The 102,979-nt window shown below is 54.9% G+C and carries 82 protein-coding genes, 4 tRNA genes and 1 pseudogene; 40 read left to right on the top strand and 47 right to left on the bottom strand.

The genetic code is table 11. The features are described from left to right. The coding region (locus B3759_RS09815; protein ID WP_291365743.1) for a thioredoxin family protein at nucleotides 1–424 on the top strand (424 nt) is incomplete at its 5' end. Nucleotides 425–700: 276 nt separating this feature from the next. Further along, entirely contained in the window at nucleotides 701–1,663 is a 963-nt protein-coding gene (locus B3759_RS09810) for a glycosyltransferase family 8 protein (RefSeq protein WP_291365742.1), read from the top strand. Nucleotides 1,664–1,910: 247 nt separating this feature from the next. On the opposite strand, the gene B3759_RS09805 is transcribed toward B3759_RS09810, so the two are convergent. The 4 genes from B3759_RS09805 to B3759_RS09790 all read right to left on the bottom strand — a co-directional run bounded on the left by B3759_RS09805 (nucleotide 1,911) and on the right by B3759_RS09790 (nucleotide 7,490). After that, nucleotides 1,911–4,751 carry a Hint domain-containing protein gene (locus B3759_RS09805; protein WP_291365741.1) on the bottom strand — a complete coding sequence of 947 codons (2,841 nt, stop codon included), beginning with the start codon at nucleotides 4,749–4,751 and terminating at the stop codon, nucleotides 1,911–1,913. A gap of 350 nt (nucleotides 4,752–5,101) precedes the next feature. Next, complete coding sequence (locus B3759_RS09800) at nucleotides 5,102–5,971, bottom strand: glycosyltransferase family 2 protein (protein WP_291365740.1); 870 nt, start codon at nucleotides 5,969–5,971, stop codon at nucleotides 5,102–5,104. A gap of 36 nt (nucleotides 5,972–6,007) precedes the next feature. Further along, nucleotides 6,008–6,907, bottom strand: coding sequence for a glycosyltransferase family 2 protein (locus B3759_RS09795; protein ID WP_291365739.1), 900 nt, complete (start codon nucleotides 6,905–6,907; stop codon nucleotides 6,008–6,010). A 133-nt stretch (nucleotides 6,908–7,040) separates the two neighbouring features. Next, nucleotides 7,041–7,490, bottom strand: a complete 450-nt coding sequence (locus B3759_RS09790) for a methylated-DNA--[protein]-cysteine S-methyltransferase (protein ID WP_291365738.1) — start codon at nucleotides 7,488–7,490, stop codon at nucleotides 7,041–7,043. A 117-nt stretch (nucleotides 7,491–7,607) separates the two neighbouring features. Between B3759_RS09790 and mnmE the strand changes: the two genes are divergently transcribed. From mnmE to B3759_RS09750, 8 genes are all read left to right on the top strand, one after another. Continuing rightward, a complete protein-coding gene (gene mnmE / locus B3759_RS09785; protein WP_291365737.1) occupies nucleotides 7,608–8,942 on the top strand; it encodes a tRNA uridine-5-carboxymethylaminomethyl(34) synthesis GTPase MnmE in 1,335 nt (444 codons plus the stop codon). 12 nt (nucleotides 8,943–8,954) lie between these two features. After that, nucleotides 8,955–10,817: a tRNA uridine-5-carboxymethylaminomethyl(34) synthesis enzyme MnmG gene (mnmG, locus tag B3759_RS09780; RefSeq protein WP_291365736.1), complete on the top strand. Its 1,863-nt coding sequence runs from the start codon at nucleotides 8,955–8,957 to the stop codon at nucleotides 10,815–10,817. Continuing rightward, the gene (gene rsmG / locus B3759_RS09775) at nucleotides 10,814–11,413 is read left to right on the top strand and encodes a 16S rRNA (guanine(527)-N(7))-methyltransferase RsmG (protein WP_291365735.1); all 600 of its coding nucleotides are present in this window, start codon (nucleotides 10,814–10,816) and stop codon (nucleotides 11,411–11,413) included. The genes mnmG and rsmG overlap by 4 nt, the downstream gene beginning before the upstream one ends. Before the next feature lie 64 nt (nucleotides 11,414–11,477). Further along, nucleotides 11,478–12,248, top strand: coding sequence for a ParA family protein (locus B3759_RS09770; protein WP_291365904.1), 771 nt, complete (start codon nucleotides 11,478–11,480; stop codon nucleotides 12,246–12,248). 10 nt (nucleotides 12,249–12,258) lie between these two features. Beyond that, nucleotides 12,259–13,179 (top strand): ParB/RepB/Spo0J family partition protein, encoded by a 921-nt coding sequence (locus tag B3759_RS09765; protein ID WP_291365734.1) that lies wholly within the window; start codon nucleotides 12,259–12,261, stop codon nucleotides 13,177–13,179. A gap of 85 nt (nucleotides 13,180–13,264) precedes the next feature. Then, a tRNA-Lys gene (locus tag B3759_RS09760) sits at nucleotides 13,265–13,340 on the top strand. 365 nt (nucleotides 13,341–13,705) lie between these two features. Then, on the top strand, nucleotides 13,706–14,188 hold the full coding sequence (locus B3759_RS09755; protein ID WP_408736477.1) for a DUF2501 domain-containing protein: 483 nt from the start codon (nucleotides 13,706–13,708) through the stop codon (nucleotides 14,186–14,188). Nucleotides 14,189–14,436: 248 nt separating this feature from the next. Continuing rightward, nucleotides 14,437–16,875, top strand: a complete 2,439-nt coding sequence (locus B3759_RS09750; protein WP_291365732.1) for a helicase-related protein — start codon at nucleotides 14,437–14,439, stop codon at nucleotides 16,873–16,875. A gap of 118 nt (nucleotides 16,876–16,993) precedes the next feature. Here the strand turns inward: B3759_RS09750 and B3759_RS09745 are convergent, their stop codons facing one another. The 4 genes from B3759_RS09745 to B3759_RS09730 form a co-directional block, all read right to left on the bottom strand. After that, complete coding sequence (locus B3759_RS09745; RefSeq protein ID WP_291365731.1) at nucleotides 16,994–17,890, bottom strand: hypothetical protein; 897 nt, start codon at nucleotides 17,888–17,890, stop codon at nucleotides 16,994–16,996. A gap of 259 nt (nucleotides 17,891–18,149) precedes the next feature. Next, nucleotides 18,150–21,074, bottom strand: coding sequence for an excinuclease ABC subunit UvrA (gene uvrA, locus B3759_RS09740; RefSeq protein WP_291365730.1), 2,925 nt, complete (start codon nucleotides 21,072–21,074; stop codon nucleotides 18,150–18,152). Between the two features lie 114 nt (nucleotides 21,075–21,188). Further along, a complete protein-coding gene (locus tag B3759_RS09735) occupies nucleotides 21,189–21,596 on the bottom strand; it encodes a pentapeptide repeat-containing protein (protein WP_291365729.1) in 408 nt (135 codons plus the stop codon). A 216-nt stretch (nucleotides 21,597–21,812) separates the two neighbouring features. Beyond that, complete coding sequence (locus B3759_RS09730; RefSeq protein ID WP_291365728.1) at nucleotides 21,813–22,238, bottom strand: hypothetical protein; 426 nt, start codon at nucleotides 22,236–22,238, stop codon at nucleotides 21,813–21,815. A 178-nt stretch (nucleotides 22,239–22,416) separates the two neighbouring features. Here B3759_RS09730 and B3759_RS09725 point away from each other — a divergent pair. Beyond that, nucleotides 22,417–22,626: pseudogene (locus B3759_RS09725) on the top strand (integrase); the annotation flags it as partial. A 2-nt stretch (nucleotides 22,627–22,628) separates the two neighbouring features. Beyond that, complete coding sequence (locus B3759_RS09720; RefSeq protein WP_291365727.1) at nucleotides 22,629–23,192, top strand: hypothetical protein; 564 nt, start codon at nucleotides 22,629–22,631, stop codon at nucleotides 23,190–23,192. Nucleotides 23,193–23,972: 780 nt separating this feature from the next. Here the strand turns inward: B3759_RS09720 and B3759_RS09715 are convergent. From B3759_RS09715 to B3759_RS09705, 3 genes are all read right to left on the bottom strand, one after another. Then, nucleotides 23,973–24,953 (bottom strand): peptidoglycan-binding domain-containing protein, encoded by a 981-nt coding sequence (locus B3759_RS09715; RefSeq protein ID WP_291365726.1) that lies wholly within the window; start codon nucleotides 24,951–24,953, stop codon nucleotides 23,973–23,975. A 1-nt stretch (nucleotide 24,954) separates the two neighbouring features. Next, a complete protein-coding gene (locus B3759_RS09710) occupies nucleotides 24,955–25,176 on the bottom strand; it encodes a helix-turn-helix domain-containing protein (RefSeq protein ID WP_408736476.1) in 222 nt (73 codons plus the stop codon). A 353-nt stretch (nucleotides 25,177–25,529) separates the two neighbouring features. Beyond that, nucleotides 25,530–25,605 (bottom strand) — tRNA-Ala (locus B3759_RS09705). Between the two features lie 156 nt (nucleotides 25,606–25,761). On the opposite strand from B3759_RS09705, the gene B3759_RS09700 reads away from it, so the two are divergent. After that, nucleotides 25,762–26,058, top strand: coding sequence for a YggT family protein (locus B3759_RS09700; protein ID WP_291365724.1), 297 nt, complete (start codon nucleotides 25,762–25,764; stop codon nucleotides 26,056–26,058). A 90-nt stretch (nucleotides 26,059–26,148) separates the two neighbouring features. On the opposite strand, the gene B3759_RS09695 is transcribed toward B3759_RS09700, so the two are convergent. Both B3759_RS09695 and B3759_RS09690 read right to left on the bottom strand, forming a co-directional pair. Continuing rightward, on the bottom strand, nucleotides 26,149–26,715 hold the full coding sequence (locus B3759_RS09695; RefSeq protein WP_291365723.1) for a hypothetical protein: 567 nt from the start codon (nucleotides 26,713–26,715) through the stop codon (nucleotides 26,149–26,151). A gap of 307 nt (nucleotides 26,716–27,022) precedes the next feature. Next, the gene (locus tag B3759_RS09690; RefSeq protein WP_291365722.1) at nucleotides 27,023–29,209 is read right to left on the bottom strand and encodes a M1 family metallopeptidase; all 2,187 of its coding nucleotides are present in this window, start codon (nucleotides 29,207–29,209) and stop codon (nucleotides 27,023–27,025) included. A 108-nt stretch (nucleotides 29,210–29,317) separates the two neighbouring features. Between B3759_RS09690 and B3759_RS09685 the strand changes: the two genes are divergently transcribed. Continuing rightward, nucleotides 29,318–30,889 carry an adenosine deaminase family protein gene (locus B3759_RS09685; RefSeq protein WP_291365721.1) on the top strand — a complete coding sequence of 524 codons (1,572 nt, stop codon included), beginning with the start codon at nucleotides 29,318–29,320 and terminating at the stop codon, nucleotides 30,887–30,889. A 66-nt stretch (nucleotides 30,890–30,955) separates the two neighbouring features. Next, the gene (locus tag B3759_RS09680; RefSeq protein WP_291365903.1) at nucleotides 30,956–31,999 is read left to right on the top strand and encodes a purine nucleoside permease; all 1,044 of its coding nucleotides are present in this window, start codon (nucleotides 30,956–30,958) and stop codon (nucleotides 31,997–31,999) included. A gap of 256 nt (nucleotides 32,000–32,255) precedes the next feature. Here B3759_RS09680 and B3759_RS09675 read toward each other — a convergent pair whose 3' ends face one another. From B3759_RS09675 to B3759_RS09645, 7 genes are all read right to left on the bottom strand, one after another. Then, the gene (locus B3759_RS09675; RefSeq protein WP_291365720.1) at nucleotides 32,256–33,197 is read right to left on the bottom strand and encodes a hypothetical protein; all 942 of its coding nucleotides are present in this window, start codon (nucleotides 33,195–33,197) and stop codon (nucleotides 32,256–32,258) included. A gap of 102 nt (nucleotides 33,198–33,299) precedes the next feature. Next, nucleotides 33,300–34,265 carry a hypothetical protein gene (locus B3759_RS09670; protein ID WP_291365719.1) on the bottom strand — a complete coding sequence of 322 codons (966 nt, stop codon included), beginning with the start codon at nucleotides 34,263–34,265 and terminating at the stop codon, nucleotides 33,300–33,302. 74 nt (nucleotides 34,266–34,339) lie between these two features. Next, on the bottom strand, nucleotides 34,340–35,311 hold the full coding sequence (locus tag B3759_RS09665) for an Hsp33 family molecular chaperone HslO (RefSeq protein ID WP_291365718.1): 972 nt from the start codon (nucleotides 35,309–35,311) through the stop codon (nucleotides 34,340–34,342). 82 nt (nucleotides 35,312–35,393) lie between these two features. Beyond that, nucleotides 35,394–35,744 carry a hypothetical protein gene (locus tag B3759_RS09660; RefSeq protein WP_291365717.1) on the bottom strand — a complete coding sequence of 117 codons (351 nt, stop codon included), beginning with the start codon at nucleotides 35,742–35,744 and terminating at the stop codon, nucleotides 35,394–35,396. Then, entirely contained in the window at nucleotides 35,741–36,745 is a 1,005-nt protein-coding gene (gene argF, locus B3759_RS09655) for an ornithine carbamoyltransferase (RefSeq protein ID WP_291365716.1), read from the bottom strand. The genes B3759_RS09660 and argF overlap by 4 nt, the downstream gene beginning before the upstream one ends. After that, entirely contained in the window at nucleotides 36,742–37,935 is a 1,194-nt protein-coding gene (locus tag B3759_RS09650; RefSeq protein ID WP_291365902.1) for an aspartate aminotransferase family protein, read from the bottom strand. Before B3759_RS09650 ends, argF begins: the two co-directional genes overlap by 4 nt. A 284-nt stretch (nucleotides 37,936–38,219) precedes the next feature. Further along, nucleotides 38,220–39,533 (bottom strand): Nramp family divalent metal transporter, encoded by a 1,314-nt coding sequence (locus tag B3759_RS09645; protein ID WP_291365715.1) that lies wholly within the window; start codon nucleotides 39,531–39,533, stop codon nucleotides 38,220–38,222. Between the two features lie 164 nt (nucleotides 39,534–39,697). Here B3759_RS09645 and B3759_RS09640 point away from each other — a divergent pair, with 164 nt between their 5' ends. Then, complete coding sequence (locus B3759_RS09640; protein WP_291365714.1) at nucleotides 39,698–40,849, top strand: pyridoxal phosphate-dependent aminotransferase; 1,152 nt, start codon at nucleotides 39,698–39,700, stop codon at nucleotides 40,847–40,849. Between the two features lie 203 nt (nucleotides 40,850–41,052). Here the strand turns inward: B3759_RS09640 and B3759_RS09635 are convergent, their stop codons facing one another. The 4 genes from B3759_RS09635 to B3759_RS09620 form a co-directional block, all read right to left on the bottom strand. Next, nucleotides 41,053–42,780: a Hint domain-containing protein gene (locus B3759_RS09635; protein WP_291365713.1), complete on the bottom strand. Its 1,728-nt coding sequence runs from the start codon at nucleotides 42,778–42,780 to the stop codon at nucleotides 41,053–41,055. A 776-nt stretch (nucleotides 42,781–43,556) separates the two neighbouring features. Continuing rightward, nucleotides 43,557–44,789 carry an MFS transporter gene (locus B3759_RS09630; protein WP_291365712.1) on the bottom strand — a complete coding sequence of 411 codons (1,233 nt, stop codon included), beginning with the start codon at nucleotides 44,787–44,789 and terminating at the stop codon, nucleotides 43,557–43,559. Nucleotides 44,790–44,834: 45 nt separating this feature from the next. Beyond that, nucleotides 44,835–45,236, bottom strand: a complete 402-nt coding sequence (locus B3759_RS09625) for a GlcG/HbpS family heme-binding protein (protein WP_291365711.1) — start codon at nucleotides 45,234–45,236, stop codon at nucleotides 44,835–44,837. A gap of 87 nt (nucleotides 45,237–45,323) precedes the next feature. Further along, nucleotides 45,324–46,085, bottom strand: coding sequence for an IclR family transcriptional regulator (locus B3759_RS09620; RefSeq protein WP_291365710.1), 762 nt, complete (start codon nucleotides 46,083–46,085; stop codon nucleotides 45,324–45,326). 172 nt (nucleotides 46,086–46,257) lie between these two features. Between B3759_RS09620 and B3759_RS09615 the strand changes: the two genes are divergently transcribed. From B3759_RS09615 to B3759_RS09605, 3 genes are read left to right on the top strand one after another with little or no spacing between them, the layout of a single operon-like run. Further along, nucleotides 46,258–46,851 (top strand): phage tail fiber protein, encoded by a 594-nt coding sequence (locus B3759_RS09615; RefSeq protein ID WP_291365709.1) that lies wholly within the window; start codon nucleotides 46,258–46,260, stop codon nucleotides 46,849–46,851. A gap of 28 nt (nucleotides 46,852–46,879) precedes the next feature. Then, a complete protein-coding gene (locus B3759_RS09610; RefSeq protein WP_291365708.1) occupies nucleotides 46,880–47,404 on the top strand; it encodes a hypothetical protein in 525 nt (174 codons plus the stop codon). A 14-nt stretch (nucleotides 47,405–47,418) separates the two neighbouring features. Further along, nucleotides 47,419–47,724: a hypothetical protein gene (locus tag B3759_RS09605; RefSeq protein ID WP_291365707.1), complete on the top strand. Its 306-nt coding sequence runs from the start codon at nucleotides 47,419–47,421 to the stop codon at nucleotides 47,722–47,724. Nucleotides 47,725–47,848: 124 nt separating this feature from the next. Here B3759_RS09605 and B3759_RS09600 read toward each other — a convergent pair whose 3' ends face one another. The 4 genes from B3759_RS09600 to hemE form a co-directional block, all read right to left on the bottom strand. Next, nucleotides 47,849–48,325 carry a Spy/CpxP family protein refolding chaperone gene (locus tag B3759_RS09600; RefSeq protein WP_291365706.1) on the bottom strand — a complete coding sequence of 159 codons (477 nt, stop codon included), beginning with the start codon at nucleotides 48,323–48,325 and terminating at the stop codon, nucleotides 47,849–47,851. A 143-nt stretch (nucleotides 48,326–48,468) separates the two neighbouring features. Further along, nucleotides 48,469–48,909 (bottom strand): protoporphyrinogen oxidase HemJ, encoded by a 441-nt coding sequence (gene hemJ, locus B3759_RS09595; protein ID WP_291365901.1) that lies wholly within the window; start codon nucleotides 48,907–48,909, stop codon nucleotides 48,469–48,471. Nucleotides 48,910–48,914: 5 nt separating this feature from the next. Next, on the bottom strand, nucleotides 48,915–49,616 hold the full coding sequence (locus tag B3759_RS09590) for an HAD family hydrolase (protein WP_291365705.1): 702 nt from the start codon (nucleotides 49,614–49,616) through the stop codon (nucleotides 48,915–48,917). Between the two features lie 2 nt (nucleotides 49,617–49,618). Beyond that, entirely contained in the window at nucleotides 49,619–50,626 is a 1,008-nt protein-coding gene (gene hemE / locus B3759_RS09585; RefSeq protein ID WP_291365900.1) for a uroporphyrinogen decarboxylase, read from the bottom strand. A gap of 462 nt (nucleotides 50,627–51,088) precedes the next feature. Here hemE and B3759_RS09580 point away from each other — a divergent pair, with 462 nt between their 5' ends. From B3759_RS09580 to B3759_RS09570, 3 genes are all read left to right on the top strand, one after another. Further along, nucleotides 51,089–51,736 carry a Maf family protein gene (locus tag B3759_RS09580; RefSeq protein WP_291365704.1) on the top strand — a complete coding sequence of 216 codons (648 nt, stop codon included), beginning with the start codon at nucleotides 51,089–51,091 and terminating at the stop codon, nucleotides 51,734–51,736. Between the two features lie 93 nt (nucleotides 51,737–51,829). Beyond that, nucleotides 51,830–51,905, top strand: a tRNA-Ala gene (locus B3759_RS09575). 193 nt (nucleotides 51,906–52,098) lie between these two features. Beyond that, nucleotides 52,099–54,288, top strand: a complete 2,190-nt coding sequence (locus B3759_RS09570; RefSeq protein ID WP_291365703.1) for a prolyl oligopeptidase family serine peptidase — start codon at nucleotides 52,099–52,101, stop codon at nucleotides 54,286–54,288. Between the two features lie 160 nt (nucleotides 54,289–54,448). Here B3759_RS09570 and B3759_RS09565 read toward each other — a convergent pair whose 3' ends face one another. The 6 genes from B3759_RS09565 to B3759_RS09540 all read right to left on the bottom strand — a co-directional run bounded on the left by B3759_RS09565 (nucleotide 54,449) and on the right by B3759_RS09540 (nucleotide 60,656). Continuing rightward, entirely contained in the window at nucleotides 54,449–55,498 is a 1,050-nt protein-coding gene (locus B3759_RS09565) for a CorA family divalent cation transporter (RefSeq protein WP_291365702.1), read from the bottom strand. 255 nt (nucleotides 55,499–55,753) lie between these two features. Then, entirely contained in the window at nucleotides 55,754–57,112 is a 1,359-nt protein-coding gene (locus tag B3759_RS09560) for an ATP-binding protein (RefSeq protein WP_291365701.1), read from the bottom strand. 14 nt (nucleotides 57,113–57,126) lie between these two features. Continuing rightward, complete coding sequence (locus B3759_RS09555) at nucleotides 57,127–57,915, bottom strand: response regulator (RefSeq protein WP_291365700.1); 789 nt, start codon at nucleotides 57,913–57,915, stop codon at nucleotides 57,127–57,129. Nucleotides 57,916–57,998: 83 nt separating this feature from the next. Continuing rightward, the gene (mnmA, locus tag B3759_RS09550; protein ID WP_291365699.1) at nucleotides 57,999–59,078 is read right to left on the bottom strand and encodes a tRNA 2-thiouridine(34) synthase MnmA; all 1,080 of its coding nucleotides are present in this window, start codon (nucleotides 59,076–59,078) and stop codon (nucleotides 57,999–58,001) included. 72 nt (nucleotides 59,079–59,150) lie between these two features. Then, a complete protein-coding gene (locus B3759_RS09545) occupies nucleotides 59,151–59,465 on the bottom strand; it encodes a ferredoxin family 2Fe-2S iron-sulfur cluster binding protein (protein ID WP_173573163.1) in 315 nt (104 codons plus the stop codon). Between the two features lie 24 nt (nucleotides 59,466–59,489). After that, nucleotides 59,490–60,656: a cysteine desulfurase family protein gene (locus tag B3759_RS09540; protein ID WP_291365698.1), complete on the bottom strand. Its 1,167-nt coding sequence runs from the start codon at nucleotides 60,654–60,656 to the stop codon at nucleotides 59,490–59,492. Nucleotides 60,657–60,918: 262 nt separating this feature from the next. Here B3759_RS09540 and B3759_RS09535 point away from each other — a divergent pair, with 262 nt between their 5' ends. Genes B3759_RS09535 through B3759_RS09525 form a run of 3 tightly spaced genes read left to right on the top strand, consistent with a single transcriptional unit; the run spans nucleotide 60,919 to nucleotide 64,978 of the window. Then, entirely contained in the window at nucleotides 60,919–63,219 is a 2,301-nt protein-coding gene (locus B3759_RS09535; RefSeq protein WP_291365697.1) for a TonB-dependent siderophore receptor, read from the top strand. A 56-nt stretch (nucleotides 63,220–63,275) separates the two neighbouring features. After that, nucleotides 63,276–63,521 (top strand): hypothetical protein, encoded by a 246-nt coding sequence (locus B3759_RS09530; RefSeq protein WP_291365696.1) that lies wholly within the window; start codon nucleotides 63,276–63,278, stop codon nucleotides 63,519–63,521. A 23-nt stretch (nucleotides 63,522–63,544) separates the two neighbouring features. Then, nucleotides 63,545–64,978 (top strand): PepSY-associated TM helix domain-containing protein, encoded by a 1,434-nt coding sequence (locus tag B3759_RS09525; RefSeq protein WP_291365695.1) that lies wholly within the window; start codon nucleotides 63,545–63,547, stop codon nucleotides 64,976–64,978. Nucleotides 64,979–65,361: 383 nt separating this feature from the next. On the opposite strand, the gene thiC is transcribed toward B3759_RS09525, so the two are convergent. Then, a complete protein-coding gene (gene thiC, locus B3759_RS09520) occupies nucleotides 65,362–67,200 on the bottom strand; it encodes a phosphomethylpyrimidine synthase ThiC (RefSeq protein WP_291365899.1) in 1,839 nt (612 codons plus the stop codon). A 416-nt stretch (nucleotides 67,201–67,616) separates the two neighbouring features. On the opposite strand from thiC, the gene B3759_RS09515 reads away from it, so the two are divergent. After that, nucleotides 67,617–70,757, top strand: coding sequence for a Hint domain-containing protein (locus tag B3759_RS09515; protein WP_291365694.1), 3,141 nt, complete (start codon nucleotides 67,617–67,619; stop codon nucleotides 70,755–70,757). 208 nt (nucleotides 70,758–70,965) lie between these two features. Further along, nucleotides 70,966–71,667 (top strand): uracil-DNA glycosylase, encoded by a 702-nt coding sequence (ung, locus tag B3759_RS09510; protein WP_291365693.1) that lies wholly within the window; start codon nucleotides 70,966–70,968, stop codon nucleotides 71,665–71,667. 15 nt (nucleotides 71,668–71,682) lie between these two features. Here the strand turns inward: ung and rimI are convergent, their stop codons facing one another. The 6 genes from rimI to B3759_RS09480 all read right to left on the bottom strand — a co-directional run bounded on the left by rimI (nucleotide 71,683) and on the right by B3759_RS09480 (nucleotide 76,392). Then, a complete protein-coding gene (rimI, locus tag B3759_RS09505) occupies nucleotides 71,683–72,141 on the bottom strand; it encodes a ribosomal protein S18-alanine N-acetyltransferase (RefSeq protein ID WP_291365692.1) in 459 nt (152 codons plus the stop codon). Then, nucleotides 72,138–72,842: a tRNA (adenosine(37)-N6)-threonylcarbamoyltransferase complex dimerization subunit type 1 TsaB gene (gene tsaB, locus B3759_RS09500; RefSeq protein ID WP_291365691.1), complete on the bottom strand. Its 705-nt coding sequence runs from the start codon at nucleotides 72,840–72,842 to the stop codon at nucleotides 72,138–72,140. The genes rimI and tsaB overlap by 4 nt, the downstream gene beginning before the upstream one ends. Next, complete coding sequence (locus B3759_RS09495; protein WP_010668922.1) at nucleotides 72,839–73,420, bottom strand: malonic semialdehyde reductase; 582 nt, start codon at nucleotides 73,418–73,420, stop codon at nucleotides 72,839–72,841. Before B3759_RS09495 ends, tsaB begins: the two co-directional genes overlap by 4 nt. A gap of 217 nt (nucleotides 73,421–73,637) precedes the next feature. After that, the gene (locus B3759_RS09490) at nucleotides 73,638–74,348 is read right to left on the bottom strand and encodes an ABC transporter ATP-binding protein (protein WP_291365690.1); all 711 of its coding nucleotides are present in this window, start codon (nucleotides 74,346–74,348) and stop codon (nucleotides 73,638–73,640) included. Continuing rightward, nucleotides 74,345–75,361 carry a FecCD family ABC transporter permease gene (locus tag B3759_RS09485; protein ID WP_291365689.1) on the bottom strand — a complete coding sequence of 339 codons (1,017 nt, stop codon included), beginning with the start codon at nucleotides 75,359–75,361 and terminating at the stop codon, nucleotides 74,345–74,347. The genes B3759_RS09490 and B3759_RS09485 overlap by 4 nt, the downstream gene beginning before the upstream one ends. Next, a complete protein-coding gene (locus B3759_RS09480) occupies nucleotides 75,358–76,392 on the bottom strand; it encodes an ABC transporter substrate-binding protein (protein WP_291365688.1) in 1,035 nt (344 codons plus the stop codon). The genes B3759_RS09485 and B3759_RS09480 overlap by 4 nt, the downstream gene beginning before the upstream one ends. A 265-nt stretch (nucleotides 76,393–76,657) precedes the next feature. Between B3759_RS09480 and B3759_RS09475 the strand changes: the two genes are divergently transcribed. After that, nucleotides 76,658–77,170, top strand: coding sequence for an Rrf2 family transcriptional regulator (locus tag B3759_RS09475; RefSeq protein ID WP_291365687.1), 513 nt, complete (start codon nucleotides 76,658–76,660; stop codon nucleotides 77,168–77,170). 93 nt (nucleotides 77,171–77,263) lie between these two features. Here B3759_RS09475 and thrS read toward each other — a convergent pair whose 3' ends face one another. From thrS to B3759_RS09460, 3 genes are all read right to left on the bottom strand, one after another. Next, a complete protein-coding gene (thrS, locus tag B3759_RS09470; protein ID WP_291365686.1) occupies nucleotides 77,264–79,192 on the bottom strand; it encodes a threonine--tRNA ligase in 1,929 nt (642 codons plus the stop codon). Between the two features lie 77 nt (nucleotides 79,193–79,269). After that, on the bottom strand, nucleotides 79,270–80,187 hold the full coding sequence (locus tag B3759_RS09465) for a glycosyltransferase family 9 protein (RefSeq protein ID WP_291365685.1): 918 nt from the start codon (nucleotides 80,185–80,187) through the stop codon (nucleotides 79,270–79,272). A gap of 61 nt (nucleotides 80,188–80,248) precedes the next feature. Then, complete coding sequence (locus B3759_RS09460) at nucleotides 80,249–81,187, bottom strand: tetratricopeptide repeat protein (RefSeq protein WP_291365684.1); 939 nt, start codon at nucleotides 81,185–81,187, stop codon at nucleotides 80,249–80,251. Between the two features lie 99 nt (nucleotides 81,188–81,286). Here B3759_RS09460 and B3759_RS09455 point away from each other — a divergent pair, with 99 nt between their 5' ends. From B3759_RS09455 to B3759_RS09415, 9 genes are all read left to right on the top strand, one after another. Then, complete coding sequence (locus B3759_RS09455; protein WP_291365683.1) at nucleotides 81,287–82,489, top strand: glycosyltransferase family 4 protein; 1,203 nt, start codon at nucleotides 81,287–81,289, stop codon at nucleotides 82,487–82,489. A 508-nt stretch (nucleotides 82,490–82,997) separates the two neighbouring features. Further along, on the top strand, nucleotides 82,998–83,288 hold the full coding sequence (locus tag B3759_RS09450; protein ID WP_291365682.1) for a hypothetical protein: 291 nt from the start codon (nucleotides 82,998–83,000) through the stop codon (nucleotides 83,286–83,288). Between the two features lie 760 nt (nucleotides 83,289–84,048). Continuing rightward, nucleotides 84,049–89,217 (top strand): amino acid adenylation domain-containing protein, encoded by a 5,169-nt coding sequence (locus tag B3759_RS09445; RefSeq protein ID WP_349679297.1) that lies wholly within the window; start codon nucleotides 84,049–84,051, stop codon nucleotides 89,215–89,217. Continuing rightward, nucleotides 89,214–89,993 (top strand): thioesterase II family protein, encoded by a 780-nt coding sequence (locus B3759_RS09440; protein WP_291365680.1) that lies wholly within the window; start codon nucleotides 89,214–89,216, stop codon nucleotides 89,991–89,993. Before B3759_RS09445 ends, B3759_RS09440 begins: the two co-directional genes overlap by 4 nt. Nucleotides 89,994–90,085: 92 nt before the next feature. Then, nucleotides 90,086–91,216, top strand: a complete 1,131-nt coding sequence (locus B3759_RS09435) for an HlyD family secretion protein (RefSeq protein WP_291365679.1) — start codon at nucleotides 90,086–90,088, stop codon at nucleotides 91,214–91,216. After that, nucleotides 91,213–92,793 (top strand): DHA2 family efflux MFS transporter permease subunit, encoded by a 1,581-nt coding sequence (locus B3759_RS09430; protein ID WP_291365678.1) that lies wholly within the window; start codon nucleotides 91,213–91,215, stop codon nucleotides 92,791–92,793. Before B3759_RS09435 ends, B3759_RS09430 begins: the two co-directional genes overlap by 4 nt. Before the next feature lie 106 nt (nucleotides 92,794–92,899). Beyond that, entirely contained in the window at nucleotides 92,900–94,432 is a 1,533-nt protein-coding gene (locus B3759_RS09425; RefSeq protein ID WP_291365677.1) for an efflux transporter outer membrane subunit, read from the top strand. A gap of 203 nt (nucleotides 94,433–94,635) precedes the next feature. Then, a complete protein-coding gene (locus tag B3759_RS09420; protein WP_291365676.1) occupies nucleotides 94,636–95,280 on the top strand; it encodes a sterol desaturase family protein in 645 nt (214 codons plus the stop codon). A gap of 85 nt (nucleotides 95,281–95,365) precedes the next feature. Beyond that, nucleotides 95,366–96,052 (top strand): 4'-phosphopantetheinyl transferase family protein, encoded by a 687-nt coding sequence (locus tag B3759_RS09415; protein WP_291365675.1) that lies wholly within the window; start codon nucleotides 95,366–95,368, stop codon nucleotides 96,050–96,052. 152 nt (nucleotides 96,053–96,204) lie between these two features. On the opposite strand, the gene B3759_RS09410 is transcribed toward B3759_RS09415, so the two are convergent. The 3 genes from B3759_RS09410 to B3759_RS09400 form a co-directional block, all read right to left on the bottom strand. Continuing rightward, nucleotides 96,205–96,732 (bottom strand): GNAT family N-acetyltransferase, encoded by a 528-nt coding sequence (locus tag B3759_RS09410; protein WP_291365674.1) that lies wholly within the window; start codon nucleotides 96,730–96,732, stop codon nucleotides 96,205–96,207. 239 nt (nucleotides 96,733–96,971) lie between these two features. Continuing rightward, nucleotides 96,972–98,651, bottom strand: coding sequence for an energy-dependent translational throttle protein EttA (ettA, locus tag B3759_RS09405; RefSeq protein WP_010666838.1), 1,680 nt, complete (start codon nucleotides 98,649–98,651; stop codon nucleotides 96,972–96,974). Between the two features lie 97 nt (nucleotides 98,652–98,748). Then, a tRNA-Ile gene (locus B3759_RS09400) sits at nucleotides 98,749–98,822 on the bottom strand. Between the two features lie 131 nt (nucleotides 98,823–98,953). Between B3759_RS09400 and ppa the strand changes: the two genes are divergently transcribed. From ppa to B3759_RS09385, 3 genes are all read left to right on the top strand, one after another. Beyond that, the gene (ppa, locus tag B3759_RS09395) at nucleotides 98,954–99,478 is read left to right on the top strand and encodes an inorganic diphosphatase (protein WP_077811460.1); all 525 of its coding nucleotides are present in this window, start codon (nucleotides 98,954–98,956) and stop codon (nucleotides 99,476–99,478) included. Nucleotides 99,479–99,716: 238 nt separating this feature from the next. Next, nucleotides 99,717–101,615 (top strand): esterase/lipase family protein, encoded by a 1,899-nt coding sequence (locus B3759_RS09390; protein ID WP_291365673.1) that lies wholly within the window; start codon nucleotides 99,717–99,719, stop codon nucleotides 101,613–101,615. Continuing rightward, nucleotides 101,615–102,604, top strand: a complete 990-nt coding sequence (locus B3759_RS09385; protein WP_291365672.1) for a DUF4105 domain-containing protein — start codon at nucleotides 101,615–101,617, stop codon at nucleotides 102,602–102,604. Before B3759_RS09390 ends, B3759_RS09385 begins: the two co-directional genes overlap by 1 nt. Nucleotides 102,605–102,979: the final 375 nt, after the last annotated feature.

The raw sequence follows: 102,979 nt of genomic DNA, 5'->3' as shown, positions 1-102,979 counted from the left end.
CCTTGTCGCCCTGTCGCCTGCCGCATTACTGCTTCTTCTGCCATCGTCCTCGGAAATCTCGGCACGTTCCTTGAGCGCAAATGCTGACACAGCAACAGCGTTCTCACCGGAACGCCTCGTATCTTTGAGAAAAGACGGAAAGCCCGTTTTCGTGGACATGACAGCAGCTTGGTGCATCACCTGCCTTGTCAACGACCATGTGGCGCTTGAAAGCTCTGTCGTTCAGAAAGTCTTTGCCCAGAACGGGGTTGTTTTCATGAAAGGCGACTGGACCAACCGGGATGCGAGCATCACCACGTTCCTGCGTGATCATGGACGCGATGGCGTACCGCTTTATGTTTATTATCCGGCTCATGCAGAGGGACGCATTCTGCCACAGGTTCTGACACCGGACATGGTTGTGCAAGCGGTTAAAGGAAAGTGACTGAAAACCTTCTGTCGTTTCAGACTATTTTCAAACAGAAGCGACAAAAATACCGCCCACTCCATTTTCACAATAACAAGAAGTCTTTTCAAAAATCTTGAAACCATACTCCCTGATTGAAGAAGAGAGCCCAAAGCTAACGGGCTGGCCTGAATAATTTATTGTGAAACAACCCTTTATATGTTTCATAATCACTCCTGCCTGAGCAGATTTTCAGGACAGAAAACGATATTCAGAAACCAAACAAAGCAGTGCTGTCGTTCGTAGGGAGTTCCCATGCCTGAAGTCTGTGTCTGCTACACATCCGACGTCGGCTACCTGTTTCCAAGCTTCGTCAGCGCTCTACAGGCGAGACGCAATTCCAGCAGGGCTCTCACCGATATCCTTCTGATCGGGATCGATATAGATCCAGCCACGCAAAAAATCTTTTCCAGACTATGTGAGCAGAATGATATTGTCTTTCTCTGTTATGCGGCCAGAGATATCGAACATGCTCCCGCCATGCTGGCCCGCCTTTTTCTTGATGACCTTCTGCCCAGTCCTTACGAACGCTTCCTTTATGTAGACGGTGATACCCAGATACGGGGTGATCTGGACCGTCTCCTGAAACAGCCTCTTGCTGAAGGAACATTCGGGGCCGTAACGGACCCCATGAGTTTTGCTGTCGGCGACGATGACCCCGCAGCCCGCTCATTTCTCGAGCACTTTTCTGCGTTCGGTTTTTCTGACGATGACGCAAAGCAATATTTCAATTCAGGCGTTCTTTATGCCGATCGTGCCGGATGGGCACGCATAGGGCGGGAAGCATGGGAAAAGTTTGGACTATTCCAGTCGAAAACACGTTATCCCGATCAGGATGTTCTCAATCTGGTCGGACGTGACCATCGTCTTTCGATGTCTTTTGCATGGAACTTTCCGATCTTCTTCAGGAACATCGGCCTTGATCCGCTTATTGCGCCCTGCATCTACCACTTCATGTCATCACCCAAGCCTTGGGACGCCAACCTGCCGCCCTGGGATGTGACTGCTTCTTCGCCTTACGATGAAATCACAGGCACTTTTCCAGAACTCGCGTCTTACCGAAAACGCATGTCTGTAGGCAGATGGTTCCGATATACTCTCCAGCAAAGATACAAGCGCTGGCTGGAGAAGCGGGAATGGTCGGGCAAACGCGTGCAGCGTATTCTCGCTTATGAACAGAATGCCGATATAAAAAGCGGTTTCAAAACTGGCGACTGATCATCGCTCTGGATTTTATTGGTTGTTTTTGGAAGTCCGTTTGACCTGAAGCTTTTTTCAAAAAGCTTCACCAAAAACTTTCTTTAAAAATCAACGACCAGACAATTTCCTCAGCAGATCATCAGAAGTCTTTTTCACCACCCCTTCATCTGTGCATCGTTTTCTTTTTTGCAAATCACAAAGCGCTATAAAAAAGGGCCGTAGCAGAAATCTGCCACGGCCCTTTTCAATTAGTTGTCAGAGTCCATCAGGCACAAAGACGAAGCGTCTTTCCTTTTGCCTCGAGACGATACGGTCCAGCTGCTGCAATCTGGATTTTGAGTAGTGCTTTTGTATTCGGCACTCTTTCACCCAGATCAAGAACGGCATCACCATTGGTCCAGCTAACCGCGCCATTGCCTTCAACGCCATGCCAACCAACATGAGGCTGACCATCCAGATGGCTATTGATAGCGCGGCCATAAGAACCGCCTTCCAGCAGGGTTACGCTCCCCACCAGAACACCCAGCATACGACGGTCATCAACAAACGGACCGACGATCTCAGACGGTCTGTCCGCCCGTGAGCAGATCCGGATTTCCCTGACATTTTCAGGAATTTCGACGGTCACTACACCATTCTTTTCACCAAGACGACGCAGCGTCTGGCCGGAAAGCGTGCGGAACGACAGGTCTGATTTCCGTGTCAGAGATACTTTCGCAGGAGCTGCCAGACCAAGAATGCTCATTGCGCGAGCGGCGATGCTCTTGTGCAGGCCTTCCACCGTCTCACGGCTGGTGAGCAGAGGGGCCGCCGCATCCGCCCACGTCAGATGACGTGAGGTCAGCGAAACCACAGCACCACCGGTGAACGAACGACGGTTGCCGGTGTCGAGATAGCTTTCTGTCGCAACATTCTCAGCGAGAATAACGCTGTGACGCTCCGTCTCAACATGGAAGTAACGATAGGATGTCACTGACCGATCATAGAAAATGCTTGATCCGTTCACCAGCATCCGCACCGGCACAAAGCCACCTTCGAGATACAGACCGTGTTCGGCCGTGACCAGCAGGTCAGCAGACGGCACATTCTCGGCGATGGCATTTTTCAGAATACGAACAGGACAACCCGCGTCCACATCATCGAGTTCCGGACGAATGACGGCGTTCTGGAATCCGACCCAGATGACTGGACGGCTACTCTCATCGGCGTCGACGACAATCAGTTCGTCACCGACTGACAGGTCTTCAACAGCCACATCACCGCGTGTCGTACGAATGAGCGTGCCTTCAACGAAGCAGACATCAGTCGCAACCGTGTTGATCAGCCAGTCGCCAGCAGCATCTTTCGAGAATGTGGAAGAGCCCGGAACAAAACCGTCAGCCGTTTCGATGTGAGACAGCGTGTAGGTCTGGCCGTTATCGAGACTGATGGTCAGCGAGTAGCTGCCGTCATCGTTTTTTGTATAAACAGCGGCCGTAGGCTGCGTGTTCAGATCTGCATCAATAGCGAAATGCGTGTTCGCATTGACGCCGACAAAAGTCGTATCGACCTGCTTCGTGTCGCCAGCCAGAACAAGCGTGTTCTCGCTGTTGTCAAAGCTGATTGTGCTCGTGTTGCCATACAGACGTGCATAGAACGTGCTGTCATCAGTCATATTGATGTGCGGCAGATCGACCATCACCGAGTTGGCCTGCGTGCCCAGCGTGGAGTGCGACAGGTTCAGCGTTCCGCCACCGGCAAGATGGCTGCTGTCGAAAACGACATTTCCATCATTGCCTGTAATGTTCAGCGTGCCGTCCATGGCGCTGACGCCGCCAAGCTCGACCTTCGCAGGCGTGTCGATGTTCAGCACACCATTGCCGCGAACCTCGAAACCCGCCGTCGAGAACACGTAGCTGTTCGGATTCTGGGGATTGTTGGCCGTAATAGTCAGTGTGGCGTTCGGATTGACCGAAAGGCTGACGAACTGCCCCACATTCTGCTGATCGGCAACGACATAAAGCGGATCAGTGTCTGAACCCGAAAGGGACGCGTGGAAGCAGCTGTCTGACTGCGGGATATCGCCCTGAGACCAGTTGCTGGTGTCAGACCAGCTCGCCGGATTGCTTTCCGTGCCAGTGCCGATGAAAGTGTCCGTAGCTACGGATGAGTGATTTGTGTAACCGTTGGTTGTCGCGGCTGTTCCGGCCCCCACACTGTCAGCATGTGTGACAACAGCCTGAAGCTGCTCATGCTGAGTTGTGGATGCATAATCAGGCGTGACGGAGCTGTTGTTCTGCTCTGTGAACACCCAGTCGCCAGCAGCATCCTTGCTGAAAGACACTGAGCCGGGAACGAACCCGTCAGCCGGCACGATATCGGACAGCGTCAGGGAATGCCCGTTCGTGAAGGAGATGGTGTAGCTGTATGAACCGTCGCCATTCGCCACCACATTGGCGCTGGCAGGCGTAACACCTTCAGTGCCGTTGATCGCAAACTGCGAATTTTCTGAAACGCCATAAATTGCTGTCGAAATCGTCGAATCATTGGCATCCAGAACGACCGTATTGGTCGAGGACGGATCAAACGTGATCGAATTTCCGGTCGTATTCCAGCCGGTATACAATGTGCTGCCATTCTGCAGCGTGATGTCCATATCAGGGACGTGGATCGGTGCTTCCGGGCTTCCCAGCGTGGAGTTGACCAGATTGAGCGTGCCGGTTCCGTTCAGGCTGTTACCATCCAGAACGACTTTACCCGGGTTATCAATGATCGTGATTGTACCACCACGATTCTGGGTATAGAGTCCGAGTTCCACCTGTGACGACGTATCAACGATCAACTCACCGGTCGGAGCAATTTCCATACCGTATGTCGAGAATACATTTCCGGCATCGGTTGAAGAGGCCTGAGCCGTGATCTTCAGGGTGCCGTAATCACCGATGCTGAGAGAATGTATCTGTCCGTAGGAAACCGCATTCGCCACAGCCACAGCACGGTCAGCTTCACTGGTGCCGGCAATCGTGGCTGCCTGGCATGTGTGACTTTGGGGGAGATCATCATTTGACCAATTCGTGGGATCGAAAAAGTCGTCCGACGTTGACCCATTCCAGTAAGTTGTAGCCATACGGACCTCGTTTGCTGAAAGCCGGCAGGAAACCGGACACCCCTCGCCATACCCTTCCCAGAAGAGTAGTCGGGGTGTACACAGAAGATAATTATTGAAGATACTTTTCAGTAATACGCGTATACTACTTGTTAACTTATATCAAACGAATAACATGTAAAAAAAACCAATGTATATGCAAGTCATTGTTTTTTAAGCATTTTTATTTTAAATGCATAAAAATATTTTTCGCGACGCCTGCGTGATGTGTTTTGTATTTTTATTATTAGTATAATTAATTAATTCAATTACTTATAAAATAAACATTGTATTTTATTTTAGACGGAGACGTGCTGAAAGTCTCCAACTGGTCAGCCATGGCCATGAAGCGCCTTTGCTGCCAGCCTTGCTGCGGACGAATAATATCCCTCCAAGCGTCCCAGCAGTACATACGCATGATAAAGCGCCTCTTTCCGATCGCCTTTTACGATATTGAAGAGAATCCCCCCGACGGGCCTGATCGCAAACTCAAAAAGCACAGTCCATGGCGCGGCATTTTTGCGTAGCGCGTACCCCATACCCCTCGCATAACTTCTGGCACGGTTCAGATTGACACCACTGGGCTTATCCGGATGGATCACCTGAATCCGCGTGTCAAAATACCCTTTCACACCGTGCGCCAGCAGTCGGAGTCCCAGATCCTGTCCTTCAGCAGCCACAAATCGGCAACCGGGCCCCATGTTGGCGTCGAATCCGCCCACGGCTTCATAGGCAGCCCGGCGGATGAACATGTTGAACTCCACAAGACCCGTCCAGATGTTGCTTTCATTCAGTTTTGCGCTTGCCGTCAGCCATCGCCCCATCTGCGATGGACGCCCATACTGATTCAACACGGCGCCAGTCAGCAAACCCAGTGAAGGATGCTTTCGGAAGCTGGCATCGACCTGCTCCAGTGTATCCGGAAGATAAAGGCAGTCATCGTCTGGAAAAGCGATGATATCGCCTGTTGCGTGGGACGCACCGACAATACAGGCATAGCGACATTTGCGGACATCGATCCTGACATGTCTGATCGGCCAATTTCCCGAAAAATCTGCGACAACAGAATCGTAAATATCACTGCCGCTCTGATCAACGAGAATGACTTCAAGATCACGAAACGTCTGTCGGGTCAGGGCCTCCAGAAACGCCTTCACATCCCGAGGACGATCGAGTGTCGGGATTACAAGGGAGAAACGCATCGACCTACCAGTTTATTCCGTGTCTAAAAAAACCACTTATAGATCAAGAATATGCTCTGGTCTAAGCCGCCCGCGCAATACGTCCCTCCAGGCAAGCCAATTCCCTTTCATGCGCCCCTGCCGGTCGACCCATGGTTCCGGACGAAAGCTTCTGACGACATTGATCAGGGTATGACGTCCGGCGCTGCGGAAAGCATGTCCCCAGAGATACGACCCTTTACGGGCGAGATAAAATGGATTGACGATCTGGGAATATCCCAGACGCATGCCGGATGTTTTCCCTTTTTTGCTACCAAGATGAATGCCTTGAGCGCCATCCCCCCGGACGATGCGGCCGTAAGGCAGAATACGTCTTGAGAAATCGATATCTTCATACCAAGCGTAAAGAGGCAGACGCTCATCAAAACGGGCACCTGTGTGTCTGATCACATCCAGACGGAACGCCATGTTGCAGCCGTAGGTATTAAAGACATCAACGATCGCATTGTCCTGCGACGATGAGGATCTGGCCAATGCAGCAAGGGCGTGCTCCACCGTCAGACCGGGACCGACAGCGCCATCTTCCAGAACCTTGCCGGTCACTCCGGCGATACGATTGTCGCTTCTGAAAACGTCTAGCATTTTCTCGATATAATCGTGCTGAGGAAAGAAATCGTCATCAAGGAACAGCACGATATCCTCATCCTGGGCATGGTCCAGAATGACGTTTCTTTGCGCCGGCAGACCCCGACTACCCTGCAACAGGACAAGGTCACAGCCCGGCACAAGTGCGGGTGTCACGCCATCTATATCAGTCGGGTCTTTATAGCAGATGACAATTCTGTCTGGTTTTACACTCTGGCTGTTCAACTCTCTGATGAGCGCCGCCAGAACTGGCGCACGTCCCGAAGTCGCCAAACCAACAATAACTTTCGGCTCACCCGGAAGATCCGTCATGATCTGCTTTCTTTCCAAAAACATTCGCTGGGACAACATAACACCTGATACCTCAGATGCATTTGACCCAAACCAATAAACCAGCTTCGTTCTGTTATTTCCAAACAGAATACACGGCTGCACTCACTAAAATTCAAGGTAAAGGCGCGCCTTCAAACTCGAGCAGCCACATCTTGTCATCTACACCGCCATCACCCGAATAACCGCCCAATCCATGCGCCGCCACAACACGATGGCAAGGAATCAGAACCGGCACAGGGTTTCGCCCAACGGCCTGCCCAACGGAACGGGCAGACCCGCCAACCTTTTCCGCAATCTGCTTGTAGGTTCTGGTCTCTCCAAGAGGAATCTCACACAGCGCAGCCCAGACCTTTTTCTGGTAATCCGTCCCCCACGGCTTCATCGGATAGGGAAACGAACCCGCCGGCGCATCAAACCACTGATCCAGCCAGTCCCGCGCTTCGCACAGCAGAGGCGTCTCGGTCTGGTCACGCCCCCAACCCCAATCCAGTGCGATGATCGCACCGTCTTCTTCCGTTAACGTAAGAGGCCCCAACGGAGAATGCAGGGACAACTGGGGCATGAAATCACTCCGATAAGATGACCGCACACATACGGGCAGGACGTGCTACCTCTTGTCCGCGCCAGCCCGCCTCACGTCAATATTCACTTAAGATTTTCGGACGAGATACTGCACATCATGCCGTCAAACGCATCAGTTCATCACCACGCCCTGCCGCCGGTTTTTGCTCTCGCCACGGGATCGGGACGTGGCGCAATCGCCATCATGCGGGTCAGCGGCGCAGGCAGTGACCACATTCTCAGCACTCTCGCAGGACAACTTCCCGCGCCACGCCGGGCATCTTTTCGCAAGATCTGGCGTAACGCAGCACAACAGGACGACCAACTGGACGACGCCGTTGTCATCTGGTCGCCCGGCCCCAACAGCTATACCGGCGAAGACAGTTTCGAGCTTCATCTACATGCCGGGCCGGCCATTATCTCAGCCGTTGCCGACGCTCTGGTGGCAGCCGGTGCCCGTCCTGCCGAACCCGGAGAGTTTACCCGCCGGGCTTTCATGCATGGACGTGTTGACCTGACGGAAGCCGAGGGCATCGCGGATCTGATCGACGCCGAGACAGAAGCACAGCGCAAGCAAGCCCTCGCTCAAGCCGACGGTGCTCTGGGGGCGCTTTACAAGAACTGGGCGAAAAGGTTGCGTAGTGTCCTTGCCCAACAGGAAGCCCTGATCGACTTCCCTGACGAAGAACTTCCTCCGGAAGTGGAAGCCGCTCTTCTGGGTGAAATCGCAACTCTTAATAACGAGATTCGCCATCACCTCGCCGACGGAGAACGCGGAGAGCGAATCCGTCGCGGGCTGGTCTTTTCCATTGTCGGCCCACCCAATGCCGGAAAATCCAGCCTTCTGAATCTGCTGGCTGAACGCGATGCTGCAATCGTCTCCCCCATTGCGGGCACCACACGCGACACGATCGAAATCACGACCATTCTGACCGGGGTGAAGGTCACGTTCGTCGACACAGCGGGCTTACGAGAAACGAGTGATCCAATCGAAGCGGAAGGCGTTCGGCGAGCGATGTTTCACGTGGAACATTCGGACTTCGTGCTGCAACTCTTCCCCTCAGACCAGCCTTACCCAGAGCCACTTCCTCATGCGCTGCTCGTCTGCAACAAGACCGATCTGGCTCCTGCACCAGCCACTCTGAGCCAGCAGCCTGTTCTTGGAATCAGCCTGCAAACAGGCGATGGCGTTCCCGAACTACGAAAAAGGCTTGAAAGTGAAGCGCGCAAACTGACACAAGGAAGCGGGCCGCCGCCCCTGACACGCGCACGCCATCGGGCCGCAGCAGAAGCCGCCTCGGCCAGTCTGGAAGCGGCTCTCAGTATGGACTGGCCGGAAATGCGCGGCGAGGAATTGCGTCTGGCCATGCGCGCACTCGGCCGACTGACTGGCGAAGTCGGCGTTGAAGATATACTGGATACCATCTTCGGTCAGTTCTGCATCGGGAAGTAAGAGGAAAGCATCATGGAAACGCAGTTCGATGTCATCGTCGTCGGAGGCGGGCACGCGGGCTGCGAGGCGGCCGCAGCGGCTGCCCGGTGCGGTGCGAAAACGGTTCTTCTCACGCATCGGCTGGATACGGTCGGCGCCATGTCCTGCAACCCGGCCATCGGCGGCATCGGCAAGGGGCATCTGGTCCGCGAAATCGATGCGCTTGACGGACTGATGGGCCGCGCCGCTGACGCCGCGGGAATCCACTTCAAGCTCCTGAACCGCTCCAAAGGGCCTGCCGTGCATGGCCCGCGCGCGCAGGCTGATCGCGGTCTCTATCGTAGCGCCATTCATGATCTTCTGCGCGCGACCGACAATCTGACCATTATCGAAGCAGCAGTCGGCGATCTGATTCTGACACCAGAAGAAATAGTGGCCGGGGTCATTTGCGAAGATGGCCGACGTTTTCTGGCGCCTTCAGTCGTGATCGCTGCCGGAACCTTTCTCAGAGGCATCATTCATTTTGGTCACGAGACCGAACCCGCAGGGCGTGTCGGCGACCTGCCCGCCAATGCGCTTGGTCTGCGTCTCGAAGCGTTAGGCCTGCCTATGGGCCGACTCAAGACCGGTACCCCTGCCCGCATCGACCGCGCCAGCATTGACTGGGACTCGCTTCCAGAAGATCAGGGCGATGCCGAGCCGGAACCGTTTTCCTATCTGACGACCAGCATCACCAATCCACAGGTGAGTTGCCGCATCACGGCGACCAACGAAAAGACTCATGCCATCATTCGTGAGCACATTCATCTTTCGGCCATTTATGGAGGAGCCATCGCCGGACGCGGCCCACGCTACTGCCCTTCTATTGAGGACAAGGTTGTCCGTTTTGCCGAAAAAACGTCCCACCAGATATTTCTGGAGCCGGAAGCGCTTCCCGGCAATCCGGGCGGTGATCTGGTTTATCCCAACGGCATTTCGACCAGCCTGCCACCCTTTGTGCAGAAGCAGATGATCCGCACCATTCCCGGACTGGAGCAGGCCCGTATCGTCCGCCCCGGTTACGCCGTGGAATATGATTACATTGACCCGCGGGCCCTCTCGCACTCGCTAGAACTTCGGGCGATCCCCGGCCTGTTTATGGCCGGACAGATCAACGGCACCACCGGCTATGAAGAAGCCGGAGCGCAGGGCCTTCTTGCTGGTATCAATGCCGCTCGCCGCGCCGCCGGAAGCGGTGCGCTGACTATCAGCCGGAGCGAAGCCTATCTGGGCGTCATGATCGATGATCTTGTGACGCAGGGCGTCTCGGAACCGTATCGCATGTTCACCTCCCGCGCGGAGTATCGACTGACTTTGCGGGCTGACAACGCCGATCTTCGCCTTACACCTCTCGGCATTGCCTGCGGATGTGTCGGCACGGAACGCGCCCGCCAGTTTGAGAAAATCAGCGAGGCGCTTCAGGCCGCAACCGAGCGTGCCAAGGCAGAAACGTGGCTTCCGACCGACATTGCCCACGCGGGCGGCACCGCCTCACAGGATGGTCGCAGACGGTCGCTCTTCGAAATCATGGCATCAGGCGGAGACACATCCATCGCCGGACGGCTAGCGCCGTGGTTTGCCGAACTGCCACACCGCGTACGTCTGCATGTGGAAACAGAGGCGCGCTACAGCGGTTATCTGATCCGGCAGGAACGGGAAATCAGACAGCTTCACGCCGAGGCTGCCGTCACCATTCCTGAGAGTTTTGACTTCAGTCAGGTCGGTGGCCTGAGCGCAGAAATGAAAGAAAGGTTCGAACGGGTGCGTCCGACCAACTTCGCTGCTGCCCAAAGAATTCCGGGCATCACTCCCTCGGCTCTGGTCGCCCTTCTCGCCCATATCAGGCAGGCCGCATGACCCCTACACCACCCGCCTCCATCCCCGGTGTTTCACGTGAAACGCAGGACCGCCTGATCTGTTTTGCCGATCTTCTGGTCCGGTGGACGGCGAAGATCAATCTGATTTCCCCCGGCGATGTGCCGCATCTATGGGAGCGTCATATCCTCGACAGTCTGCAACTCGTCCCGTTGATTGAGCGTGGCGCCCGCGTGACCGATCTGGGTTCGGGCGGTGGCTTTCCGGGACTGATCATCGCCATCGCGGCTGACGCGGAAGTAACGCTGGTCGAATCAGACCGACGCAAGGCCGCTTTTCTGCGGGAAGCCAGCCGCGCCACCGGTTGCCGGACAACCGTCGTGAATCAGAGAATCGAAGCGGCCGACGTGCCGCCCGCTCCGGTCGTCACAGCGCGGGCTCTGGCAAATCTTTCCCAGCTTCTCACCTGGACAGAAAAACTTGTCACAAATGACGGCTATGCGCTGTTTCTGAAGGGGCAGCAGGCCGCCGATGAGTTGACCAATGCCGAGCACGACTGGCACATGACAGTCACACATATTCCCAGCCGCACTCCGGGCGGCACCATTCTGAAAATAAGCGATATCAGGCGTGTCTGAATCCAGAAAGAATACGAAAACTTCGAAACCAGCCTCGCATCCGGCACGCGGATCGGCCCAGCCCATTACCCTCGCCGTCGCCAACCAGAAGGGAGGCGTCGGCAAGACAACAACAGCCATCAATCTTGCAGCCGCCCTCGCCCAGAGCGGGCAGCGGGTTGTGCTGATCGACCTCGATCCACAGGGCAACGCTTCAACCGGAATCGGCGTGGAATATAACGCCCGCAAACGCGGCTCCTACACCCTGCTCATGGGTGAAGCAGAAGCCGCCGCGCTGGTGCAGAAGACCGACATCGAAAACCTTGGCGTGATCTCGGCCAGCACGGAGCTTGTCGGCGCAGAGATTGAGCTAATCACCGAAGATGAGCGTGAGCAGCGGCTGAAGTCCGCCATCAAATCTCTGGCGGATTCCACTGATTATATCATCATCGACTGCCCGCCGAGCCTCGGTCTGCTGACTCTCAATGCGCTTGTGGCCGCAGACGGCGTCATCGCACCGCTGCAGTGCGAGTTCTTCGCGCTGGAGGGTATCAGCCATCTGACCCGCACCATCGAGAAGGTCAAAAAGCAGTTCAATCCGGCGCTCCAGACCACCGGCATTGTCCTGACAATGTATGATCGCCGCAATAATCTTTCCGAACTCGTCGCGGCCGATGCCCGCAGCTTCTTCGGCGAGGCAGTCATGGAAACCATCATCCCGCGCAACATTCGCATCTCAGAAGCCCAGAGCCATGGCACACCTGTCATGACCTATGACCCACGCTCCAGTGGTGCGACGTCCTACACGGCTCTTGCGCTTGAACTGCGCAAGCGTCTTGAAAACACGAGCAACTGAGGTTCCGAGCGTGAGCACGAAGAAATCCCCCGCCCGTCCACGTCTTGGTCGCGGACTCGCCGCCCTGCTTGGCGAACAGCCGGCTCCGGCGGAACCGACACCGGCCACAGACGCAGGCGAAACAGCGGCTCCCCAGACGGTGCGCAACGGCGTTTCTTCATTGCCCGTCGAATCCCTGGAGCCCAGCCCCTTTCAGCCACGGCAGAACTTCGCGCCGGAAGCACTGAGCGAGCTTGCGGAATCCATCCGCGCACGGGGTATTCTTCAGCCTCTTCTGGCCCGGCCGCACCCGGACAAGCCCGGCACCTATCAGATCATTGGCGGTGAGCGTCGGTGGCGCGCGGCACAGCAGGCGGGACTGCATGACGTGCCGGTGCTGCTCCGCGAACTCGACGACACGGACGCCATGGCCGCCGCACTGGTGGAGAACCTCCAGCGCGCAGATCTCAACCCGATGGAAGAAGCCGAGGGTTTCAGCCGTCTGATCGAGGATTATCGCCTCACGCAGGAAGAACTGGCGCGAGCCATCGGCAAATCCCGCCCGCACATCACAAACACCCTGCGGCTTCTGCGTCTTCCTGCAGCGCTTCGCTCGGATGTCGTGGAAGGTCGCCTCTCGGCGGGTCATGCCAGAGCTCTTCTGGCCCATCCCAACCCCGTAGCGGCTGCAAAGGATGTCATCGCACGGGACCTGTCCGTTCGGCAGACTGAGGCACTCGCACAAAAGGCCCTCAAGGACGCCTCACAGCCCGTACAGCAGAAGCCGGTGCGGGAACGGCGCGACCCCGAAATCGCCATGCTGGAGCGCGACCTCACAGCGAAACTAGGCCTGCCGGTCCAGATTCAGTTCGATGGCAAAGGCGGCACGCTCCGCTTTTCCTACCGCACACTGGACCAGCTTGATGGATTGCTCGCACTTCTTAACAGATAAGTGCGATTCCTCTCTTGCACGAGAGCGAAACGGCTGTTAAAAGCCCGCCTTATTCCAAGCCTACGGGTCTGGAACTGGAAATCCTGGGCGCATAGCTCAGTTGGTAGAGCAGCTGACTCTTAATCAGCGGGTCCAAGGTTCGAGCCCTTGTGCGCCCACCAGGATTTCTCCTTCTCCTACATTGCTAATTGCTTTCGCACACAAGCTGAAGCCGATGCGGTCTGAAACGCAGAACTCAATCGTGCGCAGGCATACAGGCGCTCGCCCACAGTAACCTCCACAACAGAGTGCATTACTGCGAGTTTTTACGCGTCGGCGGCAGACCAGCACAAAATTGTCAGAGGATGATTATTCGACCGCCATGAAACTTTTCATGCACTGCGGTGTTTAAGCCCACGACAGCGACCTGCACCTGAGGTCGGAAGCAAGAACAACACGCTGACCCGGGTGCATAGACAGGCCGCATTATCTGTAAGAGGTTTTCATGTTCGCATCACGGCATATCGCCCTTGTCGCATCGTTCGGCATGGCACTCGCTTCATTCAGCGCAGCTCATGCCCAGACCGCAGCACAGCAGCTTCCGGCCGGCACGACCCTGTCGACCGCCCCGAATGGCGCTCTGCCTGTGACCAACCCGGCCAATGCCGCTTCCGCACCTACAGAAGGCGCGCAGATGGTGAAGGGTATTACCGGTGCGACCACCGCAGCAACCCCGGGCGTGCTTGGTGAAGACGGCCTGCCGTCCATCGACAACGCCACCCCAGGCAACGTCGCTGGCCTGCTGTCCTACTGCATTCACAAGAAATATGTGAACAGCACGACCTCACGCAGCGTCGCCCGCAAGCTGGCGAAGCGCGCCGACGTTAAGAATGACCAGAACTACTCGCTCGGCGGACAGGGCCTGCTGTCGAACACCACATCAACGCCGTTCGATATCTCCACGCTCGACAAATCCAAGCGCGTCAAGCTGTGCAGCGACCTGACAAAGAAGGGTCAGGAGCTTCAGTAAGCTTCACCTCCCCTATAAGGCTGTCACCTTGCGAAAGGCCGATCGGATCACTCCGGTCGGCCTTTTTTGTGTCCGAAAAGACGGCGGGGCTTTGCCCATACCCCACGAAGAAACACAGCCCTTGTGATCCCGGTTTGCCTTGAAGCCGCTGGGGCGAACTGCCTTACAGCGCCTCTGCGACTAAACGTCACACGACGCCGTCGTGTCCGCTATTGTTCGCGTGCGGCGGATCGCGCACAATCAGCACCATGAATGCGCCCCGCGGCTCCCGCCCGACCAATACGCTCTCCCTCGCCTCTGCACTTCCAGAGACGACCTCGCCTGCCAGAGCCGCTCTCCAGACCGCTCTGACCCGCACGGCGCTCTCCATTGAACCACGGGAAGAACCCGCCCTTCTCAGGCGCATAGGACGCGCCCTGACACCCGGCGCGCAGGAAGTGCCCGACGAGGTCTTCATCAGCGCCCTCTGCGCCGTCAGACGCAAGCGCTGGGCCTCCCGCCTTATGGACCAGACCCGCCGCGACGGACGGATCTGGATTTCGCGCGAGGACATGGAGCAGGCGGCCTCCACCGTCGAGAAACCCGACGCTACAGATGACGACCTTTTCGCGGCCCTCAAACCGGTCATGGCGGCGCGCTTCCACGAGCTTGGCGATACGCCCAAAGAAGCGCTCGCAGGCATGCAGGCCGACCTGCTCGATACCGGGCGCGTTCTCTCCGCAGCCCAGACGGCACGGCTGGCCGACGCCATCGCCGATGCCTTCAACGTCTCCGACCGTGACCGCTTTGTCGGACGCGCGCAGGAAGCCGAGGAAGCCCGCGCCCGTCAGGAAGCCTCCATCCAGCAGACGGCCCGCGCCCGCCGCGAGAGCGAGGAGAAGCGCCTCGAAGACTGGGAAAGCAGCCTCGTCCGCTTTCAGGAAGTCCCCGCCATCCTGCGCTGCTCGCACCGCGAAGCCCTGCGCTGGATCGCCGAGAACCGCATCCCCGTCGCCCGCCGCATCCTCCAGAAGGACGGGCAGGAGCTGTGGGAGTTCGACCCCAACGAACTGATCGCCCTGCGCCCTGCCCTGCCCGAATGGCGTCGGATCAGCGAAGAGTTCTTTGACCGTAAACAGAAGCGCGGACGCGACCGTGACGGACGACGAGATGCACCGCTGCCGGAACCACCCAAGGTCGGCAAGCACGTCGCCAACTCGGTCATCGCCCGTGTGGCCGCCCTCGACCGCTATGCTGCCCATTTCCGCACGGCCCGCGCCCTTGATCGCCGCATCACGCTCGTCACAGGCCCCACCAACAGCGGCAAGTCCCACACGGCGCTCGACGCGCTGGCAAAGGCCGAGAGCGGCCTTGCGCTCGCTCCCCTGCGTCTCCTCGCCCACGAGTTCCGGGAGGCGCTGGCGGCCCGTGGCGTGGAAGCCTCGCTCTCCACGGGTGAAGAGCGGATTGTCGCGCACGGCAGCAAACACCTCGCCGCCACCGTGGAGATGTGCCCGTTCTTCAACCCGGTCGATGTCGCCATCATCGACGAGGCGCAGATGCTCTTCGACCCGGACCGAGGCGCCGCCTGGACCGCCGCGATCATGGGAGCGCCCGCCCGACATCTCTACATTCTCGGTGCGCCGGAATGTATTCCGATGGTCCGCCGCATTGCCGAACTCTGCGGCGACCCGATTGACGAAATCTCTCTCCAGCGCAAAAGCCCGCTGAAAGCCGCGTCGGCCCCCGTTCGTCTCAACGAGCTTAAATCAGGCGACGCCCTGATCGCCTTCTCCCGTCGTGAAGTGCTCGACCTACGCGCCGCCCTGATGGAGCGCGGCCGTCGCGTCGCCGTCGTGTATGGCGCGCTCAGTCCGGAAGTCCGCCGCGCCGAGGCCCAGCGCTTTAACTCGGGAGCCGCCGATATCCTGATCGCCACCGACGCTATCGGCATGGGGCTCAACCTCTCCATCCGTCGCGTGGTGTTCGCGGCCCTCAGAAAGTTCGATGGTCGCCAGACCCGCGATCTGTCCATTCAGGAGGTGAAGCAGATCGGTGGCCGTGCTGGCCGTTACGGCAAGCACGAGGAAGGCATTGTCGCCGCGCTGGCCGACGCTGGCAGCCCGCGCTTTATCCGTGATCATCTCAATGCCGATCCGGTCCCGCCCGACGAACTGCGTCCGCTCGTGCAGCCGGACGCCGACATCGTCCGCGCCATCGCCACGGAAATCGGCTCAGACAGTCTCTATGGCGTGCTGGCCCGCATCCGTCGCGCTGTTCTCCGTCATGACGACCCCAACTACCGTCTGTCGGACATGGAGCAGCCCTTTGCCATTGCGTCCGCTCTGGAAGGCGTGGAAGGGCTCGATCTCACCCAGCGCTGGACCTATGCCATGTGTCCCGTCGATGACCGCGACAATGGCATCAGCCGTCTTGTCGGATGGGCCGCCGACCACGCTGCCGGAGCGCGTATCCCGCCGCCTGGAACCGGTCGTCTCCCAGCGCCCGACCGTGCGGGCCGGGAAGAGCTTGAACGCGCCGAGAAGCGCCACAAGCGGCTCGTCGCATGGCGCTGGCTGGCGTTGCGTTTCCCGGAGACCTATCCGGATCTGGAATCAGCCGAGGACACCACCCGCAAGCTCAACGAGTGGATCGAAAGCGTGCTGCGGCAGCAGAGCCGGACACGGAAACAGAAAGAACGGCGGTAAGGTCGGGGGAGTGTTGTGCCGGGGCAAAGGCGGGGCTTTGCCCCGGCAAAGGGGGCACCTTATATATACTTAACAATATTAAAATATTATTTTCCATTGTCCATTCAGGAAAAAATCCTCATTCCCTCCCTATTTCTATTTTTATGTTATCATCATTATATATATTCATCGCCAAACCATCAATATATTCTAAATAAGGTGCTGGGTTTTTATCTGTATGTATTATAAATTCTTTTCTATCGACAACTTCGATCGATGATACAACCATATTAGAAATCATTTTCATTGGAATATTGCTTACAAATAAATCCGGGCTCAAGTCTTTATTTTCACTACTTATTCTTATTAAGTAACCCTTTTCCTCAGGTACCTTTTTGAAATTTTCATTTTTCATTTTATAATTTTGCGCAGATAATTCTTTTCTTATTATAGATATAGAGTTGTTTATTTCCGCTATGCTTTCTAAAATAAAATCTTCTGATGTTAACGAAACAGTTCTAGGAGTTACTGTTTTAATTTCAAACTTTTCAGCAAATGGAGTATATGTTCCATCATCTTCGGCCAGAGATACATCTATAAGTTTTTTTGATAAATCTCCCAAAAACTCCTCTATTGCATTAAACTCCAAATCTCTTTGATAGTGTAAATGTCCAATGCTTTGCAAATCGAACGGAGGTTTTACAACCCTATCTGTAATAATTATAGTAGGCTTTTTTGTCGAGAGCCGCAAACCAGTCTCAAGCATTACATTAGGATTTAACCCACTGACATCACAGATCACCAGATCGCTTTCATATATATTTTTCAATATAGTATTTTGTATTACATCAACACTTGGGTTTTCCCATACCAAAACGGGAAGCATTTGTGCTTTTTCTACCGCTTTCCAAAGAATATTTTTAACTCTCAACCAATGCTCTGCAGTATAGTTAGGTTCCATAGCACTTATTGGCATCACAATCCCGCAAGTTTTAATTTTCTTTTTGGGTAGCGTGCTTTCATTATTATCGGCCATGCGTATGCTCTACGTAGATTATGAAAATTATATACCAATCACTTAACAAAAAAACAATTCTATGTCTAGCTTTGCTTCTTATAGCAAAATAATACACGCCCTATATATACCCTTTTCTACAGTGATAAGAAGATTGATGTCCTTCGAAAAGGAAGATGTCAGCTGACAACAAGCATCATCTAAAATCAGGATCAAAGGGGCCGCGCCCCTTTGCGGGTCAAGGGCAGCGCCCTTGAATCCCCCCCGAACACACTAAACCTCACCCAGCTTTCTTCTTCCGCCCACGTGCAGGCTTCTTCGCCACAGGCGGCACAGCCTCCTCATCTTCCTGCATCAGAAGCGGCGCGAGGAAGCGCCCTGTGTGACTGGCCTTGCATTGGACGATCTCTTCCGGCGTGCCTTCGGCCACGACTTCACCGCCGCCACTGCCGCCTTCAGGACCAATGTCGATAATCCAGTCTGCGGTCTTGATGACTTCCAGATTGTGCTCGATCACCACGACAGTATTGCCCTGATCGACCAGCGCATGGAGCACTTCCAGCAGCTTGCGAACGTCTTCCGTGTGCAAACCTGTGGTAGGCTCATCAAGAATATACATTGTACGGCCTGTGGCACGCCGCGCCAGCTCCTTGGAGAGCTTCACACGCTGCGCCTCACCGCCGGAGAGGGTGGTAGCCTGCTGACCAAGGGCGACGTAACCAAGACCGACTTTCTGGAGAATAGCGAGGCGATCGCGGATACGGGTCTGCGCCTCGAAATAGGGCAGCGCCTCGTCCACGCTCATCGCCAGCACGTCGGCAATCGACTTGCCCTTGAACTTCACTTCCAATGTTTCACGATTATAGCGGGCACCTTTACAGGCATCGCAGGTCACGAACACATCGGGCAGGAAGTGCATCTCGATCTTGATAACGCCGTCACCCTGACAGGCTTCACAACGACCGCCCTTCACATTGAAAGAGAAGCGGCCCGGCTTGTAACCACGTGCCTTGCTTTCCGGAAGTTCCGCGAACCAGTCACGGATTGGCGTAAACAGGTCGGTGTAGGTCGCGGGGTTGGAGCGTGGCGTCCGACCGATGGGCGACTGGTTGATGTCGATGATCTTGTCGAGTAGTTCCAGCCCGTCCACCCGCTCGCACGGCGCAGGAGTCTGGGACGAGCCCATCAGACGCCGGGAGAGGGTCTTGTAGAGCGTGTCGATGACCAGCGTTGACTTGCCGCCACCCGACACACCTGTGACGCAGGTGAAAGTGCCGAGCGGGAATTTTGCCGTCACGTCCTTGAGATTGTTGCCGGTGGCGCCACGAACCGTCACAAATCGCTTCGGATCGATTGGGCGACGCTCCTTCGGCACTTCGATGCGCTTGCGCCCAGACAGATACGCACCCGTCAGACTGTCCTTGCAGGCCGCGACTTCGGTTGGCGTACCGCTGGCAATCACCGTGCCACCCTTCACGCCCGCGCCCGGCCCCATGTCGATCAGCCAGTCCGCGCTGCGGATGGCGTCCTCGTCATGTTCGACAACGATCAAGGTATTTCCAAGAGCTTTCAGACGTTGCAGCGTCGCCAGAAGCCGCTCGTTATCGCGCTGATGCAGCCCGATGGAAGGCTCATCCAGCACATACAGCACGCCCGTGAGACCAGACCCGATCTGACTGGCCAGACGGATACGCTGGCTTTCACCGCCCGACAGGGTCGCTGAGCCACGGGACAGCGTCAGATAATCCAGCCCGACATCGACAAGGAATTTCAGACGGTCATTGATTTCCCGCAGAATACGACGGGCAATTTCCGCACGCTGCGGCGTCAGGGTCGGCAGGACACTTTCAAACCAGTCATGCGCGTCACGGATCGACAGATCGGACGCCTGCGCGATGTTAAATCCTGCAACCTTGACAGACAGCGCTTCAGGTTTCAGACGCGCGCCGTTACAGACATGACACGGCTTGTCGGCCTGATAACGGGAAAGTTCCTCTTTCTGCCAGATACTGTCCGTATTCCGCAGACGACGCTGGAGACTGGCAACAGCACCCTCGAATGGCTTTGTCAGTGTGTGGGATTTTCCGCCGTCACGATAAACAAAGTGTACATCTTCATCTGTTCCATCGAGAATGACAGAACGCGCTTCTTCCGGCAGATCACACCACGGCGTGTCCATGCTGATATCAAGATGCTTCGCCAGACTCTGGAGCGTCTGCTCATAAAGCGGCGTCTTGTCGTTCCGCCAGGGTGCGACGGCTCCCTGCGCCAGAGACAGACGTTCATCCGGCACGATCAGGCGTGGATCAAAGAAGGTCTCGGTGCCGATACCGTCACAGGCCGGGCAGGCTCCCTGCGGTGCATTGAACGAGAACAGACGCGGCTCGATCTCTTCCAACGTAAAACCGCTGACAGGGCAGGCAAACCGTGAGGAAAACACCGTGCGTTCCGCGGGCTCCTTGCTGTCCCGCGTCACTTCTTCCGCATAGACAAGGCCATCCGACAGGGAGAGCGCCGTTTCAAAACTGTCCGCCAGACGGCTTTCAATGCCGGGCTTGACGACAATCCGGTCCACCACCGCCTCGACCGTGTGACGCAGTTTGCGGTTCAGATTGGGAACATCTTCAATATCGTAGAGTTCGCCATCAACCTTCACCCGCGCAAACCCCTTGCGCTGAAGCTCGGCCAGCTCCTTGCGATACTCGCCTTTACGGTCACGAATGACCGGAGCCAGCAGCATCAGCCGCGTGCCCTCCGGCATGGTCATGACACGATCCACCATCTGGCTGACCGTCTGCGCCTCAATCGGCAGACCGGTCGCGGGGGAATACGGCACACCCGCACGCGCCCAGAGCAGACGCATGTAGTCATGGATCTCGGTGACTGTTCCGACTGTCGAACGCGGGTTCTTGGAAGTCGTTTTCTGCTCGATGGAAATGGCCGGAGACAGCCCTTCGATCGAGTCCATATCCGGCTTGCCCATCAGTTCCAGAAACTGCCGGGCATAGGCGGACAGGCTTTCAACGTAGCGACGCTGGCCTTCCGCGTAGATCGTATCAAACGCCAGCGAGGATTTGCCGGACCCGGACAGACCGGTGATGACCGTCATCTGATCACGCGGAATATCCACATCGACGGACTTGAGGTTATGGGCGCGGGCACCCTTCACACGGATGGCGGGGCCTGAAACGGGTTTGGCTGTCATCGTCCGGTCGTATGTCCTTGTGTTCAGACTGAACAATATAGGACGCTTCTCACGGATTTACAGGGGATTGCGCCTCCAAAAAGAACATATCGGGATCATTCCGGCCTGATGGCCTTATCGCCCCATGCCACCCGTATTGCCGTATCCGACGTTTCCCGCTCCAGTATTTCCAGCGCCTATGTTTCCCGCACCCACATTTCCCATGCCGGTATTGCCCCACCCGACACCGCCGGGGCTGACGCCATTGCCGCGTCCCGCTGATTGCGGTGTCTGTCCATTCTGGGATGGCATGCCGGTGCCACCAGTGTAACCGCCATAGCCCCCACCCATTCCCGGTGAAATGATGACCTGTGTCGGCGGGGGAGGATAACCTTCATAACTGTCGCCGGGCGATGCGGACTGACTGCCGGTGGAGTAGTCCCACTGACCGCTCTTTGCCGCCGGACCATTGGAGTAATCCTGAGCCATGACAGGTGACGCCAGCACCACAAGGCCCATGATAAGACCTGAAAACGTCCGCATTGCACCCGATCCTCTTTGCGTGCCTGAAACAACGCAGAGAAACCGATTATCCTTCACAGGAGGTTGATGCCGGGCATTTCCTGCGGTCACATCCGTAGGAGCGGGCCCCTTCCTGACACGTGGATTTATGGCGCTTAAATATGGCGTGACTGTTCTTTACGAAGCCGCTGCACTCAATGGGCTCGGGACACATTCTGAATGTAGCGGATCACAAGTTCAATATTTTCTGAGTGCGTTATAACCTGAATGGGCTAAACTTGTATTGACGGTATCAACTATGCTGTTGCCAACCTTTCGGATGACTTCAGACAAGTGCTGGTCGGGATGACTACGGCATTCAAGCTCCGTCCGCATAAAGAAGCTCAGCGTGATCTGCCCCATGAGCTTTTTCATATGAAGCGAGGCGAACTCCGTCATATACGGCTTCATGATATTCATTGCCGAAATAACCCTGTTTCGCGCCTCTGGCGTAGTGGGAGACGCTGTATCCCTAGCTGCGTAGTCCAGATAAGTCGAACATGATGTCGATGGTACGAAGACTGTTGTATCTGCTGCCTCAGTTGCTGTGACCCCAAATACAGTCTGCAAAGACACCAAAAACAAATATTCAAAAACACGATTTGGTCTATTCACCTTGATCATCCAGCTTCGACACATATGTAATTATAAAAAAGCCAAAACAAAAAGATAATTGGTAGAGAATTTATTGCATTGTGTTCTTCCTTCACCTCACCACCTTTCTCTGCAATGAACTCAACACCCGCAAACCACAGCGGAACTATAGCTCCCTACCACGGCGTTCGGAATGTCTGTCCGCAAGAGGGACGTGATCGTCCACGGCCTGCACTCCACGTTTCGCGACTGGGTTGCCGAAGAGACTGACTATCCAAGCGAAGTGGCTGAGATGGCGCTAGCGCACGCCATCAGCAATAAGGTGGAAGCCGCTTATCGACGTGGAAATCTGTTCGAAAAGCGGCGGGGAATGATGGGAGAGTTGGACGAGTCAGTCGCGACTCAAGTTCTCCGCTAGACATGAGTCAGTTAGTCAAAATAAGAATTAGCGCGTCTTTTCTGTTGCGCGCACATAAAAGACGCGCTAAGTCTGCTTATATGACGCAGACGCTACGTACATTTCTCGATCAGCGAGAAGCAGATATCAAGGATCAGCTCAAAAAGCTGAAACAGGAGCTGTGTGATATCCGTAAAGCGCGTGATGCTCTTGCTTCTGATTTAAAGGAAGATAGCGGCAACTTGCGTTCTTCTGCCAATCGGTCATCTAAAGTGACCATCAAGGACATGATACGAACCGTTTTGCAAGAAGAGCGACATGGGTTGCATGCAAATGAAATTATCGAGAAGATAAAACAGTCGTTTAATAAAGATATCGGACGTCCTAGCCTCTCTCCTCAATTGAGTCGATTGAAGCAGGAAAAGTTGATAACTTTTTTGAACGACGCGTGGATTCTTCCCAAGTTCATGCCAGTTTTGAACTTGGAAGAAACTGGGGCGACCGAAGTCGCCCCAGAAGCCGAGGAAGCGTCAACTTCCTCTGATGAGATTTATGATGTCCTTGGACGACATAATCTCGAATTTTAACTTATTGCCTTTCGATCAGAAGCGAGCAATCTTCTGGTGATTAAGGAGTACCCCATGTGGCAAGCCGCCTTATTAGGATAACCCATTATCCCAGAGGTTTCTCTACCTCTAGGGCGTTTATAACAGATACATGCCTATTTGTCGATAGCAGAACGGCGCTTGCCTTCTTATCGATAAAGCATGTCATCTTTTTCTGACTATAAAAGTCAGTCCAAAATTCTGAGTTTGCTTCAAGCTTGGAATTTCAAAGAAAAAATAAAATGACAAAAAAAACACATATTCCTCCGCCTCCGGGCTATAAATACGTTTTTAGTCCTAAGCGTACGTGTCCAAAAACAGGAATGACTATTTACGCTAAGAACTATGGACTCAAGGCGTGGCCCATTCTAGTTCCTGAATAACAAAGAAAGGGGAGAAGAATTTAATTCTTCTCCCCTTTCTACTTTATTCTTCCGAGCTGGAGTCCATTTTATCAAGAGTTTTTTTTATTTGACTATTCGGGCTTATATCTTCCATGTGGGAGAAAGGTGACACATTATCCCGTAAAAATCAGTCACCATAACCGCTTTGCTCGTGTAGCATCCTTCGAAATCGCATTCATCGAACCCCGCCTCGGTCGCGGCATAGGGCGGTCCTTTTGAACCTAGACGGCCTCCTGTTGCGGTTCAAGCCGAACGGCTACGATCGTTCTGCGGCCGATATCGGTACAGCGCCATTCTCAACAATGAACTCGGGACCGGTTTCTTTAAGAAATGAGGTCATGATGCGTTCAATGAACGTCTAGTCTGTATATCTTAAGAAACGCAGTGTCAGCGGGGTATTAATTGCCCCCGAAGCGCTGTCGTACTGAACTGGATCAACTGCGATGCCAACAACAACGCGGTTTAGTTCTATATGCTGAGATGACGCTATCAGAATCGGGTATCCAAGAATTAAAAGCGCATTAGCCGATAACCACTGAATATTTCCATCAGGTTGCGACGTGCTGACCGCAAAGCATTTCCCTTTGGCCCCGTACGGGTCCAGATTTCCATTGTAGTAAGATAGGGGTGGAACAGGAATTATATTTCCTCCGCACGGATCCGATGGTGTCTGAGAAGGAACGCCGCTGTCGGCGTCAGGAGGGGGCTGCTGAGCAGAGGCCTGTGCGTTCGTGCTCGCCTGAGATGCTCCCATAAGAACACCTGCATCTGCATCCGAGAGAAAACCATCTGTTGACGGTCTGTGGTTCACGCGTTGCCACGTTTCAATAGCATCACGAGTGGCGTCGCCATACACGCCGTCTGCCACCGAGCCCGAAGGCAGATAGCCAAGATCAATAAGCTTTTGCTGTAAGGCAATATGTTGATCTATCGCACGATTTGTTTCTTCCAGCGAGTTTCCGGACAACCGGCTTTTGTATTTAACGGTAAGTCGATCAATGCCTATTTCATAACATGAGGTACCATTTTGTGGGATCGTCTGGTTGTCATCCCCTGGTATAGGTAGCCCACATTGCTGATTCATTGCATTTTCATCGAGAATGACCTCCTGCCTCAGAGCCTTCCAGCCGTCTTTTCCAACAATGTGCCGAAGAGCGTAATACGCCTGATCAAATTCAAGCTCGTGCTTTGCTGCCTCGCTATTCTGGCAAAGCATCACAGCAACACCATTCTTGGGCGGCATGTCATTACATGAAAAATCAGGTTTATAACTCTGAGCAGATGCGTTACCGCAATAGGTAAAGGCGACTATCGAAAGAAGAGAAAATAGTCTTCGCATTTCACATATTCCCAGCTTCTTTTCTGAGCCTTACCCCTGCGCCTCCACCGTTCTCAGCGATGAACTCAACGCCAGCAGGCTCTAAGGCTGTGCGAATGGCATCGACGGTCCAAAGATAAAGCGCCTCGCCTCGCTCAAAGCGGGTGATGGTATTGGTGGAGACATCTGCGCGCGCAGCCAACTCCAACTCGCGAACTCCAAGCGCCAAGCCAGCGCGGGCCATCTTACATTGTGAGGCGTTCATTCTACATCTCGCTACATCTCGCAAACTATCGATGAAGAGGGATGTAATCCGGGTTTCGTGCTTTCCTGCTGATCTCTGAATGTCGCTTGCTGGCCGTGTCACAATGCAGGATCGCTTATATCGTGAAGACACCATTGCCCACGCCTATAACAGATGGATGATAATTGCACTCAGGAGATATCCCGCCAAAGGACGCTCATACGTCAGACACGCGGTCGGAAGTCATAGATTTCCGTTTCAGGCAGCATCCAGCGTGGTTTTTAAGAGAAAAATAAGAGGGGTAGCAAAAAAACTGACCTCGCTTAACTCTTAGATTTTCTAAAAAAGGCGGTTGGTGGAGCTGAGGGGGATCGAACCCCTGACCTCCTCATTGCGAACGAGGCGCTCTCCCATCTGAGCTACAGCCCCGCCTTTGCCTGAAACTAGATAGCCTGCCTCCGGGAACTGTCAAGCCATATCCTCGGGAGGAGACCGAACCGTATTGGCTCCATTGCGGGTCTCCTGTAGTCTACGCTGCCATGCGCAGAATGCGCCTGACGTTTTTGCAAGAGGATACAGCTTTCCGTGTATGATCTGTGGCGCCTGCTTCTGACGGTGGTAAAGCTCTATGAAGCGGTCATCATCATCTACTGTGTTTTCAGTATGCTGTATTCTTTCGGTGTGCTGGACCCGCGAAACCGGATTGTCGCGCAGATAGGGCGGTTTCTCAGCGCTGTGGTGGAGCCGGTTCTGACCCCTCTGCGGAACATTCTTCCAAGCTTCGGGAATGTCGATCTCTCGCCGCTGGTCGTTCTGCTGGTGCTGCAATATCTCGTGGAGCCCTTCATGGCGCGCCAGATGATGAGCAGCCTGATGGGATAATCATCTCCATCCCGTTTGCATGATACAGAAACCCCCGCCAAATCCTGTCCGGCGGGGGTTTCTGTCTTCAGCGTTCAGGAGAACAGGCCTTTACCGCCGATCACAGCTTTCGGTCAGCCTATTGAAATACAGTCCGGGAGAGCAGGTCACGACATTGCTGGGCACCTGCGTGGCGGCCGGAGCGGGAGCCTGCTGATATCCCCCGTAATAGACGTTTCCGTAAGGCTGGGCGTAACCTTGGGAATAATCACCGGGAGGCTGCGCATACCCTCCGGACTGCTGGTAATAGTCACCGTAATATCCGGACTCTGCTGTAGCTGCGCCAACGGACATTCCTAGCAGGGTGCCGAAAGCGAACGGCGCGCCCCAGCCCCAGCCCCAACCCCAGCCACCGTAACCACCCCAGTAGGGGTAGCCGCCCCAGCCGTAATAGGCGGGATATCCACCCCAGCCCCATCCCCAGCCGGGTCCACCCCAACCGCCGCCCCAGCCTCCCCAGCCGCCACGCCAGCCACCACCACCTCCATGGAATCCGCCACCGCCGCCACCAAAACCTCCACCGCCGCCGCCCGGATGAGCGAAGGCCGGTGAGAGAACCGAGACGGATACGGCAACAACAGCAGCCTTCTGCAGCAACTTGAAACGGTTGATGATCACGGCGCTTCTCCAGGAATTTCGATCAGATCTTTCAGCGTGACTAGGCACGGCATCAAAAGACGACATGGGGCCATCCGAGGAAGGCCATAAGACCCATATGGGGATCAGCCCGAGGCTGTGCCACAGGCCATATCATACGGATGACAACAGAATGTAAGCACAAGCGGCCACAGTTTTGTGACTGAATAACGACCTTGTCCGGGCAGCATGTGCTCTTTTGTAACACGTCCAGTCCATGCCCATGCTGCGTTTCCGGACAACGCCCCGAAGCACAGGATGGGCACTCAGTACCCGACCGGAAGCATCATCAATGACCGGTAGCTGCCGGAAATGCCGTCGGGATCTCCCCGAAACTGTTGTTGCTGCGGTCAATGTCCGGAATAGCCTTGTCAGGATCAAGGATGGCGGTACGGACAAGCTGGGTACCAGCAACCTGCACATTCAGTTGACTGCGCAGCATCCACGCCTCCGTGGGAATGCGGATACGGGCGGAGCTGCCGTCCATCCATGTCACCTGCAGAACCACCGGCAACGGCAGACGTCCCTTGTTGATGACCGGAATGACAGCACCGTTTTTCGGATCATTTCCGGCGTACGACACTGGCCCGACCGCATAATCCGCCGCCCAGTTATTGAAATACCAGCCACGCCAGAACCAGGAGAGATCCTCTCCCGTCTCGCTGTTCATGAAACGGAAGAAATCTGACGGCGTGGGATGATGAAAAGACCACTCCTTTATGTAGGCGCGCAAAGCCCGATCAAAGCGATCCGGTCCAAGGATCTGCTCCCTCAGCAACGTCAGTCCGTAAGCCGATTTGAAATAGGTCAGATCATGCCGGTATGTCTCTGAAACCGTGTCCGAAGGCGCCATGAGAACGGGCGCATCCCTGTCCTTGAGCAGTGTGACGATGTCGATAGCGGGTTTACCGCTTTGCGCCGCATATTCCGCATCCCGTTTCGGGGCGAACTCGCCGCCGTTGAAGTGGGTGGATGCCAGCGTGTTGATAAAGGTATCGAACCCCTCATCCATGAAAGCGTGACGCCGTTCATTCGACCCGACCATCATGGGAAACCATTGGTGACCGAGTTCATGGGTCGTCATGGCGAACAGGTCGGGGTCCCGCTTTTTCGCGTCCTCAAAGGCGATGCCGGGATATTCCATGCTCGCGCCATGCCCTGCCGCATTGATGGCATTTGGCCAAGGATAAGGGGACCATTGCGACGAGAAATACTCGATCGCATGTTTCACATAGGCCGTGGACCGGTCCCATCCATGCGCGCCGATGCCTTCAACTGGATAGAAGGACATGGCCAGACGGGGTACAGGCTGTTTGTCCTTTTCGTTCCCTGTCGAGAGAGGCGGCAGATCCAATTTGGCAGCATCCCACAGGAACGCGGGGGAAGCCATGAACGCCACGTCGCGCGTATTGGCCATCCGGAAATGCCATGTTCTGGTCGCGGGTTCCGGGGCCTCTACTTTTTTGTCCGGCTCACCGCCCTTCTTCGAGGATGATGCTTCAGTCTGGGGTTGGGGCTGCGGAAGTGGGGGAGCCTCAACCTCCGCCTGCGTACGGATCATGACCCGCTGTTCGCTTTTCGCCGCCTGCGCCAGACGGTCGCGCTGTTCCTGTGTCAGAACTTCGAAAGGATTCACCAGCGCGCCTGAACCCGCGACGACAAAACGCGACGGCACGGTGACACTATAGTCGAAATCCCCGTATTCCAGATAAAATTCCTGACCGAGATAGGGCGCGGCGTCCCATCCCCGGATGTCATCATACACCGCCATACGGGGGTAGAACTGCGCTATCTCATAGATATCGCCGTTCTTGCTGGAGGAAACGGCGGTACGTCCGCCCCACTCTCCCGGCACGGTATAATGCCAGACAATGCGGATCTTCCGCTTTTCCCCCTTCTGCATCGGGTCAGCCAATTCAAGCTGCATGCGCGTATCGAAGATGGCCGGCACCAGTGGCGTACTGCGCCCCTCATCCTCGATGGACACACTCTCGATGGCGATGCCGTCGGTATGATGCTCATGCCGCTCGGGATTGGCGAAATCCGCTCGCGAGCCTTCCCGGTAGATGTTCTGATCGAGTTGCACCCACAGCACGTCCAGCGGGTCAGGACTGTTATTCGTGTAGGTAATGATCTCGCTGCCGGACAGGGTCCGGTTGGTCGGGTCGATCGTCACCTTGATGTCGTAGTCAGCTCTGTTCTGCCATGCCTGCGGGCCTCTCCGGCCGCTGCCGGAACGGTAGCCGTTGGGCGCATCGGGATAGGCCAGAGGCGCGAAGATTCTGCCCGCCTCCGGCACTGGTGTCGCTCCCGTATCCGCCGCATGGAGAGTCGTCGTCAGAGGGCTGGGCAACACTAAGGCCGTCAGCAGGAGTACAACGCGTAAACTCCGCCATTTCGGGCAGATCGCGCCGCGTTTCAGCACCACCCGCCCGGTCCGGGAAACGAGATGGGGGGATGACTGTTTCTTCAGCATACGCTGTCTCCTGACATCAGGCGGATTACCGTGCTAACCCTTCAGATAGCATCGTCAAGATGAACACGGTATTGTCCGCGATTGTCATCCTAACGTGAAAAGCACACCATGCAGGCCATGATCCGACGCTTTCTGCCGGCTCTGCTGAGCCTCCCGTTTGCCACTATGGCGTTTGCCGCCTCTCCTGACAGTTCCGATCAGGCGGCTGTCTCAAGCCATTTTGAAGCCATCCGCTCCAGTCCGCAGGAGCTTTCCCTCTTCATGCGGGCCTTCCCGAAGGGCGCAGATCTGCACAACCATCTGGTCGGCGCAATTTATGCGGAGCATCTGCTGGAATGGGCGAAACAGGATCAGCTTTGCGTGAACCCGGACACAGGGGCGATCGGTCCGACGCGCTGCGCCTTCGGATTTCACACCTCAAAGGACGCGATCCCGGCAGCCCAGATCATGCAGGATCAGGCTCTCTATACGCAGACAATCGACGCTCTCTCGATGCGGAATTTTGTCCCGTCGCCGCAGGATCGCTCAGGCCACGACCATTTCTTTGCGACATTCGACAAGTTTCTGCCCGCCACAGCCGCGCATGACGCCGACATGCTGGTGGACGCACTCTCGCAGGCGGCGCGGGATCATGTCACCTATGTTGAGTTGATGATCTCACCACAGCTCAACGCCGTGGCCCGGCTGGGCTCTTCTTACAGGATCAACCGTGAGAGCGACATCGCACAGGCGGAAATCCGCGTCGTACCCCATCTCAACCATCTGGTGAAACTGGCGCGGGAAGAAACGGACTCCATGGAACGCAAGGCCCGTGCGACCATGAAGTGCGGAACGAAGGAAGCGTTGCCCGGTTGCCACGTCGCGGTCCGTTATCTCTATCAGACAATCCGGACCATGCCCCCGGGCATGGTGCTGGCCCAGATCGCTTTCGGCTACACGCTGGCCACTGCTGACAGCCGCTTTGTCGGCATCAATATCGTCGGACCGGAAGACAATCCGATCGCCATGCAGGATTACACGCTGCATATGCAGATGTTCCACACGCTTTCGGAACGCTGGCCGAAAGTAAAACTCTCCCTGCACGCCGGTGAGCTGTCTCCGGGTCTGGTCGCTCCGAGCGGGCTCGATAATCATATCCGGCAGGCTGTTGAAATTGCCGGAGCGTCGCGCATCGGGCATGGCGTGGACATCATGCAGGAACATGATCCGTATGGTCTGCTCGCGGAAATGGCGCAGCGGAATATCCTCGTCGAGATCAATCTGAGCAGCAATGAGCAGATCCTGAACATAAAGGATAACGCCCATCCGTTCGTGACCTATCGCTCGCACGGTGTGCCGGTCGCGCTGTCCACGGATGACGAAGGCGTTTCACGCATTACCCTGACCGACGAATATCTCCGGGCCGCGAAATCCTATGGCCTGTCCTATACCGATCTGAAGGACCTGTCCCGCATGGGGCTGGAGCACGGGTTTGTCTCGGGAGAAAGCCTGTGGGACACCACAAAGCCTTTTCATCGTGCGCCCGCCTGTGCGGATATCGACGCCAGAGAAGCAGAGCCGGAGGGCCTGTGTCGGGAACTGCTCGCACACAGTCAGAAAGCCCGGCTGGAATGGGATCTCGAAAATCAGTTCAACCAGTTTGAACATCAGGTTGTCACCGGACAACCGTTCCAGAACTGAACAGGCTTTTTCCTGAAGGACTTCCTGATGCGTCTCCTTGCCTCCCTTGCCTGTCTCCCGCTTGCCATGTGGAGTGTTCTGTCTCAGGCCCACGCCGCCAGTCTTGCGAAAATTCCTGTGCGGGTCGTGATTGTGACGACATTCGAACTCGGCAATGACACGGGAGACATGCCCGGAGAGTTCCAGAACTGGGTGGAGAAACTTCCGCTCAGTGAAGAACTGCCGGCGCGAGGCAGCTATCATGAAATCCTGCGCTATAATCCGGAACTTCACGTTCTGGGTATTGTGACGGGAGAGGGACCATCGCACATGGCCTCGGCCATGACGGGGCTGGTGCTCGATCCACGCTTCGATCTGCGAAAAGCCTATTTCCTGCTTGCCGGGATCGGCGGGATCAATCCGAATTTCGGGTCAGTCGGCTCGGCAGTCTGGGCGCCACGCGTCATCAATGGTGGTCTGGCCCACATGATCGACGCCCGCGAAATTCCTGCTGACTGGCCTGATGGTTTCGCGCCCGTGCAGGGTGCCAGCCCTACACTGCATCCGGTTCCCGCATTGCATTCCCAGTGGGGCGACATGGGCTATACGCTCAACCCCCGTCTGGTGAACTGGGCCTATACCCTGACGCACTCGGTCGCCCTGCCGGATGCGCCCTCGCTTCAGGCCAGCCGAGCCCGTTACAAGGGCTATCCCGCTGCGCAGAAACCGCCGCAGGTCATGGTGGGTGACACGCTTTCTTCCGAAACCTTCTGGGTCGGCGCGAAGATGAATGGCTGGGCGGAACGCTGGGTCAAATACTGGACCGACAATCAGGGGCAGTTTGCAACAACGGCGGAGGAGGATATCGGCCTGATGCAGGCGCTCTCCGCGCAGGCAAAAGCCGGACGGGTGGATATCAATCGCGTGCTGATCCTGCGTGCGGCGAGCAATTATGACATGCCGCCGCCGGGTGAAAGCGCGGCAGCTCTTCTGAAAGAAGAAGCTGATGAAACCGGTTTTTCAGGGTTCATACCGTCTCTGGATGCGGCATGGCTGGTCGGTAGCACGGTTGTGCGCGAACTGGCGCTGCACTGGTCGAGTTATGAGAATGTTACGGCGGGTGGCGACTGAAGACTTGGCGTAGCCGCATTTCACAAAAGAAGCCGTTTTCAGAAAAACCATTCCCTGAAAACTCCTGAATTATTCAAGAACCCTTGGGTTAAGCCTTTTGTAAATCATAAAGAAGTTTTTGGTGAAGCTTTTTTTCAAAAAGCTTCAGAAAATGCCAACTCCACTATGAAAAATCACTATATTTAACAATCTCTCAAACGAGACCACTGAATGTTGCGAGAGCTATCTCTCAGGATAGCTCTCTCGGCAACAGCAATCAGGGTTTTGAGGGCGCTTTCAGATAACCAGCCGCAGGAGAACGCGCCTTCACTGCCGTGCTGGCTGCGTCCGTCGCGTCATCTGCTACACCACCGGGAAAGATGGCGTTCGGCTCTGAAGTCTCTGCAGAAGGAGCCTGAGCAGACGCGGAGGCTGGAGTTTTTTCCACAGCTGCCGCCGGAGCGGTCGGAGTAGCCGGGGTGGAAGATGCTGGAGCGGCGGCCGTTGTCACCGCACCACTGCCAGTATCGGCAGAAGATGCCGAGGCTGCAGCAGAGCCGCCCAGAGATTCCGTCTGGATTGCCGCTGCCGTGGGCATGCCGCCCGCATCAACCAGCCAGTCCTTCAGCTTGTTCTTGATCTGGAACTCCAGCTCGACATTCATGTCCTGCATCATCTGACGCGTGATCTCGTAGAGATTGGCGCGGCTATCCGCATCTCCCTTGCTCAGGTCAGGCTTCATGCTGCGGGTGACATGGGCCTCCACCTCTCCCATCTGCTGACCGGTGGAAGATTGTATGTCGAGATGGGTATCCATCTTCCCGTTCAGGGTCCCACCCGGCTCGTGAACGATCGAGGCACCATCAATCGTGAAGACGGCAGAGCCAGACTGTCCGGCAGCCACAAGCCGCTGCTGGGCCATCTGGGTCAGGGCCTGATCTGGCGGAATGGGTGCCTTCGCCGACTCATCGCCCGGCACTGAGCCCGGCGCAGCATGATCGGCCACCTGCATGGTGGCGACGTTCAGATGGATCTGGTTGAGATAGCCATACTGATAAGGAGGAAAGGCCGTCATCGCGTTATCCGATGACGAACAGCCTGCGATCAGGGTTATCGCGGCCAGCGCGCTGAGCATCGTCGTCCGGCGCATGACCTGACGGCTGAAACAAGTCTTACCAGTGAGCCGTTTGCGGATATTGAGCATCCCGCCATTCTCCATTTTGAACTCCCGGCCAGACGATACCATGACCGGATAGGCATTTTCCGAAGAGCACTATCTGCCAGATCGGGGTAAACGGAAAGCGTCTGGAGGCTTGGCCGATTATGTCCTGTTCTGTCGGTTGGGCCACGCGCCGGGCAGGGAAGGAACGGAGGTCGGCAGAGACGATGCAGCCCCGAGTGCAAAGGCTCCGGACAGGCCGGCTTTTCCAAAGTCCACCGTCAGTTCCCGTGGAGCCAGTTCGATCGAGTCCGGGTTGCCGATAAAGAGCGACAGCAGCCGCTGGGGAATAAGACGGGCAAGGTCCGTATCCCTCTCCATCAGGATCAGATCCTGTTGGGGACAGTAGATCACGGCAATCTCGGTGTCCGGAGACGGCTTCAGCGTGCCGATATACAGCACGATATTGGCCGACGGATCAGCGAAACGGGTCAGTTCCATGTCCGGCAGACGCAGGAGCGGAAAACCGCGCAGGATGGCCCCACCATAGGGAGAGAGAATGACCGGCGATGTCTTGGCGGTCAGACCGCGTGCAACAGACAGCAGTTGCAGGAAGGCCGTCGCTTTCAGCGGCGGACTTTCAGCCCGGAAGGAAAGTCCGTCCTGCGGCAGCATCTGGGGCGTGAAGCGGCCTGGTGGCGGAAAACGCTCCAGCCAGGCAGCCAGAAGCTCCTCGCACAGAACGCGTCCCAGATTGCGCACCTTTTCCGTCAGTTGCAGGGTAGCGGGTCTGAGGGCTTCCAGCGCCGAGTTAACAAGCGCCTTGAAATAGGGCGCAAGGGCATCGACGATGGCGTTCTGTTCTTCAGGTGTGAGCGCTGCGAAACGACTGGCGCGGTAATTGAAGGACGGATCAAGAAACCAGAGCGCCTCCGTCCCCTGCTCGTGACGCAGCCGCAGAACCGGCAGCGGCAACAGGCTGACATGGAGGGCGAACGGATTCCAGCCGGGATAGAAATTCAGCAGAGGACGATGATTGACAGTCAGCGTATGTGCCTGTCCCTGAAAAGTAATCACTATGCTTCCGTCGTCTGCCGGAGCGACCTTGTCCTGCGATGCTTCGGGCATATCGTCTCTGCTGCCTTAATGTCTGGCTGAATACTTTAGCGACATTTCTGTTTCCTGCCCATCAGTCAAAGACGTCAATTCGCAGGGGCCGCTGTGCCGACTTCCTTGCGGTCAAAACAGAAGTCATGATTACAGAACTCGCACGTCATCTTGATAACGCCGTCCTCGACCATGTGATCAAGATCGTCATCGGAAAAACGCGAGAGAACGTCGGACAGTTTTGCTTTCGAACAGCGGCATCCGTAGGCCAGCGCCCGGGACTGCCCAACGACCAGATCCTCTTCATGGAACAGGCGGTACAGCAATTGTTCAGCCGGAAGCGCGTCATCCAGCAACTCGGCGTCCGTCAGCGTCCCGGCGAGCGCAAGGGCTGTGTTCCATGCATCCTCGCCCTGCTCGTCGAGAACATCGAAGTGATCGGTGTCGGCATCCGAACCACCACCACCAGCAATGCGCTCAAGGATAAGAGCACCGGAACGCCAGCCTGCCTCGGTCTGCTTAGCCGCGAGCATGGTCCAGCAGGCATGCTGTTCACTGGTCTGGAAATAATGCATCGCCATGTCGGCAAGGCTGTCACCAGTGATTTCAACAATCCCCTGATGCCGGTCCATCTCCGGCCCCTGATCGACCGTCAGGGCGAGGTAGCCGTTTCCTGTCAGGTCCCGGTCAGTGATCTGTTTGCCTGAGGCAAGCAGCGCATCCAGCTGCTCCTGATCCTGCCGGGCATAAAACCGTAGGCCACCGGTATCCGTGCAGTCCGCCAGCAGGAGACTGACAGGTCCGTCACCCTTGATCTGCAACGAGAAAGAGCCCTGAAATTTCAGGGCACTGGCCAGTCCTGCGACAAGCGCCAGCGCTTTGCCGCCGAGAGCGGAGATGGCAGGCGCATGTTTATGGCGGGTGAGGATGGCGTCCGCCAGTTTTCCGGGGCGGACCAGACGTCCGCGCACTGGCCGACCGGCCAGATGGAAAGGCGTCACCCCCCCGGGGACAACGATATCCGGCACATCCGGTCGATCGCGATCAAGAAACGCAGGGGTATCCAAAATGCCTCTCCTTATTTCGGTTCTTCTTCTCGAGCCCGTCGGCCACAGAAGAAGAACCTATATGGGCACGCCATGACCGGATTTACAGGTCAGCCGTAAGCCGGGATTCCAGAGCTTCAAGAGTCTGCCGGAACGCCTGCTGTTTTTCATCGTCCAGCGGGAAAGCAGCCTTCAGAGCGGAGAGAAGTCCTTGCCGACAGGCATCATGAGCGACATCGAGGTCCTGACTGCGGGGCGCCGAGGCAAGGCAGTCGATATAGGAATCCCGAAAGGAACGAAGCTTGTCCGCAGGCAGACCGAGCGTTGCGAACGCCTTGTCCACTTCCGGCTCCAGCCAGCCCGGAGCTGCCGGACCATCTTCCGTGGACGTTACCTGCATCGGCCCGTCTTCAGGACCCGTTCCCACGATGTTTTCGGCGTTGTCGTCGCTCATTTCGCTTCCTCCCCAAACCGCGTCCAGTCCTCGCCTCCGAGCGCCCAGACGAGCAGCCCTTTCTGGGCGTGCAGTCTGTTTTCGGCTTCATCGAAGACCACCGAAGCCGGACTTTCGAACACGTCCTCGGTCACTTCCTCACCAATATGAGCCGGGAGGCAGTGCATGAACAGGGCGTCCTTCGCCGCATGTTTCATCAGGGCGCGATCGACGCGGTAAGGCTCCAGCAGCGTGATGCGCTCGGCCGCAGCTTCATCAGACATGCTGACCCATGTGTCGGTCAGGATGCAGTCCGCACCTGCCACGGCTTCCTGCGGATCGTTGGTCAGAACCAGTTTCGCGCCCTGCTGGCGCGCCCAAGCGACAACCTCCGGCTTTGGCGTCAACTGTCTGGGCGTGGCGACACGCAGGGTGAAATCAAACAGGGCCGCAGCTTCGATCAGGGAAGCAGCGACATTGTTGCCATCCCCCACCCACGCCAGCGTGCGACCTGCGATCGGCCCCTTGTGCTCCTCGAACGTCATGATGTCCGCGAGGATCTGGACCGGGTGAGAGTCCGGTGTCAGGCCGTTGATGACCGGCACGGAGCTCCAGCGGGCAAGTTCATGTAGAGCGGCGGTGCGACCCGTGCGTAGTACGATGGCGTCCAGAAAGCGCGACAGGACCCGCGCTGTATCCTGTACGGACTCTCCACGACCAAGCTGCGTGTCGCCAGCCGAGAGAACAACGGCGTCGCCGCCCAGCTGGCGGACACCGACTTCAAAGGAAACGCGCGTGCGGGTGGAGGGCTTGGACAGCAGGATGCCCAGTGCACGACCTTCCAGCGGCTTCGCGGGGTGCATGGGACGACTTCTGCCATGCTGCATCCGCTTCATGCCAGCTGCGACATCGATGATCTGTCTGAGAGTGGTCTTGTCCAGATCACGCAGATCAAGAAAGTGGCGGATCGCCTTCCCGGCAGGCTGATGAGTCGGGGAAGCGGCCTTGGCAGAGGTGGTCACGAAGTCGTCTCCAGAATAGCGGCCCGGACGGTTTCGGCTGCCTGACGGAGACACTTTACGGCCTCAAGACAATCCTGTTCCGAGATGATGAGAGGCGGCACGAGCCGCAGAACATTGTCTCCAGCGGAGACGGCGAGAAGCCCGGCAGCCTGAGCGGCGGCAAGCACATCGGACACTTTCGGGATGCAGCGAAGGCCTATCATCAGACCCATTCCCCGACGTTCCGAGAAAATGTCGGGAAAATCTTTGATCAGCGCGTCCAGCTTCCTGTCCAGAAACGCGGCGCGCTCACGCACCTGCTCCAGAAAACCGGGAGCCAGAAGAATATCCAGAACCGCATTGGCTGCTGCACAGGCCAGCGGATTACCGCCGAACGTGGTGCCGTGCGAGCCCGGCGTCAGATGCTTCGCCACCTCTTCACGGGCCAGGATCGCGCCGATGGGGAAGCCGCCGCCCAGCCCCTTGGCTGCGGACATGACGTCCGGGGTGACGCCCGACCATTCATGGGCAAACAGCTTGCCGGTACGGCCCACACCGGTCTGCACTTCATCAAAACCAAGGAACAGGCCGAACTCGTCGCACATGGCGCGGAGTTCCTGAAGGAAGCGCTTGTCCGCCGCCTTGATGCCGCTTTCCCCCTGAATGGGTTCCAGCATCACACCGGCGGTTTCCGGCGTCACGGCGTCACGGACCGCGTTCATGTTGTTGAGCGGCACATGGTCGAAGCCCGGAGCGCGCTCGCCGAACCCGTCGAGATAGGTCGGGTTGCCCGTGGCGGACAGCATGCCCAGCGTGCGACCATGAAACGCACCCTCAAAACACAAGATGCGGGTGCGCTCCGGGTGGCCGCTCTTCGCCTGTGCACGGCGAATGGCCTTTACCATGCCTTCATTGGCTTCCGCGCCGGAATTGCAGAAGAACACGCTGTCGGCGAACGTGTTTTCAACCAGACGGGCGGCAAGGCGTTCAGCCTGCGGCACCCTGAACAGGTTGGACACGTGCATGACCTTTGCGGCCTGCTCGGTGATGGCTTTTACCAGTTGCGGGTTGGCGTGCCCGACAGAACAGGTGGCGATACCAGCCGCGAAATCAAGAAATCGTCGCCCGTCCGTCGTGTACAGCCAAGCGCCCTCGCCCCGCTCAAAGGCGAGGTCAGCGCGGTTGTAGGTCGGCATCAGGGCGGAAATCATGAGGGCCATGTGTCCAGTCAGGGATTGAAAGGGCTGAAACAGAAACGGCCCGCTGCCTGTGGGGAGCGGGCGTCCGGTTTCATTGTATATGATGACTGCGCTTGTGTGTGTAAGTCAAACCTGATGTATCGGAATGACCGGGAAACTGTATCTCATGGTGTGCAGAGGTCGTTCAAACTTCCGCTCCGGTAGCTCTTGAAGAGCAAAAACAAGTATCTGCACAGATCTACTGGTCTGCGGGAAATCAATGGGAAGGAAAAACACTTTCCAATCGTGCCACTCCCTCACCCCATCAGCGTGTCGTAAAGCAGCTTGAAGTTCAGCGCGAGAATGATCCCCGACACCAGCCATGCCAGTCCTGCGACAGGCCGGGAGATGGTGAACGGTCCCATCATGTCGCGTTGCGTCACGAACCAGATCAGCGGAACTACGGCGAAGGGAAGCTGCATCGACAGGATCACCTGACTCAGAAGCAACAGGCTATCCACGCTTTTGTCGCCGAACCACACGGAGGCGATCACGACCGGTACAATGGCGAGAGCCCGTGTCACCAGTCGCCGCGCCCAGTCGGGCAGGCGCAGATGCAGAAACCCTTCCATCACGATCTGCCCGGCCAGCGTGCCGGTGATGGTCGAGTTCATTCCCGCCGCGAGCAGCGCTACGGCAAACAATGTCGAAGCCAGCGCCGCGCCAAGCACGGGCGAAAGCAGATGATAGGCCACGCTGATCTCGGCCACGTCACTATGACCCGTTGTATGGAAAGCGGCGGCTGCCACGATCAGAATGGCGGCGTTGATGAACAGCGCCAGCGACAGGGCGATGGTGCTGTCGAGTGTCGCGAAGCGGATAGCCTCGCGCTTGCCGTCCGGTGTGCGCTCATAGGCGCGGGTCTGCACGATGGACGAATGCAGGTAGAGATTGTGCGGCATGACCGTCGCACCGACGATACCGATGGCGATGTACAGCATCGCATGGTTGGTCAGAATACTGGTCGTGGGAATGAAACCGTGCAGGACGCCGCCCATCGGAGGGTGGGCCATAACCAGTTGCGCGGCGAAGCATCCGGCGATGATACACAGTAGCCCGATGATGAAGGCTTCGAGATAGCGAAAGCCTCGCCCCATCAGCAGCAGCACGATGAATGCATCCAGCGCCGAGAGCAGAGAGCCAGTCAGCAGAGAGAACCCGAACAGAAGTTGTAGGGCGATGGCCGTGCCTATCACTTCCGCCAGATCGCAGGCGATGATGGCCAGTTCACAGGCAATCCACAGCAGCAGATTGATCCCGCGAGGAAAGCGTTCCCGGCAGGCCTGCGCCAGATCCAGCCCCGTCGCGATACCAAGCCGGGCCGACAGGGCCTGAAGCAGGATCGCCATAAGGTTGGAGAGCAGGATGACGCTGAGCAGGGCGTAGCCAAACTGCGCTCCGCCCTGCAGATCCGTCGCCCAGTTGCCGGGATCCATGTAGCCGACCGAAATGAGGTAGCCCGGCCCGACAAAAGCAAGGAACCGTTTCAGCGCGGAAGCCCCGGGACCGGGAACGCGGACAGTAGCAAAAACGTCCGGGAGGCTGCGGCGGCGACTGTCTGCGTTCGGCACGTTCGGTCTCTGATCTGCTTGGTGAGAGCGGGGGCGCACTCATAATATGCATTATGCTATACAGGATTGCATCAGGAAATATCCATCACTTCCTGCAAGGCATGGTCGGAACAAAGAGTTTCGGGCAGGATGGATGCCCTCCCGCAACCTTCCGGACCGTGTTGATGACTGTTCCCGAGATTGATCCGTTTCACACCGTGACGCTCAGCACGCTGGCGCATCGTCTTGCGGCGGACGGTCGAAGCATCATTCACATGGAGTTCGGACAGCCCTCGACCAGTGCGCCGAAAGCGGCGGTAGCCCGGGCGCATCATGTGCTGGACACCGATCCGATGGGCTACTGGGAGAGCGAGCCGCTCAAGGAACGGATTGCCCGGCATTATGCCGACAGCTACGGCGTGACGGTAAAGCCCGAGCAGATCACGCTGACTGCGGGAGCTTCGGTTGCGCTCGTGCTAGCCCTGACAAGCTGCTTCGTGCCGGGCATGCGGGTGGCGCTGGCAAGACCGGGTTATGTGGCCTACCGCAACACACTCCGCGCGCTTCACATGGAAGCCGTCGAGCTTTCCTGTGGTGAGTCGGTGCGCTTCCAGTTGACGGCAGAGGCTATCGCCGCCCTGTCTCCGGCACCGGATGGGCTGATCATCGCCAGTCCCGCCAACCCGACCGGCACCATCCTGTCGCCAGAGGAACTGTCCGCGATCGTGGAGGTCTGCCGTGCGCGGGGTATCCGCATCATCTCCGATGAAATCTATCATGGCCTGAGTTTTGGAGAACCAGCGCACAGCGTTCTCGAATATGACGACACTGCACTGGTGGTGAACAGCTTCTCCAAATATTTCAGCATGGCGCCGTGGCGGCTCGGCTGGCTTGTCGCGCCTGAAGACCGGATCGACGCTGTAAAGGCGCGGATGGGCAACATGTTTCTCACGCCATCCTCACTGAGTCAGCATGCGGCTCTGGTGGCGTTCGATTGCCGCGATGAACTTGACGGTCATCTGGAAACCTATCGGCACAATCGGGATCTGTTGCTTGAAGCTCTGCCCGTCTGGGGATTGCGGCATATCGCCCCACCCGATGGCGCTTTCTACATCTACGCCGATATCGGTCATCTGACGGATGACAGTCTCGCCTTCTGCACCCGACTGCTGGAGGAGACCGGCGTGGCGACGGCTCCCGGTATCGACTTCGATCCAATGGACGGGAAGCACTTCATCCGCTTCAGTTTCGCCGTGTCGACGGACCGGATCAGAGAGGCCATTCGCCGGATGACGCCGTGGTTTATTGAGCGGACGGTAGAGGCAAAAACGCCCTGATCTTTTTCAGATCAGGGCATTTTCTGCTTTTCTCGTTGCATCGGACGTGAATGAGGAATGGTTTTCTATTCTTTTTGAAAAAAGAACCAAAAACTTTTGTCACTTCTGCGAAGCCATTTGGTCTGGCAACGTGTTTTTCCTCTAACAAACAGCCTTTTATTTTCTTCTTTCAGAACACGAAGAATTCTGATCTTTCCGCCAGATCAGGCTGTCTGCTTCTCCGAGAGAACAGACGTGCTTTCAATAATATACGGTCCTGCCGAGAGAATTTCGACCGCCAGAAGTCCTTCTTTTGTCGGGTCAATGTCTTCAAGCGACAATGCGGCATTTCCGGTAGTCCAACGTGCACCAGAAGATTCAGATGGAAACCAGCCATCCAGAGGATCGCTCTGGTGATGGCGTGTAAGAACATGGTTGCTCTTGCCCTGAGACACCACAATGCGTCCAACCTGCACGCCGAGCGAGCGTCGGTCATCGACATAAGCCCCAACGGCATCATGCGGACGGCTTGAGCGGGAAAGAAGACGGACCGATCTTACACCCGCAGGAATGACAAAGAACGCAAACTGGCCGGTCTGTCGCTCAAGAGGAATGAGGGTGCCGTCATCGGTCATCAAACGCAGTTGTGGATCGGTTGTTGTCTCGGAACGAGGCGTGCGATTGTCCAATCCATTATGCACGGCGCGCGTTTCAATCTGATGGAACAGGGGCGAGGTAAAGGACGGATTGACTTCCAGCGGAGCAGCGGCGTCATTTTCCCATGACAGGGCACGCGATATCGGTAGAGCTGCCACTGTGCCGGACTGTCTAAAAGAAGAACGGTTACCGGTATCAAGATAACTTTCCGTCAGCACACCGTCAGCCGACAGGATCGAGTGCTGCTCTGTCTCCACGTGATAGTAATCATAGGACGTGATTGTCCTGTCGTAGAAGATCGAACGACCATTGACGAGCAGACGGGCCGGAATGAATCGGCCTTCAAGATAAAGACAATGTTCTGACGTAATCAGCATGTCTTTCCAGGGTACATTCTGTCTGAACGCCCCTTTCAGAATACGCACTGGATAGCCGGCCTGATCATCCGGGAGATCGGCGCGTACGGAAACATGCGTGACACCAGCCCAGACAACCTTCCTGATTTCAGGAAGGCCGTTGACCATTGCCATAACCTCATCACCAATCAGGATATCCTGAACAGGCACGTCTCCCTGCGGTGTAAGGATCATGGAATCAGCAAGGAAGCAGGCAAATGTGTAGGTGCCATCGTTGTTTTGTGTATAGGTGAAATCACTCGGCGTTACGCCTGCCGCCAGACTGATATTGTTGAAAAGCGTCTGCGTGGCTCCCCAGAGCGTGCCCTGCAAACTGTAGGTAACACCATCACTGTTTAGAACGAGATGGACATTGTCCGGTTCGTTTCCTGAGATGATTATTTTATCGTAATTGCTGAAATTCTTCATGGTAGCACTGGAGGTATTGCTACTATCATAATAAACAACATTGAGGGTTGAACCACTGATACTGCCGTCAGCATTACTTACATCATTGAAGATGACTGTTCCCTTCAGTGTATTTCCATACTGAAGAGTCAGGTCGGCTTCTTTCAGAACGATGGTGGCATTGGCAGGATCACCAGCTATTTCCTTCGTCGTCAGCGTGATATCGCTCAGGGTCAGCACAGCGCCTTGTGAAAGGGAAAGGCTGTAATTGCCATTGTCGAGCGATTGTCCATCCGATGAAAGAGTTGCTGCTCCATTCACAGTAATACCGCCTACAGACGCATCCTGCGACAGAACGACATTCGCCCCTTCATTGAACACCACAGAGTCATAACTCTGGGGGACATTATTCCCATTCCAGCTGCTACCCTGCCAGTTGTCCGAAACGGTCCAGTCGTTGCTTGCTGCGCCAGTCCAGATTACTGTGGCCATTCCATTCCCTTATAGTTTTATGATCGTCCACCAGACGGGCTGACCAGAGGTTTCCCGGCATGGATTTCGTTGCTGTCACGTCGGGGTGACATGCTCCAGTTGATAATTTTCGTTTTATATTATGGTTTTTAAAAGGTCACGTTAAGAATTTGGTAATACGTCGTAATTTTAAAGCGCAAGCACATTGAGGTTGAAGGAATTTTTCGAAATTGTAATTTATATTTCGCATTAAATTACAATTTCGAAACAACGAGTCATGATCGCAGTTACTTGGCCGGATAAAGTCGATCCAGAAGCCTTTAATCGCTGGCAAGGATATGACACTGCGCCGTCCATAATGCTTCAGGAACAGGCAGATGACAGCAGTCATCCCTCCAGGAGAAAACCAGCTTTTCGCTGCATTAAAATCAGATGCTTTTGTGCCAGACTGAATTGTTCATCCGCATAGCAACACGCAACATTCAACTCGTCTTAGCTGTCACCCGGATTAACTGACGGCACACCTCAGAAAGCGTACCTCAAGCCGTTATTCTCTGTTCCAGTTCTGAAAAGGCTGGCGGCGAAAGGCAGACTTTTGTCGTATCGGGGAATAAGGGGCCACAAAGGTTCATAGACGATGCTCTACAGACGCAAACTGACGAGCAAAGCGAGAGACCGAAATCCCTACCCTGACAGGAGCAGTTTTTTCACCACTACAGGCGATGATTGAGACCTGCTCATGAAAAAACCCGGAAGCCGATGGCTCCCGGGTCAAACAGGTCAATCATCAATAGCAATCAGGCAGGAATCAGAGACCGCTTCAGAAGAGCAAGCGCCAGAAGATAAACCACCAGACCTCCGACAGACAGCAGGGCCGCTCCGATACCGAGAGAGCCGTAGCTGTACTGGGCCGCAAGCAGCGCACTCCCCAGCGAGGCCCCCATAGCGTTGGCGACATTGAACGCCGAATGGTTGAGTGACGCAGCGAGAGTCTGGGCGTCTCCGGCAAAGTCCATGAGCCGGGTCTGAAGAGCCGGACCGAGAGCATTCACAAAAGTCGGGATCAGGAATACATCGATCATAAGCAATGCCGGGTTGTGCAGCACGAACGGAAACACCAGCATCCCGACCGCACTTCCCGAGAGCGCCAGAATAGCGGCCAGCGAGAGGTTGCGGTCAACCAGCCAAGCTCCGACATTTGCACCTGCAAGCATACCCGCACCCCAGACGATCATGAACGTCATGATTTCCCATTCAGGCACATGGGTCACATTCTGAAGAACGCTGGTGAGATAAGTATAGATGGTGAACATGCCACCAAAACCTACAGCGGCAGTGAGCAGCGTCAGCAGAACCTGTGTATTGAACAGGGCCGTCACTTCCTTCAGCGGGGAGTTCTTGCGGTTGGGTTTGTCCGCAGGGATGTAGCGCCAGACGCCTGCGAAGGTGATCAGACCACACAGGCCGATGATCAGGTAGGACACACGCCAGCCGAAATGATCGGCGGCAAAGGTCGAGAAAGGCGCACCGACCAGTGTGGCGATGGCGATGCCGGACAGGACCCTGCCGACCGCCCAGCCCCGCCGGGAATGATCGACCATCGACGCCGCAACAAGTGCGGAGATGCCGAACAGCGCGCCGTGTGGGAGGCCGGTAATGAATCGCCCGATCTCGATCAGCCCTGCGGTCGGCATGACAATGCTGAGCAGGTTGCCACCACAGAACAGCACATAGAGCAGCAGCAGCAGCAGTTCACGCCGTGACAATCGTGCCCCCATGATAGTGATCAGCGGCGCGCCGATCACCACGCCGAGGGCATACGCCGTAATGGCGTAACCCGCGTCGGCGGTCGAAAGTTTCAGCGAGGCCGCAAACTCGGGCAACATCCCCATGATGGCGAACTCACCTGTACCGACCACAAATGTGCCGAAAGTCAGAACAAGGAAAGCAGCGGCGCGACCATGTGGTGGCTGGACCGGCACGGGGGCGAACTCGGCCGGTGCAGCCGCTGGAGCAATATCTGTCGTCATGAAAGATCCGGGTATAAGCCTGTCAGGGAAACAGGACGCTTGTGATCAGGCAGGTGTAAGCACACGGGCGGCGATACGGCCAATAGCAATATCATCCTCGGTGCTGGCCCCCGAGACACCAATGGCTCCCGCGATTGCACCATCCGCAGTTTTCAGAAGCAAACCACCACCGAAACTGGTGAGACCGCCATTCGTGTTTTCGAGTGAATAGGCTTCACCATTAGGGTGAGCGACCTTGGCGAACGCTTCGCTGTCCATGTGGAACAAAACGGCCGTCTTCGCCTTTTTGCTGCTGACATCAATTACCCCGAGTGGCGCGCCATCCATGCGAACGAAAGCCACGGGCCATGCGGCGGCATCCACAACAGTGATGCAGACCGCCACTTTCAGCTTTTCAGCCTCGGCAAGGGCAGCCTCGATCATGGCGGAGGCAACAGAGAGTTTCATCGGACATCCTCAATCGTACGGAAAAATCCGCAGGCTAAGGCGGTTGGCCCACAATGGAATATGGTAGACCGTGAAATTCAGATTTATTCAACATGGTTGAACGGAATCGGTCTGAAGCTTCATCATCATCCACGCCGTCTGCACCAGCTTCTGCTGTGGTAGCTCGGCAGCGGGGCCGGTGACACACAGGCTAGCCAGCACCTCGCCATTCTCCCGCCAGGGAATGGCGACACCGTGGATACCGGGATGATAGTTTTCCATATCCAGCGCATAGCCTCTGGCACGCACAGCTTCGATTTCCTCGATAGCAGAGGAGGTGGCAGCATCGGTGAGAGAGTGGGCCAGACGTCTGGCCATGCCGGGAATAAACGCCAGAAAGACCAGCCCTACTGCGGAGCCTTTCAGCTTTTCCCGAAAGGGTGCATGCACAGAGGCCTTGTCCGGATTTCTGAAATCCACGATGTCGAGATAAGCTGCCTCGTCACCGCTTGGTACAGCGAGCCAGACGGTATGATCGGTTTTGTGTGCGATGGTTTCCAGAACGGGTCTTAATTTCGCGCGTGTAGCGCTGTCATTTCCCGCGATACGCGCCAGATTCAGGATACGGCTACCCAGATAATACCGCATGTCCCCGGAACGACGCCTTACATAACCAAGGCTGTTCAGCGTTTGCAGAATGTTATGCGCGGTCGTTTTGCGGATACCCGCCAGAGCGGCGATCTGTCTGAGTGGAGCGGCACCACCCTGCTGCGCGATGATCTCCAGTATGACGGCGGCCCGTTCAACAGACTGGATCAGCTTGGGGTCTCTGGTCATGATGTTGTTGTAAGCACATGTGTGGCGACGCATCCAATAGCAAAATTATGCTTCTTTCCAGCTCCCAAAATACAGCGACACCTGTAACGACGTTGACCGACCGTTGGCGCGATCAGGTCGCTTCCTATGCCTATGTGGGGACGTTCATAATCATCTGACAAAAAATCATGAGCATATTGCTCCCGAATACATAAAGAGAAAATCATTGGCATTTTTCAAGGGATATCTGGGTCTTCTGGTAACCGGTCCGGCTGCTGTCGCCATGGAGGCCACGGGCGGAGGGTACGCCAGACAGGCCATAGCCTTTACGCCGCTTGGCGACGGACGACGTACACTGTCTGTTTCCCAGTCCTGCAGCTTTGGTTATGCGACCACATCCTGGGGCTGTGTAACCGCTCTGGCTCTTTACGCTGACAATACATCGACTTCCGAACCTCTTGTCGCCTGGGCAGTTTCCCCCCGTACTGTCAGTGTAGGACAAACTTATTCTGTACCCGCTGAATATTTATCATTACTGATTCAACGGGAAGGATTTTTCTCAACAAATGAACAGATCGGAACAACGGAGAACGGAACCGGTCTTATCGCCCGTCAACCCATCTCTGTTTCTGCCGGTGTAATGGCTCCTGCCATGGCAGGCAGCACTTCGACATCAAGTTCCGGTAGCGCCACACTTACATTATCCCAGCTCAATCAGGTCCTGTCCCAGTTGATGCAGGGATTGCCCACTTCCGATCCCGGAGATGGAACATCTCTCTGGCTGAATGCAAATCTTCTATCAATTTCCGTAAAAAACTAGAATATACAATCCCGTTTCATGATTAAAAATGAACGGGATTTTCTCTGAAATCCTTCAAAGACAAAAGACACTTTCCTTCATGTCCGACAGTTACCGTAATGATACAGCAAACAGGTTTCCGCTCTTTCCTGAAAATGGCATGGATCCCCGCGAGTTCGCCAAAAATAACGCAACAACGCCGACAACAGGATTGATCGTTCAGTCAGGATCAGGCTCTTCTTCAGGCACAACAGACACTACGCCCACGCCCGTAAAAACCATTACAAACCCCGGGAGTCTCCTGCAGATTAAGTTCGCCGAACAGGGTGACATTACCTACGATATCACACCAAATATGCCACTCACCCTGTCTTTGATTGGTGGAACAGCGGGCGTTCTGCAACGTCTTACCCTGATTGTTCATCAACCTGCCGGAGGTGGAATTGCTGTCTCTTTACCTGCCGCCCATTACAAGGATGGCGCAAAGCCTGATGTCAGTCTCGAAGCAGGAGCCACCACCATCATTTCCTATATCACTGACAATGGTGGAAAAACGATTTATGGCGGACTCTAAAAAAGAAAAAATTTATGGATATAACAACACTTATCAATAACGTATTACAATTCATACCGCCTTCCTACCTCGCCACTACAACCGCAATCATTTCCTTTATCATTGCCACCTGCGCGCTGATCATGCGCTTCTGGAAGCCCCCGTCAAAAGAATCCCGCTGGATCAACATTTATCACATTGTCAGCGCCGTGGGGCAGGCGCGGGGATGGAACGCCAGCGCCTATCAACCCGACAGAAAAGCAATCATGGTTCCCGCCACCAAGGATCGTTCAGAAGTTGCGGAAAACCTTGGCCTTGATGTCAAACAGACCAAACCCTGATTTCAGATCAAAACAAAAAAGTGCCTTTCCTTCTTGTCAAGGAAAGGCACTTTTTTAATCAGCAATCAATCCGTTCAGACAGTTTTATAGAAACGGATTAAACCACTCACAATTCAGGTAACGATTACTCGTCACCCTTGCTGTCATCATGTTCGATGGCATGGATCTGATCCATCAGGGCGCGGATCTTGTCATGACGATCCTTGGCGGCCGTGATCTGGTCAGCCGTCAGAACGTCATGCACCTTGACGGCTGTCGCCTGTCTTGCCGCATTTTCCTTGGCGTCCAGAGCATTCTGTTCCGTTACCAGCGCATCAAGCTTTGCCTGATCAACCTTACCCGGTGTCAGCATGATGGCTTCGAACTGATCATGAAGATCATGCTCCTGCTTGTGCAGGGCTTTCATGTCTTCATGGCCTTCCTTGAAGATTTTCTTGACCGAATCTTTCTGTTTCGTCGTCAGGTTCACCCCCTCAAGAAAGGGAAGTCCACCGTGGCCACATCCATGCGGCCCCATGGGAGGCTGAGGCTGGGCATGAGCCTGTCCCATAGCCAGTGCGCCAACAGCCATAGCAGCAATCAGAAAAGAACTACGTGACATAATCACCATCCATTCTCAAACGGCAGAGGCCTGTTGCTCTCCGTTTTTCTGAGAGCAAGAAGACCAATCATAAGTGTCAAAAAAATCGCAAGTTTGCTACGAAATGTAAGGCTATTCTATCGGTTTGATAAAAGACGCTTTTATTAAAATGGTTTAACAATCACCATGATAACAATAACCATCATAAGAACTGTCGGCACTTCATTCGCTATTCTGTAAAATCGTTCTGAATGTGTATTTTTGTCGCAATCAAATTCTTTACGCCAACGGGCACAGCAACCGTGAAAGATGAACATGCCGACAAGAGCAGCCACTTTCACATCCCACCAACCATGAGACCAGCTTATTACACCCGGAATACTGACAAGAAGCCCTCCAAAAAGCAGGGACGAGATCATCGCCGGGGTCGTAATTGCTCGCAGAAGGCGGCGTTCCATAATCTTGAAACGTTCGCTTTCCTCCGAACCGGCCGCAACCTGGCAGTGATAGACAAACAGTCTGGGCAGATAAAAAAGCCCTGCCATCCACGCCATGACCGACATGACGTGAAACGCCTTGATCCACAGATACCACGGCAGAAGCATTTCACTCACGACGCGCTGGCCTTGTTCTGCTGAGTCAGCGCATCCCCTAACAGGACAGGCAACTCGGACAACGCATTGATCCTGACCAGACCGGGCCATGACGGAATTGGCGCAGGTTCACGTCTCAGAAGAACGCAGGTCATTCCCGCCGCAAGAGCCGCCTTTGCCCCTGTATCGCTGTCTTCAATGACAACACAGTTTTCAGGCGGAACACCCTCGGCTTCCGCCGCTTTCAGATAGACGGCAGGATTGGGCTTGGGCGCGTTCATATCGGCTGCTGAATGGATACGACCTTCCAGCAATTCAGCCAGACCACTCGTTCGGAATTTCGCATTCATCTCCAGCATGGATGAATTCGATCCGACCCGAACCGGCAGCCCAAGCGCTGTAACCTTTTCCAGCATATCCCGGGCGCCCTCGATCGTATCGACAGACACGTTGAAGGCTTCAACAAAACGATCCCTCATGAGAACAGGCCAGTCCCGCGGAAGAGCGGTGTCGGTCCTCTCCTCGATTTCCGTCTTCAGGAGCGTCAGAGCCTTGCCGCCAAACTGCGTCATGGCTTCTTCGTCGATAATATCCCACCCGGCCTGACGGGCGTCTTCTGCGATCAGACGACAGCTTGTGCCTTCGCTGTCGATCAGCACACCATCGCAATCGAAAATGACAAGCTGTAACCGCCCATCGGGAGCAAGTGCGGATGTCATGATCAGACAGTCCGCAGTGCTGCGATCAGATCACCGACATGCTCGGTCGGCGTCTCGGGCAGAACACCATGCCCCAGATTGAACACATGCGGACGACCACGTCCGGCTTCCCTGATTGCGAGCGCTTCCTGCAACATGGCCTCACCACCAGCCAGTACGGAAACCGGATCAAGATTACCCTGCAGAACCAGATCAGAGCGGACCTGCGAAGCGACCGTAGTCAGATCAGCGCTGGTATCGAGCGCCATCGCGTCCACGCCTGTTTCCCGCGCATATTCCGGAGCCATGACACCGGCGAGCCGTGGGAATCCGATCACTGGCACGTCCGGATAACGCTCTTTCAGAAACTTCACGATCTGGCGGGTGGGCTTGATGACATGCTTGCGGAATTCCCGCGGCGGGAGCAGCCCGGACCAGGAATCAAACAGCATGACCGCCTGCGCACCAGCCTCAATCTGATCCGCCAGCATGGAAGCCGTCGTTTCGGTCAGAAGATCGATCAAACGGTCGTAAAGAGCGGGATCACTATACGCCATCAGACGGGTCTGGGCGAACTCCTTGGAACTGCCACCATCGACCATGTAGCAACTCACCGTGAAGGGTGCGCCGGCAAAACCGATCAGCGTGACGGTGTCAGGTTCGGCAATGCCAACCTGACCGCCAAGAGCTTTCCTGACCCGCCGCAGTGTTTCCGCGACAGGAGCCGTGCGCTCGGGGATACGCTTCGGGTCCAGTCTGTCCAGATCGGCCCGACTGCGGATCGGGGTGAGAACAGGGCCGCGCTTTTCAATGAATTCCAGAGATTGTCCCATGGCCCACGGCAGCACGAGAATATCCGAGAACAGAATGGCTCCATCCATGGCGAAACGGCGGATGGGTTGCAACGTGATTTCCGTCGCCAGTTCCGGCGTCATGCACCGTGTCAGAAAATCGGCCTTTTCCCGAAGCGCCCGAAACTCCGGCAGGAAACGCCCGGCCTGACGCATCAGCCAGACTGGCGGTGGCCACATGGCCTCGCCCTTCAGTGTGCGGAGAAGTCGTCGGTTCTCATCGGGTCCGTATGGGGCGTTCACTATCCGTCTACCGTCCGTTTCATCAGTCCCTCATCTCTAACGAATAAAAGAAAATAAAGAAATGATGAAGTTTCTTTAGGGGGTGTGTATGTCGGGGTACCCACCTTTCCGAAAATGTACCCCAGTTTTCCCCGACTGTGTACAGAATGTATCCCTTCAGAAAATAAGGGTTTTCGGGAGTTATCCAGAAAAACCCCCAGAACCCCTGTGTACAACTCACAGTGTCGGGCGAAGACTCACTTGTCCACGGTACTCGGTACGGACTGTGATGATACTCCGTACTATCCCCATGTACCCCAGTACCGCACAAAGTACTCGGTACAGTACTCACTGAAGTACTAACGGACTGAATGATGGGTTATCCTTGCTCATCTCATCGGAATGGAAGGCACAGGAAAAATGATCGACTCGAGTACTGGTGAATCTGAAGTACTGACGCCTTCCTGTTTCTCTCTGATTCTGGCCAGCGGCTCTTCTGCACGACAGACCCTTTTGCGGGACAGTGGTGTTGCTTTCACCGTTCGCACGCAGGCGATTGATGAGTCTCTCTATAAGGAAGCTGGTCGTCAGGATGGGGAAAGTGCTGCAAGCGTTGCCCTGCGTCTCGCGGAGGCAAAGGCGGAGGCAGTCAGCCGTGAGACCGGACAGCGAGACGCCTTTGTCATTGGAGCGGATCAGATGCTGAGCTGTGAAGGGGAGTGGTTCGACAAGCCGGTCTCGCGCCAGTCCGCCAGAGAGCAGTTATGTCGTCTGAGGGGCAGGACGCACTTTCTTCATAGTGCGGTCGTGCTGTGCAGAGGCGGTGAAACGGTCTGGTCACATATTGAAGAGCCGAAACTCGTGATGCGCAATTTTTCGGATACGTTCCTTGAGGTCTATCTGGAAGCGGAGGGCGAGGCGTGTTTCGCCAGCGTTGGCGCTTACAGGCTTGAAGGGCCGGGCATCCAGCTTTTCAGTCGCATTGAAGGGGAATATTCCGCCATTCTTGGCCTTCCGCTTCTTCCCCTGTTCGCAGCGCTCAGATCGTTCGGTGTCCTCGCCAGCTAGGTGAGGGACCGGAATTAAAGGGCTTGTCACGGCCACACCAACAGGATATATGCGCGTCACCCGGACGGTCTGTCACAGACAGGACGTCCTGATGGGGCCATAGCTCAGTTGGGAGAGCGCCTGAATGGCATTCAGGAGGTCGTCGGTTCGATCCCGATTGGCTCCACCAGATTTTCTGGTTCGATATCCATAAAATTAGAAAATTATTGTGGTGAGATCATTCGATCTCGCCCTGTATGTCGTTGCGCTTCTGTCGCATCCTGAATGGTCACCCATAAATTACAGAGCGGCTGTCTTTAACATGTCAGACGGCTCCCTGTGATACGGTTGGCATATTATCGAACAGAGCATTCAGGTTTCTGATGGCAGCCAGACTTTTTTCCCGTGAAAAATCCTGTTTCCGGTGGTCGGACTGGAGAGTTGTTCTGACTGCGGCGCTGTCGGTTCTGCTGACAGTTCCTGCTCTGGCCCAGCAGCCTGAAGCGCTCCCCTCTGGTGTTCCCACCTATCTCGACGAGATTCACGGTGCTCAGGCTCAGGACTGGGTCGAGCGTCAGAACCGCAAGACTGTTTCCGTGCTGGAAGTGGAACCACGGTATCGGGATTTTTATGATCAGATCCTTTCCGCTGAACAGAGCAAGGACCGTCTTGATGAGCCCGCGTTTCTGGGCGGAAATATCTGGAATTTCTGGCAGGACGGGCATCATCCGCGCGGCATCTGGCGACGCACGACGCTGGCGTCCTACCGACAGATCCTGACGGGCTGGCAAACGAAACTGGATATCGACGCTCTTGCCTCCAGAGAGCATGAAAACTGGGTGTTTGAAGGCGCTGACTGTCTTAAACCGAAAGAGCGCTACTGTCTGGTCGCACTTTCGTCTGGCGGAGAAGATGCCCGGACATTGAGGGAATATGACACGCAGGCAGGTCTGTTCGTTCTGAACGGTTTTACATTGCCCCGCGCCAAGCAGAGCGCTGCCTGGGTGGATCGTGATACACTTCTGGTGGCGCGTGACTGGGATGGAACCGGAGCCATGCTGACCTCATCCGGTTATCCGTTCGTGATCAGGCGTGTTGTCAGAAATGAACCTTTTGATCAGGCGCTCGAGATCTACAGGGGCGAGAAGGATGATGTCGCTGTCGATCCACTTGTTGTGACAGATGGCGATGGAAACAGGATCTTTCTTGTCAGGCGTTCTCCGGAATTCTTTTCCAGCCGTTTTGCTGTTCTTGAAGGGATGGAAACAGCTTTTCAGGGCAGGCAGAAAGGAACGTTGCGCTGGCTGACATTGCCTGATCGGGTTGATCTGAAGGGCATGATTCACGGCACACTTGTCTTCAGCCTTGAAGAAGACTGGACGCCAACTGGGGAGAACAAGATTCCGGCAGGTAGTCTTGTTGCATTGGATCCACACGATCCTCAGGCCAAACCGGAGATTCTGTTTACTCCTGAATCCGGAAAAGTTCTTGAAAATGCAGCTGTGACCAGAAATACAATTATCGTGACCTATCTGGAGCATGTGCAGGGTCGGGTCATGGTTCTGCATGCTTCACCTGACGTCAATGAGCGCTGGCATCAGGTGGTTTTACCTCTTCCGGACATGTCATCCGTTCATATTGTCGATACGGATCAATCCAGCGACGCAGCTTTTCTGAAAGTGGAAAGTTTTCTGTCATCCCCGCAACTCTGGCTGGTCGGCACCAGTCAGGCGGGAGTAGAAAAAATCCGTCAGACAAAGCCGCTGTTTAATGCGGATGATCTTGCCGTTGAGCAGCTTCAGGCTCGTTCATCCGATGGAACTGAAATTCCCTATTTTCTTATCCGACCAAGAAACATGACACGGGATGGCACGCATCCCACCCTTCTGACGGCGTATGGTGGTTTTCTTGCTTCTGTGACGCCTCGTTATGATCCGGTTATCGGTCGCGCCTGGCTGGCTCATGGCGGCGTTTACGCTGTCGCCAATATTCGTGGTGGCGGAGAGTTTGGACCTGCGTGGCATGAAGCAGGAAAAACGATCCATCGCCAAAGAGTCTTTGACGATTTTACCGCCGTCGGGCGTGATCTGGTGAAAAGAAAGATCACATCGCGTGACAGGCTGGGTATTCGCGGTCGGTCCAATGGCGGACTGCTCATGGGCGTTGCCTTCACACAGCATCCTGAACTCTGGAAAGCAGTGATCATGGGGATGCCGCTTCTCGACATGGTCAATTATGAAAGCCTCGCCGCAGGGGCTTCGTGGGCAGATGAATATGGATCGATGAAAAATCCTGACGAGGCTCGTTTTCTTGAGTCGATCTCACCTCTTCAGCACCTGAAAGCTGACGTGCAGTATCCCACTCCTTTCATTTTCACTTCGACTTCTGATGATCGCGTCGGTCCAGTGCATGCGCGACGATTTGCTGCGCGACTGGAAGCGCTCAAGAAGCCATTTTTCTATTATGAAGATGTGGAAGGCGGTCACTCAGGGACTGTAAATGCGGAGGAAATCGCACATGAGCGGGCGCTTGAGGCAGTCTATTTGGCGCAGCAGCTTATGCCGGTTCAGTAAATGCCCAACTGCTCCTTGGAAACAATATTCCTATCTCTCAACGTTTCTGTAGTCATAAAAATTTTTGGTGAAGCTTTTTTCAAAAAGCTTCAGAATACGATGCCTTTTTGAAAAAAGGCAGCACCCAAAAACTTTTGACTGAATGAAAGCCGATCAGACTTCACAGCAGGCGGGTCACTTTCAGGACCAGCCATGTTCCCAGCATGATCAGGAAGCACAGCCCTCCGGCGATGACGGTTCCCCATTCACCGCTCGTCAGAAACATGCCGGCGGTGTTCATGCCGAAGAAGCCGGTCACAAACGTTGCGGGCAGCATCAGGGTCGTTCCGACGGACACGATGTAAAGCCGTCTGTTCGTTTCTTCCGCCTGCCCCGATGTCAGTTCGTCCTGCAAGGAACGGGCGCGATCCTGAAGCGCCAGAAGGTCATCCAGCGCGCCGTGAATCTGCCGCTCCGAACGATCTTTCAGATCGTCCTCGGCCCATTCAGGAATTTCCAGTTCTTCATCATGAAGGATACGATTGACCGGTGAGATGACACGACGCAGTTCGGTTGAACGACGACGCACCTGACCAAGCATACCGCCCATTCGTCCAAGATCCGTATCGCGGTCGAGCAGCAGCAGCACATCTTCGGCGCGATCAAGCTGATCATCCAGACGGGAAAGCGTACGGCGGGCCGTATCGGCAAATTCCAGCAACGCCATGTCCACAAGACCCGCTGGGTTATCCGGTATCTTCTTGCGATGCAGTTCCCGATACACCACCCCAAGCGCCGGAACCGGATGCCGACGCGTGGTGATCAACAGATTGGGACGCATGGCGAAGCGCCAGACACAGACATCGCGGTCATCGTCTGAGGCGGCGTCGTCGAAAGCCGGAAGAGCACCATAAACGAGGTCATCGTCTCCTTCGAGACGGGGGCCGACATCCGTGCTGGTCAGGGTCTGTATGGCGTCCTCGGTCAGTGTGGGAATGGCCTCGACCTGCGCCCGTGAACGGGTGTGCACGATGTCGAAATGCAGCCATGCCCAGCCATCTGCCGGGAAAGACGTATCCTCCAGACACCGGGTCGCGTCTTCAGGTGACAGTTTGGCAGGTGTGTTTTCTGACGTGTTCTCGGGCTGGCAATGGATAGCCCACACCAGACCATCGGCCAGCGCATTGTTGACTTCGGAAGGAAGCGGAATGGCTGTTTTTGTTGTCGGCATTACGTCTCCCTCCTTTCATTCGTGTGTCAGGAAAAACGGGGCGGATGAGAGGCTGTATGTCTCAATATCAATATGGTCAGTGATCTTGCACAGGATAGATTGACTGACAATGCATCGTCTCCGTCAGGAGGCTGACATTTTTCTGGCGGAACACCGTGCGGACCGTGCGTTACGGAAGGATTTCCGCAGAACGCTGACAAATACTGACATAAAACGGTCAACAAACCCGGTAGCAACCCGATGTGACTGTTCTGATCAGGGGACAGGCGTGCGGTGAAGAGACAGGATGACCTGCGCCCGCAGGCCGCCGCCCGGACGATTACACAGAGAGAACGTCCCGCCCGCCCGTTCCACTTCGCGCTTGACGATGGCGAGACCCAGACCAAGTCCGCCGGTTCGACGGGATCGTGAAGATTCCACACGATAGAATGGTGTGGTGACGCGGCTTATTTCAGATTCCGGAATACCCGGTCCATCGTCATCGACATTTACGATCACATCGTCCGTCGTCAGATGCACGGAGATGACGGCCGACCCGGCATAGTGCAGGGCATTTTCAACAAGATTCGTGAAAACTCTCTTTATGGCCAGAGACGGAAGCACGAGCGGCAGCCGGTCAGGGCCTTCATATGTGACCGTGTCTCCCCGATCCGTGGCGTTGTCCATGATGGTCATCAAGATAGCCGCCAGATCGGTCGAACGGATCGCCTCCCTCTCCTTCTCCCCAGAAAGATAGGCCAGCACACCGTCCACCATCGCTTCCATCTCGTCGATATCGGCTTCAATGGCGTCCTGCGCCTCCGCATCGCCGATAAAACCGGCGCGCAGACGTAGACGCGCCAGCGGGGTCCGGAGATCATGCGACACCGCCGCAAGAGCCTCGGTGCGGTCTTCGATCAGATGCGTGATACGGGTCTGCATCGCATTGATTGCGTGCGCCAGACGTCGGACCTCTTTCGGACCCTTCTCGGCAATCGGCTCCCAGTCACCGGCTCCTATCGTGTCGGCGACGGTGGCGAGCGCCCGTAGAGGCAGGCTGAGCGCATGCACCAGCATGACGGCGACAAGCAGGACCGCCAGCGTGACGATGGCGGCTGTCGCCAGCCCCTGCGTCACGACATGACTGCGAAGAATGTCAGGCGCGGTGAAGGAAATCTGGCTTCTGTCGTTCAATTCGACCGTGCCGCCGATATCCGTCCAGCGACCGGCCCCGCCAGTGTAGAGCTGTAATGCGGAATGGCCGAGAATGGGATTGGCCTTTACCAGCCGCGCATGCAGCTGATTCATGCCCTTGGGTTCCTCATGAACCTCATGCACGGCTGTTGCAGGTCGCCAGTTGATGCGCAGATCGTCCGTGGACAGCATGGTGGACAGCATCGCGCGGGTATTGGCGGGCGCGCCGTCAATCACGCGGACATCGGTGGCCAGCCGTTCCCCGATCAGGTCGAAACGGTCGCTGTCCTCAATATAGGCTTCCGCGTGCTCGTAGAGCGTCCAGCTGGCGACGAAGACAATGCCGATCGACGCCAGAAGCACGAACAGCACGCGCCCCATGAGGCCGCGTGGCCAGAGACGGATCAGTCTTTCACGTGGAGCGGCGCTGTCCTGCTGCACGGAAATGTCCGCTGTCAGACCCGTTCAACCGGTGCGGTGAAGATATAGCCCTGTCCACGGACTGTGCGGATCAGGTTGTCGGCTTCCGTGCCCAGCTTGCGGCGCAGGCGACTGACCAGCACGTCGATGGATCGGTCGGACACGTCGCCCAGTCGGGTGCGGGAGAGTTCGAGCAGCCGGTCGCGTCCGATGACACGTTGCGGATTATCGAGGAAACTGACCAGCAGATCATGTTCCGCGCCGGAAATTTCAACCACGGCACCGGAGGGGTCATATAGCTCGCGGCGACGCAGATCGAGTGACCAGCCCGCGAAGTTGATGACTTCCCTGCGCTGACGCCCGGCAGCGACGGCTGGGGCCGCACTGTTCTGGCCACGCCGGAGCACGGCCCGCACTCTGGCGAGCAGTTCCTTCTGCCCGAACGGTTTGGCGACGTAATCGTCCGCTCCAAGCTCGAGCCCCAGAACACGGTCAAGCTCTTCACCGCGGGCAGAAACCATGATGATGGGAATGTTGGTGAAGGACGCGTCCTCCACGCCGCCCTTGATGCCGCCTTGCCGGAGGCTGCGGCATAGATCAAGACCGTTCATGCCGGGCATCATGACGTCGAGGATGATGAGGTCGGCTGTTTCGGTTTCAAGCGCATCCCACATGGAACGAGCATCAGGAACCGCACGGATGCGATAACCATCCGCCTGCAATGTGCGGCTCAGGAGGGTTCGCATGCCGGCGTCATCCTCAACCACGAGAATACGGGTCGGGAGATCCTGCAAATCGGCTTCGTGCGAGACGTGTTGATTCATTTTTTCCGCATGGTCCGGTTCGTGAGACAGACTGAAACTCTAGTCGCTTTGTTGCTGGCAGTCGAGAAGAGCACGCAACTCAGCTATGCGTCCTGCTCATTTGTGCGGCAGATCAGACCTCCACCCAGCACGCGGGTGCCGTCGTAAAGCACACAGGCCTGCCCTGGAGCGGGTAGAGCCGGTTCTTCCAGAATGACCTCGGCGCCAGTGCCGACAGGCCTTACCGTGGCGGCGCGGGGCTTCTCGCGGGCACGAAGCTGCACCATGCAGCGCACACCGTCATCTGGAGGTGCGATGAGCCAGTTCATGTCCCGTAACTGGCAGACTGTCACCATGGAGCTTTCACGCGGGGCCACGACAATACGTCGCTTGCCGGGCTCGATCGCCACGACCATCTGCCGCTCTCCGGCAATCTGCGCAGCGTCACCGAGGCGCTTGGTCTGGCCGATGGTAAAGCGTGTCACGCCTTCATGGTGACCAAGGATATTACCCTGACGATCCACGATCTCGCCTTCGCCGCGCGTGTCGGGGCGGAGCGTCTCAACCAGATCGGAGTAATTGCCCTTGGGGATGAAACACAGATCCTGACTGTCCGGCTTGTCGGCGACCAGCAGACCAAACCGCTCGGCTTCCTGCCGCACGGCGTCCTTGTCGGGCATCTCACCCAATGGGAAGCGCAGATAGTCGAGCTGGTCGCGGGTGGTGGCGAACAGGAACCAGCTCTGGTCGCGGTCAGCGTCCACGGGGCGGTGCATTTCGGCTCCGCTGGAACCTTCGACACGACGGACATAGTGACCGGTCGCCATGGCGTCCGCGCCGATATCCTTCGCAAGACCGAGCAGATCGGTGAACTTGACGCCCTGATTGCAGGAGACGCAGGGAACAGGCGTTTCGCCTTGAGCATAGGAAGAGGCGAAGCGCTCGATCACGCTCTCACGGAAGCGCTCTTCAGCGTCGATGACGTAATGCGGGATGCCCAGCCGTTCCGCGACTTCGCGGGCGTCCTGAATATCACGACCCGCACAGCAGGCACCCTTCTTGGCTTCCCCACGCGTGTCGTAGAGTTGCAGCGTGGCGCCAATGACCTCATGCCCCTGTTCGACCAGACGCGCGGCGACAACGGAACTGTCGACGCCTCCGGACATGGCAACGAGAATACGCATGATGGTCAGACCCCTTTCACGGGAAGAACGTCCGGCCTCCGCCGTCGTTCTTCCGACGGGACCGGGATGGGCTCAGCTTTTGCGGGGCAGACGAACGGTCAGGCCGTCCAGCGCATCGCTCATGATGATCTGGCAGCCGAGACGCGATGTTGCCTCAAGTCCGAAGGCGAGGTCCAGCATATCCTCTTCATCTTCGGTCGCAGGCGAGAGTTTCGGAGCCCAGGAGGGATCGACAATGACGTGGCATGTCGCGCAGGCCAGCGAGCCTTCGCAAGCGCCTTCCAGATCGACGCCGTGCTTGTGGGCAATCTCCAGAACGGAAAGACCAACAGGCGCATCGACCTTGCGCTCGGTACCATCGGGCTCGACGAAAATCATGTGAGGCATTTCGGAGTTCTCGCTCAGTCTGTCCTATTGGGTGGAGCGTTCTGCCCGCACCCTCTGTGCTGCGTCGGCAAGCAACTCTGCCACACGCACGATATCGGCGGGCGTGGTAAAGCGTCCGGGCGAGAGACGCAAGCTTTCCGCCGCTTCCGTAGGGTTCAGACCCATGACGGTCAGCACGTAGGAAGGGGCCAGATCAGCTGAGGAACAGGCCGATCCGACCGACAGCGCCATCTGGGGAAGTGCTTCCATGACCTGTATGGCCGGAGCGGCGGGTAGCCGGAGGCTGATGATGCCCGGCAGGCGGCGGGCCGCTTCCGCATTGATGACAAAAGGTGTCTGTCGCTCGCTCAGGCCATGAAACAGTTCCTGCGCGAGCGTGGAGAGGCGCTGGTCATCAGCCTGCCACTCAGCGCGGGCAATGCGTGCGGCTTCGCCAAACCCTGCGATCAGGGTGGAGGGCAGGGTGCCGGACCTTAATCCCCGCTCCTGTCCACCACCGGAGAACAGAGGCTCCAGCCGGACGCGGGGACGTCTGCGGACAAAGAGCGCGCCCACACCCTTGGGGCCATACATCTTGTGAGCAGAAATGGAGGCAAGATCGAGATCCAGCTCCCGGACATCGACCACCATCTTGCCCGCCGCCTGCGCAAGGTCCGAATGCAGGAGAGCGCCTGCCTCTTTCACGATGCGTCCGAGATTGGACAGATCCTGCATCACGCCCGTCTCGTTATTGGCGGCCATGATGCTGACCAGCGCAGTGGGAACGGCCAGTGCGTCCCGGAGGGCGGCGGGATCGACCTGTCCGTTATGGTCCACGCCGAGAATGACGGGTTCAAACCCCTCCTGCGCCAGATCCCGCACGCTTTCCAGAACACATTTGTGCTCCGTCGCCACGGTGATGATGCGTTTACGTCCGTCACCCTGCTTCATCCGGAAGCGTGCCGCTCCCTTGATGGCAAGATTGTTCGCCTCCGTCGCGCCAGAGGTGAAGATGATCTCTCTTGGATCGGCCCCGATCAGCTCAGCAACGTGCCCGCGCGCCTGTTCGACGGCCTCGGCAGCGCGTTTGCCCGGCGCATGCGTGTCGCTGTGTGGGTTGGCGAATTCCTCAGCGAAAAGAGGAGCCATGACCGCCATGACGCGCGCATCGCATGGCGTGCTGGCGGCATTGTCGAGATAGATCTCCTGCATGGTTCTCTTTCATGACGACAGGGAATGAGGCTGTCTGAAGAAAATGGTCGGTGAGTTGCCGGAGCACAAGGGTGAGCCGGTAGTGTGGAGTTTTCAGAGGAGAGAGGAAAAAATCTTCTCAGATAACATGTTGATAACAGTTCATTATTTTCATACGTCAGTTTTTAGATGATAATAATTCTTAGTTTCATGGACATTGCATGGCTGGTATGTCACAAACCCGTGATCAGCAACGTTTCAGGTCACAAAGGTTGGCGTACAGATGCCTTCAGTATCCGTTTCATTCAGGCAGGTTCCCCACTGCGGGGTAACGGTTCTGGCTTTTCTGTCGTTCATGAGTGTAAGCGCACAGGCTGCTGCAACCGTTGATCCTGACGAGGATAAAAAGCAGTCCGCAATCAGTGCTGGCAAAACGAATTCAAAAAAGCACGCTGACAAAAAGGCTGATCTGAAAAAAAACGGTTCCGAGGCGAATGAGGTTCCGGGGAGCATTGAACAGCTTCTGGTGCTGGGACGCAGGCCGAACGCCACGACAGACGGTACCGGAACCTACACGGTGCGCGCAGTCACCACGACAAAGATGCTGATGAAACCACAGGATGTTCCGCAATCGATTTCGGTCCTGAGCACACAGCAGATGAAGGACCAGAATCTGAACACGATTGATGAGGCGCTGAAGCAGGTCGCAGGTGTGAACGTCAATCTGTATGGTGATGGAACTGCTGGTTATTCCGCTCGAGGTTTTCAGTTGCAGTCGCAATATGACGGCGTGCCTTCGACAGGCGGTCTTAATCTCAGCCAGCAGTATGATCTCGCGATCTATGACCGGATCGAGGTTCTTCGTGGCCCAAGTGGACTGTTGCAGGGAGCAGGCACGCCTGCCGGCAGTGTGAATTTCGTTCACAAGCGACCGACGGACCAGTTTCAGGCGAACGGCTCTTTTTCCGCTGGCTCATGGAATAACTACCACGCCATGATTGACGTTGGTGGGCCCATAGGAAATTCAAAAATCGTGTCCACACGACTGGTCATGGCCGGGACAGATCGGGACTTCTTTTATAAAAATGCCTCGGATCGTCGCTGGACCATTTATTCTGCGACCGATTTCCGCCTGACGCATCATGATACACTGAGTGTCATGGTGTCCTATCAGGGGAATGACACGACCCGTTTCATGGGGCTTCCACGAAGCGCTACGGGCGGTGATCTGAATCTGGCGCACAACACCTTCATTGGCTCCAACTGGAATACTTCCTCCGCGCCAATGGTGGAGGTTGAGGGGCAGTGGGAGCATGTCTTCAGTCACGGCTGGCGGGCAAGGGTGAATGGCCGTCACCGGACGTCCGACACGACGCTGCAATATGCCTATGTCAGCAGTTACAATGCTGTCGCACAGACCGCGAACTTCACAGCAGCGAACACGAAGTACAGCGAGGTCAATGACGGTGTTGATGGTTACTTCACCGGTCCGGTTCATCTGTTTGGCCAGACACACACGCTCATGGCCGGTGCCGATTACAATCATTACGTTTATCAGGGCGGCGGGGCCTCGTTGACGGCGACTAGCAATCCCCAGTTGAGGGGTATTCCCATTTTCTCGCCTGACCGGCTCTCGTCCATCACACTGCCGACTATCAGGAACCGGTATCGTGAGCCGAGTGACCAGTGGGGTGTCTATGGTCAGGCGCTCATCAAGCCCGTTTCCACCTTTTCCATTCTGCTGGGCGGACGGATCAGCGGGTATGTGAGCAAGGAGCAGCAGCTTGGTCCGACACGTGGTCCAATGGAAACTTCCATCAACCAGCAGGGAATACTGACTCCCTATATTGGTGGAGTATGGCGCGTCATTCCGGCCATTTCACTCTATGCCAGCTATACGTCGATTTTCTCGCCGCAATCGGCTTACGATACACAGGGTCGCCTTGCACCCGTTCGCGGCAATCAGATAGAGGGGGGCATCAAGGGCGATCTCTTTAATCATGGTCTCGGTTTTACGGTTGCCGGTTACAAGATCATCGAGCGGAATGAGTCGATCTATAACAGCAGTCTGGGCATGGTCTGCGGACCGTCTCATAACGATGACTGTTACCTGTCCACCGGCAAGACCCGCAGTCAGGGCGCTGAAGTGGAAGTTATCGGTCGTCCGGCCCGTGGATGGGATATCAATGCCAGCTATACATTCAATGACAACACCATCCTGAACAATGGAAGCGCCACTCAGGCGGGGTTAGCTTATGCGCCAAATTCTCCCCGTCATCTGTGGAAGCTCTGGACGCATTATCGCTTCGAGCCCTATGTCGGCGCCGAGAACAATATCTGGAGTATCGGAGGGGGCATCAACGCCCAGAGCGGGACATTCGGCACCAATCGTCTTGTCACGCAAAAAGGCTATATAGTCGCGTCGGCTCAGGTCGGGTATCAGTGGAGCCGTCATCTGGAAGCCACTGCGACACTCAACAATATTTCCAACACACGCTATTATCAGCGTCTGGGAAATCTGAATTACTACAACTACTACGGAGAACCACGGAATTTCATGTTCACACTGCGCTCCAATTTTTAAAGCTGAAATTACCCGTGATCCGTCAACGAAAAATAACTGTTGTTTCAGCGCTCGCCATGACAGCACGTCTTGTGCTGTCTTTTGTTCTGGCATGGACCTGCGTGCATTTCATTACTCTGGGGTCGCCACGCTGGGGAGCGGGAAGCCGCCATGACGCCACAATACTGGGACAGATGATTGCGGTCCTGCTTTTCCCAGCGCTGTTTCTGATCGCTTTTGGAAACTGGCGGAAATTTTCAGGTCCGATTTTTGTCAGCTCTATAGGCATTGTTTTTTATCTTTTAAGTCTTGTGCAGAAATGATTCCCGATACGTTAAGAGCGCGTATGGGCTGGCTGCATGCGTGGATAGGCTTCCTGTCCGGCCTGCTGCTTGTGTGTGTGTTCATCACAGGCACGCTGGCCGTGTTCGATACGGAACTGACGCGCTGGCTTCAGCCGGAGGTGCCGCCGACAGCCGCCGAATTGAATGATGCGGCGCTCGATAAAATGCTGCCTTCTGTCAGGTCTCTTCTGTTAAAAGGAGAGAAGCCTTTTATCGCTCTGCCCTCAGAGCGCGATCCCGTCCTGCGTCTGTCCTATCATGATGGACATGAAGTCCTGACACAGCCTTTCGCTCCACAGAGTGGAGAGCAGATAGCGACAAGGCAAACTGTAGGAGGCACATTCTTCTACGATCTGCATTACACTTTGCGATCAGGGAGTGTGGGCATCACTCTCGTCTCCTTTGCCGGACTCATGCTTCTCACAGTTCTGGCTTCAGGCGTCATCATCCATCTGAAGGCGCTGATTCCGGACCTTCTTGTTTTAAGGCCGTTTGCATCACGCCTTCGGGCATGGCTCGATGTGCATGTTCTGGCTAGTGTGCCATTTCTGCCTTTCGTGTTCATGATGGCTTATACGGGAACTTTTCTGCATACACGATCTGTGTTGCCACCAGAGTCCTATGTAAGTCTGGCGAAAGAGATGCTCGTTCCCTCCCCCTCGAAAAGCGAGCCTGCTTCTCCAGACAGGCAGGTGCCACAGCTTCCTTCTCTCCCGCCTCTTCTCCATGCAGCAGAAAAAACCCTCGGCGTTGGTCGGGTTGGTTCTATTCTTTTCCTGCCAGACACTATTCTGTTTATGCGCACGGATGCTTCAGGACCTTTAAGGACCAGAGAGCATGTGGATTTTTCTTACGACAGTCGCTTTGTAAGACATATTCTTCTGACCAGCCCGCTCACCCGGGCACAGCAGGTTATGGAGGGGATCCATTACATACGCTGGGGCGGTGCGGGAATGCGCTGGCTGTATTTCTTTTCCGGTTCAATCACGACAATCATGATTGCGAGTGGACTGATCCTTTTCCTGATGAAAAGACGGAAAACATCTGGTGATCGAACGCTCTTTCAACTGGCTGAGGGACTTTCCATCAGTGTTCTGGTTGGGTTGCCTCTCGCTTGCGCTGGATTGCTTTGGGGCAATCGTCTGATTCCACAAGGACATGAAAGCAGGATCAATGCAGAAATATTAGTATTCTTTTCCATCTGGATGGCTGCTGCATTTTTCGGATTTTCAGGATGCTTCATTAAAAAACCTTTTGAAGCATGGAAAATTCTACTTATTGCTTTTTCACTCCTGACAGTTGGTCTTGGTTTTCTGGATGCTTTGACCCGACCGGGGTGGCAACCGATGCATGCTCCAACGGTCTTCGCTGCCGTTGACCTGATAGCGTTTTGTATGGGGCTGGTCTCTTTGCAGATAGCAAGGCGTCTTTCATGATTTTCATCTGCTTCCTTCTCTGGACAGTCAGTCTGTCGATTCAGGCGGCGTCTGATCTCAGAATGCAGAGAATTTCCGGATTTGAGAAACTTGTTCTGCCTCGCTGGGTCATGATTTTTCGCTGGATCTGTCCACTGACCGGACTGTGGCTTTGTGCAAATGAAAGCCTTTCCACAGCGATTTTCGTATGGCTTGGGACGTTTTCTATAGCAGCCGTTCTGGTGGCAGTGGGTTGGGCCACTGGCTCACGTTGGAAACAGATAAGAAAACAAGTTTGATTCAAACGTCTTCTGGAAAAAGGTTTCCAAAAAAAAGCTTCGGAGGCATGGCCCCCCTAAAAAGACCATGCCCCCGAATATCAACAGATACCCTGAACCAACCGATTACTCAGCAGGCACGTAAACTTTTCCACCAGCCTCACGGAACTCACGGCTCTTTTCTTCCATCCCGGCGATGCGCTGCGCATCGTCACGGATATCCTGCGAGATCCGCATAGAGCAGAATTTCGGACCACACATCGAGCAGAAATGTGCTGTCTTGTGGGCGTCTTTCGGCAGCGTTTCATCATGATAGGCGCGGGCGGTATCCGGATCGAGCGACAGCTTGAACTGGTCTTCCCAGCGGAACGAGAAGCGGGCCCGGCTCAGAGCATCGTCACGCAGCTTGGCGGATGGATGTCCCTTGGCAAGATCTGCGGCATGGGCTGCAAGTCGGTAGGTAATGACACCAACTTTCACATCATCGCGGTTGGGCAGCCCGAGATGTTCTTTTGGCGTGACGTAGCAGAGCATGGCCGTCCCGAACCAGCCGATCATCGCGGCGCCAATGGCGGACGTGATGTGATCGTAACCCGGTGCGATATCTGTCGTTAACGGGCCAAGCGTATAGAAAGGAGCCTCGTGACATTCCTTCAGCTGCTTGTCCATGTTGGCCTTGATCTTGTGCATCGGCACATGGCCGGGGCCTTCGATCATCACCTGACAGCCCTTCGCCCAGGCGATCTTGGTCAGTTCACCAAGCGTTTCCAGTTCGGCAAACTGCGCGGCGTCATTGGCGTCGGAAATGGAGCCGGGACGCAAGCCATCTCCGAGTGAGAACGAGACGTCATACTTGCGCATGATGTCGCAGATGTCCTCGAAATGCTCGTAGAGGAAGCTCTCGCGGTGTTCCATCAGGCACCAGCTCGCCATGATCGAGCCGCCACGTGAAACGATGCCGGTGACACGCTCGGCGGTCAGCGGAATATGGGCAAGGCGCACGCCTGCATGGATGGTGAAGTAATCGACGCCCTGCTCTGCCTGCTCGATCAGCGTATCGCGGAATACTTCCCATGAAAGCTTGCTGACATCGCCTCCCACTTTCTCAAGCGCCTGATAGAGTGGGACCGTGCCGATTGGCGTCGGGGCGTTACGCAGGATCCAGTCACGGATGTTGTGGATGTTCCGACCCGTCGAAAGATCCATCACCGTGTCCGCACCCCAGCGGATCGACCAGACCAGCTTTTCCACTTCTTCCGCAGCGGAAGATGTGACAGCGGAATTGCCGATATTGGCGTTCACCTTCACAAGGAAGTTGCGACCGATGATGACCGGCTCAAGCTCCGGATGGTTGATATTGGCCGGGATGATGGCGCGCCCACGGGCGATTTCATCACGCACAAATTCCGGTGTGACGAACTCGGGAATGGCGGCCCCGAAATCCTCGCCATCAGCCCGTCGTGCAGCCGCACCTTCAGCAGCCTTCAGGCGACCGAGATTTTCGCGGTGTGCAACATAGATCATTTCCTCGGTGATGATCCCGGCGCGGGCGAATTCATATTGCGTGACGTGCTGAGCATCGCCAGCTTCGAGAACCGTATGCGGCGCAGGACATGGATCGACGAGGTTATCGCCAGTCGCACCACCATTATCTTCTGGCTTCACCGTGCGGGGTGTCGCCTTGCTGAAGCCGCGCTTCGCCAGCCATTCCGACCGAACCTTCGGCAACCCCTTGGCCACATCAATGCTGATGTCAGTGTCAGTATAAGGGCCGGAGGTATCGTAAAGCTGTAACGGTGCTTCGTTGGCTGACGGATCAAGAGCGATTTCCCGGAAGGGAACGCGGATTTCAGGATGGTTTTCCGGGCTTGAATAGACTTTTCTTGAGCCCCAGACGGGGCCTGTTGTGACATGGCCCGGTGCGGGAGCCTTGGTGTCGGGGCCTTTCGGCGTAATGTGGTTCATGACAACGTCCTCGCGTGTTTGCGAAGAACGGGTCGAGCCGGATGGGTCTACCGTGGGTATGGGGCGCACGGCGCTGCTCGCGACCAGACCAGTCCCTCCGCCGGTACTAACCGGATCAGGTTCCCCAGCGCTGATATAAACGCTGGCAGGGTCGCTACGCCGTCCAATACAGGACATGCAGCCTCTCAGTTCCTTGAGCGGAACCCCCCTTGGTAGGCGCTATGAGGCAACAAACGAGGCACACTGTCAATCAGTGGTTTGATTGGCCACGGTGAATGTCAGAAACGTGATGTGTGTGTCTCTATTTTAATTGAAACCTCTATTTTGCGGAAAAAGTATTAATAAAGTGTTGATTGGTGTCGTGCCGACGGTAAAGTAAATAAAATGCTCCATAGGATGACAGAAAGAATTACAAGATGAGCGGAAACGTCTCGAGCGCAAATATTCCTTCCGTTATCTATGATGGAGGCACCTATGAAGTTGCTGCAGGAGCATTCGTCTCAGGTGTTACTATTCTCAGTGGCGCCCTGAATGTCGCAGGAAGCGCTTCTGGAACGCAACTGAATGGATCCAGCGGTGGAGCTCTTACAGCGACCAGCGAGCATGTCCTTTCCGGCGGGGTCGAATATCAGGCGACAGCCAGCGGCGGCTTTATCAGTGTCGCAAGTGGCGGAAGTCTTGTTTCGACAACCTTGGAACAGTCTGATCTTGTCGTCGATGGTGGATCAGTAAATTCTCTGAGCGCCACTTCTGGTTCACAGGTTTCCGCAACCAATGGAGCCACGATCAATTCGGCAGCCATGTCCCAATATGGCTGGCTGAACATTGATGACAGCAGCACCCTGAAGAATTCCATTGTAGGTAACGGTGCCTATCTTTCGGTAGAAAAAGGTGCGAAATTTGAAAATGTTAGCCTGCTGAATGTAGGTAACCTGTGGGTGAGTGCCGGATCGAGCGCGGGTGTCATTTCGGGGTCAGATCTTGAGGGAATAACATTCCAGTCCGGATCGACTATTGATGTCAGACAAGGCACGCTATCAGATTTCCATCTGCCTGCTGATGTTTTCCTTACGATCGATCAATGGAACTCCGCGAGCAATCTTGTTATTGCCGGCACGGAAACCGTAGGCCTGATGGCTCACGACCAGAACAGCATCATTCAAAGCGGTGGCACACAAGTGCTTTTTGTGTCTGCAGTGACATCCGGCGTGGTTGTATTGTCGGGTGGAACGCAGGTTGTTTCGTCGGCTGGGATTGCTTTTGAAACGCATCTTGAAAGCGGCGGTACTATTTATGTTTCGTCCGGTGGTTCCATCGTCAATTCTGACGACACCAAGCTTTCACAGGGTGTGGTCAATCTTGATGGAGGCAGCGTCGTCTTTACCGGTGACACAACGCTGAACAGCGGTGTCATTTCCGGTTCCGGCTCCATTGTGCAGGAAGGAAGCGGCTCTCTCCATATCGCGAGTGATGACGGCCTGTCTGGTTTTTTGGGAACCATCTATGTCACGGACGGACAGCTTGTTGTTTCTGATATTACTGATCTGCACTCAGCTTCTCTCGAATTCATGGATGGCCATACAGGCTCGCTTGTCATCAGTGGCTCGACCTCTCCTTCCGGTATAATCGGAGATATCGATCTCGGTGATACGATAGAACTGTCTTCCCTGACCTGGCAGGATGGCCTTACGACGCATCTTGAGGGCAACAGTACGCTCCAGATCACACAATCTGACGGAACAATTGTGGGGTCGCTCAATCTTGGTGAAGCCAATTATACATGGTCTTCCTTTGTTCTCAGTAAAGGGAGTGATGGTGGTACAGTTATCGCGCTTGATGAAAACAGTTCTCCTGGTGTCATCGCGAATACGATATTTTCCACCAATACTTCCAACGTGAATGTGAGTGGCACAGGGGCCGTCGTAAATGACGCTACCGTCAGCAATATGAGTATATCTTATACTTCAATGTATGACCCCGCCACGACAGGCCATCTGGTTCTGTATAATGGCACAAAGTCATTCTATACGAAAATCGATCGCAATACGGAAGAAGTCATCAGAAAGGGTGCGTCTTCCTACAATTCCACAATAACAGGTGGAAGCGAACAGGTTTACGGCAACAGCTATCACTCCCAGTTTTCCTCATGGACACAGTTCAATTTTCAATATGTCGATGCAACACAGTCGATTTATGCCGGCGGTGTTTCTGATGGCGCGACTTTCAAACCATCCAATTTTGTCCTCGGAACTGCGGGTGAGCAGCCGACAGAGGCCAATCAGTATATTTATTCCGGAGGTCTGGCCAGAAACACGACGCTGTCCGGCGAACTCTATATGGATTATATGTTTGGATACCGGCAGGTCTTGTCCCAGTCGATTGAAACCATTTACAGCGGCGGCACGGCAATCAACACCACAATTACACAATACGGTGTTGTCAACGCGGAAAGCGGAGCAACCCTTACCAGCGCCATTCTGGATGGTGGCGTGCTCAACATGGCGTCTGGCACGATCATTTCCGATGGTCTGACCTTTAAAAATGGCAGTATTTACATAACAGACATGAAATATGCAGAGGGGAGCACCCTGCAGGTTTCTCTGGATGACAATGACAATCTTCTCATAACCGACGGAGATCTCTCCAAGGAGATTCATCTTAACGGCGATTATTCCAAAGGCTTTGATATAACACATGATGCTCAGGGCAATGTGTTTGTGACTTATGGCACGCCTGCGCCCTGCTATTGTCGGGGTACCCTGATAGACATGCAGGATGGCAGGAAAGCCGTTGAGGATATTGTCATAGGCGACGTGGTGAAAACGGCCAACGGACAGTATCGTCCTGTGCATTGGGTGGGCTATCGTGCCTATGATGGTCTGTTTGCCAGAGGAAATCCTGATCTGATTCCAGTCATTTTCAGAAAAGGCTCTCTGGGTAATGGCGTGCCGGAGCGGGATCTGACGGTTTCACCGCTTCATGCCATGTTTATCGATGGATGGCTGATCCCCGCTCACTGCCTAGTGAACGACACGAGCATTGTTCATGGCGCTATTGGCGAGATGCTGGAATATTTCCATATCGAGCTTGAGACTCATGATATCCTATTGGCAGAAGGCGCGCCCGCAGAAAGCTTTGTGGACGACCAGAGCCGTAACATGTTCCACAATGCTCATACGTTCCACGAACTGTATCCCCATGGCTGTCCGGGTGAGGCGCTCTATTGCGCGCCGAGACTGGAAGAGGGAGTAATGCTTGAACATATCAGGCAAAAACTCGAGGGATTGGATGGTGTTATGGCGGATGTCTCTGTCTGTCTGGAAAAGGTGACCAGCAACGTCATTGCAGGTTATGTGACCGGTGGTTCGGTCAATCCTGATGCGCTTGTCCTGAGTATTTCAGTCAATGGAGTTCATGTGGGTCATGTGACAGCGGATCAAAGGGATGCCGATGGGCGGCGATCTTTTGTATTTGGCCTGACACGTTCACAAGCACTTGCGGGCGATGAAGATATTCAGGTCGCTCCTCTGTATGTCGGGCAGGAACAGGCTGCCTGAGATGCAGGTGTGATTTGCGATAATTTTCTCTGAAGGATTTCCCGGATACTGATTTTACTAAAAGGCGGTATCCGGAAGCCTTTTGCCTGCAATCAAAAGAACATCTCCACAGAAGCAGGGAAGTGATTGAGAGGCCTGTAAATTCTCCTGATTGTCTGGCACCCTGACGCCCACAGAGCTTATTGATCAGAGAACGGGAGCGCGGCTCATGGCGCAGGCAGGCATCAAACTGGACGAAAGCTGGCGTGTCGCGCTGCAGAAAGAGTTTGATTCTCCTTACATGAAGGATCTCAAGGCGTTTCTTCAGGAAGAAAAGAAGGCCGGAAAGATGATCTTTCCGCGCGGTCCGGAGTGGTTCCGTGCGCTTAACCTGACGCCTTTAGGCTCGGTTAAAGTCGTCATTCTCGGTCAGGACCCATATCACGGCACGGGGCAGGCGCACGGTTTGTGCTTCAGCGTGCGGAAAGGCGTTCGGATTCCGCCGTCCCTGAACAACATCTATAAGGAAATGCTGAGTGATCTGGGTATTCCCCCGGCTCATCATGGCAATCTGACATCCTGGGCCAAACAGGGCGTCCTGCTTCTCAACAGTGTGCTGACGGTGGAACAGGGGCGTGCTGCGTCTCATCAGCGGCATGGTTGGGAGCGGTTTACCGATGCAGTTATCGCCTGCGTCAATGAGCAGAAAACACCAGTTGTTTTCATATTGTGGGGAAGTTATGCCCAGAAAAAAGCGGCATTTGTCGACAGTTCACGGCATCTGGTGCTGAAGGCATCTCATCCATCACCGCTTTCGGCACATACAGGATTTTTCGGAAATCGTTATTTTTCAAAAGCCAATGCTTTTCTGGAAGAGCATGGATTGAAGCCGATTGACTGGCGTCTGCCTGATGAACCTGAAGAAGACTGAGCGGTTTTATCTTGATCAGGACATATCGCGCACCATGACGACGGCGTCCGAGCCGTCCTCATAATAGCGTTTGCGCGTGCCAGCTTTGACAAAGCCTGCTTTTGTATACAGCGCTTCTGCTGATGTGTTTTTTGTGGAAACTTCCAGAAACAGCTTTGTAATCTGCTCCTTTTTCAATGCGTGCTCGACCGTTTCAAGCAGTTTTCTGGCGATGCCACGTCGTCTCCATTCTGGAGAGACCGCCAGAGTCAGGATTTCGGCTTCATCCAGAACAGCTCTGATCAGGATAAAACCAACGGGTTCTTCCTGTATGGATGCGAGAAACGCTCGTGTACCGGGCGTAGCAAGCAGTTCTGTAAACGCACTTTCCGACCAGCGTGCGGCTCCTTCAAACGCGCTTGCATGAAGTGCCGCCAGAACAGGCGAAAAAGCTGTGCCACTTTCAGAAATAACCGGATCAGACACAGAAGTCATTGAGGCCTTGCACGTAGGCCTGCTGCGGGCAGCTTGGCTTCCGGTGGATCGACATACAGGGGAAGCGCCGGGCGTGGCGCGATGTGTCCCTGTAACCGGTTCAGACCCGCTCTTGCGATCTCCTGCATGCCCGCCTCTCCCGGGATTGGAAACGCCTTGAGAGAGCCTGGAGCTTTCAGGAGCACGTCCTCAATAACATCTCCTGCGATCAGCCAATGTCCTGATGGAGCATCCCAGTCGGCCTGTCTGACAGCAACGACCGGACCTGAGGTCAGACTGTCCGGAGCAGCGCTTTCGACAAACCAGCGACCGCTTCTTGCCGCCGTCACACAAAGCCAGCCATCAAGATTATGCTGTGTGACATAAGCGGAAAGCGCGTCGGTCAGTGCCTCGCCCCGTGTCACACCGACGACCGGGCAATCATATCCAAACGCCAGACCGGCAGCGAGAGAGCAGGATGTTCTTAACCCTGTGAACGAGCCGGGACCAATCACGACGACAACAAGGTCGGGCCGATCCCATCGCGCCTCTTTCAGAACCTCGTCCAGAAGGCAGGCCATGTTGCCGATGCCGTCATGTCCGGCTTGGGTGCGGGCTGAAAGGATGCGAAACCTGCTCGCATCCTGCAACACGCAGGCCACACGCGCCTGCATAGTCGCTGGTGCGGCGTCGAGCACGACAATGCGGTGAATGGCGGTCACAGGATGCGGCACGCTTCGTCGAAAGGCAGGCGTGGCGCACGCGGCGTCTCAACTGGCTCACCATAACCAAGGCAGACGAGGAAGTTTGCCCGCCAGCCTTCTCCGGCCAGAAACGTATCTTCGACGATGGACGCGTCGAAGCCGGACATGGGGAGAGCATCCAGACCCAGAGAGCGTGCTGCCATGATCAGATAGGCCCCTTCCAGCGAACTGTTCCTAAAGGCGGTTTCTTCTGACAGTCCTACATCGGACGCAAACCATGTGCGCAGATCAGGGTCACAGCCGAGGCGGGAGAAATATTCGAAGAAAAGGGGATCATATCCCACAATCGCTACCACAGGAGCCGTCATGGCCTTCTCGATGTTACCCTGCGAGAGCGCCTGTTTCAGCCGTTCTTTTGCGTCCTGACTGGTGAGAAAGACAAAACGCGCAGGAGAACTGTTGCCGGACGTCGGACCCGTCTTCACAAGGTCATACAGCGCCCGGAGCGTGTCTTCCGGAATGGGCTGATCTGTCCATTTCTCCGGTGTCCTTGCCGTGCGAAACAGATGGTCCAGAGCACTCTCATCAAGCGACATAACGGCTTTCCTCACCACTTTCTGCCTGTGTGAATACCGTTGTGTGGAGCACGTTTCCAGTGACGAGTTTCTTTCGGAGAGCTTTCACAGGAATCATTCAATTACAATCTTTAGAAAACCCGGATGAAAGTCAAAGTTTTTGGGCGTCGCCTTTTTCCAAAAAGGTGACATCAACCGAAGCTTTTTGGAAAAAGCTTCACCAAAAACTTCCATCTGATCAGGACGCGTAAAGCGCCTCGATTTTTTCATCCGTCAGCACGTCCAACGGTGACCCACACTCCATCAGCCTGCCACTGCGCATCAAAAGCGCCTCATCAAAAATATCACGAGCCCTGATCGGATCATGCGTGGTGCACAGAATGGTGTAGCCGGTTCCAGCGAACTCTCGCAGCCGGGTCCAGAGCCGTTTCTGCTGCCCGAAATCCAGAGCGGACGCCGGTTCATCGAGCAATAACGTCCGCCCACCCTGCGCCAGAGCCCGGGCAATCAGCACCGCTTGCTGCTCTCCTCCGGAAAGCTGCGCGTAAGCCCGGTCAGCAAGATGGGTGATATTCATGAGACGCAGGGCGTGTGTGACCGCCTCCTGATCATCCTTGCCGGAAAGAAGGCCGAAGCGGGCGTGAGACAGACGTCCCATGGCGACCATCTCTTCGACCGAGTAGGCAAAGGCGACGGAATGGGTCTGCGGCACATAGGCGATGCGACGGGCCGTTTCGCGGGGCGACAGGGTGGACAGGTCTTCCCCGTTCAGAAGCACCTTCCCTTCTACCTTCTCCAGACCAAGGATGACGCGCAGCAGGGTTGTCTTCCCTGCCCCGTTCGGACCCAGCAGGCAGGCAAGGACGCCATCTCCAATTGTGAAAGACACATCGTCCAGCACCAGACGATGATTCCGCCTGCATGTGAGATGCTGCGCCTCAAGGGTCATCGCCAGTTACCCCGCAGACTGATTTTTACACGCGGAAGCAACAGCAGAAACAGAATCACGCCGGACAGTTCGGTCATGATGCCCACCGGGATTTCCGCCGCGGACAGGTTGCGGGCAAGGTCATCGGAAAAGGTCAGGAAGATCGCACCGGTCAGGGCGCTCATGGGCAGCACGAGGCGGTTGCCGGGACCAACCAGCAGCCGGGCGATATGCGGAATAACCAATCCAACCCAGCCGATGATGCCGGTCATGGAGACGGTCAGCGCGCAGAGCAGCGTCGCCAGCGTCACAACCAGATTTCGCACGAGACGTACAGGCACACCGAGACTGCGGGCTTCATCATCGCCCATGCTGAGTGCATCCAGATACCGCCCCATGATGCACAGGACAGCCATTGCGCAGATCATGGGAATTGTGACGAGAGACAGGGTTTCCGGCGTAACACGGGACAGTGTTCCCAGAAGCCAGAACACGATATCGGGAAGCTGGCTGTCCGGATCAGCGAGATATTTGAGGATCGACAGCAGGGCCGTGAAAAGAGCGTTACTGACGAGGCCACCGAAAATCAGCATCAGGACCGAACTGTCGCCTGACAGACGGGCGATACCGGTTCCCAGCAGGACCGCCAATGTTGAACCGGCAAAGGCGGATGCACCGATCATCCATTGCGGGACATTCAGGATGATGCCCAGAGCCGCTCCAAACCCTGCGCCGCTAAGCGCACCAAGAATGCCCGGAGAGACAAGAGGATTGCGGAAAACGGCCTGATAGGAAGCGCCCGAGACGGAGAGCGCCGCTCCAGTCAGGAGAGCGGCACACAGTCGCGGCAGGCGGATATGCGCCAGAATGGAGCAGGCGACACTGTGGCAGGTGGCGTCAGCAGTGTTGAAAGACGACAGGAAGAAATCTGAAAGCTCATGAAACGGTATGGGGTAACGACCGATACAGAGCGAAGCTGTGGCAACGACCAGAAGAAGGACGAATGTCGTTGCGAGGGTGGCAGATCCCTTCATGCTGGTGGCTGGGCCGCCAGAATGCGTCGGGCTTCATCCTGTGTCAGATCATATGAGAAGAAGCGACGATAGAAAGCCCGTGTAATCTCTACCATGTCCGTATCGTGAAACAGTTCCGGGTGAATAACGGTCGCCGCCCACTGGATCTGAAGCGCAAATTCGGTTCCGTAACGATCCCAAGGAAAGGCGCCGACGGGATTGCGATAAACCTTTCCATTTTTTACAGCTTTTAGTTCCTTCCACACCGGTCCATCTGTTTTGGGCTCGGCATCTCCGCTCATTCCACCCAGAATAATGATATCGGGATTCCAGGCCGCAATCTGTTCCAGAGAAATGGGACGTTTGGACCCTTTGATTTCTCCCGCCGCATTCCGGCCGCCGGCCAGACGGATCCATTCGTCAATCATCGTGCCTGCGCCATCAACCTTCATGGGTGATACGGAAAGGATGTGCAGCACACGGGGGCGGGACGCCTCGGGGATGTCTGCCAGTCGGGTTGCCAGAGTTTTCTCTGTTTCTTCGAGATAGGTGCGATAATCCTGTGCAACCTTCTGTGCGTGATCTGTACCGAGAATGGAGGCGGTCAGATCAAGGCAGCGCAGCAATCCCGCTGTGTCGTGGAACTCCACACCGACCGTGGGGATGCCGGTTTTCCGATAACTTTCCACTCCCGAAAGGGAGGGAGTGGCGAACACCAGATCTACGTGACCTGCCAACAGGGTTTCGGCAGTCGGTGTGGTCGAGGGGAGTTGGGTTGCGGCATGAAGAGCAGGCGCCAGACGATACATCCAGGGAGACATGCTTTCCCGTTCTACTGTCATAGCGATGGCGGATGCCCCGCCGAGCATGACAAGCAGTTCGTTATGCGCATACCAGAGATCTGCAATATGAGCGGGTCTGACGGGTAATTCGCTGACCACACCAGTCATATCCTGCAATGTTTTTGTATCGGCCGAGGCGGAAACAGGCAGTGTCCAGACGGTTGCGACCAGAGCACATATCTTTATTTTCCTTAGAAAATATCTGGACACACTTGATTTCCTCATCTGTCGGGGTTCGGAACCCGTGCCGGGACTCGTTTCATTGGGATATAGACAGGAAGTGCATGAACGTCGAGGAGCCGTGCGGCTCCGTAAATCGTTAATTTTTAGATAGTGGCACGTGCAGGTTACAATTCCCCAATTTCAGCGCCCTTTTCCGTGGAACCCTTTTGTTTCTTTTTCGTTAGATTAGCCTGACGGGCCTCGGAGGCTCGTAGTGTAATAATACCAGCTTCTGAAACGGATCTGTGGCGGCATGCGTCTGACCTTGCATACGGACTATGCGCTGAGAGCGCTTATTTTTCTTACCTGGACAACGGATCGTCTTGCTTCCATTCGGGAAATAGCAACGACTTACGGAATCTCTGAAAATCATCTGGTCAAGATCGTACATAAACTTGGCCAACAAGGTTTCATTGAAACGGTTCGGGGTCGTAACGGTGGTATCCGGCTGGCTCGTGATGCAAGCCAGATCTGTGTAGGCGATGTTGTTCGTGTCACAGAAGAGGGACTGGATAATGTCCCGAGTTCCAAAAAGGGACAGCTTCCGGAAGAACCCGGTCGCCTTCTGCCTCAGAGCCGCTTCCGGGATGTGGTTAATGCTGCCCTTAAGGCTTTCATGGCGGTGCTTGATGACACCCGGCTTTCTGATCTGATTTTCGATGAGCAGAAACAGATGCTCGGTATCGCCAACAGTCCCCGGTCACGTCTTTTGAAACAGGATGAGAGCAGGGAAGTCAGTCATATCGTGTCAACGGTAGCATCGTGAGACCTGTTTTTCTCACCATGCTGTTGTGGTCATAAAGATCAGGAAAAAGGCTCCGAAGAGACATCTCCGGAGCCTTTTTCAATGGAACAGATTTCAGCCCCGACGAATGTCCGGAGCCTTCGCTTCCTCGGACAGGCGCGTGACGGCCTCATCCAGCGTCAGCATTTCCTGATCCGCACCACCGAGACGACGCATCGCCACCGTTCCGGCTTCTGCTTCCTTGCGTCCCACCACCAGAATGACCGGCACACGAGCAACACTATGCTCGCGGATCTTGGCGTTGATCTTGTCCGCACGGGTATCGGACTCGACCGTGAGACCGGCCTTGCGCAGACGGGCGACAACCTCTTCGGCGTAAGGCGCTGCGTCACTGACAATGCTGGCCACGACAACCTGCATCGGGGCAAGCCACAGCGGGAACTTGCCCGCATGCTGCTCGATCAGAATACCGATAAAGCGTTCGAATGAACCAAGAATGGCGCGGTGCAGCATGACAGGACGGTGGCGGGCACTGTCCTCGCCAATGTAGTTCGCATCCAGACGCTCTGGCAGGACAAGATCGACCTGAAGCGTGCCGCACTGCCAGTCACGACCGATGGCGTCACGCAGCACGAATTCCAGCTTCGGACCGTAGAACGCGCCCTCACCCGGATTATATTCATATTCCACGCCCGCAATCTCACAGGCCCGCTTGAGGGCGGCTTCGGACTTGTCCCAGACTTCGTCGGAACCGGAACGCTGTTCTGGACGGTCCGAGAACTTGATGCGGAAATGCTCGAAGCCGAGATCCTTGTAGACCTCCGTCAGCATCGCCACGAAACGTACGGTCTCATCCGCAATCTGATCTTCGGTGCAGAAGATATGCGCATCGTCCTGCGTGAAGCCACGCACACGCATGATGCCGTGCAATGAACCGGACGGTTCATAACGGTGGCATGCACCAAACTCGGCCATACGTAGCGGCAGTTCGCGGTAGGACCGCAGGCCGTGACGGAAGATCTGCACATGGCAGGGGCAGTTCATCGGCTTGAGCGCGAGGGTCTTGTCCTCGTCCTCGACGGTCGCCACGAACATATGGTGACGATACTTGCTCCAGTGACCTGACGCTTCCCACAGGGCGCGATCGACGAGCTGCGGCGTGCGCACTTCCTCATATCCGGCGCGGGTCTGGGCGCGGCGCATGTAATCCTGAAGCGCCGTGTAGAGACGCCAGCCCTTGGCGTGCCAGAAGACCTGCCCGACCGCTTCTTCCTGAATGTGGAAGAGGTCCATCTCCTTGCCGATGCGGCGATGGTCACGGCGTTCCGCTTCCTCAAGCTGGTGCAGGTGCGCTTCCAGCTCTTTCTTGTCGCGCCATGCAGTGCCGTAGATACGGGTCAGCATCGGGTTGCGATGATCGCCGCGCCAGTAGGCGCCGGCCACCTTCATCAGCTTGAAGGCGTTGCCGACATCGCCGGTGCTGCGCAGATGCGGACCACGGCAGAGGTCGAGCCACTCGCCCTGACGATAGATCGAGATTTCCTCGTCGCCCGGCAGATCGCGGATCAGTTCGGCCTTGAAGCGCTCACCACGATCTTCAAAGAACTTGATCGCCTCATCACGCGGCCATGTCTCGCGGGTGAAGGACGCGTTGGCCTTGATGATCTCGTGCATTCGCTGTTCGATGGCTGGAAAATCTTCCGGCTTGAACGGCTCGTTGCGGTAGAAATCATAATAGAAGCCGTTCTCGATCGACGGGCCGATGGTGACCTGTGTGCCGGGAAACAGCGACTGCACCGCTTCCGCCAGCACATGCGCGGCGTCATGGCGGATCATCTCCAGCGCTTCCGTATCCTTCCGGGTAACGAAGCGGATGGAAGCGTCCTGTTCGACGGGACGGCCCATGTCGCGGAGCTGACCGTCCACTTCGATGGCGATCGCCGCTTTGGCAAGACCGGGACCGATGGACGCGGCAATGTCCGTGCCCGTCACCGTTCCGTCAAACTGGCGAACGGAACCGTCTGGCAGGGTGATGGCAGGCATGGATGGATGCTCCAGGCATTGAATGGGACGGACGACCGGGATGGACGTCCTCATGGGAAAGGCCGACTTTAATGGCGTCAGCCGAGGGCGGAGACAACCCTATCCACGGAAAGAGTTGCCATATCGTGCACCCTAAGCACACGAACCTGCTCGGCGGACCGTCCGATGGGGGCTGTAAGGCCGGGATCACTCTCTGCTGAAAACAGCACCAGACACCGACAGCCAACGGCGGCGGCAAGGTGCATCGGGCCAGTATCATTGCCGACGGCGATGGTGGCCCCGGCGCAGATGCCGCCCAGATCAAGGATGGACGTCTTTCCTGTCAGGTCAACGGCCTCGGGGCAGACTGACTGAATGACGGCCGCCAGAGGCGTGTCCGCACTGCTGCCGATGACAACTAGCGTCTGTCCCTTTGCGGCAAGGTGAGCAGCCAGCGCGCCATAGCGCTCCGCTGCCCACCTCTTGCCCGGACGATGGGGGGCCGCCCCCGGCACGATGACGGCATAAGGCGTGCGGAGCTGCTCGGTGAACCGGGAGCCCTGCGAAGTGAGCCAGTTTAGATTGGCCACCTCCGGCACCTCCGCCATCCCAGCCACCCGGAGCTGGTCGCGCTGGCGGGTTCGGGTGTGCATGAGAGTGCGGCTGGGATTGGTGTGCGAAAGAGGGCCGCTGCCTCTGATGCCGGACCAGTCGGCCTTTCCGGCCAGACGGCGATATCCGCTCGATCGGCCTGAGGTCTGAAGATCATAGATCCGGTCATAACCGCTCAACTGCTGTCGGAGCCGTTTCATGCCCCGGAAGTCAGTGATTTTCGGGCGCGTATCGATCTCGATCTGATCGAACCACGGGCTGGCTTCGGCAAGCGCGCGGAACGGCGCTGTTGTCAGCAGGGTGATGGAGGCATCCGGGTGATGGGCGCGGATGGCGGCGAAGGCAGGAAAACTCTGCACGAAATCGCCGAGGGCGCTGAGGCGGATGACAAGAATGCGCGTCATGGGCAGCAGATTGCCCTGCCCTGCCCTTTCACGCCAGTAGGACATGCAGTGGAGAGGCGTATCAGTGCGTGTCCGGCACGGGAGAGGCCGCAGAGGCGTGCAGCGTCACATCGCTCGGCGGAAGCGCATCGGGGTCGGAGGCGAGCACTGTCAGGTCCTGACGCGCCAGATCGGCTTCGTGGGAATCCGGCTCAAGTGACACGACCTTTTCCCAGTCGGCACGCGCGCCCTCCGGGTCGTTCAGGCGCTGGCGGATGATGCCGCGCCCAAGCAGGGAAGTTGTGTCGTCAGGTTCCAGCGCCAGAGACTGTTCAATGTCGGTTTTAGCCTGCGTAAGAGCTCCGGTCTGGATTTCCGCCATGGCTTTCAGCCTGTGCGTTTCCGCGGCAAGGATAGGGTTGTTGGCGAGCGGCGTCAGATCCCGGATGACGGTCTGCGGCTGATCGAGCTGGAGAAGCGCCTTGTCTTTCAGCAGGCGGAGAGCGATGGACTCCGGTGTCAGTGTCAGTCCGTAGCCTGCGGCTTCGGCCGCTTTGCCGGGCATGGCGGCGGCAAACCACGCACGGGCGGCATCGGCCGCGACATTGGCCCGTTCCTCGGTGGAATCATCATCCGCACCCACCTCATGCCTTGCCGTTTCATGGGATAGCTGATCAAGCTGTTCCGCCCCGGCGAGAGCGTCTCCGGTCATGACGTCCGCAACAGCCCTGCAATGTCCGATCGCGCGCTCATTGCCTGTAACCGTGTGGCTGGACACATAGTCATCCACATCCGAGGGATCATCATCCAGCAGCGCGAGGCAGTCGGACAGGACGAATGGAGGAAGTGGGGCGGAGGCTGCGTGAAGAGCGCAGGTACCGGTTGTCAGGGAGGCGAGCAGCATGAGGGTTGTTGCTGTAGGACTGCCCGGAATCAGGGCGGTTTTTCGCTGTCCCGTCGCCATGTGAAGCGAAGGGGAAAGTTCGGAAACCCGAGACGGGGAAGGGGCCGGACCAGTCATGGCAACCATTGAGGGCAGGGAGGACGCTGTGGTCAAGGCCGAACGAAAAAAGAGACAACAAGGTGCGGGATTGGCTGGTCCGTGCTATCCGCGAAAATTATGAATGCGTTAGCCCGTAGCCCAGTCATTCTTCAGGTTCTGCCTGCTCTTGATGCGGGCGGTGTGGAACGTGGCACCGTGGAGATGGTGCAGGCCATCGCGCAGGCTGGAGGGATACCGCTTGTGGCCAGTGCGGAAGGGCGGCTGGCCCCGATGATCGCTTACTATGGTGGTCGCCATATTCCGCTGGAGCTCGGCAGGAAGTCGCCCTTCGCCATTCTGCGGAATGCACGGAAACTCAAGGCGATCATCAGGAAGGAAAAGGTCAGTCTGGTCCATGCCCGATCGCGCGCGCCTGCATGGGCGGCGAAGCTGGCCTGCCGTTCGCGCAAGGTTCCTTTCATCACCACATGGCATGGGGTTCATAACGCGAACTTCCGGGGCAAGAAGGCCTATAACGCCGTGCTGGCTGCCGGGGATCGCGTCATTGCCATCAGCCAGTTCATCGCGGACCGTCTGAGGCGGGAATATGAGGTCGGAGACGATCGACTGCGCATCATCCCTCGGGGGGCGGATACGGTGCAGTTCGATCCCGAAAACGTGCGCGGAGATCGTGTCAGCGCTGTTCTGAATTCATGGAACATCGAGGATGATGGGGCCGCGATCATTCTCATGCCAGCCCGGCTGACGGAGTGGAAAGGGCAGGGGCTGCTGCTGGATGCGCTTTCCATCATGATCCGGGAACGGTGGACGACACGTCCGTGGGTCTGCGTGTTCGCGGGAGAGACACCGGAGAAATCGAGTTTTCCGGCTCAGCTCAAATCACGTGTTGTCGAACTTGGGCTGACACCGCATGTGCGGTTCGGTGGTCATTGCACGGACATGCCGGCAGCTCTCGCCCTGTCCGAGATGGTTGTCGTGCCGTCCCTGCGCCCAGAGCCGTTCGGACGCGTGGTGGTTGAGGCGCAGGCAATGGCGCGGCCTGTCATTGTTGCAGCGCATGGTGCGGCTGTGGAGACGGTCCGGCATGGTGAAACCGGCCTGCTGTTTCCGCCCGGAGATGCGCGTGTTCTTGCGGAAATGATCGCCGCCACGCTGGAAGCGACGGATGAAGAGCGTATGGCGTTGGGTCATGCTGCCCGGCTCAACGTGCTGGAGCATTACACGACCCGATCCATGCAGCAGGCGACGCTGGCGGTTTACGATGAAATGCTGGACGAAGGCTTGGCTGGACGCTTTATGGAACAGGGCGTCGGAGAGTAGCGGATTCCAGGATCTATCCTGCGTCCTGCTAAGAGATACGGGCCGTTTGAATACGTTTTGATAAGACTTTTGTTAAACGAGCGGCAAGAGCCGTATTTAAAAATCATTCTGTAAAATAGAAGTTTCTGTAATCGATATTGCTTTTCTCTGGATCGTAAGAACGGCTCTATCGGACAGATTTCTGTCATATGGAAACGGTGCAGGTGCGCCGCATCATGTGGTTGGCAATGACATGATGCCCTTATAAATGCGTGTGAAAACTTGTTCGCTCTGATTTAGGATGGCGCAATTCGCAGTAAATATATCAAAAGTGTATAATAATTACATATTTATACATTATATTTACGCGTTAAAAATGTGATAATTATATCTATTTAAGTAAATATAGTTGACCATAAAGTAGGTTAATGCTAAATATATTTTCTGTAGAAGTAATGCATCTTTTCTACAATTCTTTCTGAATTAACTGTTGAGGCATTCTGTCATGAGAACACTAAGCGCTGAAGAAATGAACGAAATTTCTGGTGGCGGCCTTCTGGGTGGTCTGGGTAACGCGCTGATTTCTGTTGCTAACGGCATCAACACGCTGCAGGACCAGACAAACGTTTTCGGTGGGCTTCTTCATGATGTTGGCCTTGGCCCGGCTACAGGCGTTGTCGATAGCATCATTCAGGATGGTACGGACGCTATTTCTTCAGCTGGTTACCTGCTTGGTGGAACGGAATCCCGCGTGTCTCACCTGAGCAACACGGCGGCAACCGGCCAGTATGGCTTCAGCTTCCTGGGCTTCAGCCTCTAAAACCTCTGCCTGCTCAAATCAGAAAAGCAATGAGGGGAATTGTGGTCACCTGTTGGTGGTGTCAGAGTTTGTCGTGCTTTTTCTGAGATGACTAGTTCTGTTTTAAATGCGGTTGCGGTATTTTGATGCTGTAATCGCATTTTTTTGCCAATATTTTGATAGCGTATTTTTAGTGCAATTTGTGATTGTAGATGTATTCATTGAAAATAACCATGCAGTTACAGTAACTATCTACTTTATTTAAAGTTTTCTGTAAGAAATATTTTCAATAAACATACACAATAAATGGAATGCCCTGTATCGCTTATGCCTTTGGAGCCAAATAATTTCCTTTTGACACGCGATCGGGAAAATTTAGCTTTTTTACACAGAAAAATTGCGTATTTGGTGTTGGTTCTTCATAGTTAAGGTAGTTATGTTTCAAGATGACAATAAATATATAAAAAATTTACATATTTATAAATATACATCTTAGTCTATGTGAAATCAATAGGGGTTTTATGAAGGTATGAGTTGAAAAATAAGATTATCTTTTAATTATAATCCCTTATCGTTAAAACGATGCAAATAATTATTATCTTGGTTGCAAAAGCAACTACGATCGCATATCGCATTTTTTAGAGATTTATTTAATAATCACAAAAATAGGTGAAAAATATACATGATAAAAAATAACAAATAGAGAACATTATGCTTGGGCTGAGCGTAATGCCTTATCTTAATTCTTGCAGCATACTGGGCGTCGAAAAGGTCAATCAAAGTGGTAAAAAGTGCGGATTTCATTGATGTCTTGTCAAGAAGAGCTTCTGCTCAATCTGCCTCCATTGCTTTTTCAGAACTCAACACAATGTTGGATGTGCAGGCATCCCTGACCTATGCCGAACTGGATGCCCGAGCTCGCAAGGTTGCGGTATCCCTTCTGAAAAGGTCATCCCGTGGCGCCCGTTGCCTTTTGCTGTATCCTCCCTGTATTGATGCTGTCGTGGCCTTTTTTGGTTGCCTCTATGCTGGCATCCTTCCCGTCCCGGTTCTGCCTTATGCCTCCAGCAGGCATCTTGATCGTATAGTGCGCGTTGCTGAAAACGCTGGCGCCCTGATTGGATTGGCCACCGATACAGTCGTAGCTGTTCTTGGGCGTCATCTCTCTCTCTCCACTGGGGATACTCTTGAGTGGTTACAGCTTGCCGAGTTGCAGAATGAGGGAGATGCATCAGAATGGGATGGCTACCAGCGTAACCCTGAAAGTATTGCATTTCTTCAATATACATCCGGATCGACCGGCACTCCGCGTGGTGTATGCGTCTCGCATGCCAATCTGGTCTATAACGCACAGGCGATTGCAGCAGGTTTTCAGGTCGATGAGAGTGGAGTGCTTGTCTCATGGCTTCCCGCCCATCATGACATGGGCCTGATAGGATGCCTTCTCCAGCCGGTCTTCAGTGGTGTTTCAACTTATCTTCTGTCGCCTCTGCACTTTACAAGGCAGCCGCTTGACTGGCTTCGCGCAATCAGTCGCTACAAGGGCAATTACAGTGGCGCTTCCGATTTTGCTTACCGTATGTGCATCGAAGCCGCACAGAACGGATTACCTGATGATCTCGATCTGAGCAGTTGGAATACGGCTTTTTCGGGTGCTGAAGTTGTCAGGGCGCCTACACTGAAAAAATTCCATGAAACGTTCTCCCCTGTGGGGTTCAGGGCTTCTTCTGTGACCGCATGCTACGGCATGGCGGAAACAACATTGTGGGTTTCCGGCGCGCATAATTCCATGGCGCATATCCTTGATGTGGATCGCCAGACTCTTGCAGCAGGTGAAGTCGCTCATTCCTCGAGTTCGGTTGAAACTGTCGAGCTTGTCGGCTGTGGCGATATCTATAACGATGCTGATCTGCGCATTGTTGATCCAGACACTCTTGCTGAGTGCAAGCCATCCCAGATAGGGGAAATCTGGTATTCGGGCGAAAATGTCGCACAGGGATACTGGGAAAACCCTGAGGCAACAGCAGAAAAATTCAACTTTTCGCTTGAAGGTGTCGAGGGTAAAAAATATCTGCGTACAGGTGATATGGGCTTTGTCAGCAATGGACAGGTTTATATTACTGGCCGACTAAAAGATATTATTATCATTAACGGCAAGAACTACTATCCGGATGATATCGAAAATATCGTGATGGAAAGTCATCTGGCCATGAAGGGTGCGGCATGCGTGGCCTTCTCGGTCGATAATGATCATCGTAACGAGCGGCTGGTCATTATCGTTGAACCGCATAACTGGCACCTCAGTCAGCAGCAGCAGGAAGAAGCCACAACAGCTCTGCGTTCGATGATTTCACGTGATGCGGGCTTGCGTGTGGACGAAGTACTTTTTGTTCGCAGAGGACAGGTTCCCAGAACATCGAGCGGCAAATTGCAGCGACGTGCGGCATTGCAGCGCTATCAGGCTCAGGAGTTCAAGCAGATCAAGAACAGGGTCTGTCAGGATAAACCGGAAAAAGCCGGTGCTGGTGAAGAAAATAAACGTTCCCAGCCATCGCTTCGTGTTTTTGTGGAGGAAGCACTCCGTTTGTCTCCGGGTTCCCTGCGGACCGATATTCCCCTGACCTCCCTTGGGCTGGACTCTCTGACAGCCATGCGGATTTCTGGTGCGATCGAAAATCAGTTCAGGGTTGAAGTCCCGCTGGATATTCTGTTCGACGGCGCCAGTTTTGATGATCTACAGGAGCGTATTGCGTCTGCGGATGGCGTGTCTTCTCCCAGACCTGAGATCGCCAAAAACGACGTGCCTGTGGAAGGAGAATTCCCTCTCCGCCCCATTCAGCGTGCCTATGTTGTTGGGAGAGATGAAAACGTTTCGTTTGGTGGATTCTCTACATACGTTTATATTGAGATCGATGGGGAGTGGCATCCCAAACAGTTGGAAAACGCCTGGAACAAGCTCATTGCGCGGCACGCTTCCTTGCGAACTGTTGTGCTGTCTCAGGGCGTACAGAAAATTCTTGAGGCTCCCGGAAAATACACCATTCCGGTTGCCGATTTCTCTGGATTGTCTGAAGAAGAAAGGCAGGAGGCTCTTCTTGCCTGCACGCGTGATAATGAAAACCGGGTCTTGCCGCTTGGTGTGTGGCCTCTTTTCGACCTGAAAATCAGCAAAACAGGATATGGGAAAAACAGACTGCATTTTGGCATTGATATGCTTATTGCAGATCTTTCCACGATTATTATTCTTCTGTCTGAAATGAACCAGCTTCTTCAGGGAGAGGATCTACCGACGCTTCCGGAAACCGGTTTCCAGAGTTATGTCGCATACGAACAGGCAGCGCAGTCTGGCAAGACGCGAGAGAACGCCTTGCGTTATTGGCAGGACAGAATTGCCGACATCCCGCCGCCGCCTCTCTCCATCGCGTCGCTTCAGGGACAGCGGCCTCGCCTTGGTCGCAGAAAATACGTGCTGTCCGAAGATCTGTGGGCTGGCCTTGTCCAAAATGGAGAGCGTTTTGGTCTGACCAAGTCGACCGTCATGTGTGCGATCTATGCTGAAGTCCTTGGGCGCTGGAGCGGTAACGCTCATTTCCATCTGAGTCTGCCATTGAACGACAGACTGCCTGTCGATCTGAATATTGACAGGGTTGCTGGCGACTTTACCCGAATAGAAATTCTGGAGATCGACAACCGGAACGGTAAGAGTTTCGCCGACAGATCTTCGGACATTCAGAAGCGCCTACGTGCGGACCTCGCGCACCGTATGGTCGATGGTGTGGGTGTTCTGCAGCTTATGTCACGAGCGGCTCCAGAGACCACGGAATGCGGTCGTGTCGTGTTTACCAGCGGGATTGGTCTTCCGGGGCTGACGACCGATCCTGATCTGTGGATACTCGGCGAGGAAGTGGGTGGCATCAGTCAGACGCCACAGGTTGTGCTGGACAACCATGTGTTCGAGATGCACGGCGGTCTGGTTGTTAACTGGGACGCCATGGAAAATGCCTTCCCCGAAGGTTTCCTTGACAGCATGTTTGAGTCCTATGTTGCGCTGATCACTGATCTGGCAAGCAGCCCGGATGCCTGGTTCAAAACGTCGCCTCTTCTGCTGACGTGTGAGCAGAGACTGACCCGTGATCATGTGAATGCAACAGAAACAGTTCTGCCTCAGGGTAACCTTGATGATCTGTTCGGCAAGCAGGTCGCACTGACCCCGGATGCACCGGCTCTTTTGGGGCAGGGTAGTGATACGGCACTGAGTTATATCGAACTGCGAAAGCTGGCTGATGGAATTGCCCATGCGCTTGGACAGGCTCCTCTCAGTGGCTTGACCGGTGTCGCTATTGGAAAGAGCTTTTCAGGTCTGGCAGCCATTCTTGGCGTTCTTCAGTCAGGTTCCGGGTACATACCGATAGATCCGGAATTGCCGCTTCTGCGTCGGGAACAGATTCTGGCCAAGTCCGGGATCAGTCGCGTGGTGGTATCAGAAGAGAACGCGGACGATCCGGCGTGGTCCGGACTCGAAAAAATTATCGTCGATACCAACGGTGCTGTCGTTCGCACGATCCCGGCTTCCGGTATGGTTGATGAAAAGAAAAGCGGGTTTGAAGACCTCGCCTATGTCATCTTCACCTCCGGATCGACTGGTGAGCCAAAAGGTGTAGCGCTCAACCATCGTGGTCCATTGAATACAATTACGGACCTGATCCGTTGTTACGATATCAATGAGAACGACCGGTTTCTTGCTCTCTCAAATCTGAACTTTGACCTGTCTGTCTTTGATATTTTTGGCCCGCTTTCAAGTGGCGGAGCAGTCGTGCTTCCAACTGCGGAGCAACTTCGTAATCCGGGACAGATTCTGCAATTGATGACAGAAACCGGGGTGACCATATGGAACAGCGTTCCTGCCCTGATGGACACCCTGATCGATCATATCGAGAATGCCGAGGAACCGATCCCGGCCCTGAAACTGCGTCTTGTCATGCTCAGTGGTGACTGGATTCCTCCCACACTTCCGGCAAGAATATCGGCCATCTGGCCGGATGCCAGAGTTCTGAGTCTTGGTGGTGCGACGGAAGCTTCAATCTGGTCGATTTCACATCCAATTATGGGCAGTGAAGAAGGCTGGACAAGTGTGCCGTATGGCAAGCCGTTGGGGAATCAGACATTCGATATCTTCAATGACCGGCAGGAGAGTTGTCCAGACTGGGTTGAAGGCGAAATCTGTATCGGTGGTATGGGACTGGCGCAGGGATATCTGCATGATCCTGTCAGGACAGCAGAGCACTTTGTGACAGATCCTCGTTCCGGAAGACGTTTTTATCGGACGGGTGATCTGGGACGTTATCGTCCAAATGGCGTTATCGAATTCCTTGGGCGACGTGATGATCAGGTCAAAATCAACGGATACAGAATAGAACTCGGCGACATAGAAAAAGTCCTCGTGTCACATGAACAGGTGAGCAAGGCCATCGTTCTGCGTCATGGCGATCGTTATACGGGGCGTCTCGTTGCCTATATCGTTCTTTCAGACAGCAATGAATTCTCTCTGCATGAGTTGAAAGAGACGGCGCGTGATGCCTTGCCGCATTACATGGTTCCAGAACGCATTGTTGTTCTCGACGAGCTGCCATTGACCGCGAATGGCAAGATTGATCGTAAGGCTCTTAAAGCGAAGGAAATGTCGTTTGGAGAGACTTGTGCCGGAAGTGTCGGTAATGAAACGATCGAAAAACTGCGCAAGATCGTTTCCGACGTAATGGGGATTGGTGAGATTCCTTCTCATATCAGCGCATTTGATTTGGGTGCGACGTCCATGCATCTGATTCGTATTCGTCGACGGATAGAAAGCGAGTTTGGTTGCAAGATTGGTCTGGCCAATCTCTTCCAGAATCCCACGGTGGAATCCCTGTCAGAATATCTGCATGAAAATGTGGAAAAGGTTCAGGCATGACATCCGTACAGACACAGGTCACGCTGAAGCGGTTTTCTGGAAAAGGGCCTGCCGATCTTAAGCTGATATGCTTTCCATATGCGGGGGGAAGCGCCGGTATTTTCCGGAGTTGGGCAGGATTTTTTCCTGAATCGGTCTCTGTTTACGGAGTGAACCTGCCTGGACGTGATGAAAATATCGGATCAGAATGTCTTGATAATCTTCTCGAAATAGCAAGAGGTGTTTCTGATTGTCTGGAAAATGAATGCGCTGGACCCTCAGTGTTCTTTGGGCACAGCATGGGTGCACTGGTTGCCTGGGCCACAGCGCGTGAATTGCGGAAAAGGGAACTACCTCTTCCATTGCAGCTCTTTCTTTCCGGTATGAACGCTCCATCTGTTCCACGAGATGTGTTCTCCCATCTGGATGATGATGCCTTCATTCAAAAATTGCTGGATATGAGCGAGGGTAGTCCGGCAATCTTTGACAAGATCAGTATGATTCGGGAAGAACCGGAACTGATCGAGCTGATGCTGCCGGTTGTCAGGGCTGATGTCCGTTCCGTAGATAGTTACAGCTATACACATGAGACACCCCTTGCCTGCCCGATTTTTTCTTTTTACGGAAACATGGACAGGCAGACAGCACCAGAGGCGATAGCTGCCTGGAAAGATGAAACTGAAGATTCTTTTGGGATGCATGAATTTGATGGAAGTCATTTCTTTCTGCATGACCGGGAACCGGAAGTTCTTGATAAAATAAAGGCTGTTCTCTCTGAAAGAGATATCAAGATATAAAGGCTTGTTCTGTTTTTCTTGCGCCTTGACACCTTTGCTTCCCTTCCTAGCGATGGGTTGAGGCAGGCCAGGAACAGTGTGAAAGAGACGGTATGGCGCAGGATGATCACATACAGGAGGATAGGGTTTCGGATAATCTGGAGGAGCCTGTTGCCAGCAGCGGGACGGAGGATGTTCCTCGGAAGAAAGGCCGGAGACGCAATGTCGTAGCGTTCGTTCTTTTGATTGTTCTAGTTATAGTTCTCTGCTGTTATTATTTTTATAAGACACGCAATGACGTAAAGACCGAAGATGCCTATACGGCGGGCCGGAAGCATGCGATCGCATCACAGGTCAGCGGATATGTGACGCAGTTGCTTGTTGACGATAATCAGTTTGTTTATCGCGGCGATCTTCTGCTTTCGATTGATCACAGCGACTATGTGGTCGCTTTTAACAAAGCCCGGGCTGCTGTTCTTAAGGCAGAGGCCAATATCAGGGCATTCCGTATGATTGCGGAGATTTCGCATAAGACCTTTCCCGGAAGGCTCCGAGCTGCAGAAGGAAGTCTGCAGATTGCGGAAGCCCAGCTTATGCGCGCCAAGGCTGATTATCACCGCCAGCTTACAGTGATGCGGGAAGGCACATCCCAGCAGGATATTGATCATGCCAGAGCAGCTCTGGAAGAAGCCCAGGCCAAGGTTGCTTCTGCACAGGGCGATGTGACGCAGGCGGAGCCGGTCGAATCAAATCTGCAAAATGCTGCGGCTCATGTGTCACAGGAAGAAGCTGCTTTGGTTGAAGCGAAGGCTGATCTTGAGCAGGCTGAAATCAATCTGACCCGCACCCACATCCGTGCGCCGTGTGATGGTTGGGTCTCCCAGCGCAATGTGGAACTGGGGAATTTCGTGAAGCCTGGACAGCAGATGATGTCTATTGTCCCTGCCGATGTCTGGATCGTTGCGAACTACAAGGAAACCCAGATACAGGGGATGAAGCCGGGTCAGAAGGTGGACATTTCCATCAATGCTTTTCCCCAGCTTCGTCTGCACGGGCATGTTGATTCCATTCAGTTGGGATCGGGGGAGTCCTTCAGTACTTTCCCGCCTGAAAATGCTACCGGAAATTTTGTGAAAATCGTGCAGAGAATTCCGGTAAAAATTCGTATTGATAGTGGTCTTCTGGCGAATAGCCCACCGCTGCCTCTGGGCCTCTCCGTCGAACCGGTGGTCCATATAGAATGAACGCAAATGAGACTTCGCCACAGGATGTCTGGAAGCCGAAGCACAATCCTTGGCTAGTTGCCATCGTTGTGACATTGGCTGCGTTCATGGAAATCCTTGATACGACAGTCGTCAATGTGGCGATGCCTCATATCGCAGGGGCTCTGGGCAGTTCCTATGACGACGCAACATGGGCGTTGACTTCCTACCTTGTCGCCAATGGTATTGTTCTGACTATTTCAGGCTGGCTTTCGCGTGTTTTCGGACGCAAACGCTATTTTCTGATCTGTATCGGCATGTTCACCGTCGCCTCGCTCCTGTGCGGACTTGCGACATCCCTGTCCTCGCTTGTTATATTTCGTATTCTTCAGGGTTTCTTTGGGGGAGGACTCCAGCCCAGTCAGCAGTCGATTATTCTTGATACGTTTCCGCCGGAGAAACGCGGGGCAGCCTTCAGTCTGACAGCCGTAGCGACAGTGGTGGCTCCTGTGACCGGCCCTCTGATTGGGGGCTATCTTACCGACGAGTTTTCCTGGCGCTGGATCTTTTTTGTCAATGTACCCTTTGGGATTCTGACAATTCTTGCTGTCATGATTCTGGTCGAGGATCCACCATGGGAAAAAGCCAGAAAGGAACGGATTGATGTGGTCGGGATCGGATTGATCTCGCTCGGTCTGGGCTGTCTCGAAGTCATGGCCGATCGTGGCGAGGATGAAGACTGGTTCAGCTCATCCTTTATCGTTCTGATGGCTTTAACGGGTGTTTTCTGCATTCTGGGCGCGATCGTATGGCTATGTCGCGTGAAAGATCCTCTGGTAAGACTGTCAGTCCTGAAAGATCGGAATTTTGCGATTGGCACAATTCTGATTTCTGTCATGGGCGGCATACTTTACGCATCTGCGATCATCATACCGCAGTTTTCACAGCAGATGCTTGGATATACCGCCACGATTTCCGGTTTTGTTCTGGCTCCCGGTGGAATAGCCGTTGTCTGCCTGATTCCTTTTGTGAACTGGCTTATGAAGAAAATCCATGTGCGCTATGTAATTGCATGCGGATTTTTTCTTCTGGCAATGGCGATGTTTCAGGCAACATCTCTTTATGCAGAACTCGATTTGAGGCATCTTATCTTTTACCGTGTCTGTCAGACTGCGACGATGGCTTTTCTGTTTGTGCCGATTTCCACCGTTGCCTATTCAACATTGCCTCGTGAACTCAATGCTGATGCTTCGGCGTTGTTCAGTATGGCGCGCAATTATATTGGTTCTCTCGCAATTTCACTGGGAACGGCGACTATTATTGAAACACGGCAGAGACATCAGGTCTATATTGCAGATAATATGACTGTCGGCCGAGCCGAATATTCAGCATATCTCGACCGGGTTCAGGATATTGCAGAAGCTTATGGGTTTTCGAGCGATATGGCGGAGACTTATAGCCGACATCGGTTGTTCGGCGAGTTTACGCGACAGGTAGCGTTGCTGGCTTACAATGACGTGTTTTTTCTTATCGGCATTCTATCTCTTGCGACCATTCCGTTCTGCTTCTTCCTCCCCACCAGCAGAAAATCTATGCAACTGGGCACAAAAGCAAAATGATTGTGTGGACTTCTTTTCTATCGTTGATTCTGTCCACAGCAGAAAGACCAAAGAGGTCTTTGCATGTGATGTCCGCGTGGAAATATTTGGACGCAGGAGACTTCAGATGCGCGTAACCTCGTTAATCCGTGTTGCGTTTTCATCCTGCGTTCTTCTGGCATTGCCGGGGTGTTTGCATGTTGGCCCAAAATATCATGCGCCGAAACCGTGGTCTCCCGCACATTTCGAGAATCTGCATTCTGGAAATGCATTTAGCATGACCGAAGAGACGAAAATCTCTGTGCAATGGTGGAAGACTTTCAATGATCCGGAACTCACGTCTCTTGAAGAACGTGTGGCCACTAAAAATCTGTCATTTCTTCTGGCTCTGGCAAACCTGTCTGAAAGTCGGGCGCAGCTTATGCTTGCGGGAGCTGAGCGCTTCCCTGCCCTGAGCGCCACAGGCTCCTACAGACGGGCACAGCGCAGTGAAAAACTGATGCAGGAAACGCTACATCGTATCGGTGGTGGTATCGTCCATGGAACACACGGTCAGATGGGTGAATTGGCCAGTGGATTTATTGAAGAGGCTGGAAATACAGCGACAGTTCCATTGCTCAATCAATGGAGCTCCAGTGTAGACGCCACATATGAAATTGATCTCTGGGGACGCGTTGCGCATCAATATCAGGCCGCAAAGGCGGGATTGCAGGCAACGGAGGAAGAACGCCATGCAGTTCTGATTGCTGAAGAGGCTGACATGGCGCGCGGTTATCTGACTCTTCGTGGTGATCAGCGGCGGTTGCTTGTCATGAAGGAGGGGGTGAAAGTTATTCAGAAGATCTCTGATATAGCTCAAGGACGGTACAAGGGAGGGCTCGTATCAGCGGTGGATTATGAGTCCGCTCAGGCACGTCTGAACGATACTCAGGCCCAGATTGCGGAAATGAATATCAAGATAGCGCAGGAAGAGAACGCTCTTGCCCTTCTGCTGGGAGAAATGCCGGGAAGTCTCAATGAAGAACTGGAAAAAAATGTAATTACGCCAGTTGTTCCTCCCGTTGTTCCCGTAGGTCTGCCGTCCGAGCTGGCTCACAGGCGTCCAGATATCAGGGAAGCAGAAGCGAAATTAAGGTTTGCTGTTGAAGAGACAGGTGAGGCGGTTGCGGATTTCTATCCAAGAGTAACCATCAATGCTGACTTTGGATTCCAGACACTTTCTTTCCGGGACCTGGGCTTTTGGAATGCAAAAGCGTGGAACGTCGGCCCGTCAATTTCCCTGCCTATTTTTCAGGGCGGAAGACTGAGTGGTCAGCTTGCATTGAAAAAAGGAGCGCAGAAGGCTGCGGCTATTTCATACAAGCAAACGGTTCTACAGGCATGGCATGATGTCGATAATGCTCTGACGGCGTATCACGACGAACAGACACGCATGCAAAAATTACATGATGAAATCGCCAATGATAATCATGCCCTCAAGCTTGCGGAAAGTCAGTATCGAAGCGGCTTGACCAATTACCTCACTGTGTTGAGCACTGAGGATCAGCTTTTAACCGCTGAACTTGCATTGGCTGAGAATGAGGCGACTGTCGCGACGAGTCTTGCGCGACTTTACAATGCTCTTGGTGGTGGATGGGAAAATGAAGCCCAAGCCGAATAAGGCATTATAAATATATCTTTATAAATATGCGTTATTTTGTTGAGAATACAATAATAACTCTTGCGTTAATTTAAGAAATTTTGTCTGATGTGCGTGTCTGACTGTAGACTATACTTTGATCAGACAGAGCGTTAAGGAAGCCACTGTAAAGCATCCTTGTTCATTCAAGCGGATCTTCCTGTGGGCTGAGTATGAGGAATAAAATGGCACACAGCGTACAACCCTTTCGGGCATCGTATAGAAGTAAAATATCAAAATATTATAATGTATATCTTCATGGTGCCTTTGTCTTCTTCGTTGGTGTATGTGCCATAATATTTTTCGCTTCAAAAATACATAATTTTAAATTGGTTGATAGTCTGGCTTTTGTTTTTGGTATTCTGTTCTTTAATGTCTGTGAGTATTATATTCATAAAAGCTTTGGGCATAGGAAAAATCCGGTCGCTCTGCTTTTTTATAAAAGACATACGGGCGACCATCATAGTTTTTTCTCTGATGACGAGATGTATTTTGATCAGGCTCAGGATTGGCGCGTTATTCTGTTTCCGCCCTGGCTTGTTGTTCTCATAGCTATACTGCTGTTTGGAATCTGGTCTGGTGTCTCCATCCTGAATCAAAATATGGCCTCTTTGTTTTCCATGGCAGTAATGGGAAGTTTCTTGTGCTATGAGATCTTTCATGTCTGTGCCCATGTTCCGCCTGGATACTGGTTTACAGAGCTTCCCTGGATCAGAATGGTACGTCGTCTGCATACCATCCACCATAGACGCCATCTTATGGCTGATCGTAATTTCAATATTCTATTCCCAATGATGGACAGAATTTTGAAAACAATTGTTCAAAAATAACAGTATTTAACAACAAAGTTTCTGTGGTTTTTGTCTTTTATCCATGCCTCGAAAGAGGCATGGATTTGAATGAAGAACGATACTATTGCTTCGAGTAAATATAAAAACGAACAAATTAATTTTTTCGTTTACAAGAGAAATTGAAATATTTCATGTAAATTATGAAGAAAATAATGATCAGTTTTTTAAATCTCTTGATTTTATGGACGAAAGTGAGTCTGAGAGAATCAGGTCTCTGGTCTATTATAAAGATAAGCGGTCATTCGCCATAACAAGATATGCGTTGAAAAAAATTCTTGCTGATAAAAGCAGTCTGAATTTGGAATCCATCTCTATTCAATCATTGAAAAGGCAGAAGCCTTCTGCCGGTGATGGTTGCGGAATAGATTTCAATGTCAGTCATTCGGATACAGCTAGTGTTATTTGTGTATCCAAAAACTACGATGTTGGTATAGATCTGGAACCTGTTTCCTCAGCTATGTTCTGCTCAGAATTGTCGGATTCTATTTTCACTTTGAAAGAAAAAGAGATTTTTCATTCTCTTTTGTCAGAAGAAAAGAAGAAGTTTTTTTTGAAGTGCTGGACCGCAAAAGAGGCTTATTGCAAACTTCTTGGATGTGGAATTACCGAAAATTTTAAAAATCTTGAGGTAACGTTGGATCAAGACTCAATGATAAAGAAGGTCGATCAATCAGAAATTCATTTCTTCTGGTCTGATGCGGTTAAAAATCATTGTATGTGTGTTGCTTTCAGACGCAAGCATGAGGAATAAAAGCATGTAATAATTGCCGCATTTCTGGAAAGTGTCACAGTGAAGTTTTTCTTTTAGTCTACAAAAATTTTAGAAACTAAAATGAGACTTTTATTTCTGTGGCATGGAAAACGGCTGTCGACCGTTCCCCCGCAAATATCCTGACCCATAGTCTATAGGGCGGGTGTTTCCTTCTCTGCCCCCTTGTGCGCCACGCTTTCGAATACCAGCATGTTGTGTCCGCCGCGCATGAAATGCTCACACACTCTCATGCCGATGCCTCCCAATACCTTGCGAGAGGCGATATTGCTGTCACGGGCGACAGCCATGACGCGAGAAAAACCTGCGGCATGAGCATGACGAAGCGCCGCCGCTGCCGCTTCCCGTGCAAGGCCCCGTCCGGCTGCCCAAGGGTAGATCGCAAACCTGAGCGCAACACCGCGTCCATCGGGTCGTTCATGCACGCCCGTAATGCCGATCAGTCGTCCGTTCTCGCGAATGGCGAACATGCCGGTGCCGTATTTTGCCCAGAAGGTGATGTCGGACACCATTTCCGCCTCCGCCTGCTGACGATTGCGCACACCGCCGAGCATCATGGCGAACGCGCCCCCATCCGCCTTGAGGCGTGCAATATCCTCCATGTCGCGCCAGGAAACGGGCGTCAGTGTGAGGCGGGCGGTGCGGAGGATATGCAAGCTCATGGATGATCTATCAGAAACATCCTGAAGTGAATTTGTAAAATGGAAGCCGACAGAATGTCTGGTGTCTGTTTTCGAAAACAGGCCCTTTAAAGCTTTTTGAAAAAAGCTTCACTAAAAACTTCCTGGTGTTTTGCAGGAACTTTTCCTGTTCTCACCGAGAAACAGGCCGGGATCAAAGGGACTGTGTCCCTTTGTGGAGCACGGGGCAAAGCCCCGCAAACTCCCCTCCCGAAACCGGCTTATCGCGCCAGCGGACGATACTTGATCCGGCTCGGCTCGACCGCAGCATCGCCCAGACGACGCTTCTTGTCTTCCTCATACGCCTGGAAGTTACCTTCGAACCACTCGACATGGCTATCACCCTCAAAGGCGAGGATATGCGTAGCGAGACGGTCGAGGAACCAGCGATCATGGGAGATAATCACGGCACAGCCCGGATACTCGGCCAGCGCGTCTTCCAGCGCGCGGAGTGTATCGACATCGAGATCGTTGGTCGGCTCATCGAGCAGGATGACATTGCTTTCCTTGCGAAGCATCTTCGCAAGGTGAACGCGGTTACGCTCACCACCGGATAGCACGCCAACCTTCTTCTGCTGGTCAGCGCCCTTGAAGTTGAATGCGCCGACGTAGGCACGTGACGGAACCGCACGCTTGCCAAGATAGATCACGTCCGTGCCGCCCGAGATTTCTTCCCAGACGGTCTTGTTATCGTCGAGACTGTCGCGGGACTGGTCGACGTAACCGAGTTCAACCGTGTCACCGATGGTCAGCTTGCCGCTGTCCGGCTGCTCCTGCCCGGTAATCATCTTGAACAGCGTGGACTTACCCGCGCCGTTCGGTCCGATCACACCGACAATGCCACCCGGCGGCAGCTTGAAGTTCAGCTTGTCGATCAGCAGATGGTCGCCAAAGCCCTTCGTCAGGTCTTCCGCCTCGATCACCACATTGCCCAGACGCGGACCCGGGGTGATGACGATTTCCGCTGTGCCAGCGGCCTTCTCGTTGCTCTTGGCCAGCAGTTCTTCGTATTTGGTGATACGGGCCTTGCTCTTCGCCTGACGGGCCTTCGGGCTGGAGGCAATCCACTCCTGCTCGGCGGCAAGGGCGCGCTGACGGCCACTCTCTTCCTTCTCTTCCTGAGCCAGACGCTTGCGCTTCTGTTCCAGCCACGAAGAATAGTTGCCCTCGAACGGATAGCCGCGTCCGCGCTCGATCTCGAGAATCCAGTTGGTCACGTTGTCGAGGAAGTAACGGTCATGGGTGATGACCATGACGGTGCCTTCGTAGTCACGCAGGGTCTTTTCGAGCCATGCCACGCTCTCGGCGTCGAGATGGTTGGTCGGTTCGTCAAGCAGCAGCAGGTCAGGCTTTTCCAGCAGCAGGCGGCACAGCGCAACGCGGCGGCGCTCACCACCGGAGAGCTTGTCGACGGGGCTGTCAGCAGGCGGGCAGCGCAGTGCGTCGAGCGCGATTTCCAGCTTGCGGTCGAGTTCCCAGCCGTCGCCAGCATCGATCTTCTCCTGAAGATCGGCCTGCTCGGCGAGGAGCGCGGTCATCTCGTCCTCGTCCATCGGCTCGGCGAACTTGGCGGAGATCTCGTTGAAGCGGTCAACCGCCTTCTTCAGGTCACCGAAACCCTGTGCGGCGTTTTCACCAACCGTCAGGTTCGGGTCGAGCTTCGGCTCCTGTTCGAGATAGCCGACCTTCACGCCTTCAGCGGCCCAGGCCTCGCCACCATATTCCTTGTCGATCCCGGCCATGATTTTGAGCAGGGTCGATTTACCGGCGCCGTTGACACCGAGAACACCGATCTTGGCGCCGGGCATGAAGGACAGGGTGATACCCTTGAAAACTTCACGACCGCCCGGATAGGACTTGGTCAGGTCCTTCATCACATAGACATATTGATATGGCGCCATGAGACGAAACTCCGTGACAGTAATGGAAGGACCGGCCCTGAGATGGCCAGAAGTGGCGAACATCGGGCGGGCTTTGGACCCGGCCGATTGAGACGCCTGCGCCCGGCAGGACTTGAACCCGCAACCAAGCCGTTATGAGCGGCCCGCTCTAACCAATTGAGCTACGGGCGCGCAGGCGGCTCATCAATTCGCGCAATCCAACCCATTTTGCAAGCGTCCAGTGCAAGGAAATATGTCTGTCTTGGCAAGAAAGCGGCACAGGGCTACGCTCCGCCCGCAATTTATCCATATGGAGCAGGACGATGGACGTCTCGAAACTTTCCCCCGGCAAGGACGTGCCGAACGACATCAACGTCGTGATCGAGATCCCGCAGGGGTCTTCCGTCAAATATGAGATCGACAAGGAAAGCGGTGCGCTGTTCGTCGATCGTTTCCTGTTCACGCCGATGGCCTACCCGGCTGCCTATGGCTTCATCCCGAACACGCTGGCCGCTGACGGTGACCCGGCTGACGCCATGGTCCTCACCCCGCGCAACGTCGTTCCGGGCTGCGTGATCCGCGCCCGTCCGATCGGCGTGCTGCTGATGGAAGACGAAGCCGGTCAGGACGAGAAGATCCTGTGCGTGCCGCACGACAAGATCCACCCGCAGTTCTCCAAGGTCGAGAAGATCGAGGATCTGCCCGAGATCCTGATTCAGGAAATCGAGCACTTCTTCACGCGCTACAAGGATCTGGAGAAGGGCAAGTGGGTGAAGGTCACGGGCTGGGGTGACAAGGCCCGCGCCGGTGAGATCATCAAGGCGTCCCTTGAGGCTGCAAAGAAGTAATTCTTCTGAGCATTCGATGACGGCAACACCCTGCTTTCGGTTTGAAAGCAGGGTGTTTTTTTTGGGGGTGACCGATCGCGGTGACAGGTTCAGAACACCAGAAGTGCCCTGCTGTATGTAGCCAGAGTGCGTGTGGTCAGGGTAACGACAGGCTGTGCACAGAAGGGCCAGCGGGTCTGGTTGAATGCGGGAGGCAGGAAGTTTGAGGCGGAAAGGTGTGTGGCGGACAGTTGCCGGGATGTCCGTTCTGTTAGTGCTTTCCGGCTGCTCGCCGGTTTCGGTTCACCGCCTCAGTCTGCTCGATGCCTATAGGGCACGCACCCGCAGCGCACTGGAAACCGATCAGTTCAGTGCTTCGACCCACACGGTTCTGCAACGGCAGAACCTGCTTTCAGTCTGGAAAACACAGCCCGAAAAAGCACTTGCCTCTCTGAGGATGGCCACACAGGAGGGGTTCTATTCCGAGGATGTGTCGTCCCAGATGTTTGCTCTGGCGGAGTTGAACTACCTGCTGGCGCGTCGTCACCATGACCCGGCCCTGTTCATGATGGCTGCCCTGTATGCCTATGCCTATCTGTCGCCGGATGCGCCGGAGGCGGAACGTCCCAGCCCGTATGACGAGCATTTCCGTCAGGCTTGTGATCTCTACATGCTGGCCCTGACGGAGGCGCTAGGCTCCCCGGCTCGAGTGGGCTCGCAGGTCTGGACGCTGCCCGTCGGCCGACTGGAATTGCAGGCCAACCCGGATGATCTGAACTGGCATGGCCACACCCTGACAGATTTCCGTCCGACAGCCCGCTTTGCGGTCAATGGACTGAACAACATCTATTCTGAACCCGGACTGGGCGAGCCGCTCGCCGCCATTCCACAGATGAACGCGGGGGAGACGCACTCCTTCCAGATTTCAGACAAGATGCGCGTGCCGGTCAGTCTTTTCATGGAGATTGACCATTCAAGGGAGCAGGTTCTGTCCGACCATATGGTAGGTCGCGTGGTGCTGACCGCCAGTGATAACGCCACGGAACGCCGTGAGGACAGCCATCAGGTTCCGTTACAATACGATCCCACCACCGCCCGCGCCGTCAGCCTGAGTGAATCCGTCGACTGGTCCGCTGAATATACCGGCTTTCTCAATGGTCGTTATTTCGACAACCACAAGAGACTTCAGCTTGCCGCAATCGAACCCCACAGAAAGGGGCGCATGCCGGTTGTGCTGGTTTACGGCACGGCGTCCAGCGCAGGACGTTGGGCCAACATGATCAATGATCTGCTGGCGGACCCTGAAATCCGCAAGCATTTCGAATTCTGGGTTTTCTCCTATGGCACGGGAAATCCTATTCCGTATTCCGCTGTCCAGCTCAGGGAATCCTTGCAGGAAGCGATCCACAATCTGGGAGGAGTGCAGGCGGACCCGGCGCTTGGTCATATCACCCTGATTGGCCACAGTCAGGGCGGTCTCCTCTCCAAGATGCTGGTCATCAATGCTGAAAACCGCCTCTGGAACGGTCTTATTTCCGTGCCCCTTGATCAGTTGAATCTGACGACGAGAACCAGAGACCTGTTGAGAGAAGCCCTGTTTCCATCGGCAATGCCGGAGGTGAAGAATGTGGTGTTCATCTCGACCCCGCAGCACGGCAGTTATCTGGCGACGCTTTCCGTGTCACGCTTTCTGGGAAGAATGATAACATTCCCCTTTACTGTCACGCATGTTCTCAATCAGCTTGTGCAGGCTGATGACGCATTGCGGCTGGATATGAGCCCGTGGCGGGTCGCCAGTGTTTACGGCATGTCGCCACAGAGCAGTTTCATTCAGTCCCTGTCAGCTATTGAAGTGTCGCCTGATGTCGAGGCGCATTCCATTATTCCGGTAACAGGAAACGGCCCTTCCCCGACCGCCACCGACGGTGTCGTGGATTATGAAAGCGCGCATGTTCCCTATGTGAATTCCGAACTCGTTGTGAAACATTCGGAACATTCCACCCAGTCGAACCCGGTGACGATTGCGGAAGTGCGACGCATCCTGTTTCAGCAGATTCTGGAAACCTCCAGTGATCAGCCGCCTTCCGGCGATATGGCGAAAAAGAATATCATGCGGATCGGTGGCGAATATGTGCCGACCGGGAGAAGCTGGAAATAATGCTCGGGAAAGTCGGACGATGGTGCCTGTATCTGGCCTGCGGCGTGATGTTGCTGTTTGGCATGGCGGCGTTCTGGTATTCGACCATTCTGCCTGACTGGCTGCGTGTCGGTCTTGCCTTGCTTTTTCCTGTCCTTTTCGTCGTGTGCCTGCGATGGAAAGGAAAAATCCGTCTGGCTGGCTGTGCCGTTCTCCTGACCAGTTTCTGGGGCTGGTACCTGACCGACCCGCCCCGTAATGATCGCATCTGGGCGGGTGAATACGCCATTCCGGCTGATACGCGGATTGACGGGCATATTGTACATGTCAGTCATGTCCGGAATTTTACTTACAAAACCGAGAGCGATTACAAACCGTCTTACTATGATGCTGATTATGACCTCGACAAATTGTCAGGGGTGGATCTTGTCACGTCCTACTGGGCGGGTGACGCCATCGCCCATGTTTTCCTGTCATTTGGCTTCAGTGACGGAAAGCATCTCGCGATCTCGATCGAAACCAGAAGACAGAAACGCTTTTCCTATTCGACGATTGCCGGTTTCTTTCATCATTACGAACTGTTTTACGTGACGGCCGATGAGCGTGATCTGATCGGCGTCAGGACCGATATCCGCAAGGAGCGTGTCTATCTCTATCCGTTGCAACTGGCTCCACAGACGGAACGGCGTCTGTTTCTCAGTTATCTCACCGAGATTCATACTCTGAAGACGCACCCCCAGTGGTACAACACACTGACGGATAATTGCACGACCGGCATCCTGCAACGCGCTGATGCACGCTGGCGCTATCGTCTGGACTGGCGTGTGCTGCTCAGCGGCTATACTGCTTCTCTGGCGTATGATCTCGGGTTTCTGGATCACAGATATGATTTTCCGACCCTGAAAAGGATGAGCCGCATCCACAGACCGGAGGGTGCCCGTCCAGACGATGATTATTCTCAGGAAATCCGGGAGAACAGGCCGCTGCGCGAAAGCGTGGATGCTCCGTGATGCGGGTCATCTCCGCTGTCGACGGGACAGTGGAGCGCATCATTTTCGGCCAGTATTCGCTCCCATGATGAAACGCAGTTGTCTCTGAAACGGCAACTGTTCCGGGGCTCTGATCCCTGATACTCCCGACGCAAAGTTTTTTTACTATGCGCCTCCTGTTTTTTCAGTCAGAGGAAACGGGCAAATTTTCAAAACATCCCGGCTTCTGCGGGGATGTGCTCTGGAGTGTCTTATGGGTGATTTTCAGCCCACTTACCGGAAGCTCGGCCTGCTTGATGGCTGGCGTGTTCTGGTCGCGTTGCTCTGCCTGCTCATTGGCGCAGGTCTTGCCGCGGGTGGTTTCAATCTCGTCATGCTTGGCGGCTCGCTTTACTA

The organism is Acetobacter sp. UBA5411 (assembly GCF_002409645.1).
GTDB lineage: Bacteria > Pseudomonadota > Alphaproteobacteria > Acetobacterales > Acetobacteraceae > Acetobacter.
This window is presented reverse-complemented; position numbering and strand designations above follow the sequence as displayed.

Coding starts and splice junctions, on each gene's coding strand:
- hemJ (WP_291365901.1), bottom strand. CDS start 48,909: ATGCTTCTGCCGTGGTATCTGTGGATCAAGGCGTTTCACGTCATGTCG.
- B3759_RS09805 (WP_291365741.1), bottom strand. CDS start 4,751: ATGGCTACAACTTACTGGAATGGGTCAACGTCGGACGACTTTTTCGAT.
- B3759_RS09690 (WP_291365722.1), bottom strand. CDS start 29,209: ATGCTGAAGAAACAGTCATCCCCCCATCTCGTTTCCCGGACCGGGCGG.
- B3759_RS09730 (WP_291365728.1), bottom strand. CDS start 22,238: ATGATCAAGGTGAATAGACCAAATCGTGTTTTTGAATATTTGTTTTTG.
- hemE (WP_291365900.1), bottom strand. CDS start 50,626: ATGTGGCCACCGCCAGTCTGGCTGATGCGTCAGGCCGGGCGTTTCCTG.
- mnmA (WP_291365699.1), bottom strand. CDS start 59,078: ATGCGTATTCTCGTTGCCATGTCCGGAGGCGTCGACAGTTCCGTTGTC.
- B3759_RS09515 (WP_291365694.1), top strand. CDS start 67,617: ATGAGCGGAAACGTCTCGAGCGCAAATATTCCTTCCGTTATCTATGAT.
- B3759_RS09635 (WP_291365713.1), bottom strand. CDS start 42,780: ATGGCCACAGTAATCTGGACTGGCGCAGCAAGCAACGACTGGACCGTT.
- B3759_RS09495 (WP_010668922.1), bottom strand. CDS start 73,420: ATGTCGCTTGATGAGAGTGCTCTGGACCATCTGTTTCGCACGGCAAGG.
- B3759_RS09795 (WP_291365739.1), bottom strand. CDS start 6,907: ATGACGGATCTTCCGGGTGAGCCGAAAGTTATTGTTGGTTTGGCGACT.
- B3759_RS09605 (WP_291365707.1), top strand. CDS start 47,419: ATGGATATAACAACACTTATCAATAACGTATTACAATTCATACCGCCT.
- B3759_RS09660 (WP_291365717.1), bottom strand. CDS start 35,744: ATGAGCGACGACAACGCCGAAAACATCGTGGGAACGGGTCCTGAAGAC.
- B3759_RS09530 (WP_291365696.1), top strand. CDS start 63,276: ATGACAGCACGTCTTGTGCTGTCTTTTGTTCTGGCATGGACCTGCGTG.
- B3759_RS09745 (WP_291365731.1), bottom strand. CDS start 17,890: ATGGCCGATAATAATGAAAGCACGCTACCCAAAAAGAAAATTAAAACT.
- B3759_RS09435 (WP_291365679.1), top strand. CDS start 90,086: ATGGCGCAGGATGATCACATACAGGAGGATAGGGTTTCGGATAATCTG.
- uvrA (WP_291365730.1), bottom strand. CDS start 21,074: ATGACAGCCAAACCCGTTTCAGGCCCCGCCATCCGTGTGAAGGGTGCC.
- B3759_RS09640 (WP_291365714.1), top strand. CDS start 39,698: ATGACTGTTCCCGAGATTGATCCGTTTCACACCGTGACGCTCAGCACG.
- B3759_RS09490 (WP_291365690.1), bottom strand. CDS start 74,348: ATGACCCTTGAGGCGCAGCATCTCACATGCAGGCGGAATCATCGTCTG.
- B3759_RS09590 (WP_291365705.1), bottom strand. CDS start 49,616: ATGACATCCGCACTTGCTCCCGATGGGCGGTTACAGCTTGTCATTTTC.
- B3759_RS09685 (WP_291365721.1), top strand. CDS start 29,318: ATGCAGGCCATGATCCGACGCTTTCTGCCGGCTCTGCTGAGCCTCCCG.
- thiC (WP_291365899.1), bottom strand. CDS start 67,200: ATGAACCACATTACGCCGAAAGGCCCCGACACCAAGGCTCCCGCACCG.
- B3759_RS09625 (WP_291365711.1), bottom strand. CDS start 45,236: ATGAAACTCTCTGTTGCCTCCGCCATGATCGAGGCTGCCCTTGCCGAG.
- B3759_RS09620 (WP_291365710.1), bottom strand. CDS start 46,085: ATGCGTCGCCACACATGTGCTTACAACAACATCATGACCAGAGACCCC.
- B3759_RS09450 (WP_291365682.1), top strand. CDS start 82,998: ATGAACGAAATTTCTGGTGGCGGCCTTCTGGGTGGTCTGGGTAACGCG.
- B3759_RS09720 (WP_291365727.1), top strand. CDS start 22,629: ATGAGTCAGTTAGTCAAAATAAGAATTAGCGCGTCTTTTCTGTTGCGC.
- rsmG (WP_291365735.1), top strand. CDS start 10,814: ATGACCCCTACACCACCCGCCTCCATCCCCGGTGTTTCACGTGAAACG.
- B3759_RS09465 (WP_291365685.1), bottom strand. CDS start 80,187: ATGACGCGCATTCTTGTCATCCGCCTCAGCGCCCTCGGCGATTTCGTG.
- B3759_RS09525 (WP_291365695.1), top strand. CDS start 63,545: ATGGGCTGGCTGCATGCGTGGATAGGCTTCCTGTCCGGCCTGCTGCTT.
- B3759_RS09555 (WP_291365700.1), bottom strand. CDS start 57,915: ATGAATCAACACGTCTCGCACGAAGCCGATTTGCAGGATCTCCCGACC.
- B3759_RS09455 (WP_291365683.1), top strand. CDS start 81,287: ATGAATGCGTTAGCCCGTAGCCCAGTCATTCTTCAGGTTCTGCCTGCT.
- ettA (WP_010666838.1), bottom strand. CDS start 98,651: ATGGCGCCATATCAATATGTCTATGTGATGAAGGACCTGACCAAGTCC.
- B3759_RS09545 (WP_173573163.1), bottom strand. CDS start 59,465: ATGCCTCACATGATTTTCGTCGAGCCCGATGGTACCGAGCGCAAGGTC.
- B3759_RS09430 (WP_291365678.1), top strand. CDS start 91,213: ATGAACGCAAATGAGACTTCGCCACAGGATGTCTGGAAGCCGAAGCAC.
- B3759_RS09460 (WP_291365684.1), bottom strand. CDS start 81,187: ATGACTGGTCCGGCCCCTTCCCCGTCTCGGGTTTCCGAACTTTCCCCT.
- B3759_RS09535 (WP_291365697.1), top strand. CDS start 60,919: ATGCCTTCAGTATCCGTTTCATTCAGGCAGGTTCCCCACTGCGGGGTA.
- B3759_RS09390 (WP_291365673.1), top strand. CDS start 99,717: ATGTCCGTTCTGTTAGTGCTTTCCGGCTGCTCGCCGGTTTCGGTTCAC.
- thrS (WP_291365686.1), bottom strand. CDS start 79,192: ATGCCTGCCATCACCCTGCCAGACGGTTCCGTTCGCCAGTTTGACGGA.
- B3759_RS09485 (WP_291365689.1), bottom strand. CDS start 75,361: ATGAAGGGATCTGCCACCCTCGCAACGACATTCGTCCTTCTTCTGGTC.
- B3759_RS09570 (WP_291365703.1), top strand. CDS start 52,099: ATGGCAGCCAGACTTTTTTCCCGTGAAAAATCCTGTTTCCGGTGGTCG.
- B3759_RS09610 (WP_291365708.1), top strand. CDS start 46,880: ATGAACGGGATTTTCTCTGAAATCCTTCAAAGACAAAAGACACTTTCC.
- B3759_RS09580 (WP_291365704.1), top strand. CDS start 51,089: ATGATCGACTCGAGTACTGGTGAATCTGAAGTACTGACGCCTTCCTGT.
- B3759_RS09800 (WP_291365740.1), bottom strand. CDS start 5,971: ATGCGTTTCTCCCTTGTAATCCCGACACTCGATCGTCCTCGGGATGTG.
- B3759_RS09425 (WP_291365677.1), top strand. CDS start 92,900: ATGCGCGTAACCTCGTTAATCCGTGTTGCGTTTTCATCCTGCGTTCTT.
- B3759_RS09675 (WP_291365720.1), bottom strand. CDS start 33,197: ATGGAGAATGGCGGGATGCTCAATATCCGCAAACGGCTCACTGGTAAG.
- B3759_RS09630 (WP_291365712.1), bottom strand. CDS start 44,789: ATGACGACAGATATTGCTCCAGCGGCTGCACCGGCCGAGTTCGCCCCC.
- B3759_RS09475 (WP_291365687.1), top strand. CDS start 76,658: ATGCGTCTGACCTTGCATACGGACTATGCGCTGAGAGCGCTTATTTTT.
- B3759_RS09750 (WP_291365732.1), top strand. CDS start 14,437: ATGAATGCGCCCCGCGGCTCCCGCCCGACCAATACGCTCTCCCTCGCC.
- rimI (WP_291365692.1), bottom strand. CDS start 72,141: ATGACTTCTGTGTCTGATCCGGTTATTTCTGAAAGTGGCACAGCTTTT.
- B3759_RS09440 (WP_291365680.1), top strand. CDS start 89,214: ATGACATCCGTACAGACACAGGTCACGCTGAAGCGGTTTTCTGGAAAA.
- B3759_RS09565 (WP_291365702.1), bottom strand. CDS start 55,498: ATGCCGACAACAAAAACAGCCATTCCGCTTCCTTCCGAAGTCAACAAT.
- ung (WP_291365693.1), top strand. CDS start 70,966: ATGGCGCAGGCAGGCATCAAACTGGACGAAAGCTGGCGTGTCGCGCTG.
- ppa (WP_077811460.1), top strand. CDS start 98,954: ATGGACGTCTCGAAACTTTCCCCCGGCAAGGACGTGCCGAACGACATC.
- mnmE (WP_291365737.1), top strand. CDS start 7,608: ATGCCGTCAAACGCATCAGTTCATCACCACGCCCTGCCGCCGGTTTTT.
- B3759_RS09710 (WP_408736476.1), bottom strand. CDS start 25,176: ATGGCCCGCGCTGGCTTGGCGCTTGGAGTTCGCGAGTTGGAGTTGGCT.
- B3759_RS09650 (WP_291365902.1), bottom strand. CDS start 37,935: ATGATTTCCGCCCTGATGCCGACCTACAACCGCGCTGACCTCGCCTTT.
- B3759_RS09600 (WP_291365706.1), bottom strand. CDS start 48,325: ATGTCACGTAGTTCTTTTCTGATTGCTGCTATGGCTGTTGGCGCACTG.
- B3759_RS09385 (WP_291365672.1), top strand. CDS start 101,615: ATGCTCGGGAAAGTCGGACGATGGTGCCTGTATCTGGCCTGCGGCGTG.
- B3759_RS09735 (WP_291365729.1), bottom strand. CDS start 21,596: ATGCGGACGTTTTCAGGTCTTATCATGGGCCTTGTGGTGCTGGCGTCA.
- B3759_RS09715 (WP_291365726.1), bottom strand. CDS start 24,953: ATGCGAAGACTATTTTCTCTTCTTTCGATAGTCGCCTTTACCTATTGC.
- B3759_RS09420 (WP_291365676.1), top strand. CDS start 94,636: ATGGCACACAGCGTACAACCCTTTCGGGCATCGTATAGAAGTAAAATA.
- B3759_RS09680 (WP_291365903.1), top strand. CDS start 30,956: ATGTGGAGTGTTCTGTCTCAGGCCCACGCCGCCAGTCTTGCGAAAATT.
- B3759_RS09670 (WP_291365719.1), bottom strand. CDS start 34,265: ATGCCCGAAGCATCGCAGGACAAGGTCGCTCCGGCAGACGACGGAAGC.
- B3759_RS09810 (WP_291365742.1), top strand. CDS start 701: ATGCCTGAAGTCTGTGTCTGCTACACATCCGACGTCGGCTACCTGTTT.
- B3759_RS09790 (WP_291365738.1), bottom strand. CDS start 7,490: ATGCCCCAGTTGTCCCTGCATTCTCCGTTGGGGCCTCTTACGTTAACG.
- B3759_RS09755 (WP_408736477.1), top strand. CDS start 13,706: ATGGCACTCGCTTCATTCAGCGCAGCTCATGCCCAGACCGCAGCACAG.
- B3759_RS09540 (WP_291365698.1), bottom strand. CDS start 60,656: ATGCAGGAGATCTATCTCGACAATGCCGCCAGCACGCCATGCGATGCG.
- B3759_RS09410 (WP_291365674.1), bottom strand. CDS start 96,732: ATGAGCTTGCATATCCTCCGCACCGCCCGCCTCACACTGACGCCCGTT.
- mnmG (WP_291365736.1), top strand. CDS start 8,955: ATGGAAACGCAGTTCGATGTCATCGTCGTCGGAGGCGGGCACGCGGGC.